Genomic DNA, 99,519 nt, shown 5'->3' with positions numbered 1-99,519 from the left:
TGGTGGCTATGACGGGATTCGAACCTGTGACCCCCGCATTATGAGTGCGATGCTCTAACCAACTGAGCTACATAGCCAACCTTGCTTCCGGTGAGTCGTTACCTCGTCACCGTGCGGGCCGAATTATGCGTATCTGGCTCTGGGGCGTCAACCCTTTTTTTGCCAGAAAAACGCAATTTGAGTGCGTTTGACCAGTTATTGGTCTCTGTTGCGCAAAAGCCCAACAATCTGGTTTTTTTTAAGACATTGCCATGATTGCCCGGGCAATGGCAGATAAAAAACAGGCCAGCAAATGCTGGCCTGTCATGGGATTAGACGTTGAACAGGAAGTTCATGATATCGCCATCTTTGACGATGTAATCTTTCCCTTCAGCGCGCATCTTGCCCGCTTCCTTGGCGCCTTGCTCACCCTTGTAGTTGATAAAGTCTTCAAAGGCGATGGTTTGGGCGCGAATAAAGCCTTTTTCAAAGTCAGTGTGGATCTTGCCAGCCGCTTGCGGGGCAGTGGCACCGACCGGAATAGTCCAGGCGCGTACCTCTTTCACACCGGCGGTGAAGTAGGTCTGCAGGTTGAGCAGCTGGTAGCCGGAGCGGATAACGCGGTTCAGGCCCGGCTCTTCGATGCCAAGGTCAGCCATGAACTCGGCGCGATCTTCATCGTCCAGTTCGGCGATGTCGGCTTCGATGGCGCAGCAGACCACGACCACGACCGCGTTCTCGGCGGCGGCGATTTCACGCACCTTGTCCAGATAGGGGTTGTTCTCGAAGCCATCTTCCGCCACGTTGGCGATATACATGGTGGGTTTCAGGGTCAGGAAGTTGAGGTGGCTCACGGCGGCCAGCTCTTCTTTATCCAGCTTCATGCCGCGGATCATCTGGCCGTTTTCCAGCGCGACCTTGATCTTCTCAAGCACTTCCACTTCCAGCTTGGCATCCTTGTCGCCGCCTTTGGCGCGCTTGGACTGACGGTGAATGGCGCGCTCGCAGGCGTCCAGATCCGACAGGGCCAGCTCGGTGTTGATCACTTCGATATCGTCAGCGGGAGAGACCTTGCCGGCAACGTGAATGATGTTTTCGTCGTCGAAGCAGCGCACTACATGGCCGATCGCTTCGGTTTCACGGATGTTGGCCAGGAACTGGTTGCCCAGACCTTCACCCTTGGAGGCACCGGCAACCAGACCGGCGATGTCGACGAATTCCATGGTGGTCGGCACAACGCGCTGCGGATTGATGATGGCAGCCAGCTGATCGAGGCGGGGATCCGGCATCGGCACCACACCTGTGTTCGGCTCGATGGTGCAGAACGGGAAGTTGGCGGCTTCGATACCGGCCTTGGTCAGCGCGTTGAACAGGGTGGATTTGCCTACATTGGGCAGGCCCACGATACCGCATTTAAAACCCATGGATTGTTACCTTACTTGATGGATGCTGTTGGGGGTCGCCCGCAGGCGGCCCATGTCATGCTTGTTCTGGTCGTCGCTCATGTACCGGCACAATGCCCGTACAGGGTCAAACCGACCTAACCCTTTTCTGCCTTGAAGCTGTGCAAGCGATTCATGGCCTTGGTCATATCTTGTTTGAACAGGATGTCGGTGGCGCGCAGGGACTCGTCCAGCGCGGCGTCGATCAGGTTCTGTTCACTGCTGGGGGCTTTGGTCAGGACGAAGCCAGCCACCTGCTCTTTGCTGCCGGGATGGCCGATCCCGAGACGCAGCCGGAAGAAGTTATTGTTGTTGCCCATCTTGGCGATGATGTCCTTGAGGCCGTTATGGCCACCGTGACCACCACCCTGCTTGAACTTGGCGATGCCCGGCGGCAGATCCAGTTCGTCATGGGCTACCAGTATCGCTTCCGGCTCAATCTGATAAAAACGCGCCAGTGCGGCCACCGCCTTGCCAGAGAGGTTCATATAGGTGTTCGGGATGAGCAGCCGCACATCCTGCCCCTCGACCAGAATGCGGGCAGTATGGCCGAAGAACTTGGGTTCTTCACGCAGGCTGACATTGTGCCAGCGGGCCAGTTGCTCCACATACCAGGCGCCCGCATTGTGGCGGGTCTTGGCATATTCCGGGCCGGGGTTGCCCAGTCCGACGATCAGTTTGATTTCGCTTGTCACGCTTGATGTCTTCACTCGCAGCTGCCGTGGGCACACTACCCAGGGCAATAGGACGCAATATTCTAGCCGCCGAGTGGCGATCACTCAACCAATGCGCATGTTATGGCGGGATTTGCAGCATTATTGCGGCCAATGGGTGGCTAACGGTGGGCAAACGGGCCTCTTGCAAGAGGCCCGTTTCAGCTTACCGATGGATTATGCCCGGTTGACTATCGTCGTTATTTGGCACGCAGCAGGGTGACGGTCTCTTCATCCAGTACGGTCAGGGTGGGACGGGCATCGCGCACATACTCCACGAAAGACGCTGCATCGGTGCCGCAATCCACGCCACTGGCCTTGCAATCGAGGGTCTGACCCGGGGCATAGACGGCGCTCAGCAGTTCGCCGTTTTGTGCCACTTTCAGCACCGGGAAGGCGGTCAACTTGCCGTTGACACTGGCGATATCGACCCGCTCGCTCTGGTGGCGCTGGGCATTGGCCAGTGCCTGCCAGCCATCGTTGCCGTTGGCGCTGTAGGCGTTCATCACCACCCGATAGCGCTGGCTATCTACCAGATCCTGCCACTCGCCGCTTGCGGTCTTGTGCTGCAATTGGGTCAGGGTGCCCGCCTTGCCTGCGTCGGTCTCATGGAAGGTGTAACGCAGGTGGCCGCCATAGGGGAACTTGCCGGCATGGGCGCTGGCGGGCAGGGTGGCGGTGATGGTCTCGTTCAGCAGGGCGCGTACCTCGGCGCCAGTCAGGGTCAGCACCGCGAGCTGGTTCTTGAACGGCAACAGGGTGAGGGAGCTGTCTCCCTCACGCCATTCGCCGGCCGGCAGTTCGGCGCGCACGCCACCCACCGCCACCAGAGCGAAGTCGACCGGGCCGCCGGTCAGGGCTTGCACTGCTGGGGTATTGGCCCAGTAGAACTCCCCTTCGGCAACCAGCGGCGCTACATCTGAGCCGTGGCTGTCGCTGCCGTTGTCGCCGGGGCGACGGGCATTTTGCAGCTGCTCGGGGATGGTGCCGATCACCGGGCCGTAGGCTTTCTCCAGCGCCGGTTTGTAGTGGCTGTCGATGATGCCGCGCAGGCGTGGATCTTCATCCACGGTAACCAGATTGGGCTGGTTGTCGATGAACTGGCTCGCCTCCTTGCTGCGGTTTTCGTCGAGGGGCTGCTTGCGCGCCGCATCGGCGAAAAAGTCGCGGCTGGCCAGCAGGCTGTTGTGGCCCTGACAGTCGGTCACATGACCCTGACCATCAAAGCTCACCTGAGCCAGACCAATGGCCTGGGCGTAGGAGCCAGCCTGCACCACGCAGGTCTTGCCGATGCCGTCCGGGTTGGTCACCAGCTTGGCGTATTCGCCGGTGTTGCCCCAGCCGATATTGCGAAAATCGCCGAGCAGGCTGTGGGAGTGACCACCGACGATGGCATCAATGCCGTTTACCTTGGCGGCCAGCGCCAGATCCCGCTCGTTGCCGATGTGGGTGAGCGCCACGATCTGGTGGATCCCCTTGGCTTGCAGCATATCCACCGTGGCCTGGGCCGATTCAACCTCTTTGGCAAAGCGCAGCTTGCCGACGTTGGGCGCAATGTTGCTCATATCTTCCAGCACCAGACCGATGACTGCGACCAGCTGTTTGCCTTGCGGCAGGTTGTTGATGTCGGTGACCGGGCTCTTCTGGTTGCCGTCAAAGGCGTAGACAGTGAAAGGCTTGAGATTGGCCACCTTGCTGAGAGCGGGATCGGCCTTGGTATCGAGGTTGGCGGCCAGCACCGGGAAGTTGACCCCCTTGATGAAGCGGGCCAGCTTCTGGTTGTCGAGATCGAATTCGTGGTTGCCAAGGGCCATGGCATCGAGGCCGAACTGGTTGAGCAGCTCGGCGTTGGCCATCCCCTCGTTGAGCTTGAAGTAGCCGCTGCCCTGCCAGGCATCGCCGCCGTGCAGCAGCAGCATGGCGTGGTTCTGGGCCAGCGCATCGGCCTGATAGGCCTTGGCCATGGTCAGCAGCCGCGGGTAGCCGCCAAAACGGGTGTAGAGGGTATCTGTCTCTCCCTCCTTGGTAAAGATATGCCCCTTCAGCTCGGCGTTGACCGGGTCAAACTGGGAGTGGGTATCGTTCATGTGAGCCAGCGTCAGCACGAAGGGCTGATTTTCTTTGGCAGGCTGACAGGCGAAGAGGGCGGAGGTCAGGGTCGCAAGCAGGAGGGGGCGCAAGCCATTCATGGGTAAATCCTTAACACCTGCCACAGGCAGGGTCGTACATATAGCCGGGGTCTAGAAAGACGAAAACCGCCTGATGGCGGTTTTCGTTATTGCTGAATCTATCAATGCTCAAACATGGCAGAGATGGACTCTTCGTTGCTGATGCGACGAATGGCTTCGGCCAGAACAGTCGAGAGGGTCAGCTGTTTGACTTTGCCAACTGCCTTCATCTCCGCGGTGAGCGGGATGGAGTCAGTGATGATCAGTTCATCGATCACGGAGTTCTTGATGTTCTCGACGGCGGAACCGGAGAAGACCGGGTGGGTAGCGTAAGCGAATACACGCTTGGCACCGCGCTCTTTCAGGGCCTCTGCGGCTTTGCACAGGGTGCCGCCGGTGTCGATCATGTCATCAACGATGATGCAGTCGCGGCCGGCAACGTCACCGATCAGGTGCATGACCTGGGAGACGTTCGGGCGGGGACGGCGCTTGTCGATGATGGCGATGTCGGTGTCATCCAGCAGCTTGGCGATGGCGCGGGCACGCACGACGCCACCGATGTCCGGGGAGACAACGACAGGAGACTCGAGGTTCTTGGACTTCATGTCTTCCAGCAGCACCGGGCTACCGAACACGTTGTCTACCGGAACGTCGAAGAAACCTTGAATTTGCTCGGCATGCAGGTCAACGGTCAGCACGCGATCCACACCGACGCTGGAGAGGAAGTCAGCGACAACCTTGGCGGTGATGGGCACACGGGCGGAGCGGACGCGGCGGTCCTGACGGGCATAACCAAAGTAGGGGATAACGGCAGTGATACGGCCAGCTGAAGCACGACGCAGAGCATCCACCATGACGATCAATTCCATCAAATTGTCGTTGGTCGGGGCACAGGTGGATTGAATGATGAAGATATCGCCACCACGTACATTCTCATTGATCTGTACGCTGATCTCGCCGTCGCTAAAGCGACCTACGGCAGCATTGCCGAGTTTGATAAACAGGCGATCTGCGATCTTCTGGGCTAGTTCCGGCGTTGCGTTACCAGCAAACAGCTTCATGTCAGGCACGGTTTGAAACCTCGGGGTTGCATCCAGTATGTGGGGGAGTCTGAAATCAGACCCTATCGTTTTGGGGCAAACGATTTATCAAGATAACGTACAAGGTGTCTGCTGCCCAATGATTGTGATGATACCGGTAACCCGAATCCGTGGCCGAGTGCAAAACCGGCCACGTTAATCATCATCAATACCGTTCGGTAAAATTGGCTGGGGTACTAGGATTCGAACCTAGGAATGGCGAGATCAAAACCCGCTGCCTTACCGCTTGGCGATACCCCAATCATTTGAACTGTTGCAATGTGGAGAAGAGAGGTGATATGTTCTCGCCCTTGGCGACAAACCCATCAAGTCCCTTCGGCACGCAGGCCAACACTTCCCGAGCAGTCACTTCGTCTTCAAATTGAGCAAAGACGCAGGCTCCTGTGCCCGTCATTCTTGACGGCGCGTATTCTAGCAACCAGCCGAGCGCATTGGCAACCTCGGGGTGGCGCTTTTTCACCAGTGATTCGCAATCGTTTTTCCACTCGCCTTCCAGCAGGTTGTCCAGCGACATTTTCGGCGTGGCTCTCGGCAGCTCCGGATCCTGGAATACGGCTGCGGTCGCTACATGGCAATCGGGTTTGAGTACCAGATACCAGGCATCGGGTAGTTCGACCGGTTGCAGCCGCTCGCCCACCCCTTCGGCAAAGGCCGCCTTGCCACGGACAAACACCGGCACATCGGCCCCCAGCTGGACGCCGAGCGCAGCCAGTTCATCTTCACTCAAACCCGCCTGCCAGAGGTGGTTAAGCGCTACCAGCGTGGTCGCTGCATCGGATGAACCGCCGCCAATACCGCCTCCCATGGGCAGCACTTTTTCCAGCCGGATATGGGCACCTTGCGGGCTCGGCAGGGTTGCTTGCAGCAGGCGCGCCGCCCGGATAATCAAATTCTGCTCATCCGGCACCCCGGGAATGGCCGGCGTCAGGGTGAGTGTGTCGCTATTCGGTATCACCTCAAACTCGAGCCAGTCGCTGTGGTTGAGGAAGATAAACAGGGTCTGCAGCTCGTGATAGCCATCGGGACGACGGCCATTGACGTGTAAAAACAGGTTGAGTTTGGCCGGTGCCGGCCAGCGAGTGGAAGCCATTAACGTGCAAGAGTCCATTGGTTAATCTGAAGCTTGAGGCGGCTGTTCTGGCCGGTCATGGTCAGCTGGTGTGGCAGGCGGTAGCCATCCTGATCCCGATAATCGCCATAGACGATCTGCCACTGGCCGTCGCGCACGCTGGCCAGACTGCTGTCGGGGTTGAGTTCAAACTCCGCCTGACCCGGCAGCCCCTTGATCCACTCCGGTAATCCCGCAACCGGAATATTCCAGCCGGTCAGTTGATAGATGAGCGCTTCGGCATCCTGGCTCTGGTGGCGATTGCCGTCGCTGTCGAGCAGGGTGATCTCCCCCTTGCTGCGGGAGAGCTCCAGAATGCTGGTGCCGATCAGGCTGGTGAGGTTGAGGCGATAATCCTCCCCATCCTGCTGCCAGTTGAGACGGGCGCTGCCCTTTTGCTGTGGCGTGATGATGGCCATCTTGCCGGATAGCTGCCAGTGGGTCAGCTGCTCGAGACGGGTCCGCTCCTGGTTCCAGTTCACCTGGTCACGCTGGGGCTGGGTGGTGGCACAACCGGCCAGCAACAGCAGGCAGGTGAGAGTAAAAATACGTAGCAGCAAGAGACGGCTCCAGAGAGAGGAATTTGCCACAGTATACGGGGCGGCCGTATTGCTTTTAAAGACTTACCCTTTCTCGTACAATTGGCAGCCTTTGCACCCAGCGTATGAAATGATTGTCGCCCACTCATGAGTTTGCTTGCCCTCGGAATCAACCACAACACCGCCAGTGTCGCCTTGCGGGAACGGGTCGCCTTTGGCCCGGACTGCATCGATCGCGCCTTGCGTGAGCTGGTGAGCCAACCCGGTGTCAGCGAGGCGGTGATCGTCTCCACCTGCAACCGGACCGAACTCTATTGCAATCTGGAGGAGGAGCGGCAGGAGCAAGTGCTGCGCTGGCTGCAGCAGTTCCACGGGTTGGACGCGGCCGAACTGGTCACTGCCATCTATCAGCATCACGATGAAGAGGCGGTGCGCCACCTGATGCGGGTGGCGTGCGGGCTCGACTCGCTGGTGCTGGGGGAGCCGCAGATCCTGGGGCAGATCAAGCAATCCTACGCTCACGCCCAGCAGGCGGAGTCGGTGAAGGGGGCGCTGGAGCGGCTGTTCCAGAAATCCTTCTCGGTGGCGAAAAGAGTGCGTACCGATACCGAGATTGGCGCCAGTGCCGTGTCGGTGGCCTTTGCCGCCGTCAGTCTGGGTCGGCGGATCTTCTCCGATCTCTCCCAGACCAAGGTATTGCTGGTCGGGGCGGGGGAGACCATTGAACTGGTGGCCCGTCACCTGCGCGAGCAGAACGTGACCAAGATGATGGTGGCGAACCGCACCCTGCTGCGCGCCCAGACCCTGGCGGCCGAATTCGGCGCTCAGGTGATGACGCTCGAAGAGATCCCCGACTATCTGCACGAGGCGGATATTGTCATCAGCTCGACCGCCAGCCCCCTGCCCATCATCGGCAAGGGGATGGTGGAGCGCGCGCTGAAGGCCCGCCGCTTCAAACCCATGTTTCTGGTGGATATTGCCGTGCCGCGCGACATCGAAGCCGAAGTCGATGAGCTCTCCGATGCCTATCTCTACACGGTGGATGATTTGCAGGGGATCATCGAGCAGAACCTCGAAACCCGTAAACGTGCCGCCGCACAGGCCGAGGTGATCGTGCAGGAAGAGCGCGACGAGTTTATGGGCTGGTATCGCGGCCAGAGCTCGGTCGACCTCATTCGCGATTACCGCCATCAGTCACAGCAAGTGGCTGATGAAGAGTTGCAACGGGCCCTGCTGGCATTGGCACAGGGCGAGAGTGCCGAACAGGCGCTCAAGGCGATGGCCCATCGCCTCACCAACAAATTGATCCACGCGCCGACCCAGGCGTTGCGCCAGGCTGCCTCCCAGGGGGATCAGAGCGAGCTCTCCCGCTTGCGGCAGGCGCTGGGGTTGTCACAAGAGCAATAATTTTCGGGCAACCTGCCGGTTGTCCCGTCCTCCATTGAGAATGCAAGAGTTATGAATCCGTCACTGATCAGAAAGCTGGAAGGCCTCATCGAGCGCCACGAAGAAGTACAGGCCATGCTCGGCGAGCCAGACGTGGTCTCGGATCAGGATCGCTACCGCGCCCTGACCCGCGAATATGCCCAGCTGGAAGATATCGTTCACGCCTTCCAGCGTTACCGTCAGGCTCAGGATGATCTGGATACCACCCAGATGATGCTGGAGGAGGATGATGCCGACCTGCGCGAGATGGCGCAGGAGGAGCTGCCGCTCGCCAAGGCCAATCTGGAGGCGCTGGAGCAGGAGCTGCAACTGATGTTGCTGCCCAAGGATCCCAAGGATGACAATAACTGCTATCTGGAGATCCGCGCCGGTGCCGGTGGCGACGAAGCGGCCATCTTTGCCGGTGACCTGTTCCGCATGTATTCACGGTTTGCCGAGCGTCAGGGCTGGCGCGTCTCCATCGTCAGCTGCAATGACGGTGAATACGGTGGCTACAAGGAGGTGATCGCCAAGATCGACGGCGAGCGCGTCTATGGCCGCCTCAAGTTTGAATCCGGTGGTCACCGGGTGCAGCGGGTGCCGGAGACCGAATCTCAGGGCCGGGTGCACACCTCCGCCTGTACCGTCGCCGTGCTGCCGGAAGTGCCGGAAGCCGAGCAGATCGAGATCAACCCTTCCGACTTGAAGATCGATACCTTCCGCGCCTCCGGTGCCGGTGGTCAGCACGTCAACAAGACCGACTCGGCCATCCGCATCACCCACCTGCCGACCGGTCTGGTGGTGGAGTGTCAGGACGAGCGCTCCCAGCACAAGAACCGCGCCAAGGCGATGTCGGTGCTCTCCGCCCGCCTGCAAGCGGCCGAGGATGAGCGCCACCGCGCCGCCGAGCAGAGCACCCGCCGCAATCTGGTGGGCTCCGGTGATCGCTCCGAGCGCATTCGTACCTACAACTACCCGCAGGGCCGCCTCTCCGAGCATCGCATCAACCTGACCCTCTATCGCCTCTCCGAAATTTTGGAAGGGGATCTGGACTGCGTCATCACCCCGCTGGTGCAGGAGTATCAGGCCGATCAGCTCGCCTCGCTGGCCGAGAACAACTGATGCAAATGGTGATTCGGCAAGCTCGCATTAAGTGTCGTGCCCATAAGGTGGAGTGGCACTGATGCAGATCCAGCAGGCCCGCGCCCATATCATGACCATGCTGGCTGGGGGAGAATCCCCCCGCGCCGACGCCGATGTACTGCTCTGTCATCTGCTCGATTGCCGTCGCAGCTATCTGATGACCTGGCCCGAGCGTGAGCTGGATGCCGCCCAGCAGGCCACCCTGCAGACGTGGCTGGCTCGTCGTCTCAACGGCGAACCTATCGCCCATCTCGTTGGCGAGCGGGAGTTCTGGTCGCTGCCGCTGAAAGTGAGCCCGGCGACCCTGATCCCGCGCCCCGATACCGAGGTGCTGGTCGAGCAGGCACTGACCAGAATCCCGCAAGGGCCGTGCGCCGTGCTGGATCTCGGCACCGGCACCGGCGCCATCGCGCTGGCGCTCAAGTCCGAGCGGCCCGAAATCGATGTGTGGGCGGTGGATCGGATGGTGGACGCTGCCGCACTGGCTCGCGAGAACAGCGCCGCGCTGGGGTTACCCATCGAGGTGCGCGACGGCAGCTGGTTCGAGCCCCTTGGCGAGCCGGATCGCGACGAAACGCCACGATTTGCGGTGATTGTCTCCAATCCCCCCTATATTGATGGCGCCGATCCCCATCTCGAGCAGGGTGATGTGCGCTTTGAACCCCGCTCGGCGCTGGTTGCCGATGACGCCGGGCTGGCTGATATCCGCCACATCGTGGCCCATGCCCCCGCTTATCTGCTGGCCGATGGCTGGTTGCTGCTGGAGCATGGCTGGGATCAGGGGGAGGCGGTGCGTCAGTTGCTGCGCGATGGCGGTTACCGCGAGGTAGCCACGGTGCGTGATTACGGGGATAACGACAGGGTGACGCTGGGCCTCTGCCCGCTGCGCTGACGGTTCCTCACTGTTAATCGGCGGGTTGCCTGTGCGCCCCCATGCAAGGATTGAATATGGTTTTTGTGCTCAAACACCTGCACCTCACCCTGATTGCCGGGGCCGTGCTGATGTTTATGCTCCGCTTCTACTGGGTACAGACCGCCACTGGCCGAGCCTATAGCGCGCCGGTGATGAAGGTCAGCGGCTGGCTCAACGGTCTGGTGGTGCTCTCCGGCGCATTGCTCTGCATGGTGCTGGATCTCAACCCGCTCAATAACGGAACGCCCTGGCTCAGCGAGAAGCTGATGGCCATTCTGGTGCTGGTATTTCTGGCGGCGATGGCGCTGCGGCTGGCCAAAAGCAATCTGGTGCGCTGGTGCTCCTTTCTGGGGGCGCTCGGCTGGATCTACTTTATTGCCAAGTTGGCAGTGCTCAAACAGACGAGTGTGTTCGGCTAAGGCATGAAGAGAATGTTACACATAGACGAATGGACCGATTTCGAAGCCCACGACATCACCGAGCTGGCGTTGTCGGTCAGTGACGAAATTTATGGCTCGGTCGAGGAGGGGATCCGCGAGTTGAACCTGCTGGACGAGTGGCTGGACGAGCAGATTGAAGAGGGCACCTGCGACGAGGTGCGCCAACAGTTGCTGCAGGGCTTCTACCACAGCCTCGGTTTTCATGGCGACTGGCAGGACTATTTTTCTGCCAACAACTGTGACCTCAATCAGGTGCTGGTGCAGCGCAAGGGGATCCCGGTCAGTCTCGGCATTCTCATTATCCAGCTGGGGCGCAAGCTCGGGCTCGATGTAGAGGGGATCTGCTTCCCCGGCCACTTCCTGGTGAGCTTTGCCGGTGGCGAGGGGGAGGTCTATGTCGACCCCTTTACCGGCGACGAGCTGAGTCTGGCCCGCATCGAGCTGCTGCTGCGCGGTGCGTTGGGGGACTTGGCAACCCTGACCCCCGACTACCTGCAGCCCTCCGGCCAGTGGGAGATCATCGAACGGCTGCTCAACGTCAGCAAGGGTGCCCTGCTGCGGGAAGATCGCATGCCCGAGGCGCTGCGTTGCAGCGAGCTGTTGTTGCGGATGAAGCCCGGCGATCCGCTGGAGACGCGGGATCGCGGCTTTATCTACGAGCAGCTCGATTGCCCGCGCCAGGCCGCCGACGATTTTGAATATTTTATTGAACAATGCCCGGACGATCCGGTGGCCGATGTGCTGAAAGTGCAGCTGGCCGCGCTGGACCTGAGCCCCAAGCCCCTCCATTAAGGGCGGCTTGAGACTAAACAGAAGAATATCAAGGCCGCTGCGCTCGGCTGCAACGGAGTAACTTGGCTTCAGGCCCTTTTATTAAGGATGTCTTGGAGTTGAAACAGAAGAATATCAAGGCCGCAGCGCTCGGCTGCAACGGAGTAACTTGGCTTCAGGCCCCTTCATTAAGGAAGTCTTAGATGGAACAGAAGAATATCAAGATCAACCAGATCGACGTTGCCAACGACAAACCGTTCGTGCTGTTTGGCGGCATGAACGTGCTGGAATCCCGCGACATGGCGATGGCGGTGTGCGAGAAGTACGTGGAAGTGACCAGCAAGCTGGGCATCCCGTTTGTCTTCAAGGCGAGCTGGGACAAGGCCAACCGCTCCTCCATCCACTCCTACCGCGGTCCGGGTCTGGAAGAGGGGATGAAGATTTTCCAGGAGCTGAAAGCGACCTTCGGCATGCCGGTCATCTCTGATCTGCACGAACCCCATCAGGCCAAGCCGGTCGCCGAGGTGGTTGACGTTATCCAGCTGCCCGCTTTCCTGGCGCGCCAAACTGATCTGGTGGAAGCCATGGCCCGCACCGGCAACGTCATCAACATCAAGAAGCCGCAGTTCCTGAGCCCAAGCCAGATGAAGAACATCACCGACAAGTTTGAGGAGTGCGGCAACGATCAGCTGATCCTGTGCGAGCGCGGTGCCAACTTCGGTTACGACAACCTGGTAGTGGACATGCTGGGTCTGGGCGTCATGAAAAAGAGCACTGGTGGCTATCCGGTTATCTTCGACGTAACCCACTCCCTGCAGTGCCGTGATCCGCTGGGTGCCGCCTCCGGTGGCCGTCGCGAGCAAGTGACCGAGCTGGCGCGCGCCGGCATGGCGGTCGGTCTGGCCGGTCTCTTTATCGAATCCCACCCGGATCCGAAAATTGCCCGCTGTGATGGCCCGAGCGCCCTGCCGCTCGACAAGCTGGAAGGCTTCCTCAAACAGATGAAGGCCATCGATGACCTGATCAAGGGTTTTGAGCCCCTGGATACCTCTGCTTGATGGGACAAGCACTTATCACAAGGCCTCGCAATGCGAGGCCTTGTTTTTTGCGCTTGCCCAGTGAAAGCACGTATAAAAAAACGGCCGACAGGCCGTTTTTTGTGCTGATACAGTAAGTATCAGCGGTTCACTGCAGGACGCTGATTACAGGCTCTGGGTGAAAGTACGGGTAACCACGTCACGCTGCTGTTCCGGGGTCAGGGCGTTGAAACGCACTGCGTAGCCAGATACGCGGATGGTCAGCTGCGGGTACTTCTCCGGATTCTCGATAGCATCTTCCAGGGTTTCGCGACGCAGCACGTTGACGTTCAGGTGCTGGCCACCTTCAACAGCAGGCTCAGCCTGAACAGGCAGTTCGCGGTATTCGAACTGACCCAGATCAGAGAGTGCGACTTCCTGATCGGCAGCAAAGGCATCGCCTTTGACACAGATGCAGCGAGCCTGTTGCTTCTCTTCGTCCAGCAGCCAGAAAGAGTTCAGCAGGGCGGTGTTGGCAGCCTGGGTGATTTGAATGCCTTTGATCATGGTATGACTCCTCAATGGGAACGCGAATCCAACTGTAAGGAAATTACCCTGATGTATTTAAGCTACCGTTAATTGTGGTGGCTTAAAGGGCCCTTGCCTTACACCTTTGCTTTGATGAGGTCATATATACCATGTTGGTAATATTACTAAAATTGATCTAGATCAATAAAAATCAATAAAGCGCCATTTGAATGGGATTAAATTCTTGAGTTGAATCAAAAATAGGTCATTTTTCTGATTTTGTAAGATATCAAAATTATGCATCTTTTATCTTTTTAATCTAGTAATTTAACTACATCTTTTTCGGCTTTTCTGTGGTGGATTGAGGAGTTGGCTACACTCAGCAGAAAGCAAGGAGAGTGTCGGGTGAATATCAGGTGGCGAATGTGGGGATGGTTGGCCCTGTTCTGTTGCTGGGCAATCACAGCTGTGGTCCGGGCCGAAACAGTACGCATAGCGGTGGGCGAATGGCCGCCTTATATCAGTGAGTCGCTGCCCAATCAGGGGTTTCTCTGTCAGGTGGTACGTGAGGCCTTTGCCGAGCAGGGGGTCGATGTCAGCTTTCATTTCTACCCCTGGTCTGAGGCATACAGCCTGACTCTTGAAGGGCGTTATATGATTACCATGCCCTGGTTTCGCTCTCGCGAGCGCGAGCAGCACTTCTATCTCTCTGCATCGCTGGGCAAATTTACGACCCGTCTGCTTGCACTTAATGGTTCGCCATTGGTCAGTTTGGGTGAGCTGAAAAACGAGCCTGTCGGGGTTACCCGTGGCTATTTTTATGGTGAAGGGTTTGCAGCAAGGCAATCCGAGCTGTCTCTTGAGTGGTCCGACTCCGATGAGGAGAGCATGGAGAAACTGCTCACCGGACGCATTCGTTATCTGGTCATGGATGAACAGGTGGCACAGGTTCTGTTTCAGCAGGTTCTCTCTCGTCATCCCCAAGCGGCAGCATTGAGTGGTGCCCCCGATCCCATCTGGTCCCAGCCGGGCTATCTGCTGATGCGCAAGGCCGATCCCGATGCCCGCCGCTTGATGTTGCTGTTTAACGCCGGTCTGCACAAACTGGAGCGCTCCGGCCGGCTCGCCAGGCTCTGGAAAGTGTGAGTCACGGTTGCGTCTTGCGGGCTGCCCCCCTATCCTGACTCCTTCGCCGTATCAAGTGAGGAGGCCGGGGTGCTGACCTGGAGTGATGTGATTGGCTCTGAAAAAGAGCAGGACTATTTCAAGTGTACGCTGGCGACCGTCAGGGCAGAGCGGGAAGCGGGCAAGGTGATCTACCCCCCCGCGGCCGATGTGTTCAATGCTTTCAAACTGACCGAACTGGATCAGGTCAAGGTGGTGATCCTGGGGCAGGATCCCTACCATGGCCCGAATCAGGCGCACGGGCTCTGCTTCTCCGTCCTGCCCGGGGTGCGTACTCCCCCCTCACTGGTCAACATCTATAAGGAGATGCAGCGGGATCTGCCTGGTTTCGTCACACCCAATCACGGTTTTCTGGAGTCCTGGGCCAGACAGGGGGTTCTGCTGCTCAATACAGTGCTGACAGTGCAGGCCGGTCAGGCACACTCTCATGCCCATCTGGGGTGGGAAACCTTCACCGATCGGGTCATCGAGCAGATCAATGCCAGTTGTAACGGGGTGGTATTTCTGTTGTGGGGCTCCCATGCCCAGAAGAAAGGGCGTTTTATCGACCGGCAGCGCCACCACGTGTTGACGGCACCCCATCCCAGCCCCCTTTCTGCCCACCGTGGTTTTATCGGCTGCGGCCACTTTTCCGAGACCAACCGCCTGCTGGAATTGCAGGGTAAAAGCCCGATCGAATGGCAATCTGTCTGCCAACCACTTGATTGAGTGCAAAGTTCGGGCGACAAATGACCGTATACTCAGGAAAGTAACATTTTATTTCAGCGCCAAGGAGTGCCCATGTTATCGAGTCTGCACAAGGATCACCTCAATATCGCCCGACTGCTGGATCTGCTGAAGCAGAAGCTGGCCGCCATTCGTGCCGAGCAACCTATCAGCTATTTTCTGGTGCGCGATGTCATCGATTATCTGCGGGAGGTTTCTGACAAGTATCACCACCCCAAGGAAGATCTTGTCTATGACTACTACCTGAAATACCGGGTGGTGGAGGGGGATGTCGCGAACCGCTTGCATGAGGAGCATCTCAAGTTGCTGGAGGCGGGGACCGAGCTCAAGGAGATGGTGGAGATGATCCTGATGGATGCGGTGATCCCGCTCGATCAGTTCACCGCCAAGCTGGAGCGCTTCGTGGAGCTGCAAGAGGCACACATGAACTACGAAGAAGGGGTGATCTTCCCCCATCTGCGTGACTCCCTGACCGAGGATGACTGGCGTCATCTGGAGCAAAACTGGCAGAACCGAGCTATCGGTGATCCTCTGTTTGGTGCCGAGATCAGCCAGCACTTCCAGGCGCTTGCCAAGCGCCTCTCCCTGCCTTTTGCTGCCAGCTGACGCACGCGGCTTTCGGTCATCAGTCATCTGACTGTGCAGGTGTTACCCGGCCAATGTGCCGGGTTACTTATTGTTACTCACGCCACATGATTTTGTTGTGCCATTTGTCGGGCACAGTGAGCTGCCAGCGGGCCAGCTCGCTCTTGCTGAAGACATATTCGCCGCGCAGGGCCGCTCGCGGGGAGATAGTACGGGGCAGGGTGCCTGCCAGTATGGTGTTGATAAGGGACGCTGCCTGCAACCCCTGATCGTGGCCGTCCAGTACCAGCCCGCCGATGGCCATCCCCTTGCCGACGGCAAACTCCCAGAAACAGAAGAGAGGAACCGGTGTGTTGGCGCTGGTCCACTCCAGCACCGTCTGTTCGCTCACATGCTTGCCATTATCGTCGACCAGCGTGTGGTAGAGGCCGAGGAAGATTGCCTGATAGCCATTCTTCTTGGCGTTGAGCACCGCCTCCTGCCAGAGGCTGTAATCCCCCATCAGCTGGCTGTTGACCCGGGTCTGGCCGACTCGCAATTCGGTCTGGGTCTTGAATTCATCCTCGATAGCGGTGAGGGCCACATTGCTGGAATCAAACAGTACCAGCGCCTTGTCAAGCCCTCCCATCATCTGGCTTATTTCGCTGATGTTGCGCTTGAGCAGGGGGCGTTCCAGCACCCCGGTGATCTTGGGGTGGCCGACAAAGCCCTTGAGGCGGGGGTTTTCGTTCATGCCGAGAAAAACAACGGGAGTACCCAGCGAGGCGATCTCGTTGGCCAGATAGTTGATGGCATTGTCATCCCCCAGCACCACCAGATCCGGTTTGCTCTTGAGATAAAAAGCGATAGCCCGTTGAGCGATGTCGTCGAACGCCTCCCGTGGATGGCGTTTGGTATCCATATAGAAGTGAGAGATCTTGTGCTCCCCCTGCAACCCTTTGCGCAAACCTTCGTTGTAGCTCTGGTCCCAAAGGTATTCGGGATGGTAGCTGCTGATCACCAGAATGTTTGCGGCCCAGAGCGGCAGGGAGAGGGTGGAGAGCGGTAGCAACAGCAGGGAGGTGCGCATGGGAAGGCCCCTGTCGAGTGATAGTGTATGCATGCTCAGTATGGGCAGTGTTTGCCGTTACTGTCATCTCGAAACCGGTATGGCAGGGCGCGATTTTTTTTCGGTTGAGCGGATCGGACGCCAGCCCGCACTCTGCTTGGGATCGGGTTTTATTGAGTCTTTTTTTGGTTGGTCGTGAACTGTCCCGCTCGCTGAAAAACCTGTTCTGGATCAAGAAATGAGGCTGCGCTTTGGTGCCTAATAGACACCACATATAGGGACGCATTCGTCTTTAATCCCTATATGTTGTGTTATTAAGCTGTGTATAAGCTGTTCCCCTCCTATCTTCAGCCCAGGCTTGTCAAGCCTCGGCTGAATTTATTTGCGTCCAGGACGAGATGCCGGGAGGGGGGCCCAACAAGGGTGAGCCAGAGGCAAATGCCTGGCCTTTTAACGGGGAAAATCCATGAAACCGGTTGTGATCAAACGTGACGGATGTCGCGCACCATTCAATGCCCAGCTGATTCGCGATGCGGTCAGCCGAGCGGCGGAAGCGGTCAATCAGGCCAATCCGTCACTTGCCTCCCGCATTGCCAATGCAGTGAGTCAGGAGCTGGAAGGGCGTGGTGAAGTTGATATCCACGAGATCCAGAACCGGGTCGAAAACCACCTGATGGCTTCCGACGACAAGGCCATCGCCCGTGCCTATATCGAATATCGCCACGACAGGGATCAGGCTCGCGAGGCGCGCGGCCGTCTGGCCCAGGAGATCCGTGGTCTGGTCGAGCAGACCAACGCCGCCTTGCTCAACGAAAACGCCAACAAAGACTCCAAGGTGATCCCGACCCAGCGCGACCTGCTGGCCGGTATTGTCGCCAAGCACTATGCCACCAGCCACATGCTGCCCCGTGATGTGGTTCAGGCCCACGAGAGCGGTGATCTGCACTTCCACGATCTCGATTACTCACCTTTCTTCCCGATGTTCAACTGCATGTTGATCGATCTGAAAGGGATGCTGACCCACGGCTTCAAGATGGGCAATGCGGAGATCGATACCCCGAAATCCATCAGCACCGCCACGGCCGTGACCGCCCAGATCATCGCCCAGGTGGCGAGCCACATCTATGGTGGCACCACCATCAACCGCATCGACGAAGTGCTGGCCCCCTATGTGACCATCAGCTGGCAGAAACACCGTGAAGTGGCCGAAGAGTGGGGCATTGCCGACGTAGAAGCCTACGCCATGGCCCGCACCGAGAAAGAGTGTTACGACGCCTTCCAGTCGCTGGAGTACGAAGTCAACACCCTGCACACCGCCAACGGCCAGACCCCGTTCGTCACCTTCGGCTTTGGTCTGGGGGACAGCTGGGAGTCGCGGATGATCCAGCGCGCCATCCTCAGGAACCGCATCGCTGGCCTTGGCAAGAACAAGAAGACCGCCGTGTTCCCGAAACTGGTGTTCGCCATCAAGGATGGCCTCAACCACAAGCAGGGCGATCCCAACTACGACATCAAGCAGCTGGCGCTGGAGTGTGCCTCCAAGCGGATGTATCCGGACATCCTCAACTACGACCAGGTGGTCAAGGTGACCGGCTCCTTCAAGACTCCCATGGGTTGCCGATCCTTCCTCGGCGCCTACGAGGAGAATGGCGAGCTGATCCACGAAGGTCGCAACAACCTGGGTGTGGTGAGCCTCAACCTGCCGCGCATTGCCCTGAAATCCCGTGACGAAGCGGACTTCTGGGATCGTCTCGATGCCTCCCTGCGGGTCGCCAAGAAGGCGCTGATGTACCGCATCACCCGTCTGGACGGGGTGAAAGCACGGGTTGCACCGATCCTCTATATGGAAGGGGCTTGCGGCGTGCGCCTCAAGGCGGACGACAACGTCAGCGAGATCTTCAAGAACGGTCGTGCCTCCATTTCCCTCGGTTATATCGGGGTTCACGAGACCATCAACGCCCTGTTTGGTGACAAGGTGCACCTGTTTGACAGCGCCGAGCTGCAACAGAAAGCCATCGCTATCATCGCCCGTCTCAGGGCGGCCATCGATGAGTGGAAAGAGGAGACTGGCTACGGCTTCAGCCTCTACTCCACCCCGAGCGAGAACCTCTGCACCCGTTTCTGCCGCATCGATGCCAAGGAGTTTGGCGTGGTATCCGGCGTGACCGACAAGGGTTACTACACCAACAGCTTCCACCTTGATGTGGAGAAGCAGGTCAACCCGTACGACAAGCTGGACTTCGAGGCGCCCTATCCGCCCATCGCCAGCGGTGGCTTCATCTGCTACGGCGAGTACCCCAACATCCAGCACAATCTGGAAGCGCTGGAGAACGTCTGGGACTACAGCTATGACAAGGTGCCCTACTACGGTACCAACACTCCCATCGACGAGTGTTACGACTGCGGCTTCACCGGTGAGTTCGAATGTACCTCCAAGGGCTTTACTTGCCCGCGCTGCGGCAACCACGACCCGGCCAAGGTGTCGGTGACCCGCCGTGTCTGCGGCTACCTCGGCAGCCCGGATGCGCGCCCCTTCAATGCGGGCAAGCAGGAAGAGGTGAAGCGCCGCGTCAAACATATGTAAGCGCACAGGCGATGAAGAGCTGGCCCCTGACTCAAGGGGCCATTTTCATTGGAGGGCGGCAACCATGCCGCCTTCCCGTGAACGAGGCAGGAAAAAAGCGATGCACTACCACCAATACTACCCGGTCGATGTGATTAATGGCCCCGGCACCCGTGCCACCCTGTTTGTCTCCGGCTGCGAGCACCAGTGCCCCGGTTGCTACAACCAGAGCACCTGGCGGCTCGATGGCGGCAAGCCGTTCGATGAGGCGATGAGCGATCGCATCATTAGCGACCTCAACGACAGCCGCATCAAACGGCGAGGTCTGTCGCTCTCCGGCGGCGATCCGCTCCACCCTGCCAACGTGCCCCACGTGCTGGCGTTGGTGAAACGGGTGCGCGCCGAGTGTCCGGGCAAGGATATCTGGTGCTGGACCGGCTATCTGCTCGGCGAGCTGTCAGAGGCCCAGCGCGAGCTGGTGGCCTTGCTGGATGTGCTGGTGGATGGCAAGTTTGAAAAGGAGTTGGCAGACCCGGGCCTGCTCTGGCGTGGCAGCAGCAATCAGCAGATCCACGACCTCAACGCCTGGCGTGATGCGGGTGAGCGAATTCCCTGTCTGGTTTGCAGTTGAAGCCCGGGATGTTTATGGTTAGCCCATTCCAATCCTGACGACATTTTTGAAAAGGAGAGCCGAGATGAACAATCTGCTCAAGATCCTGCTGGCCATTTTCCTGCCCCCGGTGTGCGCGTTTATCCAGGTGGGCTTTAGCCTGCACTTTTTAATCAACATAGTGCTGACCCTGATGGGCGGTCTGCCGGGCATGGTCCATGCGCTCTGGCTGGTGGTGAGCGACAAGCGCGGCTGATACCTTCGGCTGGTTAGTGAGCTTATTGACGATAAAAGGGCCAACCTCTCGGGGTTGGCCCTTTTGTTCATGTTCATACGAATACTTTTTCGTTAGGATGGGTGACTGACCAAGCGGGCCGCGTTGAGCGCCCTGCAGTCCGGCAACAAGCACCGGCAGAGAACAAGGAGCGTTACATGAAGTGGAAAGTCGCAGTATGGTCAGGTCTGGCAGTGACACTGTTGCTGGGGTGCTCATCCCGTCAGGAGGTAGCGCAAGAGCGCGCTCCGATCGCTATCTCTCTCGAGCAGTTGTCCAGCTACTGGGTTCAGGAGAAGCAGTGGTCATGGCTTGGCAATGACGAGCCCGCCCTGCCGGCCAAACCGGTCAAGGGGTATGTGGAAGTTCGCTATCAAATTGACGCCAGCGGCACGCCGGTCAAGCCGGAAGTGGTGGCGGCCGAGCCCCCCGGCGAACTGGAACAGAGCGCGCTGGCGACCCTCTCGCGGATCCGCTACAGCCCGGCAGAGGGCAACCCGGATGCCATACCGGTCGAGGTGACCAACCGCTTCGAGATCGAGATCAACTGATCCCTCATCACTCGGATGCCAGAGAAAGAGAGACCCCGGCCAGGCCGGGGTCACGTTTATTGCTGTTTGCAGTCGTTGTAGGCGGTCTGCCACTCGCCATCCTGATCCCGAAGCTCGACAAAGCCCTCATCCCCCTTGTTCCACCAAACGGCCTCATGTTCGTCCGTATAGCGGGCGCCGGAGGCCGAAATGGCTTGGGGCAGGGTGTAATCCTTGCCGTCCGGCAGTGACAGCTTGATAAAGTTGAGGCTCTCGTCGGAGAGGGAGAAGTAGCGCACCTGCACCTTCTTGCCCTGCTCGCACTGGTAACTGACCGGTTCGCCACCGGTGACTGAGAGGGTATTGCCCTGATTGCAGCCAGCGAGCAGGCCGAGGGCCAGCGCACCAGCGGCCATCATATGTGCCTTATTCATGATTACAGCTCCATTGGTGTCATACGGGCGTGAGCCTAACAGGTTGCCGTTATTGTGCAATCCGCACGGCCATTCGGTGCGTCGCTGGCTGTCCGGCATACCGCGCGAGTATGAGGGGGACGCAATCAGGAAGGTATCGCCAATCAGTAGAGGCCAAGTCTGGTTTCAAACTGGCGGATCAGCGTCTCATAGATGCCGTTGTTTTTGATCTTCTGCAGCCCCTGCTCGAACTGTTTGGCCAGCGCTTCCCCTTGCGGGTGGTGGCGGGAGAAGGCGAGCCAGAAGCCATCGGTGGAGAGTTTGCCAACCTTGACCACCTTGCCGGTCAGCTGCTTCTGCTGGATCTTGAGATAGCCCGGCATGCCGTTCATCAGGATGTAGTCGACCCGGCCGCGTACCAGCATCTCGAGGATCTGGGCATCGGATTTGGCCTGAAAGCGGGTGATCCTGGGGTTCTCCATAAAATCGGTGGGGTAGGTGTAACCCAGGGTGATGCCCACCCGCTTGCCTTCTAGCGAGGTGAGCTTGAGATCCCGTTGCGGGTCGCTGGCAAGGGCGAAGATGGCAAGATCCTCCTCGAACATGGGGGTATCGTGCCAGTGGTACTGGTAGCGGTTCTCTTCGGTGATGGTAGCGTTGAAGCACCCCGCAAGTTTGCCGCTTTTCGCATCGTGCATGCAGCGGGCGAAGGGGAGGGTACGAAAGACAATCTCGATCCCTTCGGCGGCGAACACCGCCTTGACCAGCTCAGGCGCCAGTCCGCGGGGCTGGTCATCCTCATTGTCCTTGTCGCGCTCGCAGTAGGGGGCCCAGTCATCTTCGGCACCAATGACAAGCGGGGTGGCCCCGATCGGGCTGGTAGCCAACAGCATCAGACAAACCAGCCATTTTTTTAACAACGGAACCATAAGTGTGCACCTCATCGACAGCAGCCTTACAAGCATAGCCACACTTCTGCGCTGACTTGTAGTGGCAGGAGGATTGGTGATGGAAGTCAACGAGCGAGAGAAAAAACGCCCCGGCAGGCGACGGGGCGAAAGAGAGCTCATCCATGGGCTGACAACAGTGCTTACAACAGGAGATCAATAACCGAAGCGGGTCGCCTCGAAGCGGTTGAGCAACCGGTGGACGAGGTAGCAGGCCAGCAGGGTGACCACGATGGCAAACAGGATGCTGCTCACCCGGTAGAGGGCGCTGAACACCAGATCGTTGCCCGGAGTGAGGTACTGGCCAAACAGGATGCCGAGGGTAGTGAGGGCGCCAAAGCCGACCCCGGAGCCGCCTGCCTCCTTGACGTGGGCATGGCTGAACAGCATGGCGCCGAGCCACAGCAGTGGAGCGACCAGCAGCAGTTGCCCTGACCAGTCATAGAGCAGCAGCTGGCCGAGCAGGCCGAAGGTGACCCCCAGCAAGGTGCCCATCGCCCGTTTGCGGGCATAACTGAGGGCGCCGTTCCAGTGCATGGGGAACAGCACCAGCAGGGTCGTGGCCTGGGCAGACATGGAGTCGCGCAGGTCAAACACCTGAAATACCAGAAACGACAGGGTGGCCACTGTGGCCCCCAGCAGGGCTTCATGGCGCATCCGGTGCGGCGACTTGGGGGCCGAGGCGGGCTTGGGTCTGGCTTCCACATCCGGGATCAGCATGGTCATCAGGTAGGCGATCAGCACCGACAGCACGCTCGCCCAGATATTGTTGAGGATCAGGTCGTTGAGGTCGGTCTGCGGATAGCTTGCAAAGTGCAGCATGATGCTGAGGCTCAGCACCCCGTTGGCCCCGAACAGAAACAGGCTGCCCCGCGACATGGCGGCGAAACGGTAGAGAAACAGCAGAAAGGCGATGGGGGTCATCAGCGCCGGATGGCTGCCAAACAGCCCCCCCAGCAGACCGACCTCCACCCCACAGACCACCGCCGCCGCGATCAGCTGGCGCGCGGCATGGCCATTCATCACCGGCACCATTCCCAGCAGTAGCACAGGCGTGACCGTATAGAAGACCCCGTAACTCCAGCCAAACAGCTTGCAGAGCAGAAAGCCCGTGGTGCAGCCAAAGGCGATGCGCAAGCACTGGCGCAGCTCGTTGCCGGTGAGGGGCCGATACCAGAGGTGAGTGGCAGCACCACCGACGGGGTGGGCTGGGGCAGTATTGGTCGACGGGTGAGTGGCGTGGTTAGTAGACATAATGGAGCAGGCTGAGCAGGTGGATCTGGCCCCGTGCCAGCATGGCGGTCAGGGCATTGTCCGGCAGTAGTTGTACCGTGGCCCGCGCCCCGGCTGGCAGATGGTCGGGAAGCTGCTCCAGCTCGAGGTGCAGCCGCATCCGCTGGGCATCCCGTACCCAGCGATCCGACTCCACCGGTGCGGCCAGTCGACCGTTGGCATCAAACTGACCGGCACTCACCCCGGCATCCAGACTGCTTACCCGGGCAGGATAGAGCTGACCCGGCTCGCCATCGAAGGCGACCAGTGCGCGGGTTTGCTCGCCGACATGGCGCAGGCTCTTCTCCCGAAAATCGGCAATGACGTCCACCTGTTCCGACACCAGCGCCAGCAGCGGGCTGCCGGCGCTGGCGATACTGCCCGGCTTGAGCTGCAGGTTGGTGATGGTGCCATCCTGATCCGCGTGGACCTGGCTGTAAGAGAGGGCCAGCTGCGCTTGCGCCAGCTTGTTGCGGGCCTGGCGCAGCAACAGATTGTCCTCACCGGTCACGCCACGACTGGCCTTGATCTGGGCCAGTTTGGCCTGACTGGCGCGCAGGTTGGCCTGGGCGCTGCGCAGGGCGCTGTCAGCCTCATCTTTTTGTTGCAGCGAAACCATGTGACGTTGGTACAGCGCATCGATCCGCTCAGCCTCGCGCCACTTCTGGCTGGCCAGGGTCTCTTTGGCGTTGATCTCGGCAACGGCGGCGGTCAGGGCGGCATCCAGTTCACTGTTCTGCTGCTCTGCCTGCGCCAGCGCAAGGCGGGCCTGCTCCACCGCCAGTTCAAAAGGGGCCGGATCCAGCCTGAACAGCAGATCCCCCTTCTTGACCTGCTGGTTGTTGTGAACGGCGACCTCGATCACCTTGCCGCTCACCTGGGGGGCCAGCTTGGTGACCACCCGGGTCGCCATCGCCTGAGGGGTGAGGGGCATCAGCAGGTCGGCTATCAGAAAATAGGCAAACAGGGTGGCAAAGCCCGCCATGGACCATTTGATCCAGCGGGTAAATTGTTGATCCGGGGTCATCTTATTCTCTCTCTGTGTCGGTCTCGGGAGGGCTTGTATCGCCTCCGGCTTGTCGGTCGTGGTGTTGTTCAATCTTGCTGAGGGCGTTGGCCGAGATCCGCTGCACCGTGGCTTCGAACAGCTGCAGGGTCTGCTCGTCGATGCCCCCCAGCAGCTCCCGGCGGATATTCATGATGCGGTCGGCGATCTGATCGAGCAGGGTCTGGCCAGCCGGGGTCACGCAGACGATGCGGGCCCGCTTGTCCTGACTGCAGCAGTGACGCTCAATCAGTCCCTGCTCTTCCAGCTGGCCCAGGGTGCGCATCAGGGAGGGGAGCTCTATCTCGAGGGCTTCGGCCAGGGTCTTCTGGCTGACATGGTTCCCCATGCGGGAGAGCTTCCACAACGCGGTCCAGCGGGGATGGGTGAGGCCAAGGGGAGCCAGCTCCAGATCGGCGGCAGTACGCCATAGCCGGTGCATCCGCGCTATCTGCTCGGCGAGCGACAGCTCGCGCAACCTTTCCAGATCCGTCATCTTCTCATCCTCAATGTACTTAGCCTGCTAAGTATCATACTTGTTTAGCAGGCTAAGTAAATAGTGTGATGCGGATCATGTTTCTGGTCGGATCTTTCGCTGGTGCGAGTTAGCAGCATTCGAGCCCCTGATATTATTCTCGGGGCTGATCCACTCGAGGCTCTCTTGCCGATTCGGATATTGCGCCGTGAATGGAGGATATCCGGTGGTTATTTTCATGAAATTTTCAGCTTCAGTGAGCAGCTCTTTTTTTATCCGCTAATATTGATGGGGTTATAAAACAAGGGGGAAACGGGTTGTGGATGGATATGACAGTGGATGTGTGTATCTGGCAATTGAAGCGCTGTTGAGTGATGGAGAATATGGTGCAGAGTCACACCATGGCGTGAATCGGGAAGGCGCAATCAGAAGTACCGATATCAGTCATGATTTTGACCCCGCCAATATTCCATTGTTGTTGGCAGAATAGACCTGACCGTGTGTGATCCTTGTGAGTTCAAGCCAGTGTTCTGGTATTCGCTGGCTTGGCTCATCACTATTTCAATCTCCCCTTTTTGCATCTTTCTCCTCACCCTTTTTCATCGTGCGTGCTTCCTGCACGCCGACTCAAGCCCTGATGTGGCACGCCGTGGCACTCGCGTTATGGCGATGACATTGCCCGCTGATTATCACTCACAGGAGCTGTGGCGATAAATGGTCGCAGAGCTTGTCATCTGGCTCTGTTATTTCCCCGAAGGGGGGAGAACATCGCATCGTTATTACTGCTGATCACCCAAATATCCGCCATTGGGCTCGCTCTTTTTATCGCCCAATTTCTTGGTCAAGCAGGGCATCGATGGTCTGGTTTTCTATTGTGCAGCGCACGTTGGCGGCACCATGACGTTTAAGTTTTTAATGTTTTTATATGGCTTTGCAGTCTGGCTAACCGACAGGGGAGAGGGGGATCAATAAAGTAGCGGCCACAATCACACGCAGAGTACATAACAATGAAAAACCTCTCACCCCTACAAACCACACAAGAAAAGGCCGCCTTAATGGGCGGCCAACAAATTGCCGGTATGCCGCTCTTTATATTTCTGGGGCTGGCGACCTGCGTTCTCTTTTCCGGCTGGAACGGCTCGCTGCCGCTGGGCATGGTCGGTGCGCTGGCACTGATGTTTGTGCTGGGCACCCTGCTGACCGAGCTGGGCGAGCGGATCATGCCGATCCGTGAATATCTGGGGGGCGGCACCATCCTCGCCATCTTTGGCGGCGCCGCTCTGTTCGAATACCAGCTGCTGCCGGTGCAGGCGGGGCAGGTCATCACCAACTTCATGAAGGAGGGAGGCTTTCTCAACTTCTTTATCGCCAGTCTGGTGACCGGTTCTGTGTTCGGTATGAGCGGCGCTTTGCTGAAAAATGCCGCCATGCGCTACCTGCCGGTCATTCTCGGCGGCGTCGCACTGGCGCTGCTGAGCGTGGGGCTGGTCGGCTCCCTGATGGGGTATGGCTTCAAGAATGCGGTGCTGCTGATCGGCCTGCCCATCATGGGCGGTGGCATGGGGGCTGGTGCGGTGCCGTTGGTGGAGATCCTCTCCGGCCCGATGCAGATGTCCAGTGCGGATCTCTTGTCGCGCATGGTGCCGGCGGTGGTGATCGCCAATACCCTGGCCATTCTGGTGGGCTCCCTGCTGGCGCGCCTTGGTCGCCGTTACCCCTCCCTGACCGGCAACGGCAAGCTGATGATCAAGGAAAGTAGCCAGAGCATTGCCGATGAGCAGGCCGAAGCGCCGACCCTGCAGAGTCTGGGTATGGGGCTTTTCATCAGCTCCAGCATGTTTGTGCTGGGCTCCCTGCTTGGCAACTTTATCCCGATGCACCCCTTCGCCCTGATGATTTTGGCGGTTGCCTTTATCAAGGTGAGCGGCCTGCTGCCGCGTCGTTATGAGCAGGCTGCGGCCGACTGGTATCAGTTTGTGGTGAGCAACCTGACCCCCTCCCTGCTGGTGGGGATCGGCGTCGCCTATACCAGTATTCCCGAGCTGATCAGTGCCTTCTCCATCAGCTACTTCGTGCTGGTCATGGTCACAGTGATTGGCGGCGCCCTCGGCGCGGCGCTGGTGGGCCGGATGATCGGTTTCTATCCCATCGAGGCGGCCATCACCGGCGGACTCTGCATGGCCAACATGGGCGGCACAGGCGACGTAGCCGTGCTCTCGGCGGCCCAGCGGATGAAGCTGATGCCCTTTGCCCAGATCTCCTCCCGTCTCGGCGGCGCCGTGATGCTGATCCTGGCCACCGCCCTTATCTCCCTGCTCGCCTGATACCGGATTGAGGAACAAACAAAATGAACGACATCATGATGGGCACCAGCCTGCCCTATGCCGAGCGCAAGCGTCAGGGGGTGCGGGGGCGTATGCCCCACAAGGAGGAGTCCCTCTCCCAGCAGCGGCGCCGGATCTACCGGTTGGTCAGCGCCATGCAGAGCCCGTTTGACCAGCATCTGCTGCTGCGCCAACTGCAGGAGGACAACCCGGTGCTCTTCTACGATCTGGTGCGCCACCACCTGCCTGAGTTGCTGCCGATCATCTACACCCCAGTGGTTGGGGAGGCGTGTCAGCGCCACAGCGATCTCTATCTGCGCAGTCACGGTCTCTATCTCTCCTGGCATGACAGGGACGATCTCGACGATATTCTCGAGTCGGTGGAGCAGGAGGTGGACGTGATCGTCATCTCCGATGGCGAGCGGGTGTTGGGGCTTGGCGATCTCGGTATCGGCGGCATGGGGATCTGTATCGGCAAGCTGGCGCTCTACTCCGCTGCTGGCGGCATCAATCCGGCGCGCACCCTGCCGCTCTGTGTCGATGTGGGCACCAACAATCCCGAGCTGCTGGAGGATGACTCCTACCTCGGCTGGCAATCCCCGCGCATCGATGGCGAGAGCTACTACCACTTCATGGACAAGGTGGTGGCCGCCATTCGCAAGCGCTGGCCGCAGGTGGTGCTGCAGTTTGAAGACTTTGCCGGCAAGCATGCCGCCAACCTGCTGACCCGTTATCGGGACGAGCTCTGCATGTTCAACGACGATATTCAGGGCACGGCGGCGGTCGCCTCCGCCTGCGTGCTGGCTGGGTTGCAACAGGCGGGGACCACCCTCAGTGATGCCCCGGTGCTGATCGTCGGGGCGGGCTCTGCCGGTTGCGGCATCGCCGCCATGCTGGCCCAGCTGGCGGGGAGTCACGATGGCATCTGGCTGTTTGATCAGGATGGGGCGGTCTGCTGCGATCGCCCTGCGTTGACCCGTGCCCAGCAGCCATTTGCCCGTGCCGTGGAGGAGGGGAGCAGTTCGCTGCTGGAGACCATCCGTCAGGTGCGCCCGGCGGTGCTGATCGGGGTGAGCGGTCAGGGCGGCCTCTTTACTGGCGAGGTGTTGCAGGCGATGGGGGAGGTGTGCGATCAGCCGGTGATCCTGCCACTCTCCAACCCGACCCGCAGTGCCGAGGCTACCCCCGAGCAGGTGTGGGCCGCCACAGATGGCCGCGCCCTGCTGGCCACCGGCAGCCCCTTTGCGCCGGTAACGGTGGCCGGGGAGCGGCGGGTAGTCTCCCAGTGCAACAACGTCTATGTCTTCCCGGGGATTGGTCTCGGGGCCTGCGCCGTCAAGGCGCGCCGCATCAGCGATGGCATGTTGCTGGCCGCGGTGCGGGCTGTCGGCGCCTATCCGCTGGTGGCGGGCCGGCTGTTGCCCCCCATCGAGCAGGTGGGAGAGGTGGCCCGCGCCGTCGCCAGAGCGGTGGCGCTCTGCGCCCGCGAGGAAGGATTGGCCGATTTTGTCGGCGATCCGGCACCTTTGATTGACCAGACCTGGTGGCATCCGCACTATTGGGCAGCGTCCTGACGTTTTAAGGTATGTGCATGAAACTTCGCCATCAGTTGGTCACCCTCTCTCTTGGGCTCTCCCTGCTGCTGATCCTCATTCTGGGCAGCCTGCTGGCCCTCTTTATCCGCCATCTGCTGGAGAGCAATCTGCAGGATAAGGGGAGCGATCTGGCGCGGGTTATGGCGGCGGACACCCGGGTGGTCGAGGCCCTGCGTCAGGGCAGTGATCCTACCCTGCGCGACTATGTGGAGGCGGTCTGCAACCGCACCGACGCCACCTATATGGTGGTGACCGATGAGCATGGTCGCCGCCTCAGCCACCCCAACCCCGAGCTGGTGGGGCAGAAGTTTCGCGGCGAGGATATCTGGCCCGCGCTGCAGGAGCGGCGCAGCTACTGCTCCAAGGATCGGGGCACCATGGGACCGGCGATCCGCTGCTTTTCCCCGGTGGTTGGCGGAGACGGGCGCGTCATGGGGGCCGTGGTGGTGGGCTACCTGATGCAGCAGGTGGAGGGCATCTATATGGAGCGGGTGGCCCTGCTCATCTGCGCCATCGTTGCTGTGCTGGGGTGCGGCCTGCTGTTGGCACTCTGGGTGCAATACCTGCTGCGCAAGACCCTGCTCGATCTGGAGCCGGAGGCAATCGTGCGCCGTTTCACCCTGCAGGATCTGGTGCTGGAGCACATCACCGAAGGGGTGATTGCCCTCGATGGCCGCGGCAACATCAACATGATCAACAGCACCGCCAGCTATCAGCTGCGGCTGCCGGTCACCGGGCGCCATGCCCTGCAGGGGCAGTCGCTGGCGGAGTTGGTGCCACCCCTTGCCCCCTGTCTGGAGCAGGAGGGGGGGGAAGTGAGCTTCACCATTCAGGGGGAGTCCTTTGTCGGTCGCTGGCAGGCGGTGCAGGGCAAGGCGCCGGGGCGGCTGCTGATCTTCAGTCGTCCGGAGGTGGCCGCTAGTCTGGGGGTGCAGGTGACCCACCTGCGCCAGTACGCCGAGATGCTGCGGATGCAGAGCCACGAGTTCGCCAACAAGCTGAGCAGCCTCTCCGGCCTGTTGCAACTGGGCCATGTGGATCAGGCGGTGGAGCTGATCCAGCAGGAGAATGAGGCGTGCCAGACCATGCTGCAGGAGCTGCTGCGGCTGATCGACAACAAGCCGGTGGCGGGGCTTATTCTCGGCAAGTTCAGCCGGGCTCGCGAGCTGGGGGTGACCCTGGAGCTCGATCCCGATTCGGCGCTGGCGGAGTATCCGGCCTCGGTCTCGGCCGATCTCATCACCCTCATTGGCAACCTGCTGGACAACGGCCTGCAGGCGGCCTGGCGCAACCGCCAGCAGCGGCCGCCCCGGGTGCTGCTCTCTCTGTGCGATGTGGGGCGGCGACTGGTGATCGAGGTGGAGGATAGCGGCGAGGGGGTCGACGAGGAGCTGGCCGATCATCTGTTCGATTACGGAGTGAGTCGCCAGAGCGGCGATCACGGGGTGGGTCTGTTCCTGGTCAAGGAGACCGTGGGTCGGCACGAGGGTGTGATAGAATGGCGGCGAACCGCCGAGCAGACCACCCTGTTTGGTATCTACTTGAATAAAAACCAATTAATGTGAGCCATGGACCCAATAATCACGCTTGTTATTGAAGATGACGATCGGATCGGTGCCATCTTGTCAGAACTGGTGGCGGCGACACCCGGTTTCTCCCTGCTGGGGCGGGCCGGCACCCTGGCCCAGGCCGATGCCATGATGGCCGGTGTGGTGCCCCAACTGCTGCTGGTGGATGTCTCCCTGCCCGATGGCTCCGGCCTTGAGTGGGTGAGCCGCCTGCGCAGTCACAACCGCGAAGCCTATGTCATCATGGTGACTGCCTCGCGGGATGTGGAGACCATCCAGCAGGCCCTCAATCTGGGGGTTCATGACTACGTCATCAAACCATTGCGGCTGTTTCGCATCCAGCAGAGTCTGGACGAGATCCTGCAACTGCACAGCCGTCTGTGCGAGCGGGGTCGGCTGGAGCAGGAAGATCTCGACAAGCTGCTGGGCAAGGGGGGGCGCTCCCAGATTAAGGAGATGCGCGTCACCCCCAAGGGGATCGACAGCATCACCCTGCGTCAGGTGCTGGACCTGCTGGCGGGTGAGCCGGAGAGCGTCTTCTCCACCGACACGGTGGCGCTGCGACTCTCCCTCAGCCGCACCACGGCGCGCCGCTATCTGGAGTATCTGGAGTCGGAAGACCGGGTTGATGTGGATCTCAACTATGGTCAGCGGGGGCGGCCGGAGCGGCGCTACCGCTGGCGCCGGGCGGGTTGAGGTGCTCACTGACGTGCATTGCAGAAACAACAAGGGAGCCCATGGCTCCCTTGTTGTTTCCGGACGATGTTGGTTCTCAGGCGGCTTCCCGTTCTGCTACCGGTGCACGCCCCTTCAGCTGGGAGGCCATCACCCCGCCCAGGATCAGCCCGCCCCCCAGCAGGTGATAGCCGTGGATCGGTTCACCCAGGCTGACGACGGCGATCAGTGCCGTACAGAGCGGCATCAGGTTCATAAAGACCGAGGTGCGCTCTGCCCCCATACAGGCGAGGCCGCGCATCCAGCAGTAAGCCGCCAGCAGGGAGGAGGCGAGCCCGGCGAAGAGCACCAGACCCCACCCTTCGGCCGGCACCGCCATCGAGTCGGCACTGAGAGCGAGCGGCACCAGCAGTAGCACGGCCAGCAGGATCTGCATGTAGAGGTTGAGCCAGGGGCCAAACGGCAGTTGCCAGCGGCGGATCAAGAGGCCGTAAAGGGCGTAGCTGGCGGAGCCGAGCAACATCATGCCATCCCCCGGGTTGATGCCGTTATGGAGCAGGGCGAGCGGTTCGCCCTTGCCAAGCAGCCAGAGCACTCCGAACAGGGAGATACTCATGCCGAGCAGTGCCTGTTTGCCGGGACGCTGGCCGAAGAAGAGCGCCCCTTGCAGCAGGGTGAGCAGTGGAATGAGGGAGCCGATCACCCCCATATTGGTGGCCGAAGTGCTGTGAGCAGCGTAGTAAGCGAGGCACTGGTAGAGCACCATACCGAGCGCCGCCAGCACCAGCAGCTTGCCGAACCAGGGGCGAACCTCGCTACGGCGGCGCCACAGCTGCGGCAGGCAGAAGGGGGTCAGTGCCAGAGCGGCGATCACCCAGCGATAGAAGGAGATAGCCGCGGGGTCGAGCACGCTGGCGGCCGCCTTGGACACCACGGTATTGGTAGCCCAGATCAGCACCGCCATCAGCGGAAAGAGAAGAGGGGAAAAGATTCGCATCAGAGGCTCCTTATTAACAGGGGGCCAAGTCTACCCTTGTCTTTATATTATCAAGTAGCGTAAAACAGACAGATGACCCAGCAGAAAAGACAACTCTTTCTGATGCACCTTTTTCCGGCCCACACGGGCTGCGTTTGCTCGCAACTGATGGCTGCTTTTGACCTGTGCCGGAGACCGAGCCAACAGGGCGTTGCATCACGCCTGCTCCTCTCTCTCGCTGACAAGGGGCGCTGATGGCCACTCACCACTTTCAGCCGGTAGATGTCGTTCTGCCCGCTCCCAATCCGCTCTATTTCAGTTACCAGCAGATGCTGGCCGACAGCGCGACCGTGCTGCACTCCCACCCCTGGGGCCAGCTCAACATGATCAGTCTGGGGATCATGGAGATAGAGCTGGGGGATCAGCGACTGGTGGCCCCTGCCGACTACCTGATCTGGGTGCCGGCGGATCTCGACCACACCTCCTACAACGAGCAAACCCTCGACTACACCTCCATCTACGTCAGCCACGAGCTGGCGGCCAAGCTGCCGCCAGAGCCCAGATTGCTGCTGCTCACCCCGCTGATTCGCGCCCTGCTGAGCGATTTTTGCGAACGGCGGGTGAGCCATATGGCGGATGAGTGGGATCAGCGTCAGGCCGAGTTACTGGTGGAGCGACTGGCGCGCACCCGCTGTCAGGAGAGCTACCTGCCGATGAGTCAGGACAAGCTGCTGGCTCCCATGCTGGCGGCGTTACACAGCGATCCTGCCGATCCCCGAACTCTGGCCCAGTGGGCCGGACAACTGCATACCACAGAGCGCACCCTGGCGCGGCGCTGCCTGCGGGAGCTGGGGATGAGTTTCGGTCAGTGGCGGGCGCGGTTGCGGCTGCTCAAGGCGCTGGCCTGGCTCAAGGGCGACATGCCCATTCAGGAGATCAGCTGGCGGCTCGGTTACGGCTCCACCTCGGCCTTTATCGCCATGTTCAACCGGGAGCTGGGCTGCTCCCCTCAGCGTTATCGCCAGCAATCGGCAGAACGGGGGCTCTAATGGGAAAAAATGGGAGCGATGCAGTGTGAATGCCATGATAAGTAGCCTGTTTCTTGTCGTTACAGGGATTATCATAGAGCCTTGTTATCATGGGCCATCTGGCAGCAACGATCGGTTGTTTGCCCGAGTGAATGGCTGTGCCTTGATATTCAGGGGTTAGGGTAAGCATGATCGCGTCCGGTTCCCGTTTGGCCGAGTCACTATTCTGGTATCTGCTGGCGCTCACCGGTTGTGCCATCCTGCTGTTCGAGTTCGGGCCAGAGCGAGTTCTCGATATCAAGGAGTGGCCGCTCTCCATCACAGTGCAGCAGCCACGGGATGCTGGGCCGGGGGCGGTGCGCTATCAACCCTCGGCGGATGATCATCCCGGAGTGGTCTGTACGTTAACCGCCAATCCGGCCAGCTACCCAAGTTGCGGCCTTATCCTCACCCTGACCCCCCGTGACAAGGGGATTAATCTGACCCGTTTTGGCACACTTCATATCCGTTTGAGCGTAACCGGGGCTGGCGAGCAGGATTGGCGCTTGTATCTGCGCAACTACAATCCGGTCTATGACCGGGTTGATGAGCCTGAGCAATCCAAGTTCAACGAGATCATTTTTCGGCCGGCGGATTACGGCCGGGATCACGAGGTGCCACTGGATGTGTTTACCCCGGCGACCTGGTGGATCACCCGTTACAATGTGCCGTTGCAGCAGCAGGGGGTCAATCTGGATCGGGTTTATGCCATCGAGGTTATGGCTGGTTCAGATATGCCGCCCGGTAAGCATGGCGTGGTGATCGAAGCGCTGCAGTTTCACGGTAGCTGGCTCGATGCCACCCTCTTCTATCGGCTGATCCTGTTTGTCTGGTTTCTTTACGGTTGTACCGTTTTTCTGATCAACCACCTTTTGATGAAGCAGCGCTTGCAGCATGCCCATCAAGCCAAACTGGAGGCCGAGGCGCTCAACCGGACCTTGAGTGAAGAGAATCGCCGCTCCCGCGAGGAGGCCTGTTATGATGCCCTGACCGGCGCCCTCAACCGGCTCGGCGGTGAGCGACTGCTGCTCGAGATAGGTGAGCAGCCCAGCACTCTTGTCTATATCGATGTGGATCACTTCAAACAGATCAACGATAGCCATGGCCATCCGGTGGGAGACGAGGTGCTCAAACTGCTGGTCAGCGAGATCCTGCGCCACTGCGATCCCCTCTGCCATCTGGTGCGCTGGGGGGGAGAGGAGTTTGTGTTGGTCTGCCTTGATTACGATGAGTTGCGGGCGTGTATCCTGGCCGAGCGGCTGCGTACCCTGCTGGAGGCATCTGCCCATTGGCCGCTGGCCTTGCGGGTGACCGCTTCGTTCGGGGTGGCCGAGCGGGGGGGAGAGCCATGGGAATGCGTACTCAAACGTGCCGACGAGGCGCTCTATCAGGCCAAGACGCAGGGACGCAACCGGGTAGTGGCGCATTGAGGGCGGTAGCATGACATGTTAAAGACGAGAGCAAGATGACCAGACAATCTATTGGTGCCCTGACCCTGCTGGTGGCCGACTATGACGAGGCTATCGCCTTTTTCACCGAGGGGCTGGGGTTTGCGCTGCTGGAAGATACCCGGCTCGACGAACCGGGCAAACCGGGCAAACGCTGGGTGCGGGTTGCTCCCGCTGGCAGCTCGGGTTCCTCGTTGCTGCTGGCGCGGGCTGCGACCCCGGAGCAGCTGGCCGCCATTGGCAAACAGGGTGGCGGACGGGTATTTCTGTTCCTCGAGACCGATGACTTCTGGCGGGATTACCGGCGGATGCAGCAGTATGGTGTCCATTTTTGTGAACAGCCTCGACAGGAGTCCTACGGCACCGTGGTAGTGTTCGAGGATATCAGTGGCAACCGCTGGGACCTGCTGCAACGCGCTGCTGCCAACTGAATCTGAAAACGTTTATCATCCCGCCTGTCATAAAGTCATAAAAGTGTCACAGAAAATTCTAATAATTGGCGCACCCATCTTCACAGAGGAGAGAGAAGGGAATGGCTAAGCGAATTCTGGTGGTCGAGGACGAAGCACCGATCCGCGAAATGCTCTGTTTCGTGCTGGAGCAGAAGGGGTATGAGACGATTGAAGCGGAAGATTTCGCCGACGGACTGGCGAAGGTGCGTGAACCCTACCCGGAACTTATCGTGCTGGACTGGATGATGCCAGGCGGCAGTGGCATCCAGTTTATCAAACAGCTCAAGCAGGATGAGGTGACCCGCCAGATCCCGGTGGTGATGCTCACCGCCCGCGGTGAGGAGGAGGACAAGGTGCGTGGTCTGGAGGCCGGTGCCGACGACTATATCACCAAGCCGTTCTCGCCCAAGGAGCTCACCGCTCGCCTCCATGCGGTGATGCGCCGAGTCTCCCCCACCTCGGTAGACGAGGTGATCGAGGTGCAGGGGCTCAAGCTGGACCCCGTCTCCCACCGGGTCAGTGCCGAGGAGAAGGCGCTCGACATGGGGCCGACCGAATTCAAGCTGCTGCATTTCTTCATGACTCACCCCGAGCGGGTCTATAGCCGTGAGCAGTTGCTCAACAATGTCTGGGGTACCAATGTGTACGTCGAGGACAGAACCGTGGATGTGCATATTCGGCGCCTGCGCAAGGCGATTGAAGAGACAGGGCACGACAGATTGATCCAGACGGTGCGTGGAGCCGGATACCGCTTCTCAACCCGTCTCTAGAGGCAGTTATGTTGCAACCTTACGCCTGGCGGCGACAGTTGTGGCGAATGGCGTTTTTCTACGCCCCCTTCGCATTGGTTGGCTGGTTGATTGATCATCTTGCCCTCTGCCTGTTGGTGGCGGCAGTGTTGCATCTGGGCTGGCATTACCGTTTTCAGAAGCGGCTGTCTGATTGGCTGTGGCACGACCGCAGCCTGGTACCACCTAACGGCAGTGGCAGCTGGGAGCACATTTTCAACGGGATCTACAAATTGCAACAGCGTCACCGGGCTCGGCGGCGCGAGCTGGCGGGGCTGATCCGCCGCTTTCGGGAGGGGGCCGAGGCGCTGCCCGATGCGGCCGTGGTGTTTCGCGAAGATGGCAGCATCCTATGGTGCAACCGGCTGGCAGAGCAACTGCTCGGTTTCCGCTGGCCGGAAGATGCAGGTCAGCACATTGGCAACTTGATCCGCCATCCTGCCTTTGCCGCCTATCTGGGGAAGGGGAGCTATGATGAACCACTGGAGATGACTTCTCCGATCAACGAAGAGAAGTTTCTCGAGTTTCGCATTATGCCCTACGCCTCCGATCAGGCGATGCTGGTGGTACGCGATGTCACCCGCCTGCGCAGTCTGGAGAAGACCCGCAAGCACTTTGTCTCAAATGTCTCCCACGAGCTGCGCACTCCGCTCACCGTGCTCAAGGGCTATCTGGAGATGACTGAAAATCCGCCCCCGCCTGCCATGTGGGCCAAGGCGCACCGGGTGATGATGGAGCAGACCATCCGGATGGACAATCTGGTCAACCAGCTGCTCACCCTGTCGCGCATCGAGGCGGCACCGACCGTTGATCTCTCCCATCTGGTGGACATGCCTGCCATGCTCGGACTGCTGGAGCAGGAGGCGCGGGCGCTCTCGGGCGAACGGGCCCACCAGATCGAATTCATGGTGCAGCCAGACCTGTTTGTGCGCGGGGATAAGGAGCAGCTGCGCAGCGCCGTCTCCAATCTGGTCTACAACGCCATCCACTACACACCGGCAGGGCGCAAGATCAGCGTGGAGTGGCGCAAGCAGGGGGCAATGGCGCTGTTTGCCGTGAGGGATGAGGGGGAGGGGATTGCCCCCGAGCATCTGGCGCGGCTGACCGAACGGTTCTATCGGGTCGACAAGGCCCGCTCCCGCCACACCGGTGGCTCCGGACTCGGCCTTGCCATCGTCAAGCATGCCCTCAGTCATCATGACTGTCAGCTCGAGATTGAAAGTCGTGTCGGCCTTGGCAGTCGCTTCAGCTTCATGATACCGGCTCGTATGGTGGTGTTAAAATAGCCTTTTATGACAATGGGTTAGTAAATTCGAGAGGGCCACAATGCGGGCCCTCTCTGCATTTGTGCAACTTTGTTGTCATGTCATTAAAGTGTCACATTTAATCCATAAATTTGTCACTGCCAGGTCAGATACTGGCGCCGTCTTAAGAACGGACCTTCTGTAACTTTGGAGAGATTGGATGAAACTCAACAAACTGGCTGGTGTAATAGGATTTACCGCAGCAACCCTGTTTTCTGCCAGCACCCTGGCCTATGGTGTCGACAAGGATCTGCCGGATTACACTCCGACCAGCGGTATCTCAGGCAACCTGTCCTCTGTCGGCTCTGATACTCTGGCCAACATGATGACCCTGTGGGCAGAAGAATTTAAGCGTGTCTACCCCAACGTCAATGTCCAGATCCAGGCGGCCGGCTCTTCTACCGCACCGACCGCCCTGACCGAAGGGGTTGCCCAGTTTGGTCCCATGAGCCGCGCCATGAAGGCCGGTGAAATCGAAGCGTTCGAGAAGCGTTATGGCTACAAGCCGACCGCTATCCGCGTTGCCGTCGATGCCCTGGCGGTATTCGTCAACAAGGACAACCCCATCAAGGGGCTGACCATGCAGCAGGTTGATGCCGTTTTCTCCAGCACACTCAAGTGCGGCGAAGCCAAGGCGGCTACCAAGTGGTCTGATCTGGGTCTGGATGGCAGCTGGTCCGGCAAGGATCTGCAACTGTTCGGTCGCAACTCGGTATCCGGCACCTACGGTTACTTCAAGGAGCATGCGCTCTGTAATGGTGACTTCAAGAGCGGTGTGAACGAGCAGCCGGGTTCCGCCTCCGTGGTGCAGTCTGTTTCCGCTTCCCTCAACAGTATCGGTTACTCCGGTATTGGTTACGTTACCTCCGGCGTTCGTGCCATTCCGCTCTCCAAGGATGGCAAGACCTTTGTCGATGCTACTGCCGATAATGCCATCACCGGCAAATATCCGCTGTCACGCTTCCTGTACGTTTACGTGAACAAGCATCCGAACAAGCCGCTCTCTCCGATGGAGCAGGAGTTCGTCAAGATGATGCTCTCCAAGGCGGGCCAGAACATCGTTGCCAAAGATGGCTACGTACCGGTACCGGCCAAGGTGGTGCAGGCGGATCTGAAAAAGCTGGGCATCATGTAACCGCTTGCTGCCAGCATCTACTGATAAAACGAGCCCCAATCGGGCTCGTTTTGTTTTTGGTGACTGTCAGTTCTGTTAATAGCGCTGGATGGATGTTTTTCCGCCAGCCGGGGGCAGGTTCCCTTGCGTAGCAGGGCTGCATTTCCGAGAATAGGGCAACGTTATGGCAAAGGATCCCTTCATGATTGCGTCCCTCTCCAAGTTTGGCCTGGTAGCCCTCTGTAGTTCCCTGCTGGTCGCCTGCGCCCAGTCGCCGACTGGCCGCAGCCAGATGCTGCTCTACTCCCCCCAGCAGATGAACCAGCTTGGTGCCGACTCCTTCGAGCATATGAAAAAGCAGGAGAAGGTGAGCAAGGATGCCAAACTCAACGCCTATGTCTCCTGTGTCGCCAAGGCGGTGACCGCCCAGGTGCCGGCCAGCTATGGCATCACCAATTGGGAAGTGGTGGTGTTTGACTCCAAGCAGGTCAACGCCTTCGCCCTGCCCGGCGGCAAGATCGGGGTCTACAGCGGCCTGCTCAAGGTGGCCAAGAATCAGGATCAGCTGGCGACCGTCATCGGTCACGAGTTGACTCACGTGCTGGCCCAGCACTCCAACGAGCGACTCTCACGCAGCCAGTTGGCGGGGATCGGTCTGGCGGCTGCGGACATTGCCATGGGCACCAGCGAGTATCGCGGCGCCACCATGGCCGCCCTTGGCCTCGGGGTTGAGGTCGGAGTGATGCTGCCCTATGGCCGTACTCAGGAGAGCGAAGCGGATCGGCTCGGGCTTGAGCTGATGGCGCGCGCCGGATTCAATCCGGCCGAGGCGATCCCCCTGTGGCAAAACATGAGTGCCGCTGCCGGTGGCAACACCCCGCCGCAACTGCTCTCCACCCACCCGAGCAACGAGAACCGGATCGCCGAGTTGCAGGCGCAACAGGCGCAAGTGCTGCCGCTCTATGAGCAGGCCCGCGCCAATGGTCTGGTGCCCCAATGCAAGGCATAAGCCTGCGCATGGCGCGCAGCGATGATGCCGCCGCCATGACGGTGATGCAGCGAGCCAGCTGGCTCGCTGCCTATGGCCAGGTGCTCGGTGCTGACCTGCTGGAGCAGCTGGACGTTACCGCTCATCTACAGATTTGGCAGAGCCGTCTGGCCGAGCCGGGCCCAAGGCCCATGCTGCTTTGTCTCGATGAGGTAGTGATTGGCCTGCTCTATTGGCAACCACAGCAGGAAGCGGGGCAGAGCAGCGCCCTGATCCGCGCATTTTACCTCCATCCCGACCACTGGCGACAAGGCTATGGCAAACGGCTGTGGCAGGCGGTGGCGATGCAGATGCGCCGCGCCGGTTGCCATAGCGTCAAATTGTGGCTGCTCGATGGCAACCACATCGGCGAGGGGTTCTACCTGCGCCGCGGCTTCGTCTTTGATGGCGCAGAGCGCACCCTGATAAGCCTCGGGCAGCCCTGCCTGCAGCGACAAATGAGCCGTTTGCTCTGATCACTCTCCCGTTTTTCGTCCCCGGTCACTTTATTTTTTTTGCGAATTAATACAATGTCCCCCTTGAAACAGAGTTGGATAAACACGGGCTGACAAGGGAGTGCTGGCATGTATTACGGCTTTGATATCGGTGGCACCAAGATCGCCTTCGCGGTCTATGACGGTGCATTGAACCTCTGCCACGAGGAGCGCATGAGTACCCCGGGCAACGATTACGAGGGGTTGCAGCAGCTGATCCGCTCCCGGGTCGAGCAGGCAGATGCCCGCTTCGGCGCTCGGGGCTCGGTCGGTATCGGTTTCCCCGGTGTCATCAACAGCCAGGATCACAGCATAGTGGCGGCCAATCTGCCCTCCATCAATGGTCGCCATCTGGGCGCCGATCTGGCCGAGCTGCTGGAGCGGCCGGTCAAGGTGGATAACGACGCCAACTGCTTCCTCTGGTCCGAAGTGCATCAGGGTGCCGCCGACGGCGCAGGCAGTGCGCTTGGTGTCACCATCGGCACCGGCATCGGCGGCGCCGTTTATCTGGCGGGCAAGCTTATTCAGGGGCGCAACTGGCTGGCTGGCGAGATTGGTCACTACCCCTTGCCCGCGACCATGCTGATGAAGTACCCCGAGTTGCCCCGTCCCCGTTGCGGCTGCGGCCGTTTGGTCTGTTTTGAAACCTATGCCTCCGGCACCGGTCTGGAGCGTCTCTATCACCATTTCCATGGCCAGCGCGCCACGGGTCACCAGATTGTGGGACGCTTCGAGGCCCATGAACCCCATGCGGTCGAGACGGTCGACTGCTGGCTGGAGATCATGGCCGCCGGGCTTGCCACCGCCATTTCGGTGATTGATCCCGAGGCGGTGGTGTTGGGGGGCGGCCTGAGCGGCCTGCCCGCCCTCTATGAACAGCTGCCGCTGCGTCTGCCCGGTCACTTGCTGCCCGGGGTCGCCCTGCCCGAGATCCGCCAGGCCCGCTTCGGTGGTGCCGGTGGTGTGCGCGGCGCAGCCTTGCTCAATCTATGAGATCAGATGTGGGGTCTGATCTCCCCGAAAAAGGAGTCCTCATGACCCGTCTTGAAATCTGTATCGACAACCTGGAATCCCTCTTCACCGCCCAGCAATCCGGGGCGGATCGCATCGAGCTCTGCTCTGCGCTGGGTCTCGGTGGTCTGACCCCCTCCTACGGTTTTATGCAGCAGGCGGCCCGCCATGCCACCGTGCCGGTTTATGCCATGATCCGCCCGCGCGCCGGGGATTTTTGCTTTAACGACGGTGAGTTCGAGATGATGCTGCAAGATATCGCGGCGGCAAGCGCTGCGGGGCTGCAAGGGGTGGTGGTCGGTCTGCTGGATGAGGAGGGGCGGGTGCCTGCCGCCAAGCTCAAACAGCTGGTGGATGCAGCAGGATCGTTGGGGGTCACCTTCCATCGCGCCATCGACCTCTCCTCCGACTGGCGTCTGGATCTGGAGACCATAGTCGCGGCCGGCTGCGAGCGTATTCTGAGCTCGGGCCACGCCGCAACCGCGCTGGCTGGGCTCGAGACCCTGCAGGAGATGCAGCAGGCGCTGGCGGGACGTGCCAGCCTGATGCCGGGCGCCGGGGTCAATGCCGACAACGTGCGTACCATCATCGAGTTCACCGGGGTGAGCGAAGTGCATATGTCCGGCATGGGCTGGCGCGGTGGCATGGTGCCGCACGGAGTGAATATGGGCACTTCGGATGATGGTCGGGTCAATATCACCGATGGCGCCAAGGTGGCTGCGGTCAGAGCCTTGCTGGATCGCGGTTAAGCAGATCGCCGCCGTTGGGCGGCGTTCATCCGCATCTTGTGTGAAGTTCCTCCCACTGACGGGGAAATCAGGGGCGCCCCCGGCAGCACCCAGGCCAAAAGTCTGATATTATCCCGCCTCTTTACTACATGGATCTGGAGCAACATCTCAATGTCCCAATACGACTCTATCGAACAGAAGGCCAGCTATGGCATCGGCCGCAACATGGGTGATCAGCTGGCGCAGCAAGCTTTCGCCGGTCTGGATATCCCGGCCCTGCAACAAGGTCTGGCAGATGCCCTGAATGGTCTGGAGTTCGCGGTCAGCCGTGACGATATCAATGATGCCTTCCAGGTCATCACTGCGCGTATGCAAGAAGAGCAGGAAGCCGCCGCCAAGGCCGCCGCTGCTGACGGCGAAGCCTTCCTGGCTGATAACGCCAAGCGCGCTGAAGTGAAGGTGACCGACTCCGGTCTGCAGTACGAAGTGCTGGTAGAAGGCAACGGTGCCGTTCCGGTAGCCGGTCAGTCCGTGCGTGTGCACTACCACGGTACCTTCACCCACGGTGGCGTATTCGACAGCTCCGTCGCTCGCGGCCAGCCGGCTGAATTCCCGGTGACCGGCGTGATCGCTGGCTGGGTTGAAGCGCTGCAGCTGATGCCGGTTGGTTCCAAATGGAAGCTCTACATCCCCCACGATCTGGCCTACGGTGCCCGTGGCGCGGGCTCCATCCCGCCTTACTCTGCACTGGTATTTGAAGTCGAGCTGCTGGACATCCTGTGATCCTGCTGGCTTGATGCAAACGGCGACCCTCGGGTCGCCGTTTGTTTTTGGGCTATGTGATAGACAGCATTTGTCGCGACCAGCGGGCTGGAGAGCAGAAAAGGGCGGCACTTTTGCGCTTTTTACTGGTTTTTTCAGAAACGGGAACAGGCATACTGCGACTCATTAGAGAGGATAAGGAGAACCCGATGAGCAAGAAGATGAAGAAAGTAGCGGGGCTTGCTCTGTTGCTGCTGAGCATTCCGGCCAGTGCTGATGCCATGCGCTGCAAGAACGCCCTGATCACCGAGGGAGACACCACCGCCGAGATGCTGCTCAAGTGCGGTGAGCCGATGTTGCGTGAAGAGCTCAACCGCAACGAGGAGAACCAGTTTGGCAACATGGTGCAGGTCAAATATGGTGAACGCTGGACCTACAACTTCGGCAAGAACGAGTTCATGCGCTTTGTGACGGTGCGCAACGGCATCATTACCGATATCGAAAACGGCCCGCGCGGCCAGTAGCCGGCGGGCAAAGCATGGATGCACAACAGACAGTAGGGCAAGACCCTTTGACTCACATGTCCGGCAAGGGGTCGCGGTGACCAAGTTGTCTGACCGCCAGATTGATCTGGCGAGCCAGTCTTAGCCGCTGGCGGCAGGTCAGGCCATGGAGGCTGATCCTACCCGCGTTGAATTCAAATGTCCCCAGCGACTCGATGGCAAAATAGCCTCGATGAAAGCTCTTGATGTAGCGAGCGATCTGCCGTGGGGATAACTGCTTGAATACCTTCATCACACGGTTCCCTGATTGCCTGGACAGGGCACACTATGGTGTCGGTCGATGACACTGATATGACGGTTTATAAAGATTTGCATGAATCCTTATTTTGCCAGTGAGCTCGGCAAATTGACGGCATCATCGAAAAAGTTGTGCCATGACAAACCACCGCACCGATATACTGCGGGCTTGAATGGAACAAATAAAAGGGCCTGTGCGTGGAATGGGTTGATGTGGTGGACGAGGATAACCGGGTGATTGGCGTGGCCGAGCGAGCCAAGGTGCGGCGGGAGAATCTCTGCCATCGCGCCAGCTATATTCTGGTGCTCGACGACGCGGATCGGATCCTGGTGCAGCGACGCACCCTCAGCAAAGATTTCTGCCCCGGCATGCTGGATGCCTGCGCCGGTGGCGTGGTCACCACCGGTGAGGAGATGGAGCGCTCCGCCCGCCGCGAGCTGGCCGAAGAGCTGGGGATTATGGATGTTCCTCTGCAGGGCTTTGGCAGCTTTTATGCGGAAGGGGAGGGCTACCGGGTCTGGGGTGGCCTCTTCAGTTGCCGTTATCAGGGGCCGCTGCAGTTGCAGGCCGAAGAGGTGAGCGCGGTGCACTGGATGAGCCTGGCCGAGATCGCGGAGCGTGCCAGCGAATTTACCCCCGACTCCCTGCTCGCCATCGCCACTTGGCAGGCGAGACGCTGACAAGCGCCGCACATTTTCTTCGCCAGAGACAAGACGGGCAGCCTGATGGCTGCCCGTCTGCCTTTGTGCATTTACTTGGTCTGCTACGCCAGCTTGAGGCGTCGGTTGGTGCGCCCGCAAGCGCTCGGCTTGGCGAGCCAGTGCCCTTGCCAGTCGGTGGCTAGCCGCAGCAGCGGATACTCCAGATCGAGTCGGGTCACCACCAGCTGGCCTGTTTCATCGCCACTCACGGGATTGCCGCTGGCGGGATCGATGATCTCGATGATGCAGCTCTCATTGACGATAAAGCCCTGACCGGGCTGGCTCTCGTAGGCCACCACCCCCACATCCTGCCACACCAGACAGTTGAGGGCCGCAATGCCGTGAATGGCGCGCAGCGGTGCAGTTTCGGGATGGGTTGCTTCGCACAATAGGGCGCGGCGCAGCGAGTCGCTCGGGATCTCCGCCGCTTCGGCCGCTTCCAGCAGGTCGAGCAGGGTCACCAGCGGGCCGACATAGCCGGTGGGTTGATAGCGCAGCAGTGCCTCCAGCTGGCGCTGTGTATCGTGGGGGCCGCAGGGTACCACGGGAGCCCCCAGCTGGCGGGCGCCGTTATCGAAGATAAAGGCGGTGGGGCCAGCATGATAGTCGTGGCCATTGAGTATTACCTCACCCGGCTTGAAGCCGGCGGCAAACAGCGCTCGAGCGGCCCCCCACCAGTCTGCTCCCGCATACTCGGGGATGGCCAGCTGGCCCGGACAGGAGAAGACCCGCAACGCCTGACTGGCGGGGCGGCCGGTGAGTCCGGCGAACGGAGGGTGAGCCTGCTGGGCGGCAAACAGCTCTTTGCTGTCGAGCAGTGGCAGGGTGGCCAGCTCTGCCAGATCCTCGAGGCGGCACTGGCGATAGACGCTGGAGTAACCGGCGCAATATTGACTGACATGGGTAAGCTGATGATTGAGCTGCTCCAGCTGCTGTTGTTCGCGCAAGGCAGGGGGGCGAATTTCCAGTCCATCGTAATAGTGCTGCATGAGGCTTCCTTGGTCGGCTGATCCTGCTCAAGGTTAGTTCAAATGATCCCGGCAAAGGGAGGTCTGTGTCACAGCTCGGCAGTGGGGTAGACTGGGGCCTCCTCCCTCCACTTAAGGACGAGCACAATGATTGCGATGGGTCAGACTCTGCCTTCGGGCGAATTTACCTTTATCACCGCCGAGGGCAAGCAGCTGCGGGATAGCCAGACGCTGTTCGCCGGTAAAAAAGTAGTGCTGTTTGCCGTGCCCGGTGCTTTTACTCCCACCTGCTCCAATGCCCACCTGCCCGGTTATGTGGTGCTGGCCGATCAGTTTATGGCCAAAGGGGTGGATGCCATCTGCTGTCTGTCGGTCAACGATGCTTTCGTGATGCGGGCCTGGCAGACGGCCCAGAATGCCGAGGCGATCACCATGCTGGCGGATGGCGACGGCAGCTGGACCCGGGCGCTGGGTCTGGCCAAGGATACCGGCGCCTTTGGAGGTATCCGCTCCCAGCGCTTTGCGTTGATCGCCAACGATGGCGTGGTCGAGCAGCTGTTTGTGGAGGCGCCTGGCAAGTTTGAGGTCTCCGATGCCGCGAGTCTGCTGGCTGTGCTGTGAAATGTTAATCGCAGTTTGATTTTTCCTTGAAATGGGAGGCTGGCTCGTTACACTGGCGCCACTTTTGAATTGGGTCAGGAGCTTGTCCTGACTCTGTTGCTTACTGGCGATGGGATGGAGATGTTATGACCCTGGCTGTTGTTGCCCTGATTGCCGGACTGGCGCTGCTGGTCTGGAGTGCTGACAAGTTTGTGGATGGTGCTGCGGCGACCGCCCGTTATGCGGGGATGCCACCGCTGCTGATCGGCATGGTGATCATCGGTTTTGGTACATCGGCCCCTGAGATGGTGGTCTCGGCGCTGGCGGCCTCCCAGGGCAATCCCGGGTTGGCGCTTGGTAATGCCTATGGCTCCAACATCACCAATATCGCGCTGATCCTGGGGCTGACGGCACTGATCAGCCCTATCGCGGTGGCCTCTCAGGTAGTGCGCAAGGAGATCCCCATCCTGCTCGGTATTACCCTGCTCTCAGGTGCCCTGCTGATTGATGGTCATCTGGGCCGGATGGATGCGGTCATTCTGGGGGCCGTCTTCGTTGCCCTGATGGGCTGGTCGATCTGGGCTGGCATGAATGGCAAGGGAGATGCGCTGGATACCGAGACCGCCGAGGATATCGAGAGCGAGGGGATGTCCATCAAGAGCGCCGTTTTCTGGCTGGTGGCCGGGCTGGTGCTGCTGATCGGTGCTTCCCGCCTGTTGGTCTGGGGGGCGGTGACCATCGCTCAGGCGCTTGGTATCAGCGATCTGGTGATTGGTCTCACCATAGTCGCGATAGGAACCTCCCTGCCGGAGCTGGCCTCGTCTCTCATCGCCATTCGCAAGAACGAGCATGATCTGGCCCTTGGCAACGTGCTGGGCTCCAACCTGTTCAACACCCTGGCGGTGGTGGGGATCGCGGCGGGTATTCATCCGTTGGATGTGGCGCCGGAAGTGCTCTCCCGCGACTGGAGCATCATGATGGGACTGACCCTGCTGCTGCTGGTGATGTGTCTGGGCCGCAAGGGGCAGGGCCGTATCAACCGGTTGGAGGGGGGGGGGTTGCTCACCTGCTTCGTTGCCTACACCGGCTGGCTGCTGACCAGTCAGTTCGTCTAGCCAGATCTGGCAAGATAAAACGAAAGAGGGGAGGCCTGGCTTCCCCTCTTTGCATTCAGGTGTCGGTCTTAAGCGACGGCCACCAGTTTCTGCCCCTTCTGACTGCTGTCCAGAATGAGGATGCTGGCCTTGGGGAAGAAGTTGAAGGTGGAGGCGGAGGCCCAGGTGTAGGCGCCCATCACCTTGCCAACCACCAGTTCGCCGATAGCCAGATCGGGCAGCATGATGCCATCGCGGATCACGTCCACGCTGTCGCAGGTGGGGCCTGAGAGTACCGAGTTATGCAGCTCGCCACTGGCATAAGGCGTGCTCACCGGATAGGTGACGTGGTCATAGAGCTGGCCGTTGTAGCTGCCGTAGAGGCCATCATCCAGGTAGTACCAGATCTTGTCGCCACGGTGGGCCTTGCCCATCACGCTGGATACCGAAGTCATGGCCGGCGCACTGATAAAACGGCCCGGTTCGGCAATCTTCTGCACGGTAGCGGGCAGCTTGGCCAGCGCTTCGCGGATCGGGGCGCAGAAGCCGTCGATATCGAACTCGCCCCCCTCATAATCGACCGGGAAACCGCCGCCGATATCCAGCACCCAGGGCTTGAGCCCGAGCGCCCAGGCTTGCTCCATGATCTCGCGGCAGGCGTCGATGGCCTGCACATGGCGACGGGCATGAGGCACTTGCGAGCCGACGTGGAACGACAGCCCCATCACCTTGATCCCCTTGGCGTGGGCCAGTTGCAGCAGCGGCAGCGCCTGCTCCGGAGTGCAGCCGAACTTCTTGGAGAGATCGACCTTGGTCTCGGGGTTCGGGAAGCTGACCCGCAGCAGCAGTTTCACTTCGTCCTTGTAGGGAATGAACTTCTCCAGCTCCAGCGGGTTGTCGTAGACAAACACAGTGCAGCCGAACTCCAGCGCATAACGGATATCGCTGTCGCGCTTGATGGGATGGGTATGAATGCAACGTCCCGGGCGAACCCCCTGACTGCGCACCAGATCCACTTCGCCATTGGTGGCCAGATCGAAACAGGCCCCCTCTTCCTTCAAGACAGAGACCACCGCCTCATGGGGCAGGGGTTTGAGTGCATAGTGCAATCGTACATCGGGCAGGGCGGCGGCCAGGGCCCGATACTGTTTGCGGACGGCTGCCTTGTCGAGCAGCAGCAGGGGGGAGCCGAATTGTTCAACCAGCTGACGGTAATCTTGTGCGACCACATCTTTTGCAACCAGGGTCTCGTTCATTCTCTTTTGGTCATCCTTAGGGGGCGTGATATGCCCAAGCCATATGCGATTGAACCGGCGACGGCCGGGTCAGGCGAGCGGTCCGGTGGGACCAACCGAACACAGTGCATAAATTGATAACAAAGTGCTTGGTTATGCAGCGGATTATCGGCTTATTGATTCTGTGTGCAAGCATTTTGATTGGATATGTCGGCAAGATTTTCTTGGCGAAACGAGAGGGATCACTGTTCTCTATCCGCCATTTTTCCCGTTTGGGCCACATTTGATCCGTGAAAGCCTAACTTGTTGATAGTTAACTAACATTTAACATTCTTGCTGCGATTCTGGTGGTCACTAAAAAAATATAAATGGGGGCGGCCAAGTGCGAGACAGCTCACATTTTTTGGATTAACATGCCGACTTCCTAATCCAAACTAGTTCGGATGAAGGTAGCAGGAGAGCGATGGGCAACCATCCACCGAAGAAGTGAATCTTTCAGGTACCGGGCAACCGGTGTGGACTGCTACTGGACGATACTCTGGAGAGACCCGTTAAATCGGGCGCCGAAGGAGCAAGGCACCATGACTACCCGCAAGGGCAGGCTGGCGCCGGAAACTCTCAGGCAAAAGGACAGAGGGGATGGGATGGTTGTACCTGGGCTTGGCCCGCATCCGATCGCCTCTGGCCGATCGCGACACCTATGGGAAGATCATCCTTCTCCTCCTTAATTTATGTTTCTTAAGGAGGATGCATGTCATCAATTCAATCGGCGTTAACCGCCATCGATAGTTTTATCTGGGGGCCGCCCCTGCTGATCCTGCTGGTCGGGACCGGTATCTATCTCACCCTGCGTCTGGGTCTGCTTCAGGTCGTGCGCTTGCCGCTCGCTCTGCGGCTGGTCTTTGGCCGCGATCAGGGGCAGGGCAAGCAGGGGGATGTCTCCAGCTTCGGCGCCCTCTGTACCGCCCTCTCTGCCACCATTGGCACCGGTAACATCGTCGGGGTGGCTACCGCCATCAAGCTCGGCGGCCCCGGTGCCCTGTTCTGGATGTGGATGGCGGCACTGTTCGGCATGGCTACCAAGTATGCCGAGTGCCTGCTGGCGGTCAAATACCGCGAGCAGGATGCCAACGGCCAGATGGCTGGCGGCCCCATGTACTATCTGGAGAAGGGGCTCGGTTCCAAACCGCTCGCCAAGCTGTTTGCCCTGTTCGGTATCGGCGTGGCCTTCTTCGGCATCGGTACCTTCCCGCAGGTCAATGCCATCTCCGATGCCATGAGCCTCTCCTTCTCGGTGCCCCGTGAAGCGACCGCCGTGGTGCTGACCCTGATCGTGGCGCTGGTGACCCTGGGAGGGATCAAATCCATCTCCAGCGTGTCGAGCAAGGTGGTGCCCTTCATGGCCATCTTCTACATCGTCGCCTGTCTGGGTGTGCTGGTGAACAACGCCAGCGCCTTGCCCGATGCCGTCATGCTGGTTATCGAGAGTGCCTTCACCGGCCATGCGGCGACCGGCGGCTTCGTCGGTGCCAGCATCATGCTGGCCATTCAGTCCGGGGTGGCGCGCGGGGTCTTTTCCAACGAATCGGGACTGGGCTCTGCGCCCATCGCGGCGGCGGCGGCCAAGACCGATTCGTGCGTGGAGCAGGGGCTGGTCTCCATGACAGGTACCTTCATCGACACCATCATCATCTGCACCATGACCGGCCTGACCCTGGTGGTGACCGGCGTGTGGAGCGGCGATGCAAGCGGCGCGGCCATGACCAGTCTGGCCTTTGCCCAGGGGCTCGATGCTCATGTCGGCCAGTATCTGGTGAGCATTGGGCTGCTGTTCTTCGCCTTTACCACCATCCTTGGCTGGAACTACTACGGCGAGCGCTGCACCGAGTACCTGTTCGGGGTGAAGGCGATCAAGCCCTATCGTCTGGTCTATCTGGCGCTGGTGGCGAGCGGTGCTTTCCTCCATCTGGACATGATTTGGCTGCTGGCCGATATCGTTAACGGCCTGATGGCGGTGCCCAACCTCATCGGCCTGATTGGCCTGCGCCATGTGGTGATCGCCGAGACCCGCGCCTACTTTAGCCGGGATCTGGATAGCGAAGCCGAGCCGGAGCCGCAGACGGCCTGAGCGCCTCGGCCCGTTTCACGTTCCCATTGAAAAGAACAAGCCACGACTCCGGTCGTGGCTTTTTTGTGCGTTGTGTCTAAGGATGGGGACTATCCCTCTCCCTTCGGGATAAGGTCAGGATGAGGGAGATAGCCCCTCGCTCAGCAGGCTATCCAGACGTGCTCGCACTTTCTCTACCAGTGCCTGATCGCTACCGTGCCAATCGATGCAGCTTGCTAGCGTGGTGGAGGTTCCCGCCATAAAACGCAGCTCGCCGCCCGCCAGCTCGTAGAAGCGGCTCGCCATCCTGGTTCCCTCATCCACATCACCCGCCACCAGCAGCATGGCTTGCGCCAGCACGGCGCCCTGGTGATCCTGCCCCGGCGCCAGCCAGCGCTGGGCAGTGCCGGTGATCTTGCGTCCCCCGATCACCAGATTGTACTGACCATCGCAAAAGGAGCCGGGCACGAAGTCATAGCTTCCCTCAAGGCCGTACTCTGCCAGCAGGGTCAGTAGCGGCGTCCCCAGCAGCCGGTAGTAGTGGGCGAGGTCTGTGGTCGTGCGGGGCAGCAGCAGGGATAGGTTGAGGATCCCCGCCCCGTGGGGCACGGCGGTACCGCCGCTGTCGCGCACATGTACCGGCCAGCCTTCAGCTGCAAGTTGCTGGCAGGCGGCTTCGTAATGGGGGAGGCGGGTATCTTTGCGAGTGACAATCAGGCATTGGGGCGCCTGCCAGAGGTGAGCGCGGGGCTGGCCGTCATGGGCACAGTCGCGCAGCCAGCGCTGCTCTTGCGCCAGTATCTGTGCGGGTGAAGCGGTATCGGGAAGGGGGGAGAGCAGGCGATAGGGCATGGCGGCATCCTCAAAAAAGGCTGCCCAGCACACTACCCGTGGCGACAGGCAAGGTAAAGCCCCGCAAGTGCGGGGCTTGGGTTGGCTATCGGTGGACGATGTCTCAGGAGTGACGCGCTTCGCGCTTGGGTAGCAACAGGTTGAGCACGATGGCGGTAATGCCACCGGTAGCGACACCGTAGGAGAGCACGCTCTTGGCCAGCTCCGGCAGGTGTTGCAGCACTTCCGGCACCTGCGCGACTCCCAGCCCCATGGCCAGCGACACTGCCAGGATCATCAGAGCGCGGCGATCCAGCTCCTCGCGAGCAATGATGCGCACGCCAGCGGCGGCGATGGTGCCGAACATCACGATAGTGGCGCCCCCCAGCACGGGCTCGGGGATCTGTTGCACCAGACTCGCGACCGCCGGGAACAGGCCGAGCAGGGCCAGCATGGCGGCGATAAAGAGCCCGACGTGACGGCTGGCGACGCCGGTCAGCTGAATGACGCCGTTATTCTGGGCGAAGGTGGACATGGGGAAGGTGGAGAAAACTGCCGCCAGCATGGAGTTGGCACCATCAGCCAGCACACCGCCTTTGATCCGCTCCATATAGACAGGCCCTTCCAGTGGCTCGCCGGAGATATCCGAGGTGGCGGTCATGTCGCCGATCGCTTCGAGCGCCGTCACCACGAAGATGATGGCGAGCGGCACGAACAGCTGCCAGTCAAAGCCGAGACCGTAGTGGAGCGGAATGGGCACCATCACCAGCGGGCCGTCGAAGGTGGGGGCGCTCACTTTGCCCAACAGCAGGGCCACGGCATAGCCCGCCAGCATGGCGATCATGATGGCGGAGAGGCGCAACCAGGGGTTGCGACTGCGTTGCAGCAACACGATAAGGCCGAGCACCAGCAGGGAGAGGAAGAGGTTGGTGTGACTGGCGAAGCTGCCATCAGAGAGGGCTGCATAGCCGCCGCCCATGCTGATCAGGCCCACTTTGATCAGGGTCAGGCCGATCAGCAGCACCACTATGCCGGTGACCAGCGGGGTGATGATCCGTTTCACCAGATGGAGGAAGCGGCTCATCACCACGATAGTGAGTGCGGCAACCATCATGGTGCCGAACAATGTGCCTAACAGATCCTCGGTGGGCATGGCGGCCTGCTTGAGGGCGAGACCTGAGGCGATGATGGGGCCGAGGAAGTTGAAGCTGGTACCTTGTACCGAGAGCAGGCCGGAACCGATGGGGCCGAAGCGGCGGGTTTGAATGAAGGAGGCGATGCCGGACATGACCAGCGACATGGAGACGATATAACGGGTGTCGGCGGCAGGGAGGCCGAGGGCATTGGCGATAATCAGGGGCGGGGTAATGATGGCGACAAACATGGCGAGCATATGCTGCAGGGCGGCGAACAGCGTCTGGGGCAGAGGCGGGACATCCTCTATGCCATAGACCAGTTCGCTATGGGCTCGCCTGGGGGGATGGGCCTCTCGATTGGCGCGTGTGACAGCAGCCTGTTCCATAAGTACCTCGAATAGTGTGGGGAGGGGGAGAAAATTGGGCGCTATTGTAGTGATTGAAATGAGGCTGACCAGCGCTAATTATGCAAAAAAAGGTTTATTTTTTGATGGGTTGAAACGTTTGCGCGCTGCGATTATCATCTGTCGGTTTGTGTGACCGACCTCTCCTTTTTATTCTCCCCGCTAATGACATTTTTACCACTTTGTAGGTGTAGAATGAGCCCTCAGTATTCATCGTGGAGACTCTGGATGCTCAAGTTGTCAGAGTTCTGGAGTGCGAGGGTTCACTCCGAAGATTTTACTCGTACTCGCATGGGGTTTATGACGGTGCGTTTGCGCCTGCTGACCTGCTTGCTGATGCTCGGATTGCCCGCCTGGGCCGTAGTGGATTGGTTGACCTTGCCCGCCGTTCATTTCGAGCAGCTGTTTCAGGCCAGGATCTTCTGCACCCTGGCGCTCTCGCCACTTATTCCGCTCTCGTACCTCATCCACTTCAAGCGGGAGCGAATGAAGCTGGCCCTTGGCTACCTGATGGCCGTGATGATGCTCTTCTCCCTCTTTTGCCTGAACAGCTTTGGCGCCGGACAGGAGTTGCAGGCGGGCTATGCGGCCTTTCCCTATCTGCTGATCACCCTGTTTGCCATCTTCCCCATCCCCCTCTCCCTCGGCTTGCAGCTGGCAGGCGTGGTGCTGGTGACCATGCTGCTGGGCCACTGGCTGCTGGTGGGCCAGAGCATCTGGAGTCAGGCCACTCTGAATCAGGTGTGGGTGCTCGGCATGTTTACCATGGCCAGCTGCTGGGTGCAGTGTGGCCAGCTCAATATGCTGCTGCGGCTATATCGGGAATCGACCACTGATGAGCTGACCGGCATGATGAACCGCCGCCTGCTGATGAAGCAGCTGGAGCAGGCCAGAATCCGGCTGCAACTCAAGAAGAAGCCCTTTGCGGTGATGCTGCTGGATCTCGATCGCTTCAAGCGGATCAACGATATCTACGGCCATCTGGCGGGGGATGCGGTGCTCAAGGAGGTGGCGACCACCCTGGGCGAGCAGCTGGAGCCTGACATGGTGCTGGGGCGTTATGGCGGCGAAGAGTTTGCTATCCTGATGCACAACTGTGCCGATCCGGCGCTGGCGAGCAAAATGGCCGAGCGGCTGCGCATTGCCGTTGAGGCGCGGCTGGTGAAGAGTCCCACTTCGGATGAATTGCTGGAGGTGACGGTGAGTATCGGGATTGCCATGGCTCGTTCCGATGACACCATCGATATTCTGATCAACCGTGCCGACGAGTGTCTCTATCAGGCCAAGATGGCGGGACGCAACTGCGTGGTGGTCGAGGGGCAGAACCGCGCAAAAACAGATGCCGCCTGAGGGCGGCATCCTGTTGGCAATGTGCTGGCTAGATCAGGCCAGCTTGTACTTGCCGGAGAGTTGCTGGGCCAGCAGCTTGAACATGTTGAAGACCGCCATGGTCTTGCCGGTCGGGGTGCCATCTTCGGCCAGGAAATACTCCCCCTTGAACACCAGAATATCCCCCTTCTGCTCCACCGAATCGGCGCGCATACCGTGGATGAAGTCTTCATGCTCTTTAATGATCTTGTTGGCCATCTCAAGCAGGGCCGTCTCGGTGATCAGCTCTTTCTGTGGTTGCATGCTCGTCTCCTTAAACGACTACTGGACAGGGAAATCGTGGATCCCTGCCTCTGATTGAAGAGGCGCCCAGCATACTGCAAACAGGGTTTTTCTGTCATTGATATGACCCCGATTTGTGGCTGTTTATCCGATCACCAGATTCTTCAACCAGCAGCGCTGGCGAATACGGCGCTGCACCAGCAACACCTTGCTGAGCTCCTCCAGCAAGACCACCGCCACCACCCAAGAGAGGGGCCAGCCGAGCAGCGTGACCGCCACCCAGGCGAGCGGGATGCCGATGCACCACATGCCGACGATGTCGATAAAGATGCTGTAGTTAACATCGCCGCCAGAGCGCAGCACCCCGATGATCCCCACCATGTTGAACACCTTGAGCAGCATCCCGAGACACATGATGCCGAGCACCTGACCCGCCTCCGTCATCAGCCCAAGGGGCAGGTTGCCGACCCACTGCAACAGGTTGGCTTGCAGCAGCCAGACGATGATCCCCACCAGTAGCGCGCCAATCGGTGCCAGCAGCAGGAACAGCTGGGAGTGCTGCCAGGCGACCTCGTACTCCTCGGCCCCGAGCCGGTGGCCGAGCAGGGTGGAGCAGGCCACCGCCAGTCCGAAGAAGAGGGAGATAAGGATGCTCTCCAGGGTGCCGAGTGTGGTCATGATGGCCAGCGAATCGGTGCCAAGATGGGCATAGAGAAAGCCGTAAATCAGCATGCCGAAGGCCCATAGGCCGTCGTGGAACAGCAGCGGCAGGGCGATCAGGGTAAAGCGCACCACCTCCTTGCGCTTGAAGGCGGCCAGCCAGTCTGGTGCGCGCGGGATCAGGCGCGCTTCATAACGCTTTACGTAGAGCAGCAGCAGGGCTGTCTGCAGCAGCCGGGAAATGGTGGTGCCCCAGGCCGAACCGGCCACCCCCATCGCCTCGAAGCCGAAGTGACCGAAGATGAGGGCGTAGTTGAGGATGACGTTGGCGATGATGGCGATAATGCCGATCCGGGTCGGCGCGGCGGCATTGCCCACCGAGCGCAGGGCTGATTCCAGCGGCACCACGATGGCGGTACAGAGGATGGTGGCGCCGGTGATCATCAAGAATTGATCCGCCAGTGCCCGCAGCGCCGGATCCTGACTGGCAAAGCCGAGCACGCTGCCCGGTGATAACACATAGATGAAGGCAAAGGGCAGGGTGACCAGCAGGGCGCCCACTATGGCCAGCGCCAAGGAGCGGCGTACCCCGGCCATCTCCCCGCGCCCGAAGTATTGTGCTGCCAATACCGAGACCCCGCCCGCGAGGCCCGCTATCACCAGCAGATTGAAGAAGAAGACCCGGTTACCCAAGCCGACCGCCGCCACAGCTGTGGTACCAAGCTGGCTCACCATCATGATATCGATGAGGCCAAGCAGGGAGAACATCATGGATTGCAGCGAGACGGGCAGGGCCAGTCGCCACAATCGGGTCATGAACTCGCGATCGGTGGTTTGTTTTAAAATCGCTTGCCAATAATTCATAGTTGTTAACCGGGTATGAGAAAAGCAAGGGTTGTCATGGTTATGATAAGGGGGTGTAGAGCAGTTACCACTGTGAGTAGATCTCGATTTTCTTGTGTAAAACTATCCTTTTGAGGTGTTATGCCATTTGCCAGAGAGTGTCTGGAGATAGCGCCAGCCTGTGAAGAACGGATGCTGGGGCGAGAGGGGCTCCCCCTGCTCGGCGAGGCAGGGATCTTCCTGACCGGCCTCTCCCGCGTGCGGGATCACTACCTGATCCGCCGCAATCGCCCCGAGTTTCACATCCTGATGGTGAGTCACGATGAAGGGGGCGCGCTGCTCACCGAAGAGGGGGAGCAAGCCATTCCGGCCGGGTCGCTGATTTTCCTGCCCGCCGCCGTCCCCGGCGGTCTCAAGCTGATTGGCGAAAGCTGGCAGATCAGCTGGATTCTGCTCGATGACGTGCCGCGCTGGCAGCACCTGCACCGCCTTGGTCACCGTATCTGGCAAGGGGATGGCGGCGATCAGCTCTATCATCTGCTCAGCCTGATGCAGGGGGAGGGGGTTCGCTCTTCGCTGCAACCCCAACTGCTCAGCCTGTTGCTGGCGCTGCTGGAGCGTACCCTGCAAGGGGAGGTGCGCGGCACCCCTGAACTCAGATTGCAGGCGCTGTTTCGCCGGGTGGAGGCGCGCCTGGACGAGCCCTGGAGTGTCGCCCTGCTGGCCGAACAGATGGCTTGCTCCGTGCCTCATCTGCATCGCCTCTGTCAGCAAGCGTTCGGTATGGGGCCGATGGCGAGGGTGACCGAGCTCAGAATGAACAAGGCGCGCCAGCTGCTGCTCTATACCAACTGGCCACTTGGCGAGCTGGCGGCCCGGGTCGGTTACAGCGATGGGGCCAACTTTGCCAACCGCTTTCGTCGTCTGACTGGTCAGACCCCCGGCGCCTTTCGTCGACTGGGTCGCAAACCTTTTGCAACGGATGTGCAAACTCTTTGAAATTAATGAGACAAGCCCCTAGGATCGGCGGGTCCCTGCGTCTAGCTAACCGTTTAGGTACCAAGATCCATGTTTGAAGATAATAACCAGAAACGTCCTCTCTACATTCCCTACGCCGGTCCCGCCCTGCTGGAGACCCCTTTGCTCAACAAGGGCAGCGCCTTCACCAGCGAAGAGCGCAGCAACTTCAACCTCGAAGGTCTGTTGCCCCAGAATATCGAGACCATCGAAGAGCAGGCCGAGCGCGCCTATCGCCAGTTCATGGCGTTTGGCAACGACATGGACAAGCACATCTATCTGCGCAACATCCAGGATACCAACGAGACGCTTTTCTACCGTCTGCTGCACAACCACCTGACCGAGATGTTGCCCATCATCTACACCCCGACGGTTGGCAAGGCGTGCGAGGAGTTTTCCAACATCTATCGCCGCGCCCGTGGCCTGTTTATCTCCTATCCGGACAAGGACAGGATCGATGACATGCTGCAAAACGCCACCAAGCAGAACGTCAAGGTGATCGTGGTGACCGATGGCGAGCGGATCCTGGGTCTGGGTGATCAGGGGATCGGCGGCATGGGCATTCCCATCGGCAAGCTGTCGCTTTACACCGCCTGTGGCGGCATCTCGCCTGCCTACTGCCTGCCGGTGGTGCTGGATGTGGGCACCAACAACCAGCAACTGCTCAATGACCCCTTCTATATGGGGTGGCGCAATCCGCGTATCTCGGGGGATGAGTACGCCGAGTTTGTCGATGCCTTCATTCAGGCGGTCAAGCGCCGCTGGCCCGATATTCTGCTGCAGTTCGAGGATTTCGCCCAGAACAACGCCATGCCGCTGCTCAACCGCTACAAGAACGAGCTCTGCTGCTTCAACGACGATATTCAGGGTACCGCGGCTGTGACGCTGGGCAGCCTGATCGCCGCCTGCAAGGCCTCCGGTGCCAAGCTCTCCGAGAAGCGGGTTGCCTTCCTCGGTGCGGGCAGCGCTGGTTGCGGCATCGCCGAGCAGATCGTGGCGCAGATGAAGGCCGAAGGGCTGACCGATGCGCAGGCCCGCAGCCGGGTCTTTATGGTGGACCGCTTTGGTCTTATCACCGACAAGATCCCCAACCAGCTCGACTTCCAGCGCCGTCTCTCCCAGCCGGTGGAGCGGATCAAAGACTGGCCAGTGGGGGACAACATCTCCCTGCTGGAGGTGATGGAGCACGGCCGCCCGGACATCCTGATCGGGGTATCCGGTCAGCCGGGGCTGTTCACCGAAGAGGTGGTCAAGACCATGCACAAGCACTGTGCCCGTCCCATCATCTTCCCGCTCTCCAACCCCACCTCCCGGGTCGAGGCGACGCCAGCAGATCTCATCCGCTGGACCGACGGTCAGGCGCTGGTGGCAACCGGCAGTCCGTTTGCTCCGGTGGAGCACAAGGGCAAGCGCTACGTCATCGCCCAGTGCAACAACTCCTTCATCTTCCCGGGGATCGGCCTTGGCGTCATCGCCTCCGGCGCCACCCGGGTGACCGACGCCATGCTGATGTCGGCCAGTCGTGCGCTGGCGGAGTGTTCGCCGCTGGTGAAAGGGGAGGAGGGCTCCCTGCTGCCGGATCTGGCGGATATCCATCAGGTCTCCCGCTACATCGCCAAGATGGTAGCCAAGACCGCCATGCTGCAGGGCAAGGCGGTGCAGACCCCGGACGAGGTGATCGATCAGGCCATCGAAGCCAACTTCTGGCATCCGGAGTATCGCCGCTACCGCCGCACCTCCTTCTGATTGGGGAGAAGGGAATTCCACGGCAAAGCAAAAGGGATGCGAAAGCGTCCCTTTTTACTGCACGTCTGACATGGTTATCGCCTCAAAATCAACTACTCGCTGGCGCCCTGTACGCCGGTGACGCGCACCTCGACCCGGCGATCCGGCCCAAGGCAGTCTATGAGGGCGGTTCTGGCTTTGATGTCGTCACACTGGTTGCCGGTGACCGGATTGCTCTCGCCATTGCCCTGAATGCTTACCTTGTCGGCAGGCAGCCCTTTGTTGATCAGAAAGTCGGCAACGGTTTGGGCCCGAGCTTCTGACAACCTCTGATTGCTGGCATCCGAGCCGATACGGTCGGTATATCCCATCACGACGGCACTGCCATCCTTGGGCTGCACGTCGACGATCTGCTGGTAGAGAGCGTCCAGCGCGCTCATCCCCTCCGGTTTGAGGTCCGCTTTGCCAAAGGCGAACAACACATCGGAACTGAGGTTGAAGGTCTGATCTACCATCTCCGGTTCGGCCGGTGGCGGGGGGATCACGACCGGTGCGGGCGTGGGAGCCGGCTCTGTCGGCTGGCTGCGATTGGGATGGATCACTACTTCCAGGGTTGCTGTGCTGATGTCGCTGACCCAGCGCTGGGTGCCGCTGTTTGCCTTGTCATTGTCAGGATCATCGCCGACCCTGACCAGATAACGATACCTGGCCTGGAGATCGACCCAGTCATGGAGCCGGGCCGTCACTCCCAGGCCTGCCAGCGGTGCCAGGTTGTCGTCCCCGCCATTGATCGATTCAACGTGATAGATATAGCCACCACCCTCGGCAAACACCGAGAACATCTCGCTGAGCGGCAAACGACCAATCACAGACAGGGTAGCTCCCTTGCTGTTGAAGTCATGGCCGCTGATATCCCAGTCACCGGTGGAGAGGTAACCAATTTCGGCGCCCAGGTTCTCCGTGAAGTTGTAGCCGCCAAACAGGGAGAGCGCAGTCGCATCCTTGCTGACATCCTGGCTGAAATCATTCAGATCGTGGGCTATCGCCCAGCCACCGCCTATCCCGGCATACCAGTCATGGACCGGTACCGCTTGTGCGCCTGTGCTCGCCAATGCCAGTGCAATCCACACAGGTTTTAATCTTATGTTCATCGCGTATCCTCGTCGATGTGTGGTTTAGTGGGGCTGCTTGTTGGTCAAACCCCACACTTATGTATAGGTGACGGGTTGTTTTTAACCACTCAAGAGGTGTGGATTGCGGCAATAAGTGAACCTATGTCACTGAAACCATGCGGGAAGAGGAAAGATAGCCTGAGGTGGGCGGCATGGAAGACAATAAAAAGGAGGCCATATGGCCTCCTGCTTATCCAGGTGATCAGGATTATTGTGTGACTTGTTGCACACCGGTGACGCGCACTTCAACGCGGCGATCCGGCGCCAGGCAGGAGATCAGCTGAGCCTTGCCCTTGACGCTGTTGCACTGGGTGCCTGTGACCGGATTGGCTTCACCGCGGCCTTCGATGGCAACTTTGCCAGCCGGCAGGCCCTTGCCAACCAGGAAGTCGGCTACGGTACGGGCGCGTGCTTCGGAGAGTTTCTGGTTGTAGGCGTCAGTGCCGATACGGTCGGTGTAACCGACGACCACGGCACTGCCATCTTTTGGCTGTACGTCGACGATCTGCTGATACAGGGTGTTGAGCGCTGCGACACCTTCTGGCTTGAGGGTGGATTTGCCAAAGGCAAACAGCACGTCAGAGCTCAGGGCGAAGTTCTTGTCAACCACCACAGGCTCTGGGGTTGGCTCGGGTGCTGGTGCCGGAGCGGGGGCCACGTAAGTGGTGCGGTTCGGGTGCATCACCAGCTCCAGGGTTGCGACGCTCATGTCGCTCTCCCAGGTCTTCTGCTCGTCACCCAGACTCCACATGTAGCGGTAGCGGGCTTGCACATCGATAAGGTCGGAGAGCTTGGCAGTCAGGCCCAGACCCGCCAGCGGCGCAGTGCCGTTGTCGCTGTTGCCATTGCCGTTGACGTGGTTGAAGTAGGCACCACCTTCGGCAAACACCGAGAAGATGTCACCCAGTGGCAGGCGGGCGATACCGGAGAGGGTTGCACCCTGGGTTTTGAAATCGGCACCGTCAACGCCCGCTTTACCTGCGTAGAGGTATCCCAGTTCTGCCGAGTAGTAGTCGTTGAAGTTGTAGCCGCCGAACAGATTGAGCGCGGTGGCATCCTTGTCAGTGTCTGTCCCGAAGTCATCCAGGTTGTGAGCATAAGCCCAACCGGCACCGACACCGGTATACCAGTTATCGGCGGCCTGAGCCGTGGTTCCTGCGGCGGCGAGCGCCAGTGCAATCAGGGTAGGAGCCATTTTGAGTTTCATCGGTTTATCCTCGTTGTGTTAGCCCATGTCGGGCAATGCACTTGTTTTTATTGCTGCGAAAAAACCGCCAGCAAAGTGGATAGCGAAGGCTTATGGACACTCATGAGGCAGTGGCGTCATGGACAACAGACCGGACAAGAAGCGCTTTTTAGTGCTTATCCAATACCTTACAGGCGCAACTACTTTATGCTTTCGGGGCGGGGCAGGCAAGGGTAGGGAGGCGGGAGTGAGGGATGATGCAAGCGAGAATGAGGCAAACAAAAAGGGATGCCGCAGCATCCCTTTCTTTTGCATTATTTGAACGAGGTCAGATTATTGCTGAACTTCTTGTACGCCAGATACGCGAACTTCTACGCGACGATCCGGAGCCAGGCAGGAGATCAGCTGAGCTTTAGCGGTTACGCCGTTGCACTTGGTGCCGGTAACCGGGTTGGCTTCGCCACGACCTTCGATGGCTACCTTGCTGGCAGCCATACCTTTGCTCACCAGGAAGTTGGCAACGGTACGGGCACGGGCTTCAGACAGCTTCTGGTTGTACGCGTCGGAACCGATACGGTCGGTGTAACCAACAACAACAGCGTTGCCATCTTTCGGCTGGAACTCAACGATCTGCTGGTACAGCGCATTCAGGGCTGCAACGCCTTCCGGCTTCAGAGTCTCTTTGCCAAAGGCAAACAGCACGTCTGAGTTCAGTGCGAAGTTCTTCTCTACCACTTGCGGAGCAGGAGCCGGCGCTTCTTCAACTACCGGAGCAGCTACCGGAGCTACGTAGGAAGTGCGGAACGGGTGGTATACCGCTTCCAGAGTAGCGATGCTCTGGTTGGCCTTGTAACGCTCACCGTTGGCGTGCAGGTCAGCCACGTCCCACATGTAGCGGTAACGAGCTTGCAGATCCAGCGCGTCATTTACCTTGTAGGTCACACCGGCGCCAGCCAGCGGGGAAACTTTAGTGTCGCTGGTACCCAGACCATCGGTGTGACCCCAGTAGGCGCCGCCTTCAGCGAACAGGGAGAAGTCGTTGCCAACCGGCATACGGGCGATACCGGACAGGGTGGCGCCCTGGCTCTCGTAACGGTTGCCGTCGGTGTTGCCACGACCGGTGTACTGGTAGCCCAGTTCGGTACCGAAGTTCTCGGTGAAGTTGTAACCCATGAAGGCGTTGGCGGCAGCCGCGTCTTCCTGGCCTACATTGGTGCTTTCCAGCTTGTTCAGGCCGTTGAAGTGAGTAGCACCGACACCGGCACCGAAGTAGATGTCGTCAGCGGCGTGAGCAGCGGTAGCACCCAGAGCAGCCATGGCGATGGCGATCATGGAAGGAGCCATTTTCATCATAAAAAAATCCTCGTTGAGATCGCACGTTATTCACGTGCTTCACACTTTGTAATTTATGTAAGCTGCAGGCTCCGCCGTACGGCTGGCGTCGAGTCTGGCAGATGACCCGGTATAACCGGGTTGCACACTCTCCTGGTGTGTCGAGTGCGCTGGCATGGCACGCAATGCGTGAGAAACCACTGCCAGGCAACTGATGTCATTCCGATGACGAGGCGCACTCTATGCCGATTTTAAAACATGATCAAGCTCACAAATGAGCCTTGTGGCAAATTGTGTCGTGCCCTTAACTGGCTGTTTATCCAGATTAATTAGTGATCCAGATAGGCCCTGTGCAGTTTCTTTTCCAGCTTCATATAGGCCTGAACCCAGTCGCTATGCGGGTTGGCAGGATTCGCTCTGGCGGCAAAGACCGCAAGGTAATCTGCCTGGGTTGCGCTCTGCAGCAAGGGGGTAAATGTCATCAAGAAATGTCGGGCCAGATAGGGGTCAAGGGGCCAGATGTTGAGGATGGCGCGAGCCACAGGCTGAACCGCAGCTGAACAGATGAAGTGGCGGTGTCCCGCCTCCAGCCAGTCGGCCATCTCGCACATGCCCGATTCAGCTACCAGACCACCATCACCCGGGGCGCTTGCCAGCGCAATAGACTGGCCATTTACCGTGGTGAGCTCTTCATTGTTATGCAGGGCACCATCGTGGCTGCGCAAGGGTAGGTTATGCGATTCCTGTTCAAGAAACAGGCTGCAGCTCTCCGGCAGGGCGGCCAACAGCTCGCTGGCCTGGCTGGACATCAAGGCCGGAAGCCAGAATGCTTCGGCACGATATTGTGCACCTTGACTGAGCTGTTGTTGCAATTGGGCCGGGTCAGAAACCGGGTGCAGGCGAGAGATAATGCCGGGAAACGCCATACTTATTCCTCTTAATGGGTAGCTGGCGGATTATACGAGTTATTCTGGTGGCAACAATAAAGGTTTCTTTTCGAGACTGTTTACCTGAGACAGCTGAGCGATTACCATCCCCCGTTGAAGATAAGGGTTGTCGCCGAAAGGCGCTCATAAAGATAGAGGCTCGACCATAACGAGTCCGTACAAAACTGATACACTTGACTACGAGTCGTCGCGAAAAATAAAGACGGATTTAATCCGTCAAACGGAGTATGGAACATTATGAATTCAAATATCGTCACTGTTGGCAAGAAGATCCGTCAGATCCGTGAAGCGGTCGGTTTGAGCCGTCCGAAGTTTGCTGATTTGCTCGGTGTTCCTCCCACCACGCTGAAAAACTACGAGCTGGGTTACCGTGAAGTTGGGGGCGCCTTCCTGGTTGCCCTGGCGCACCACCCGGATCTGCACAAGTTCACCCTCTGGCTGCTGGCAGACAAGAAAGTCGCCGAAATCGGCCAGATTGGCCCGGATGACCTCGCCAAGGCGTGATCATCGATGTGAATAGAAATGCCGCCTTCGGGCGGTATTTTTTTGGGTCGCCGATCGATATTTTGATCTAACACGCTTTGAATTATCCATGCAGGCCAACGAGAATAAGCGGCCCCGAAAAGTGGGCCCCTGGTGGTATCTGGCCACCTGAACACTATTACATTCAGGATGATATGAGCAATCGTATGGAGTATGGGTATGAGCAGTAATGAGTTGGATAAACGCTATGGCCTGATGACTGCCATTGCGATGGTGGTCGGCGTGGTGATCGGCTCCGGTGTCTTCTTCAAGGCCGATGATGTACTGCGTCTGACTGGCGGTAATCTGGCCATTGCGCTGCTGGCATGGGCGCTGGGGGCATTTTCGATGATCTTCGGCGCGCTGGTGTTTGCCGAGTTTGCCCAGCGGATCGAAAAGTCCAACGGTATCGTCGATTATGCCGAAGCGGCATACGGCAAAATGTTTGGTTATCTGGTGGGGTGGTTCAAAGGCGTACTCTATTACGCCCCTCTTTCCGCCATCCTTGCCTGGGTCGCCGCTCTGTACACCATGATCTTGCTTGGTAGTGATAATCCGACCAACTCTGGTGCGACCTGGATACTGGCGGCTGTCTATATGACGGTCACCTATCTGATCAACTTCTACACCCCGGTCCTGGCGGGCAAGCTGCAAGTGGGCTCTACCCTGATCAAGTTGATCCCGCTGATCCTGGTTGCCATTGTGGGCACCATTTCAGGCTTGCTCAATGGTGTCACCGTGACCAACTTTGTGCAGGCAATGGATGGGATAGGAAGCACCGGAGGCACGCTGGCCACGGCCGTGGTTGCCACCGCCTTCGCTTATGAGGGGTGGATCGCCGCCGTGACCATCAACAGCGAAATTCGCGATTCCAAGAAGAATCTGCCCAGAGCACTGGTGATTGGCACCCTGATAGTCTTTGTGGTCTATGTCACCTATTTTCTGGGGATCGCCAGCGTCTTGCCGACGGACGAGATAGTGGCGCAAGGGGATAACGCGGTTAATCTCGCGACAACCAGCCTGTTTGGCGGGACTGCCTCGACCATTTTGACCGTGTTCGTGATTATCTCCTGCCTCGGCACCCTCAATGGTTTGGTATTGGCGACCATGCGTATTCCCTACTCGCTGGCGATCCGCAATCAGGGGCCAGCCCCCAAGTGGATGAGCCGTATCGAACCGCATCACCACATGCCAATCAACTCGGCCCTCGCGGCAGCGCTGTTGTCGGTGATCTACTCAGTGCTGTGGTACTGCAGCATCAACGAGACATTCGGTCGTTACATCGCCCTGGACGAGATGCCGATCGTGCTGATTTATGGCCTCTATCTGTTCCTCTATGTCTGGTACATGCGCACCTTTACCGAGTTGGGCTGGATAAAGCGGTTTGTGATCCCGACCTGCGCCACCCTGGGCGCGCTCATCATTCTGTATGGCGGTATCACCAATCCCAGTCTGGGACTCTATCTGCTGGTCTCTGTGGGGGTGATTCTGCTCGGGTTGCTCTTCTACCGTAAGGAGTAACCGGGTAAGTAAGTTGAAAAAAAAAGCGCCGAATGGCGCTTTTTCCATGTGTAAACCGCTGCATGTCGACAACTAACTGCCCAGCAACCCGAGGCGGCCCAGTTCATCCTTGAGCTGATCGAGATTGCGCTCGACACAGGCTTCCCCCTCGTTGATAGCATCGCTGGCGCGATGAAAATCCATGATGGAGAAGCTGCCAAGGCGCGGGCAGAGCTGGATCTCCGGCGGGTCACCGGCCATCCGGGCGCGGGTGATCCGCTCCTGCATGATGTTGATGGAGCCACTCATCACGCTCCACAGACCGGGGGTGGCTGGCGCGGATTCACCGCGATTGAGCCACTGGCTGAGCAGACCGCCGCTGCCGGGTTGATCCGGCTCGTCGGTCCAGGGTTGGTGCATATCGGTGTTGAGGTTGACCGCAATCACCACCTCGGCCCCCATGGCGCGGGCCAGCGAGATGGGCACCGGATTGACCACGGCGCCATCGACCAGCCAGCGGTCGTTGATCCGGGTCGGGGTTAGGATCCCCGGCATACCACAGGAGGCGCGCACCGACTGGCGCAGCGGGCCCTGTTGCAGCCAGATCTCGCGGCCGGTATCGAGCTCGGTGGCGATGCAGGCGAAGGGGATGGGCAGGCTCTCGAGATCGGGATCCCCCAGATGGCTGGCGGCAAGACCAAACACCTTTTCGCCGCGAAACAGACCGCCGGAGAGGGCCGGGTCGAGCAGGCTGACCACCTGCAGGCGGGTAAAGCCGCGCACCCAGGTTTCCAGCCGATCCAGTTCTCCGGCGGCATAGGCGGCACCGACAAAGCTGCCGATGGAGCAGCCAGCGATCAAATCCGGTTTGATGCCGAGACGTTCAAGGGCGCGGATGACGCCGATATGGGCCCATCCTCTGGCGGCGCCGCTCCCGAGAGCGAGCCCAACGCGGGGTTTACGTGGCACGACAGTCCTCCAAAAAAGGGGTTGAGGGCTCAGCTTACTCCGAGAGTCAGGAGGCGTCATCCTGCCATCTTTCGCTGCGGTTGCGACCGTTGGCCTTGGCCTGATAGAGCGCCACATCGGCGCGGCGTACCGCTTCGTGCAGGGGAAGGTTCTCCTGGTGGGGGAGATAGCCGAGGCTGATGGTGACCTCTAGCTCGGGTTCGATGGCGGCCCAGTCGTGATCTGCCACCGCCTTTCTCAGTCGCTCCGCCAGCTCGCCGAGCTGTGTTGCATCACTGCGGCCAATCAGCAGCAGAAACTCCTCGCCCCCCCAGCGGATCAGGCGGTCTGTGGGCCCAAGCTGCTGCTGGCAGATCTGCACCAGCCGGATTAGCACGATATCGCCGACGGCATGGCCAAAGTTGTCATTGACTCGTTTGAAGTGGTCTGCATCGAACATCAGGATCCCCGCTTGCAGCCGGGCCAGGTCGCCCGCCTGCTCCAGTAGCACCACATAGTGGCGGTTGAAAGCGCCGGTAAGGGCATCGTGGCAGGAGAGGTAGTTGAGCCGCTCGTTGAGGCGATGGGATCTCAGGTTGGAGAGGACGGCCAGCAGCATAAAGAGGATGGCGAGCAGGGTCGGCGCGGACTGGCAGAGCATGGCCCACACCAGCGGTAGCAGGGTCACGCTGTGCACCAGCCGCAACGGGGTATCAGGTATCGCCATGGTCAGCTGCAATGTGCCTTGCCGCCATTGATATTCGCCGGTCGGTTCGGTGTTTTGCGGCGCCACGGGCTGGTGTGCGCTGCTGGCCAGCACCTGGTGGTACTGATTGAGCAGCAGATATTCCCCCAGCGCCGGGGTCATCTGATCGAGCTGCTGCTGCAGGCGGGCGAGCAGCACATCCATGTTGATCATTCCCACCAGAGTTCCCTCTTTGTAGAGGGGCTGGGACATGGTGACCATGGGGCCGCGCCCGATAAAGTCCTCATAGGGGCGCGAGAGAACGGTCTTCTTGTCCGGATTGGTGCTGTGCAGCGCATCTTGCCAGAAGCTCTTCTGGTAGATGGTGGGATAAAAGCGAAACCGGCTGGAGGGTTGCCAAGGGTAGAGATAGATAAAGTTGTCCACACCGGTGAAGTAGACCCAGGCGATCTCGTTGCCAAGGCGCTGGCTGGCGGTGGCAAGCAAGGGGGAGAGGCTCAGGGCCAGATGAATGCGTGCCTCACGCTCGCTGCCGGGGGGCGGCAGCGGGCCATCACCGGTGAGGTTGCCTGCCAGTCCGGCAGGCAAATCACCGGGGAGCTTGTCGAGAGCCAGCCCCTCTGGCAGCGCCTCGATATGGCGATAGAGCTGGCGGGTGAGCACCGACTGGGGGTCGCTGCGCAGTCGCTCCTCAGCCTGCCCGCGCATCGCCTCCAGAAATACTTCGGTCCGTTTGAACCGATCCCGCAGGTAGATGGCACTGTTGAGGGTATCGCTTTGATAGAGGCGTTCAATCTGTTTCAGGCTTTGCCACAAAGTCAAACCAATCAGCAGGATGACCACGGCGAACAGGAGCCAGGTCAGGCGTGTGAGAAAACGGTGGACAGACATGTTGGGCATAGGCAGTCAGTCGGGTTGCGAAGGAAATTGTCGTTAGTGTATGCGATGTGGTGTGAAAACAAACTGAACTACCTGAAACCGGGTGAGTTCACCATGCACCTGTTACGTTTTGTCACATTTATACATAGTCACGGCATAGTCTGGGGCTAAAATGGCCCCCACTCAGATTTCCCCTTCTTAACACTTCATGGATTGTTTGATGAAAATGCGTATCTGGATTGGCCTCGGCCTGCTCTCTCTGGTAGCGGCCATCTGGTGGGCGGTTGGCCACTTGCAACCAGCAGCCAAAGCCCCTTCCCGCGAGATAAATATTCGTACCCAGACCGTCAAGCAGAGTCTGGCCGAGCCGACTCTCAAGCTGGTAGGTAAACTGGCGGCCAACCACTCGGTGGTGATCACTCCCGAGGTGACCGGGCGCCTGGTCAAGATTGCGGTGCAGTCGGGTCAGCAGGTCAACAAGGGCGATACGCTGGTCGCGCTGGATGCGGGCAAGCAACAGGCGGAGCTGGCCGAGCAGAGTGCCAGTCTGCGCGACGAGAATCGCAAGCTGACCGAGATGCGCAAGCTGGTCGCCCGTGGAGCCGTCACCCAGTCGGTGTTGGAGGGGCAGGAGGCCACCGTTGATCAGGTGCAGGCGCGGGTCGATGCCGCCCGTTACGAACTCTCCCAGCGCACTCTCACAGCTCCCTTTGCCGGTACCGTGAGCCTGATTGATTTGAGCGAAGGGGCCCTGGTCAATAGCGGCGATACCCTGTTGCACCTCGACGATATCGACACCCTGCGCCTCGATCTGGCAGTGCCGGAGCGCTACCTTTCCCTGCTGCGCCCCGGCATGGCGGTGACAGCGACCAGCGCAGCCTGGCCGGATCAGCGCTTTAACGGCACCCTCACCACCCTCGATAGCCGTATCTCCAACGAGACCCAGAACATCAAGGCGAGGGTCGAGTTACCCAATAATAACGGCCAGTTGCGCCCGGGCATGCTGCTCAACGTGGAGCTCTTGCTCCCCTTCCGCCAGCTCACTCTGATCCCTGCCCAGTCGGTGGAGTACGCCGGCGAGCAGCGTTTCGTCTATCGCCTTGAGGCCGATGGCCGGGTCAAGCGGGTGCCAGTGGTGCTCGGCGAGACCGAGGGTGAGACTGTCTGGGTTACCGAGGGGCTGAAAGTCGGCGATCGCATCGTGGTCGAGGGGCTGGTCAACTTGCGTGATGGTGCCAAGGTGCACGATCTGGCGGAGGTAAATGGCTGATGTGGCTCTCCGATATCTCAGTACGCCGACCGCTGGTGGCGGTGGTGCTCAGCGCCCTGCTCAGCGTGTTCGGTCTGGTCGCTTTTAGCAAATTGACGGTGCGGGAGATGCCGGACGTGCAGATCCCGTCGGTCTCCATCACCACCACCTACGAGGGAGCGGCTCCCGCAGTGATGGAGAGTCAGGTCACCAAGCCCATCGAGGATCAGCTCTCCGGCATCAGCGGTATCAAGAATATCAACTCGGTGACTCGCAAGGGGCGCTCGATGATCACGGTGGAGTTCAAGCTTGGCTGGAACATGGTGGAGGGGGTCTCCGATGTGCGCGACGCCCTGACTCGCGCCAAGAGCAAGCTGCCGGAGGATGCCGACGAACCGCTGGTGACCAAGGATAGCGGCAGCGGTGACGTGGCGGTCTGGCTCAACTTCAGCAGCAGCCAGATGGATCGCACCGCCATGACCGACTACGCCAACCGGGTGCTGGTCGACCCCTTGAGCCTGGTGGACGGGGTGAGTGAAGTGGCGCTCTCCGGCGATCTGACGCAGGTGATGTATGTGCGGTTGAGGCCGGCCGATATGGCGGCCCGCGGCGTGACGGTGGCGGATGTGCAGGATGCCCTCAAGCGCGAGAACATCGAGCTGCCGGGTGGCGAGATCCGCAACAACTCCATGACCATGTCGGTGCAGATTGCCCGGCTCTACCACACCGCCGAAGATTTCCAGCAGTTGCAGGTCCGTACCGCGACCAACGGTCAGAGTGTCTATCTGGCCGATATTGCCGATGTGGAGGTGGGAGCCAAGAACGAAGACAGTGCCTACCAGCGCAATGGTAAGGAGAGTCTGGGTATCGGCATCGTCGCCCAGTCCACAGCCAACCCGCTGGCGGTGGCACAGGGGGTGGAGAAGAAGCTGGTGGAGATGCAGCGCTTCCTGCCGGAGGGGGCCACCCTTGAGGTTGACTACGACTCCACCATCTTTATCAAGCAGGCCATCGACGAGGTATATGAAACACTGGCCATCTGTGCCGTGCTGGTGGTGGCAGTGCTCTATCTGTTCCTCGGGCAGGGGCGCACCACACTCATTCCGGCCATCACGGTCCCGGTGTCGCTCATCTCCGCCTTTATCGGCGCCTGGTATCTCGGTTTTTCCATCAACCTCATCACCCTGCTGGCGCTTATTCTCGCCATCGGTCTGGTGGTGGATGATGCCATCGTGGTGGTGGAGAACATTCACCACCATCTGCAGCGGGGTGAGCCCCCCTTGCTGGCGGCCTGGCACGGCACCCGCGAGGTGGGCTTTGCGGTCATCGCTACCACCGCCGTGCTGGTAATGGTCTTTATTCCCATCGCGTTTATGGATGGTATGGTGGGCAGGCTCTTTACCGAGTTTGCGATGTTGCTTTCGTTGGCGGTGCTTTGCTCCTCGCTGGTGGCGCTGACCCTCACGCCAGCCATGGGATCCTGGCTGATGCGCCCGCTCGACAAGCCGAACCGGCTGACGGCGGCCCTCGATCGCGCTTTGGGCCGGATGGAGGGGCACTATCGTCACCTGCTGCAGGGGCTGCTTCGTCGCTCCCGCTGGATGCCGCTGGCGCTGCTGCTCTGTCTGGCCGGTATCGGTGCCCTCTTTACCCAGCTGCCTAGCAGTCTCACCCCGACCGAGGATCGCGGTGTGGTCTTCGTCTTCGTCAAGGGGGCGGAGGGGACCAGCATCGAGCGGATGAAGCGCAACATGCAGCAGGTAGAATCGACCATCATGCCGATGTTGGGCCAGGGGGTGGTCAAGGCGATGAGCTTCAGTACACCCGCCTTTGGCCGTGGCGGCGATCAGACTGGTATGGTGATTATCCAGCTCACCGACTGGGCCGAGCGCGACATCACCGCCACCCAGTTCTCCCGCTCGCTCGGGGCCAAGCTGTCGGTTATTCCCGACGTGATGATCCGCACCTTCCAGCCAGGCTTTCGTGGCGGCTCTACCGCTGCGGTGCAGTTCGTGCTGCAGGGCAACGACTATGCCGAGCTCTACCAGCAGGGGCTGGCGCTGCAAAAAGCGGCGCAGGCGAGCGGCCTGATGATAAGCCCGGATCTCGACTACGCCGAGAAAACGCCGGAGCTGCAGGTGACCGTCTCACGTGACAGCGCCAGCCAGCTCGGCATACCGGTCTCCACCGTTGCCAGCACTCTGCAGGCGATGCTGGGCGGGGTGAGCAAGACCACCTATGTGGACAGGGGCGAGGAGTATGACGTCTACCTGCGCGCCAACCAGAAGGAGTTCAACGGCATCTCGGATCTCGGCCGCATCTACCTGAAGGCGGCCAATGGCGAGATGGTGAGCCTTTCGACGCTGGCGACGGTCAAGCAGGTGGCGACCGCCAACCGCCTCAACCACTATCAACGCCAGAAGGCGGTGACCCTGACCGCCGATGTGGCACCGGATCACACTCTGGGCGAGGCGCTCGACTTCCTCGATGGCTGGGCCAACGAGCATCTGCCGAGCGGTATGACGGTGGATTACGCCGGTGACTCCAAGGATTACCGCGACAATCAGGGGGAGATGGCGATGGTCTTCGGCCTCGCCCTGCTGGTGGTCTATCTGGTGCTGGTGGCCCAGTTCGAGAGCACCCTCACCCCGACCGTGGTGATGATGACGGTGCCGCTCGGCATCTTCGGCGGTCTACTTGGCCTCTGGTTGACGGGGCAGGAGATGAGCATCTACAGCCAGATCGGGATGATCATGCTGATCGGCATGGTGACCAAGAACGGTATTCTCATCGTCGAGTTCATCAACCAGTTGCGTCAGCGCGGTGAAGGATTCGAAGAGGCGATCATCGCGGGTTCGGTGCGCCGTCTGCGGCCGATCCTGATGACCTCGCTCACCGCCATCATCGGCGCTGTGCCGCTGATGCTCTCCATGGGGGCTGGCTACGAGAGCCGGATGGCGGTGGGGACCGTGGTCTTCTTCGGTCTCTCCCTGGCGACCCTGGTTACCCTGCTGGTGGTGCCCGCCACCTACCACCTGATCGCCCGTCACGCCAGCATGACCGGGCAGCGGGATCAGCAGGTAGATGAGGCGCTGGCCGCCAGGGGGGACACTTCTGAGCCATAACGGCAGTGTCCGATGCCAGCTTTGACTGGGGCCGCGGAGCGTATCAGTCCGCACCCGCAAGCGTGCAGAGCCCGATAGCCGGCTCTGCACGCGCCATCCCCTCGGACTGATAGCCCGTCGAGTGGTTAATCTTCACAACAAACCACTGGTCAAGTGGCTCGACAAACATCACGGTTCTACGGTGTGGCCGGTTACGGAGCCGTGCCGTGCGTGAAGCGGCCTATTCCCCGATCCCCCTCATCATCTCTTTTTCCCCTCCATTTCTGCGGCTTGAGATCGTTTTTACCTAATTGGCACTTTTATTGCTTTTGGTCCGTCAGCGTCAATGATTTGTCTGGGGACAGAAAATGGAAATTAGTGCAAGCAGCCTGATGCAAGAGATGCAGGCTCTCAAGGTAGAGGCCGGTGCAACCCCGCTGTCACAGCCTGGCCGTCAGGTGACCTCCGATTTTGGCCTGCTGTTGCAGCAGGCGCTCGGTAACGTCAACGAGTTGCAGGGCGCAGCCAATGATCTGCGCACCCGTTTCGATATGGGCGACAAGTCGGTGGATCTGGCCGAGGTGATGATCGCGGGCCAAAAATCCTCCATCGCCTTTGAGGCGACGGTGCAAGTGCGCAACAAGATGGTTGATGCCTACAAAACCATCATGAATATGCCGGTCTGAGCGATGACCGTGCATCATGACATGTCAGCAATAAGGACATAAATCGTGGCTACTGACCAAAATGGCGATCTGCTGATAAACGATGAGGGCACCGCCGCCCTCGATGCCAACGAGCAGAAGAGCTCGGCACTGGGATTCTTGTCCAATACCGATGTACTGCGCCAGATCACTCTGATCCTGGGGCTTGCCATCTGCCTGGCCATCGCCGTCTTCATCCTGCTGTGGGGCAAGGAGCCGGATATGCGCCCTCTTGGCACCTATACCACTCAGGAGCTGGTCAAGACCCTCGACTTTCTCGATCAGCAGAAGATCCCCTATGAGGTCGATGGCAAGAGCGTGCTGGTCAGTGCCGAGAACTTTGCCAGTATCCGGTTGGCACTGACCCGGGCCGGCCTCACCAATGCGGCCGATGTAGCCAATGGTGGAGAGGATATTCTGCTCAAGGACTCCAGTTTCGGTGTCAGCCAGCGGATGGAGGCCGAGCGCCTCAAGTTGAGTCGCGAGCGCCAGTTGGCGAGCGCCATTGAACAGTTCCAGAATGTGGCCAAGGCCCAGGTGCTGCTGGCCATCCCCAAAGATAACGTCTTTGCCCGCAACGAGCGCAAGCCCAGTGCTACCGTGGTACTCAACCTGAAAGGGGCGGCACTGGGGCAGGGGGAGGTGGACTCCATCGTCGATATGGTGGCCTCTGCGGTACATGGCCTGGAGCCGACTCGTGTCACCGTCACCGACCAGAATGGCCGCCTGCTTAATTCCGGCTCCCAGGATCCCGTCTCTGCCCAGACGCGCAAGGAATTTGCGATGCAGCAGAAGCAGGAGCTGGAGTACAAGCAAAAAATTGACGCCATTCTGATCCCGGTGCTTGGCGCCGACAATTATACGGCGGAAGTGGATCTCTCCCTCGACTTCTCCCAGCAGGAGCAGACCCGCAAAACCTACAACCCGGATCTGCCTGCAGTGCGCTCCGAGATGACGTTGGAAGAGAACAGCTCCGGCGGCAGCAATGGCGGAGTGCCGGGGGCTCTCAGCAACCAGCCCCCTGCCGCATCCAATATTCCTGAACAGGCCACTGGCGGTGATGGGGCCAGCGCTGCTGCCTCGGGGCGTTCTCGCAAAGAGGCGACCCGCAACTTCGAACTGGATACCACCGTCAGCCATACCCGGCGTCAGATGGGGGGCATTCGCCGCATGACCGTCTCGGTCGCGGTGGATTACAAGGCGGTGCCCGGTGCCGACGGGGCTGTGACCCGCGAAGCGCGCACCCAGGCGGAACTCGATACCCTGCGCCGTTTGCTGAGCGGTGGCCTTGGCTTTGATGTGACCCGTGGTGATACCCTCGAGGTGGTCGCCATTCCGTTCAATCGTCCCGAGCTTGATACCGTGGCCGAGGTGCCGCTCTACGATCAGCCCTGGTTCTGGCGTGCGGTACGGATTGCCGCCTCGGTACTGGTGATTATTGTCTTGATCGTCACCGTGGTTCGCCCCATGCTCAAGCGGTTGCTCTATCCGGATGCCAAGCCGGAAGGGGAAGTTGACTTTGACAACCACACCGTATTGGGTGGTGACGACGAGCTCAGCTTGCTGGCAGCCCAGGTTGAGGGAGAGCAGGTATTCGGGGTGCGCGATGGTCAGCTGAAACTGCCGGATCTGCACCGTGACGAAGATTTGCTCAAGGCGGTGCGTGCGCTGGTGGCGAACGAACCGGATCTGGCCGCTCAGGTCATTAAAGAGTGGGTAACCAAAGATGCCTGAAGAAACTAAAAGCCAGGTGACCGGCAACGACATTACCGACAGCCAGCGCCAGTTGCTGGATCAGATGTCCGGTATGGAGATGGCGGCTGTATTGATGTTGAGCCTCAACGAAGAGGATGCCGCCCAGATCTTCCGCCATCTCGAACCCAAGCAGGTGCAGCGGCTCGGTATGTCGATGGCCTCCATGTCCGATTTCAGTCACGATCGGGTGGCGGCGGTGCACCGTCAATTCATCGACGATATCCAGAAGTACACCAACATAGGTATCGGTAGTGAAGACTTTGTGCGCAAGGCGTTGGTGGCGGCCCTTGGCGAGGACAAGGCGAGCAATCTGGTGGACCAGATCATTCTCGGTTCCGGCGCCCGTGGCCTCGATTCGCTCAAGTGGATGGATGCCCGTCAGGTGGCCAGCATCATCCAGAACGAACACCCGCAGATCCAGACCATAGTGCTCTCCTATCTGGAGCCGGAGCAGTCCGCCGAGATCCTGAGCCAGTTCCCGGAGCAGGTGCGCCTCGATCTGGTGATGCGTATCGCCAACCTCGAAGAGGTACAACCGGCGGCACTGCAAGAGTTGAACGACATCATGGAGAAACAGTTCGCCGGTGCGGCCGGTGCCCAGGCAGCCAAGATGGGCGGCCTGAAGGCAGCCGCCAACATCATGAACTATCTGGATACCAATATCGAAGGCCAGTTGATGGACTCCATCCGCGAGTCGGACGAAGAGATGAGCCAGCAGATCCAGGATTTGATGTTCGTGTTCGAAAACCTCATCGATGTGGACGATCGCGGTATCCAGACTCTGCTGCGGGAAGTGCCTGGGGATCTGTTGCAGCGCGCCCTCAAGGGGTCCGACGATCAGATGCGCGAGAAGATCTTCAAGAACATGTCGAAACGGGCGGCAGAAATGCTGGCAGACGATCTGGAGGCCATGGGGCCGATCCGGGTCTCCGAGGTGGAGGCTGCCCAGAAGGAGATCCTCTCCATCGCCCGCCGTCTGGCGGATGCCGGCGAGATCATGCTGGGTTCCGGCGGTGGCGAGGAGTTCCTCTAAACCATGGCCAACTCATGTAACCTGTCTGCCGCCCAGTATGTTGTCTTGGCAAGGAGCGGCGCGAATAGATGAACAACAAGCTGCGTGGTTATGTGCGGCCTGAAGGGGAAGAGACCCGGGTAGAGGCCTGGGGCTGGCCCGAAATGGACGTGGTGGCTGAGGCCGAGACCAATGCGCTCGGTCTTGCACCTGACTGGTATCAGCAGGAAGAGGAGGTGGTGGAGCCGGAACCCGAGCAGGAGCCGACCCCCAGCATCACCGCCGAAGAGCTCGAAGCGATCCGTCAGGCCGCCTGGGAAGAGGGACTGACCGAAGGGCGCGAGGCCGGTTTTGCCAAGGGGCTCGAAGAGGGCAAACTGGAAGGATTGCAACAGGGTCATGCTGCAGGTCTCGAACAGGGGCGCGAGGAGGGGCTGGCCATGGGGCGCGATCTGGTGGAGCAGGAGATCGCCCACTGGCAGGGTCTCGCCGCACGCCTTGCCAATCCCCTGAGCGCGCTGGATCTGGCGGTAGAGCAGCAACTGGTCTCGCTGGTGATGCAACTGGCCCGCGCGCTCATTCGCCATGAAGCAGAGACCTCGCCCCGCATCCTGCTGGAGGCGCTCAAGGAGGGGCTGGCCTTGCTGCCTGCCGCCGAACAGGGGGTGACTCTGATGTTGCATCCCGACGATATCGCGCGAATCGAACAGGCATTTGGCGCCGACGAGTGCGCCAAGCGCCACTGGCGATTGCAAAGCGATCCCACCCTCTCCCCCGGCGATCTGCAACTGGCTACCGAGCTATCCAGCATCGATCTGACCCTCTCCGGGCGCATCGATCAGTTGCTGCGCAACTTCTTGCGGGACAATGCGTCGCAGAAACCGGCTTCGCAGGACTCACGCCCATAACCGATGCCGGACGTTGCCGTCCGGCTGCACTTTTTAGCTCTCAGGAGGCCAGATGAGCGGCTCGCTACTGAACCGGTTGCAAGGGTACAAGGTTCGCGACAGCGCCCCCAAACCGCCGGTTGCCGGCAAATTGACCCGGGTGGTGGGGCTGACCCTCGAAACCATCGGCTGCCGTGCCGCCATCGGAGCCTTGTGTCGCATCGATACCCTGGATGGGACGCTGGAGGCCGAAGTGGTGGGGTTCTCGGGCGATCGCCTCTATCTTATGCCGAGTGAACAGCTCAAGGGGGTTATCCCTGGTGCCCGTGTGGTGCCCATCACCGAAGAGCACGGTATTCCTGTTGGCATGAACCTGCTTGGTCGGGTCATCGACGGCATCGGCCAGCCGCTTGATGGCCTCGGCCCCATTATCTCGTCCCGGACGGTGCAGTTTGCCCAGCACCGCATCAACCCGCTCTCTCGCCGCCCGATCCATCAGCCGATGGACGTGGGGGTACGCGCCATCAATGCCGTGCTGACGGTGGGGCAGGGCCAGCGGATGGGGCTGTTTGCCGGTTCCGGTGTCGGTAAATCGGTGCTGCTGGGCATGATGACTCGCGGCTCGGTGGCGGATGTGGTGGTGGTCGGCCTCATCGGTGAACGGGGCCGGGAAGTGAAAGAGTTTATCGAAGACATTCTGGGAGAGGAGGGGAGAGCCCGCTCCGTGGTGGTGGCGGCTCCCGCCGATGCCTCGCCGCTGATGCGGCTAAAGGGGTGTGAGACGGCGCTGGCCATCGCCGAGTATTTCCGCGATCAGGGGCTTAATGTGCTGCTCTTGATGGACTCCCTCACCCGTTATGCCCAGGCTCAGCGGGAAATCGCACTGGCGGTGGGCGAGCCGCCAGCGACCAAGGGCTATCCACCGTCGGTATTTGCCAAATTACCGGCGCTGGTGGAGCGGGCGGGTAACGGCAGTGACGGCCAGGGCTCCATCACGGCATTCTTCACAGTCCTGACTGAGGGGGATGACCTGCAAGATCCCATTGCCGATGCGGCGCGAGCGATCCTCGATGGCCACATAGTGTTGTCGCGCGAGCTGGCCGATGCGGGCCACTATCCGGCCATCGACATCGAGAAGTCCATCAGCCGGGTCATGCCCATGGTGACCTCGCAGGAACATATGGATCTGGCGCGCACCCTCAAGCAGTTCTACTCCCTCTATCAGCAGAACCGGGATCTCATCACCATCGGCGCCTACAGTCAGGGTTCCGATCCGCGCATCGACCGTGCCATCATTCAAAAACCCTATCTGGATCAGTTCTTGCAGCAGGGGATGCGCGAGGTCATTCACTACGATGATGGCCTGCAAGCCTTGCAGATGGTGGCGATGCCATTGATGCGCTGATGATGGTCGGTAACAGAGAGGTCGACGATGAGTAAAGGGTTGCTATTGTTGGCCGATCGGCTGGTGGAAGCGGAGCAGCAGTGTGCGCTGGCACTGGTGAAGGCGCAGCAGGATCTCAAGCTGTTCATGGATCAGCAAAATGCCCTCAACCAGTACCGCCAGATCTATCACCAGCAGTGGACCGATCGCGGCCTGCAGGGGATTTCGCCCCAGCAAAATACCCAGTATCACGCCTTTATCAACAAGCTCGAACAGGCAGCGACCCAGCAGTACGAAGGGGTGTTGCAGGTGCGTCAGGCGCTGGAACAGCGCCGTGAAGAGTGGCTGGCGGCCCAGCAGCGGCGCAAGGCGGTAGAGCTGTTGCTGGAGAAGCAGGCGAGCCGCGAGCAGCAGAAAGCCCAGCGTCAGGAGCAGAAGATGCTGGATGAGTACGCCATGTTGCGACGTTTTCATCAATCTGGCCTGTAACTTGCTTTGATATGGACATTGTCGGCGGCCATCTCTTTGGGGGCCACCAGAATTCAGGGATCCCATCATGATGCAGACACTGTTGACACAAACGCCTTCGGCTCCGGCCAACGGGTTGGACAAAGCGCCTCTGAGCGGTTCCGTCGAGAGCAAAAGTATCGATGGGGGAACCGGTAGCGACAGCAAGGGTGATTTCGCCACCCTGATTGCCAAGGCCCGGAACAGCGAACAGGGCGCCGCCGAGGCCACTCAGGGCGGTAACCATGTCCGATCAGCCAAATCTTTGGCGACCGAAAGCGCCTCTCCCAAAGAGGAGACCGGCAAGGAGCAGGATCCTGACGCCGACAACAAGGTGGAGGAGGTCCCTGCCACCGACTTTCTACTGCGCCTGCAAGACTCCCTCAAGCTCGATACCTCGCTAGTGACACCCCAGCTGGCGGTGGCGGCCCAACAGAGCGCCACTGCGGTAGACGGCAATCCGTTGCCGCAAGAGGGTGATCTGGAGGGGATTGCGCTTGATGACGGCGAGCAGACCCCTGCCGCTGCCAGAATTGCCAGCCAGCTTGCCGGTCAGAACGGGGCGCAGTCGCTTCTGGCTACGACTGGTAAATCTTCCCTTGAAACTCCGGTTTCACTCTCTGCAGGAGGAGTGATTGAGCAGGGCGACGCCTCGACCGCCGTACTGTCCTCCGCTCCCAACACTTCTGAGGGGAAGGATGCCGCCGCCACCCAAGATGGTCAGCCCGGGGAGAAAGTCTCTGCCAAGGGTGAAACTCTCGGGGCAGATGGCAAGCTCACCAAGCTCCTTACGGGGGCTGAGCGGATGGCCCAACTGGCCAGGGTGTTGCCGGTTGAGGCGTCCGCCAATGCGGCAAATAGTGGTGAGTCACCCGCAGTGAAAGAGGGAGATGACAGCAAATCCGACCCCGCTGCCAGCAGCGTCGTGACCGGCAAGGGACAAGCTGCTCAAGCCGCGATTCAGGGGGCGGTGCTCAAGGCATTCGGTGAGGGGGGCAAACAACCAGATGCGGGTAGCTCAACCACTTCTACTGCCGTAGAGAGCATCGCTAATGGGGCTGGCAAGGGAGCTGATAAGAGTAGCGCCGAGGGGGGACAGCAGGCAGCGACAACCACATCCTCCAATCCAGGTGCGGCGCAAGTGACGACAGTGCAAAGTGCCACAGCCCAGAGCAGCGTGACGCCAAATGTGACGACTCAGACCGATAGCGCTGCCGCACCCGTGATGGTGGCGCCGCAGCAGGTGTTGGCGCAGGCCGAATCTCAGGGGCCGCAAGCACCGCTGTCGAGCATTTCAGCCGGGATCAGGCAGATGGAAGTGACGGGCACCGACGAGGTGCGCAAAGCGGTTTCGCTTGAGGTAAAACCGAAGGCCGGTGAGTCTGAGAAGAGTCTTGTCGCTACGACATCGAGCAGCGAGAGCAGCCAGAGCCAGACTGTACAGCATGGCCAGAACAGCCAGCCTCAGCCCCAGGTGGCCGACAGCCGGGCGCCCGCCGCTGAGGGCACGTTGCGCCGTGAACCGCAGAATTTACCCCATTTGAAACTGTCTAGTCAGGAAGCACCCGCCGAATTGCACCAGAAGGTAAACCTGATGCTGGCCGACAAGCTGCAGCAGGCCGAGCTTCAGCTAGACCCCATCGGCCTTGGCAAGATGAAGATCAAGATCCAGATCGACGCATCCAGCCAGGCGAGCGTCCATTTTGTAGTCCAGCACGGACAGACCCGTGAGATGCTGGAGCAGGCGATGCCCCGTCTGCGTGAAATGCTGGCGGGGCAGGGGATCCAGCTTGGCCAGACCCAGGTGCAGCAGCAGTCACAACAGTCACCGCAGCAACAACAGCAGGGTCAGTCGGCGTTTGCCGGGCAGGGACAATCAGGAGAGGGACACTCCGGTCATAGCCATCTTGACGGGGAGGTCACTACGACCAACCCCAATTTGTCGGTGGAATCGACAAACGGTTCAGGAATAGATTTCTATGCTTGATGCAATCCCGAGTAAGTTTATGATATCGAACAAGTTTGAGACTAGGGTGGACAAGGGATGGCTGACGATAACGAATTGACGCTAAAAGACCCGGCTGCGGGCAAGAAAAAGAAGCTGATTATTATCATTGCCCTGGCGGTCATTTTGCTGGGCGGTGGTGGAGCTGGCGCCTGGCTTATGCTGTCCGGCTCGGATACCCCCCCTGCCGAAGCGGCGGAGGGCGCCGAGGCCAAACCCAAGGTGGAAGCACCCCAGCCATCCCTTTATGTCGGGATGCCGCGTCCCTTTGTCTTCAACGTCGCGGGAGCCCAGCGGGATCGACTGGTGCAGATCAAGATCCAGCTGATGGTGCGCGGCACCGCCGACGAGACGCTGGCCAAACAGAATATACCCCTGATTGAAGGCACCTTGCTGCGGGTGTTCAGTGCAGCCAGTGCCGAACAGCTGATGACCTTTGAAGGCAAGGAGAAGCTGCGCAAGGATTCACTGGAAGAGTGCCGTCGGGTGCTTAAGGACCTGGTCTCTTCCCCCGTTATCGAACAAGTGCTGTTTACCGGCTTTGTAATGCAGTAGGTGAAGCGTGAGCGATCTGTTAAGTCAGGACGAAATTGATGCCCTCTTGCACGGTGTCGATGATGTCGAAGAGGAAGAGATAGGCGGCGCCGGAGACCCCGGCGTTGCCCAGTTTGACTTCTCCTCCCAGGACCGCATCGTCCGTGGCCGGATGCCGACCCTGGAGCTGGTGAACGAACGTTTTGCTCGCCACATGCGGATCAGCCTGTTCAACATGATGCGTCGTACCGCCGAGGTCTCCATCAACGGGGTGCAGATGCTGAAGTTTGGTGAGTATGTTCACACCCTGTTCGTGCCGACCAGCCTCAATATGGTGCGTTTCCGGCCATTGAAAGGAACCGCACTCATCACCATGGAGGCACGACTGGTTTTCATCCTGGTGGAGAACTTCTTCGGTGGTGACGGGCGCTACCACGCCAAGATTGAGGGGCGCGAGTTCACGCCGACCGAGCGACGGATCATCCAGATGCTGCTCAAACTGGTGTTTGAGGATTACAAGGATGCCTGGGCGCCGGTGATGGACGTAGGGTTCGAGTATCTCGACTCTGAAGTGAACCCGGCGATGGCCAACATCGTCAGCCCGACCGAAGTGATTGTGGTGAGCTCGTTTCACATCGAACTCGATGGTGGCGGCGGCGATTTCCACGTGGCCATGCCCTACTCCATGCTGGAGCCGATCCGTGAACTGCTCGATGCCGGTGTACAGAGTGACAAGGGTGACACAGACGTGCGCTGGAGCAAAGCACTTCGTGACGAGATCATGGATGTAAAGGTCGAGTTGAGGGCCAAACTGCTGGAGACCGAACTCACTCTGCGTGAACTGATGGAGCTGCAGCCGGGAGATATTATTCCGGTCGACATGCCCGAACATTTGCTGGTCTACGTGGAAGATTTGCCCACCTTCCATGCCAAGATGGGGCGGACCAAGGAGAATGTGGCACTCAAGATCACCGACAAGCTCAAGCGCCCGGAAGGGGTCAAGACCGAGATGCATCTGGTGACCCGGGGTGGTGTACGTATCGATGGTGAGGCCGAGCTTGAAGAGCTTGAGCGCAGCATCGAAGAACAACAGCGTTAATCGACGGTTTGCAGTTATTGATCGTCACGAAGTGGCATAAGGAAACAAGATGAGCGGAACAGAGGAAGAGGATCTGATGGCTGATGCCTGGGCGGCAGCACTGGAGGAGCAGGTGACGGCGGAAGCCAAACCGGCCCCGCTGGAAGAGCTCAAGGACGATGCCCCTATCAGTGCCGAGGAGCGGCGCAAGCTTGACACCATTCTGGATATTCCGGTCACCATCTCGATGGAGGTCGGTCGCAGCCAGATTAGCATTCGTAACCTGCTGCAGCTCAACCAGGGCTCGGTCGTGGAGCTGGATAGGGTGGCGGGCGAGCCCCTCGACGTGCTGGTTAACGGTACCCTGATCGCTCACGGCGAGGTGGTGGTGGTGAACGACAAGTTCGGTATTCGCCTGACCGACGTCATCAGCCAGATTGAACGGATTAAGAAACTCAAATGATGCGTCTGCTGCTGTTGTGGCTGCCATTGCCGGTGTTTGCCGAGGTGGGGGGGGCCGCCAACCCTCCCAGCCTGAGTTCCTGGCTGCTCTCCAGCCTGATGGTGCTCGGGCTTATTCTGGTGCTGGGTTTCTTGCTCAAGAAGAGCAAAATTGCCACCGCCATGGGGGGCGGGCAGATGAGAGTGATTGCTACGCTGCCTGTGGGCTACAAGGAGAAGTTGCTGGTGGTCAAGGTGGGTGAGCAGCAGCTGCTGGTCGGCGTAACGCCGCAGCAGGTCAACTTTCTCTATCGGCTGGAGGAGCCGCTGGACGAACAGCAGCCGCAGGCATTTTCCCAGCAGCTGGGTAAGTTGATGGGCAAACATGAAAAAAACTAACGGCTTGTTGTGGCAAAGCGGATTGCTGGCCAGCCTGTTGATTTCGCTGCTTTGCGCCTGGCCTGCGTTGGCGCAGGACGGCATGTCGGCAGTGACCGTCAAGACCATGGGGGATGGCTCTCAGGAGTACAGCCTGACCCTGCAGGTGCTGGCGTTGATGACGGCACTTTCATTCCTGCCGGCAATGGTCATCATGATGACCTCGTTTACCCGTATCATCATAGTGTTGGGTATCTTGCGTCAGGCGATCGGTCTGCAACAGAGCCCCTCCAATCAGGTGTTGATCGGCATAGCCTTGTTCATGTCGTTCTTCATCATGTCGCCTGTGCTGGATCGCATAAATGACGAGGCACTGCAGCCCTATCTGGCCGAAACCATTGAGGCCAAGGAGGCGCTGGAACGGGCTGAATTGCCCATCCACCAGTTCATGCTGGCCCAGACCCGGATCAAGGATCTCAATACTTTTATGGAGATCGCCAACGTGCAGGTGGAGAAGCCTGCCGATGTGCCGCTGCGGGTGCTGATCCCGGCCTTTGTCACCAGCGAACTGAAAACAGCCTTCCAGATTGGCTTTATGCTGTTCTTGCCGTTTCTGGTCATCGATCTGGTGGTCGCCAGTATCTTGATGGCGATGGGGATGATGATGCTCTCGCCGATGATCGTCTCGTTGCCTTTCAAACTGATGCTGTTTGTGATGGTGGATGGCTGGAACCTGATCCTGGGTTCGCTGGCCAACAGTTTCGGACTGGGTGCCGGTTAACCGGTCCCATGCAAGGAGCCCGAACATGAGTCCAGAAACCTTTGTCGATGTATTTCGTGAGGCGCTCTGGCTGGTCAATATCATGGTCAGCGCCGTGATCCTGCCCAGCCTTGCTATCGGGTTGGTGGTAGCCATCTTTCAGGCCGCCACCTCCATCAACGAACAGACCTTGAGCTTTCTGCCCCGTCTCATCGTGACCCTTTTGGCCCTAGGGATTGGTGCTCACTGGGGAATGCAGAGTCTGATGGACTTCTTCATCCTGATGGTCAATCAAATTCCCGAGGTGGTGGGGTGACCTATACCACCGCTCTGATCATGGAGTGGTTGTCGTCCATTCTCTGGCCACTGGCTAGAATAAGCAGCCTTTTCATGGTGATGGCGGTATTTGGCAGCCGGCTGGTCGCCGCTCGGATCAGGTTGGGGCTGGCGGTAGCCGTGACGTTTCTGGTTGCTCCTCTGCTCCCTCCCATGCCCCCAGTGGAGCTCTTCTCTGCCGGCAGTTTTCTGGTCTTGGGCCAGCAGCTGCTGATCGGTATTGCGCTGGGGTTGATGACCCAGTTTCTGATGGAAAGCTTCGTGATGGCGGGGCAGGTGATAGCCATGCAAACCAGTCTGGGTTTTGCCACCCTGGTGGATCCGATGAATGGCCAGTCGGCCCCTGTGGTCGGTCAGTTTTATCTGATGCTGGCGACTCTGGTATTTCTGGCGCTTGATGGTCATCTGGTGATGCTACGCCTGGTTATCCTCAGTTTTGAGACGCTACCCATCTCCGATAGCGGTCTGTCACTCTCTTCTATGCAAACCCTGAGCGCGTTCCTGGGGGTCATGTATCAGGCCTCGCTGGTGATGGCCCTCTCTGCCATCGTGGCGCTGTTGCTTATCAACTTCGCTTTTGGCGTGATGACCCGGGCAGCCCCCCAGCTCAATATTTTCAGTATCGGTTTTGCCGTCAGCATGATGTCGGGTTTGCTTATCCTCTGGCTTACGATCGGCGGGTTCCTCGGCCATTTCGACACCTTGTGGGAGCGGGTGCAGGAGGTCAGTTGCGAGCTGATTGACACCCAATGTTTCGGAGGTGTCAATGGCTGATACCGACCAGGAACGTACCGAACAACCCACGGGCAAACGACTGCAACAGGCCCGTGAAAAAGGGCAGATTGCACGTTCAAAGGAGCTGGGAACAGCCAGTGTGCTGTTGTCAGCCGTATTTGGCCTGCTGTTTATCAAGGGTTACCTGGCGAACGCCATGCTCAAGGTGGTGACCATGGGCTTCACGCTGAACAGAGAGCAGGCTTTCGATCCCAATGCCATGGTTGCCATGGTGCCGGCGCTGCTGGGGGAACTGGTGTTTCCGCTCGGATTGCTATTCGCTCTGGTCGCTATTGCAGCTTTTATCGGCAATATCCTGATGGGGGGGATGAACTTCTCCACTGAAGCAATGATGCCGAAATTCAGCAAGATGAGCCCCATCAGCGGGTTCAAGCGGATGTTTGGGGTGCAGTCACTGATTGAGCTTGTCAAGTCCATCGCCAAGGTGGTGTTCATCACCCTGTTTGCCTGGTGGATGCTCTCCAGCCAGTTTGATCATCTGCTCAACCTCTCCATGGAGGGATTCCCCGGCGGGATTATAGATGCCCTCGACCTTTTTTTGTGGATGCTGATCATTCTTTGCTGTGCCCTGTTGCCTATTGTGGCCATCGATGTGCCGTTCCAAAAATGGAACCATATGCGTCAGCTCAAGATGACCAAGCAGGAGGTGAAGGACGAGTTCAAGGATAGCGAGGGTAAACCCGAGGTAAAGGGCAAGATCCGCCAGTTGCAGATGCAGATGGCGATGCGCCGGATGATGGGGGATGTACCCAAGGCTGATGTGGTGATCACCAACCCGACTCACTACTCGGTAGCGCTCAAGTATGATGCGGGCAAACCCGGTGCCGCGCCCAAGGTCTTGGCCAAGGGAACTGATGAAATTGCAATGAAGATCAGGGAGATAGCTAGAGAATACGAGATACCCATCATGCCGTCACCGGCCTTGACCCGGGCTATCTACCACTCTACCGAGTTGGGCCACGAGATCCCGGAAGGGTTGTTTGCGGCGGTTGCCCAGGTTCTGGCCTATGTCTTCCAGCTCAAGAAATTCCGCCGTGGCCAGGGGCGCCGTCCTCAGCCGCTGGCTAAAGATCTGCCCATTCCGACCGAATATCGCAAATGACAAAGTTCTGACGTTGTCAAAATAAATTCATTGTATTTCAATGTGTTGCATTATTGGCTTAATGTTTGCTTTAATCTGGCACCAGCAGGTTGACATTGAGAAGAGCGATGGAATTCAAGGCAGTATTGGGCCAGTTAAAACAGTCTCGGGGAGTATTGAGCAAAGGCCTTGGTACCCCTCTGCTGGTATTGGCCGCGCTCGGCATGGTGGTGTTGCCCATCCCGCCACTGATGCTGGATGTGCTCTTCTCCTTCAACATTGCGCTCTCTATCGTGGTGCTGCTGGTATCCGTCTATACCCGGCGCCCCCTCGAATTTGCTGCTTTCCCGACCGTATTGCTGCTGGCCACCTTGCTGCGGCTGGCATTGAACGTGGCCTCGACCCGGGTGGTGTTGCTGGAAGGTCACAATGGCAGTGCAGCGGCAGGCCATGTGATCGAGGCATTCGGTAATGTGGTGATCGGCGGTAACTATGCAGTCGGCATCATCGTCTTTACAATCCTGATGATCATCAACTTTGTGGTTATCACCAAGGGGGCCGGGCGGATCGCGGAAGTAAGTGCCCGTTTTACTCTGGATGCGATGCCGGGCAAACAGATGGCCATCGATGCCGATTTGAATGCCGGCCTCATCAACCAGGAAGAGGCGAAGAAGCGTCGCCAGGATGTGACCCAGGAAGCGGACTTCTATGGCTCTATGGATGGTGCTTCCAAGTTCGTCAAAGGGGATGCCATTGCGGGCATCATGATCCTCTTCATCAACATCATCGGCGGCTTTATCATCGGGATGATGCAGCATCATCTTACCTTCAGGGAGTCTGCCGAGATCTATACCCTGCTGGCGATAGGTGACGGTCTGGTGGCGCAGATCCCCTCCCTGTTGCTCTCTATCGCCGCCGCCATCATAGTGACCCGTCAGAATACCGATCAGGATATGGGCACGGCGGTATTGGGCCAACTGTTCGACAATCCCAAGGCCTTGATCATCTCTGCCGGTATCCTGCTGATGATGGGACTGGTGCCGGGGATGCCGCACTTCGCCTTCCTGAGTCTGGGGGCGATCGCTGCCGCTGGAGCCTGGTGGCTGCTGCGCCGCGAGAAGCTGGCGGTAGCCAAAGCAGCCAGCGGCGAGTTGATGCCGACCAGTACTGACCAGCCATCGCATGAACAGAAAGAGTTGAGCTGGGACGATGTGATGCCGGTAGACATCATCGGGCTGGAAGTGGGTTACCAGCTAATCCCGCTGGTGGATCGCAATCAGGGGGGCGAACTGCTCAACCGGATCAAAGGGGTGCGCAAGAAACTCTCGCAAGAACTGGGCTTTCTGGTGCCTGCCGTCCACATCCGCGACAACCTGGATCTGGCACCAAATCAATATCGCATCACCTTGATGGGAGTCAGTACCGGCGAGGCCAGCGTCTACCATGATAAAGAGATGGCCATCAACCCGGGGCAGGTATTCGGCCAAATTCAGGGGATTGCTACCCGGGATCCCGCGTTTGGACTTGAAGCAGTGTGGGTAGCCAAGGAGCAGGTGTCACAGGCGCAGACCCTGGGGTATACAGTGGTGGATACTGCGACCGTAGTTGCCACCCATTTGAGTCAGATCTTGACCAACCATGCCTCACTGTTGCTCGGCCATGACGAGGTACAACAACTGCTCGACATGATTGGCAAACACCAGAGCAAGCTGGTCGAAGGGCTGGTGCCGGAAGTGATCAGCATGGGTAACCTTGTGAAGGTATTGCAGAATTTGCTCAATGAAGGGGTGCCAATCCGCGATATGCGCACTATCCTGCAGACCCTGGTTGAATACGCGCCGCGCAGTCCGGATCCGGAAGTGCTCACCGCGGCTTGCCGGATTGCCCTGCGTCGTCTGATTGTGCAGGAGATTGCCGGCCCAGACCCAGAGCTACCGGTGATAACATTGGCACCTGAATTGGAACGTATATTGCATCAATCCCTGCAGGCAGGTGGAGGTGATGGTGCCGGTATTGAGCCGGGTCTGGCGGAGCGAATGCAGCGCTCGCTGGTGGAAGCCACTCAACGACAAGAATTGGAAGGCCAACCGGCCGTGCTTCTGACATCGGGGATCTTGCGCAATACCCTGGCAAAATTTGTCAAGAATGCCATTCCTGGGTTGCGTGTTCTGTCTTATCAGGAAGTGCCCGACGACAAGCAGATCCGCATCGTCAGTGCGGTAGGGCAGAACTAGTTAGCGGAGACGATGGGTGAAGATTAAGCGGTTTTTTGCCAAGGACATGCGAACGGCTCTGGCCGAGGTCAAGGAGACGCTCGGGCCTGACGCTGTCATCATGTCCAACAAGAAGGTCACCGGAGGGGTAGAGATAGTCGCCGCAGTCGATTATCAATCCCAGGTTCCGGGGCCCAAAGATGCGCCGGTTCGCCGTCAGCTGAACGATGAGAGTGTCAATATTTCGTCTGCTGCTCGGCAGATGACCCGCCCCGAGCCCACAAAGGTTCAGGAACAGAACGAACATTATGCCGATACCCTGGCAGCCTTGCTGGCGCGCCAGCAGAAGCTCAAGCCGGGCAATGGGGCGCCAATGGGCAATACCCAATCGGCCGGTCTGGCCGCTGCCAATGCAGCGCCCAGAACATTGGCCGAGCAGGGGCAATGGGGCGCCGCCCCGGAACCTGTCAAGCCCAAAGCCCGGGTTGCCTCCGCCCAGCGTTCTTCTCAACCTGCTCAGCGGGATCAGGAGATGGAGGGGATGCGCAAGGAGATGGCCAGTATCCGCAAATTGCTGGAGCACCAGATCTCCGGTCTGATGTGGCAGGAAGTTGAGCGACGTGAGCCGATGCGGGCTCTGCTGATCAAGGAGCTCAAAAAGATGGGCTTTGACGATGCGTTTGCCGATCAACTGGCGGGGCTGATCCCTGAAGACATGCCCATCCATCAGGCGATGGCCCAGTTGGCGGAAGTGTTGACGGCTCAGCTCAAGATCAGCGAGGACGAGATTTTACGTCAGGGGGGCGCCGTTGCCCTGCTGGGGCCGACCGGGGTGGGCAAGACCACCACCATCGCCAAATTAGCCGCCCGTTTTGCCATGAAGTATGGTGCCGAGCAGGTGGCCCTTATCACCACTGACAACTACCGGATCGGTGCTCATGAGCAATTACAGACTTATGGCCGGATCATGGGCTGTCCGGTGCGGCAGGTGCGTGATGCCGAAGAGCTGGCCAATGCCCTCTATCAGTTCCGCCACCGTCGGCTGGTATTGATCGATACGGCAGGCGTGGGGCAGCGGGATATCCGGCTGACCGAGCAGCTCGATACCCTGGTCAAGAATGCCAAGGTGAGGATCCGCAGCTATCTGGTGATGTCGGCAACCTCCCAGCGTCGGGTAATGCAGGAAGCGGTTGACCATTTCCGGCGCATTCCCTTGAGCGGCTGCATACTTACAAAGTTGGATGAGAGTCTGAATCTGGGCGAAGTAATTAACGTGTGTATCCAGAATGCCTTGCCTATCAGTTACATCACGGATGGGCAGCGGGTTCCGGAAGATATTCAGGTTGCCAATGCGGCGCAGCTTGTCGGCGCGGCCATGGGCTCGCTGGAGCGAGAAACAGAAGAGCCCTATTTCTGGGGCACAGGCTTTGGCGAGACCGAAGATTCGGAGTTTTATGAGTAACATGTATATGGATCAGGCGAGTGGTCTGCGCAAAATGCGTCAAAACAATCGAGTAAAAGTGATCGCCGTTTCCGGTGGTAAAGGTGGCGTGGGCAAGACCAACGTGACCCTGAATGTGGCGGGAGCCATGGCGGCCCAAGGCAAACGGGTAATGGTGCTGGATGCTGACCTTGGTCTGGCCAACGTCGACGTCATGCTGGGGCTGCGGGTTCATCGCAATCTCTCTCACGTGCTGGCAGGTGAGTGCACTATCGACGACATTATCGTTGAGGGACCGTATGGCATGATGATTGTGCCTGCAACCTCGGGGACCCAGTCCATGGTCGAGCTTTCACCGGTACAACATGCCGGACTGATCCGCGCCTTCAGCGAGATGAAGACCCAGGTCGATATTCTGATGGTGGATACGGCGGCGGGGATCTCGGACATGGTGTTGAGTTTCACCCGTGCTGCGCAGGACATCATGGTGGTTGTGTGTGACGAGCCGACTTCCATTACCGATGCCTATGCCCTCATCAAGATCCTCTCCAAAGAGCACGGTGTATTTCGCTTCAAGGTAGTGGCAAATATGGTGCGCAGCCTGCGTGAAGGGCAGGAGCTTTTTGCCAAGCTGACCCGGGTAACCGATCGTTTCCTCGATACGTCACTGGAACTGGTTGCCTGCGTGCCTTATGACACCAATCTGCGTGCAGCCGTGCGCAAGCAGAAACTGATTGTCGAGGCGTTTCCCAAGTCGCCGGCGGCTTTGGCTTTCCGCGCATTGGCCAACAAAGCAGCTAGCTGGCCGGTACCAAACCAGCCTGGCGGTCATCTGGAGTTTTTCCTGGAGAATCTGTTGCAGACTCAGGCCACCACACAGGAAGGTTCCCGTGAATAAAGCCCAAGCGTACTTGCGTCATCAGGATTCCTATCTGCTGGTAGAGCGCCATGCTCCACTGGTCAAGCGGATTGCCCAGCATTTGCTGGCTCGCCTGCCAAGCAGTGTCTTGCTGGATGACCTGATACAGGCAGGTATGATTGGGCTGCTCGAAGCGTCACGGAACTTTGATGGTAGCAAGGGAGCCAGTTTCGAGACCTATGCCGGGATCCGTATCCGTGGTGCCATGCTGGATGAGATCCGGCGTGGTGATTGGGTGCCCCGTTCCGTGCATCGAAACAGCAGAGCGATTGCCGAAGCGATCGAAAATGTGGAGCAAGCCAATGGACGGGATGCTCGCGACGCGGAAGTCGCAGCGCAAATGGGGGTCTCTCTCGCTGATTATCATGTCATGCTGCAGGATGTCTCCTGTGGCAAGATCATCGGTATCGAGGATCTGGGGGTCAGTGAGGATGTGATCGGTAACCCTGATGAAGCTCCGTCAGGCTCGGGGTTTGATGAACTGGCCACAGAACGATTTCAAATTCAACTGTCGGAGCAAATTGGTCGCTTACCGGAGAGAGAAGCCCTGGTTCTCTCTCTTTACTACGATGAAGAGCTGAATTTACGTGAAATTGGCGAGGTTTTGAATGTGAGTGAGTCGCGCGTGAGTCAGATACATAGTCAGGCAATGCACAGACTACGCGCTCGTTTGAGAGATTGGCATCTATAAGTGTTTGTACTGGCTACACTGAGATGAAACTCTAAGGCATAATCCGCATGACACAACCCGTTTTTAGCATCATGTAAGTGAGCCACTGAGGTGGCTATTGAGGAGGGAATTTTGGACAAGAACATGAAAATCCTCATTGTTGACGATTTTTCAACGATGCGCCGGATTATCAAGAACTTGCTTCGCGACCTTGGGTTCAACAATACCCATGAAGCGGATGACGGCAACACAGCATTGCCGATGCTGAAAAATGGTGATTTCCAGTTTGTGGTTACCGACTGGAACATGCCAGGCATGCAAGGTATCGACCTGCTGAAAGCCATTCGTGTCGATGAAAAGCTCAAGCATCTGCCGGTACTGATGGTGACGGCAGAAGCCAAACGCGAGCAGATCATCGAAGCCGCGCAAGCCGGCGTTAACGGTTATATCGTCAAGCCTTTCACTGCAGCAACGCTCAAAGAAAAACTCGACAAAATTTTTGAACGCCTTGGCTAAGGAGCAGCAGGGATGATGGCCAAAACGAAAGCAATGATTTCGCTCGACCAGGCAAGGATGCTTGTTGCTCATCTGGAGCAAGGTGAATTCGAGCTGGCCGATGAACTGCTTGCCAATGTATGTGCCCCCAACGCAGCCGATCTGTTTGAAAAAGTTGGTCAGCTGACCCGACAACTGCATAACTCACTTCAAGAATTTCGTCTCGACCCCCGAATTCCCGATTTGGCCACCCATGACATTCCCGATGCGAGGGAGCGCCTCAATTACGTCATAGATATGACCGACAAGGCTGCTAATCGCACCATGGATGCGGTAGAGGCCAGTCTGCCAATAGCGGATCGCCTGAATGATAATATCCAGCTGGTGATGCCCAACTGGAATGCACTGATGTCCAGAGATATGAGCGTGGGGCAGTTTAAGTCCTTATGCCATCAACTTGATGATTTCATTAAGGCTTCTGAGTCAGATGCCGATAAGTTACGACAACTGCTGACAGAAATTCTGATGGCACAAGACTTTCAGGATTTGACAGGCCAGATGATCCGCAAGGTCATAAAACTGGTTCAGGAAGTTGAAACAAAATTAATAGAAATGCTGACTATGTTTGGTGAGGCTGCAGCTGAGCATTCAACTCGTACTCTCCCTGTGAACGGGATTGAAGCCGAAGGCCCAATCATGAATCCAGAGGCGCGTGCCGATGTAGTCAATGGTCAGGATGATGTGGACGATCTGCTGTCTAGCTTGGGATTCTAATGGAGTGACGCATGGCCTTCGAAGTTGATGAAGACATACTGCAAGACTTTCTGGTCGAAGCATCCGAAATATTGGAACAGTTGTCTGAGCAACTGGTCGACTTGGAAAAGCGGCCTGATGACAAGAATCTGTTAAATGCCATCTTTCGCGGTTTCCATACCGTAAAAGGTGGTGCCGGTTTCCTGTCTTTGGGGGAGTTGGTTGACGTATGCCACGGCGCTGAAAACGTATTTGATATCTTGCGTAATGGCAAGCGAACCGTGACTGCCGAACTGATGGACGTGATCCTGCAAGCGCTGGACGCCATAAACGTCATGTTCGCCCAAGTACAAAACCGTGAAGCGCCAAGTCCTGCGTCTGATGATCTGCTCCATGACCTCCACGAGTTGTGCAAGCCTGAAGGAGAAGAGCAACTCCGAACCGCGACAAGTGGCGCTATTGCCATGGAGCAGGAGGCTGTCACTCCTGTTGTTGAGGTTGTCTCCTACCCCGAGGTTGTTGAACCGATAAACCAGGCCAGCGATCCTGCTCCTGTTAACGGGGGCGGATCCATAGACGAGATTTCAGCTGATGAATTCGAGCGTCTGCTGGATGAGCTGCATGGCGTGGGGGGCACACCAACCAAGAGTGCGGCAGGAGCGACTGTTGCTGGCGAATCTGGCGATATAACCGATGATGAGTTTGAGGCCTTGCTGGATCAACTCCATGGTCAGGGACAGCACATGGGGGCGCCAGAGGTGAATCCTCTGAAGTCGGTGCAAAAAGAGGTGGACGAGCTTATCGATGATGATGAGTTTGAACGCCTGCTTGATGAATTGCATGGTCGTGGCCAAGGTCCTCAGAGTAGTATGGCACCTGCCGCACCTGCCGCACCTGCCGCACCTGCCGCACCTGCCGCACCTGCCGCGGTGACTGCGCCCAAACCGACAACACCTGTAGCCAAACCTGTACAGGCTGACCCCGCAAAACCTGCCGAAGCAGCCAAGGCATCAGCGCCTGCCGCCAAGGCTACGCCAGCTCCTGCCGAAAACAGTGCAGTGCAAAGCGATACGACGGTGCGGGTGGATACCAAGACCCTTGATGTCATTATGAACATGGTAGGTGAGTTGGTACTGGTTCGTAACCGGCTGGTGAGTCTGGGTATTGCCAGTAATGATGAAGAGATGTCAAAGGCGGTTGCCAATCTGGATGTGGTAACGGCTGACCTGCAAGGTGCGGTGATGAAAACCCGCATGCAGCCAATCAAGAAGGTATTTGGTCGTTTCCCGCGCGTGGTGCGTGATCTGGCCAGAACCCTCAAAAAAGAGATTGAGCTGGTGATGGTTGGGGAAGAGACCGACCTCGACAAAAACCTGGTGGAGGCGCTCGCCGATCCTCTTGTTCACCTTGTTCGCAACTCCTGCGATCACGGGGTCGAAATGCCGGATGTGCGAGAGAAAGCGGGCAAGCCGCGGCAAGGGACGATCACCCTTAGCGCCTCCCAGCAAGGCGATCATATCCTGCTTTGCATTGAGGATGATGGCGCCGGGATGGACCCGGAAAAACTCAAGTCTATTGCCATCAGCCGCGGTGTGCTGGATGCAGATACTGCCGCGCGCATGAGTGATAACGATGCCTATAACCTGATCTTTGCCCCCGGATTTTCGACCAAGTCCGAGATCTCCGATATCTCTGGCCGTGGTGTCGGAATGGACGTGGTTAAAACCAGTATTGTCAGCCTCAATGGGTCAGTGCACATCGATTCTACCTGGGGGAAAGGCACCCGTCTCGAAATCAAGGTTCCGTTGACGCTAGCCATTCTGCCGACCCTGATGGTTGAAGTGGGTGAGCAGACCTTCGCTCTTCCCCTTGGTTGTGTGAACGAGATTTTCCATCTGGATCTGAAAAAGGCCAATATGGTCGATGGTCAGCTCACCATCATTGTGCGTGATAAGGCGATTCCCCTCTTTTATCTACACAAGTGGTTGATCCGTGGTACCAACAAGCGCTCACGTCAGGATACCGGGCATGTGGTGATCGTGCAGATTGGCACTCAGCAAATCGGGTTTGTGGTCGACAGCTTGATTGGTCAAGAAGAGGTGGTGATCAAGCCGCTCGATAATCTGCTGCAAGGCACCCCGGGGATGGCTGGTGCAACCATTACCAGCGATGGCGGTATTGCCCTTATTCTGGATGTACCGAGTCTGCTCAAAGCATATGCGCGTAGACATTAATCGCTCAGGCCCAAGGAGTTAGAAAAATAACAATGGCAGTCAAGGTATTAGTTGTCGACGATTCGAGCTTCTTTCGCCGCCGGGTGAGCGAGATAATCAATCAGGATCCCATGCTGACGGTGATAGATACTGCTCAGAATGGGCGTGAAGCCGTAGACAAGGCCATGTCGCTGCGCCCTGATGTGATCACCATGGACATCGAGATGCCCGTGATGGATGGCATCAGTGCAGTGCGGGAGATCATGGCCAAGTGTCCAACTCCCATTCTGATGTTCTCCTCCCTGACTCATGAAGGCGCCAAGGCAACGCTGGATGCACTGGACGCCGGTGCTCTTGACTTCTTGCCCAAAAAATTTGAAGACATTGCCAGAGACAAGGACGAAGCGGTCAGACTGTTGCAACAACGGGTGAAGGAGATCTCCCGCAAGCGCTTCCTGATGACATCCGCTGCTCGCCCCAAAGCACCTGAACCGGTTGCTCGTGCTCCGCTGGGTAGCACTGCGCCCAGATCTTCAGAGCGTCAGCCTGACCTGCAACGCACTGTGCCAAGTGCCTCATTCAAGCGAAGTGGCAAGAGTTATCAATTGGTGGCGATCGGGACTTCTACCGGCGGCCCGGTAGCCTTGCAAAATGTGCTGACCAAGTTGCCAGGGGATTTTCCTCACCCAATATTGCTTATCCAGCATATGCCTGCCACCTTCACCGCAGCTTTTGCTGCCCGTCTAAACGGGTTATGCCAGATAGGTGTCAAGGAGGCCGAGGATGGAGACGTCCTCAAACCGGGCCATGCCTACCTGGCCCCCGGTGGCAAGCAGATGCTGTTGGAGGGTCGTGGTGCAGGCGCCCGTATTCGCATCGTTGATGGCAACGACAAGGTAAATTACAAGCCTTGCGTGGACATTACCTTTGCCTCTGCTGCCAAGACCTATGCCGACAAGGTATTGGCGATTGTGCTAACCGGTATGGGGGCTGATGGCCGTGATGGTGCCAGACTGCTGAAAGAGCAGGGCTCTACAATCTGGGCTCAGGATGAGGCTTCCTGCGTGGTATATGGCATGCCTCAAGCGGTTGCAAAGGCAGGTATTGCCAGTGAATCACTTCCTCTGGACAAGGTGGCCCAGCGTATTCTGGTTGAGTTGGGGCGCTAATCATGGGCTTGCTCGGTCTGCTCCTCGCACTGGGGGCTATTGCTATTGCCCAGCTGTGGCATGGTGGCTCCCTGTTGACGTTGTTGGACGGGCCTGCTTTTCTCATTGTTCTTGGCGGTACAGTTGGTGCCGTTACATTGCAGACCCCTGCCAAGTTTGTTTTGCTGGCATTGCGCCAGTGTCTATGGATTTTCAATCCGCCACGGCAGGATCTCTCTGCCCAGGCTGAACGGCTACAATCCTGGGCTGCCTTTGCACGCCAGCAGGGGCTGCTGGCCCTCGAAAATCAGGCTGAGCAGGAGGAGGACCATTTTACCCGCCAAGGGTTGAACATGATTGTCGATGGTGTCTCCACGGAGGATATTCGCATGTTGCTCGAAGCCGATATCGATATCGAGCAGGAGCGTAATGAACATGCGGCCCGGGTGTTCGAAGCCATGGGGGGATATAGTCCGACTATCGGGATTATCGGCGCTGTCTTGGGCCTTATCCAGGCCATGTTTCATCTTGAAGAGCCATCTGCTCTGGGGGCTGGCATCGCAGTGGCATTTGTGGCAACCATCTATGGTGTCGGGTTTGCCAACCTGATCTATCTACCGATAGCCAACCGGTTGCGAGCGTTTCACTATCACTATGCACTGTTTCAGGAGATGACCCTGGAAGGGCTGTTAGCCATTGCCCATGGTGAGAATGGTTTACAGGTTGAACGTCGGCTCAGGGCCTATTTGAAAGGAGAGTAGCCATGCGCAAGCGCTATCGTTTGCACTTGCAGGGGCGTGAACACCTTGACCGTTGGCTGGTCTCCTATGCCGATTACATGACGCTGATATTTGCTCTGTTTGTGGTGCTCTACTCTGTTGCGCTGGTGAACAAGGACAAATATCGTGCGGTGATAGATGGCATGAGTCAGGCGTTCAGTGTCATGCAGTCTCGCAGTGATGGTCTGCTGGAGGGGCAGGGCAATTCACTGTTGGAGAATGCTGTTTCTGCCTCCCCCTCGTTGCTGGAAAGCGCAACGTCCCCCTCTCCTTCACTTGCCCCCATTTCTGGTGTCCCTGTGCTGCAAGATGGCACGACACTTGCCAAACTTGATATGCAGTTGCAAGAGAGCATGGGGTCACTGGTGGATGCCGGGATAGTCAAAATGACGCAAGACGAGAACTGGCTGACTGTGGAACTCAGTTCAGGTCTGCTGTTTGGCAGTGGCAGCGCCTTTATGGGACCGAATGCTGCACCGGTAATCAATACTCTTTCAAGTATTCTCAAACCGGTCGATAACTATATAAGGGTCCGAGGATATACAGATAACCAACAGATAAATAATGAAATTTATCGTTCTAATTGGGCGCTTTCTGCTGCGAGGGCCGAAGCGGTGCTCAATGGCTTGATTGCTGATGGCATCGCACCCCAGCGTCTGGCCTTTGAGGCATATGGCGAGTTTTCCCCTTTTGCCGATAACAGCACTGAGCAAGGCCGGCTGCAAAATCGCAAGGTTGTGGTCGCAATTTCCAAATTCGCCTGGGTGCCGCCAGCTCCTGTGGCGGTAAAGCCCCCGGTGGTTGCCGAACCGGTTCCTGTGGTGCAGCAGGCGGTGGATGCTGGAGAGATAAAGGTTATCTCTTTGCCCGGTGGCGGCATACGTATAACAACAAGGCAGGATTGATACAGTGATTGTTTGGACGGTTGCCAACCAGAAAGGTGGTGTGGGTAAAACCACCACAGTGGTCTCGCTTGCCGGGATCCTGGCCCAGCGTGGTCAGCGAGTGCTGTTGATTGACACCGATCCTCACGCCTCGCTGACTGCATATCTTGATTTTGATTCAGATCGTCTGGATGGAACCCTCTATGAGTTGTTTCAAGCTGTCAAACCGACAGCCGAGCTTGTCAATAAACTGACGCTCAAGACCAAGTTCGAGAATATCAATTTACTACCCGCATCTATTACCCTGGCGACTCTTGATCGGGTAATGGGAAATCGTGAGGGAATGGGGCTGGTGCTGAAGCGGGCGCTGCTGCGCATTCAGGATCAATATGATTATGTGCTGATCGACTGCCCGCCTGTGCTTGGGGTGATGATGGTCAATGCGCTGGCTGCCTGCGATCGTATTCTTGTGCCGGTTCAGACCGAGTTTCTCGCTCTCAAAGGATTGGAGCGGATGATGAAGACATTCGAGATCATGCAGCGTTCCAAGCGTGACAAATTCCGTTATACCGTGATCCCGACTATGTTCGACAAGCGCACCCGTGCCTCTCTGATGACCTTGAAGTCGATCAAGGATCAATATGGAGATTCAGTGTGGAATGCTGTGATCCCTATTGATACCAAGTTTCGGGATGCCAGCTTGCTGCATATCCCCCCGTCTATCTATTCTCCCGGGAGTCGTGGAACCTATGCCTATGAGACGCTGCTCAACCATCTTGATGCCCTTGAGCGGCAACGGGTTCATGAGGTGACGGCATGAGAGATACCATTCAAGTACGGGCGATGGATGACTATTTCCACTCCCTGCTGCTCGATGAGCCGCTGGTGCTGGATGAGGTGGAAGAGGTTCAATCCGCCCCTGTTTTACAGTTGCAACGTCAGCCCCACAGCGTCCCCGAGGTGGTTGCTGCACCTTATTTGGAAAGTGATCCACGCCTTGCCCAGCTTGGCGAACTGTTGGCTCAGGTGGGACAAGTTCAGTTTGAAAATGATGCCTTCACCCAGGAGGTGACACTGACGGCCCCATTGGAGATTGTGGCCGAGGAGTCATTGTTGCCGGTAGAGCCTGAATGGCCTGAGGAGGTGCTGCTGCCCGAAGTTGCAGAGCCCCACACCACCATCTTGACTGAAACTGCGCTGGAGGTTGCTCCGGTAGAAGCCACTGAACCTGTCACTTGGGAGAATATCGATACCGGTAAAGAGTTTCAGGCCCTCTTTTTTGAAGTCGCGGGCGTGACGTTTGCGGTGCCGTTGACCGAGCTTGGTGGTATTCACCAGTTGGGCGAGATCACCTCCCTGTTTGGCCAGCCGGGCTGGTACAAGGGGATCATGACCTCTCGCGAGCAGAAGATGAATGTGGTCGATACCGCCCAGTGGGTCATGCCGGGTCAGCATCTCGAGATGGATGATTACAAGTATCTGATTATGCTTGGTGAATCGCCGTGGGGATTAGCCTGCCACCATCTCAAAGGGACTGAATTGTTACACCGTGACCAGGTTAAATGGCGCCATCAGGAGGGCAAGCGCCCTTGGTTGGCGGGCATGGTCAAAGAAAAAATGTGTGCCCTGTTACACGTTCGTGAACTGCTCTTGTTGCTGGAGCGTGGGGTTAACATAGAAGGTCGCTGATAACTTCTGCAATCGAGCTGTTTTATTGCTAGTTTTAGCAGTAGACGTTTTCATAAAAGGAATAAAAACATGACAGAAAAGCGCAATATCGCACAGAATCTGGCCGAAGATGAAGTGCTGCAATGGGTAACCTTCCAGCTGGAAAACGAAACCTACGGCATCAATGTGATGCAGGTTCAGGAGGTGTTGCGCTACACCGAAATTGCACCGGTGCCGGGTGCGCCTGAGTACGTACTGGGGATCATCAACCTGCGTGGCAATGTGGTGACTGTCATCGATACCCGTTCCCGTTTCGGTCTGCCTTCCGGCGATGTGAGCGAAAATTCCCGGATTGTGATCATCGAAGCCGAGAAGCAGGTGATTGGCATCATGGTCGACAGCGTGGCAGAAGTGGTATATCTGAAATCTTCCGAAATCGATGCTGCTCCAGCTGTAGGTACCGAAGAGAGCGCCAAGTTCATTCAGGGGGTCAGCAACCGTGATGGGCAACTGCTGATCCTAGTTGACTTGAACAAGCTGCTCTCCGATGAAGAGTGGGAAGATATCGGTTCCCTCTGATAAGTAAGGTGATGTTTTGATAATCGAGATGGTTGCCTTGGGGTTGTCCCTGATTGCCTTGGCGTTTGCCTCTTATATCTGGTTCAAGAGCAAGCGTAGCAAGCAGGAGTCCGAGGCTAGTGTGGCAACGCTGCAAGGTCAGTTGGAAAGCTTGCGCAAGCAGATGATGGAGCTTCATACCGGCGCCATCGGCATGGGACAGCGGTTACAGTCGGTAGAAGGGGCGATGCAGCAGGTCAATGAACGCCAGCAAGAATTGACCATGCAGGATCCCGAGCGACGGCTTTACAGTCGAGCGGCCAAGATGGTCGAACTGGGCGCCGACCTTGATGAGGTCATGAGTGAGTGCGAGTTGCCAAAGGCAGAAGCCGAGCTCTTGATATCGTTGCGAAAAGGCCGCTCTTGATGATTCAGGAAGGCAACTTGCCTTCCTGAATTTTTTCTGTTGCATGTATGGCGCTCTTTCATGGAGCGCCATGTACAGTGATCGAGAAGAATAGTTATTTGCTAATACTGGTTTGTTATGAGGTT

95 protein-coding genes, 2 tRNA genes, 1 pseudogene and 1 riboswitch are annotated in these 99,519 nt (G+C 58.8%); of the genes and pseudogenes, 69 read left to right on the top strand and 29 right to left on the bottom strand.

Annotated elements, in window-relative coordinates:
• From G5229_RS15855 to lolB, 8 genes and pseudogenes are all read right to left on the bottom strand, one after another.
• Positions 1-77: transfer RNA gene (locus tag G5229_RS15855), tRNA-Met, on the bottom strand.
• 234 nt (positions 78-311) lie between these two features.
• Positions 312-1,403: a redox-regulated ATPase YchF gene (gene ychF / locus G5229_RS15850; protein WP_005353921.1), complete on the bottom strand. Its 1,092-nt coding sequence runs from the start codon at positions 1,401-1,403 to the stop codon at positions 312-314.
• 116 nt (positions 1,404-1,519) lie between these two features.
• Complete coding sequence (pth, locus tag G5229_RS15845) at positions 1,520-2,116, bottom strand: aminoacyl-tRNA hydrolase (protein WP_058059203.1); 597 nt, start codon at positions 2,114-2,116, stop codon at positions 1,520-1,522.
• Between the two features lie 218 nt (positions 2,117-2,334).
• Complete coding sequence (locus G5229_RS15840; RefSeq protein WP_421209589.1) at positions 2,335-4,323, bottom strand: bifunctional metallophosphatase/5'-nucleotidase; 1,989 nt, start codon at positions 4,321-4,323, stop codon at positions 2,335-2,337.
• A 101-nt stretch (positions 4,324-4,424) separates the two neighbouring features.
• Positions 4,425-5,372: a ribose-phosphate pyrophosphokinase gene (locus G5229_RS15835; RefSeq protein ID WP_005343846.1), complete on the bottom strand. Its 948-nt coding sequence runs from the start codon at positions 5,370-5,372 to the stop codon at positions 4,425-4,427.
• A gap of 195 nt (positions 5,373-5,567) precedes the next feature.
• A tRNA-Gln gene (locus G5229_RS15830) sits at positions 5,568-5,642 on the bottom strand.
• Positions 5,622-6,492: pseudogene (gene ispE / locus G5229_RS15825) on the bottom strand (4-(cytidine 5'-diphospho)-2-C-methyl-D-erythritol kinase). Before ispE ends, G5229_RS15830 begins: the two are co-directional and overlap by 21 nt.
• Positions 6,492-7,070, bottom strand: a complete 579-nt coding sequence (gene lolB, locus G5229_RS15820) for a lipoprotein insertase outer membrane protein LolB (RefSeq protein ID WP_005353907.1) — start codon at positions 7,068-7,070, stop codon at positions 6,492-6,494. The pseudogene ispE and the gene lolB overlap by 1 nt, the downstream one beginning before the upstream one ends.
• A 126-nt stretch (positions 7,071-7,196) precedes the next feature.
• Here lolB and hemA point away from each other — a divergent pair, with 126 nt between their 5' ends.
• From hemA to kdsA, 6 genes are all read left to right on the top strand, one after another.
• Entirely contained in the window at positions 7,197-8,456 is a 1,260-nt protein-coding gene (gene hemA / locus G5229_RS15815; RefSeq protein WP_421209588.1) for a glutamyl-tRNA reductase, read from the top strand.
• Positions 8,457-8,507: 51 nt separating this feature from the next.
• Entirely contained in the window at positions 8,508-9,596 is a 1,089-nt protein-coding gene (gene prfA, locus G5229_RS15810) for a peptide chain release factor 1 (RefSeq protein ID WP_005334945.1), read from the top strand.
• Between the two features lie 61 nt (positions 9,597-9,657).
• Positions 9,658-10,509: a peptide chain release factor N(5)-glutamine methyltransferase gene (gene prmC, locus G5229_RS15805; RefSeq protein WP_421209585.1), complete on the top strand. Its 852-nt coding sequence runs from the start codon at positions 9,658-9,660 to the stop codon at positions 10,507-10,509.
• A gap of 56 nt (positions 10,510-10,565) precedes the next feature.
• Positions 10,566-10,949, top strand: coding sequence for a SirB2 family protein (locus G5229_RS15800; RefSeq protein WP_139408052.1), 384 nt, complete (start codon positions 10,566-10,568; stop codon positions 10,947-10,949).
• A gap of 12 nt (positions 10,950-10,961) precedes the next feature.
• Positions 10,962-11,762 (top strand): SirB1 family protein, encoded by an 801-nt coding sequence (locus tag G5229_RS15795; RefSeq protein ID WP_005362204.1) that lies wholly within the window; start codon positions 10,962-10,964, stop codon positions 11,760-11,762.
• A 182-nt stretch (positions 11,763-11,944) separates the two neighbouring features.
• Complete coding sequence (gene kdsA, locus G5229_RS15790; protein WP_216951850.1) at positions 11,945-12,799, top strand: 3-deoxy-8-phosphooctulonate synthase; 855 nt, start codon at positions 11,945-11,947, stop codon at positions 12,797-12,799.
• Positions 12,800-12,943: 144 nt separating this feature from the next.
• On the opposite strand, the gene grcA is transcribed toward kdsA, so the two are convergent.
• Entirely contained in the window at positions 12,944-13,324 is a 381-nt protein-coding gene (grcA, locus tag G5229_RS15785) for an autonomous glycyl radical cofactor GrcA (protein ID WP_005343856.1), read from the bottom strand.
• Between the two features lie 384 nt (positions 13,325-13,708).
• On the opposite strand from grcA, the gene G5229_RS15780 reads away from it, so the two are divergent.
• From G5229_RS15780 to G5229_RS15770, 3 genes are all read left to right on the top strand, one after another.
• Positions 13,709-14,431, top strand: coding sequence for a substrate-binding periplasmic protein (locus G5229_RS15780; protein ID WP_421206196.1), 723 nt, complete (start codon positions 13,709-13,711; stop codon positions 14,429-14,431).
• Positions 14,432-14,500: 69 nt separating this feature from the next.
• Complete coding sequence (gene ung, locus G5229_RS15775; RefSeq protein ID WP_421209582.1) at positions 14,501-15,178, top strand: uracil-DNA glycosylase; 678 nt, start codon at positions 14,501-14,503, stop codon at positions 15,176-15,178.
• Positions 15,179-15,250: 72 nt separating this feature from the next.
• Complete coding sequence (locus tag G5229_RS15770; RefSeq protein ID WP_216951846.1) at positions 15,251-15,802, top strand: hemerythrin domain-containing protein; 552 nt, start codon at positions 15,251-15,253, stop codon at positions 15,800-15,802.
• Between the two features lie 73 nt (positions 15,803-15,875).
• Here the strand turns inward: G5229_RS15770 and G5229_RS15765 are convergent, their stop codons facing one another.
• Positions 15,876-16,850: an ABC transporter substrate-binding protein gene (locus G5229_RS15765; RefSeq protein WP_421209580.1), complete on the bottom strand. Its 975-nt coding sequence runs from the start codon at positions 16,848-16,850 to the stop codon at positions 15,876-15,878.
• A gap of 445 nt (positions 16,851-17,295) precedes the next feature.
• Here G5229_RS15765 and nrdD point away from each other — a divergent pair, with 445 nt between their 5' ends.
• From nrdD to G5229_RS15745, 4 genes are all read left to right on the top strand, one after another.
• On the top strand, positions 17,296-19,413 hold the full coding sequence (gene nrdD, locus G5229_RS15760) for an anaerobic ribonucleoside-triphosphate reductase (protein ID WP_421209578.1): 2,118 nt from the start codon (positions 17,296-17,298) through the stop codon (positions 19,411-19,413).
• A 100-nt stretch (positions 19,414-19,513) separates the two neighbouring features.
• Positions 19,514-20,023, top strand: coding sequence for an anaerobic ribonucleoside-triphosphate reductase-activating protein (gene nrdG, locus G5229_RS15755; RefSeq protein ID WP_103251521.1), 510 nt, complete (start codon positions 19,514-19,516; stop codon positions 20,021-20,023).
• A gap of 64 nt (positions 20,024-20,087) precedes the next feature.
• On the top strand, positions 20,088-20,258 hold the full coding sequence (locus G5229_RS15750) for a YqaE/Pmp3 family membrane protein (protein WP_005338440.1): 171 nt from the start codon (positions 20,088-20,090) through the stop codon (positions 20,256-20,258).
• Positions 20,259-20,434: 176 nt separating this feature from the next.
• Positions 20,435-20,827: a TonB family protein gene (locus G5229_RS15745; RefSeq protein ID WP_421209576.1), complete on the top strand. Its 393-nt coding sequence runs from the start codon at positions 20,435-20,437 to the stop codon at positions 20,825-20,827.
• A 56-nt stretch (positions 20,828-20,883) separates the two neighbouring features.
• Here the strand turns inward: G5229_RS15745 and G5229_RS15740 are convergent, their stop codons facing one another.
• The 5 genes from G5229_RS15740 to G5229_RS15720 all read right to left on the bottom strand — a co-directional run bounded on the left by G5229_RS15740 (position 20,884) and on the right by G5229_RS15720 (position 24,979).
• Entirely contained in the window at positions 20,884-21,240 is a 357-nt protein-coding gene (locus G5229_RS15740; protein WP_042055249.1) for an MliC family protein, read from the bottom strand.
• A gap of 143 nt (positions 21,241-21,383) precedes the next feature.
• The gene (locus tag G5229_RS15735; protein ID WP_202000460.1) at positions 21,384-22,148 is read right to left on the bottom strand and encodes a substrate-binding periplasmic protein; all 765 of its coding nucleotides are present in this window, start codon (positions 22,146-22,148) and stop codon (positions 21,384-21,386) included.
• Between the two features lie 174 nt (positions 22,149-22,322).
• Positions 22,323-23,420, bottom strand: a complete 1,098-nt coding sequence (locus tag G5229_RS15730) for a DUF2955 domain-containing protein (protein ID WP_202000464.1) — start codon at positions 23,418-23,420, stop codon at positions 22,323-22,325.
• Positions 23,410-24,465 (bottom strand): HlyD family secretion protein, encoded by a 1,056-nt coding sequence (locus tag G5229_RS15725; RefSeq protein ID WP_040066685.1) that lies wholly within the window; start codon positions 24,463-24,465, stop codon positions 23,410-23,412. Before G5229_RS15725 ends, G5229_RS15730 begins: the two co-directional genes overlap by 11 nt.
• Position 24,466: 1 nt before the next feature.
• Positions 24,467-24,979 carry a MarR family transcriptional regulator gene (locus G5229_RS15720; protein WP_005349886.1) on the bottom strand — a complete coding sequence of 171 codons (513 nt, stop codon included), beginning with the start codon at positions 24,977-24,979 and terminating at the stop codon, positions 24,467-24,469.
• 986 nt (positions 24,980-25,965) lie between these two features.
• Here G5229_RS15720 and G5229_RS15715 point away from each other — a divergent pair.
• From G5229_RS15715 to G5229_RS15700, 4 genes are read left to right on the top strand one after another with little or no spacing between them, the layout of a single operon-like run.
• Positions 25,966-27,282 carry a 2-hydroxycarboxylate transporter family protein gene (locus tag G5229_RS15715; protein WP_421209573.1) on the top strand — a complete coding sequence of 439 codons (1,317 nt, stop codon included), beginning with the start codon at positions 25,966-25,968 and terminating at the stop codon, positions 27,280-27,282.
• Positions 27,283-27,305: 23 nt separating this feature from the next.
• Positions 27,306-28,856: an NAD-dependent malic enzyme gene (locus G5229_RS15710; RefSeq protein ID WP_421209571.1), complete on the top strand. Its 1,551-nt coding sequence runs from the start codon at positions 27,306-27,308 to the stop codon at positions 28,854-28,856.
• A 17-nt stretch (positions 28,857-28,873) separates the two neighbouring features.
• Positions 28,874-30,442, top strand: a complete 1,569-nt coding sequence (locus G5229_RS15705) for an ATP-binding protein (protein WP_069526286.1) — start codon at positions 28,874-28,876, stop codon at positions 30,440-30,442.
• Positions 30,443-30,445: 3 nt separating this feature from the next.
• Entirely contained in the window at positions 30,446-31,141 is a 696-nt protein-coding gene (locus G5229_RS15700; RefSeq protein ID WP_075115718.1) for a response regulator, read from the top strand.
• Positions 31,142-31,217: 76 nt separating this feature from the next.
• On the opposite strand, the gene G5229_RS15695 is transcribed toward G5229_RS15700, so the two are convergent.
• Positions 31,218-32,117, bottom strand: coding sequence for a DMT family transporter (locus tag G5229_RS15695; protein WP_139405952.1), 900 nt, complete (start codon positions 32,115-32,117; stop codon positions 31,218-31,220).
• A 233-nt stretch (positions 32,118-32,350) separates the two neighbouring features.
• On the opposite strand from G5229_RS15695, the gene G5229_RS15690 reads away from it, so the two are divergent.
• From G5229_RS15690 to G5229_RS15635, 12 genes are all read left to right on the top strand, one after another.
• Positions 32,351-33,145, top strand: a complete 795-nt coding sequence (locus G5229_RS15690) for an AraC family transcriptional regulator (protein ID WP_421206202.1) — start codon at positions 32,351-32,353, stop codon at positions 33,143-33,145.
• A 167-nt stretch (positions 33,146-33,312) separates the two neighbouring features.
• Positions 33,313-34,593, top strand: a complete 1,281-nt coding sequence (locus tag G5229_RS15685; protein ID WP_421209568.1) for a diguanylate cyclase — start codon at positions 33,313-33,315, stop codon at positions 34,591-34,593.
• Between the two features lie 35 nt (positions 34,594-34,628).
• Positions 34,629-35,042: a VOC family protein gene (locus tag G5229_RS15680; protein WP_167572379.1), complete on the top strand. Its 414-nt coding sequence runs from the start codon at positions 34,629-34,631 to the stop codon at positions 35,040-35,042.
• A gap of 101 nt (positions 35,043-35,143) precedes the next feature.
• Positions 35,144-35,833 carry a phosphate regulon transcriptional regulator PhoB gene (gene phoB, locus G5229_RS15675; protein ID WP_026457670.1) on the top strand — a complete coding sequence of 230 codons (690 nt, stop codon included), beginning with the start codon at positions 35,144-35,146 and terminating at the stop codon, positions 35,831-35,833.
• Between the two features lie 8 nt (positions 35,834-35,841).
• Positions 35,842-37,137 carry a phosphate regulon sensor histidine kinase PhoR gene (gene phoR / locus G5229_RS15670; protein ID WP_421209566.1) on the top strand — a complete coding sequence of 432 codons (1,296 nt, stop codon included), beginning with the start codon at positions 35,842-35,844 and terminating at the stop codon, positions 37,135-37,137.
• Between the two features lie 178 nt (positions 37,138-37,315).
• A complete protein-coding gene (locus tag G5229_RS15665; RefSeq protein ID WP_216951835.1) occupies positions 37,316-38,290 on the top strand; it encodes a PstS family phosphate ABC transporter substrate-binding protein in 975 nt (324 codons plus the stop codon).
• Between the two features lie 181 nt (positions 38,291-38,471).
• On the top strand, positions 38,472-39,278 hold the full coding sequence (locus G5229_RS15660) for a M48 family metallopeptidase (protein ID WP_216951834.1): 807 nt from the start codon (positions 38,472-38,474) through the stop codon (positions 39,276-39,278).
• A complete protein-coding gene (locus G5229_RS15655) occupies positions 39,266-39,772 on the top strand; it encodes a GNAT family N-acetyltransferase (RefSeq protein ID WP_005358874.1) in 507 nt (168 codons plus the stop codon). The genes G5229_RS15660 and G5229_RS15655 overlap by 13 nt, the downstream gene beginning before the upstream one ends.
• Positions 39,773-39,880: 108 nt before the next feature.
• The gene (locus G5229_RS15650; RefSeq protein WP_421209563.1) at positions 39,881-40,783 is read left to right on the top strand and encodes an ROK family protein; all 903 of its coding nucleotides are present in this window, start codon (positions 39,881-39,883) and stop codon (positions 40,781-40,783) included.
• A gap of 41 nt (positions 40,784-40,824) precedes the next feature.
• Positions 40,825-41,550 (top strand): copper homeostasis protein CutC, encoded by a 726-nt coding sequence (locus tag G5229_RS15645; RefSeq protein WP_421209561.1) that lies wholly within the window; start codon positions 40,825-40,827, stop codon positions 41,548-41,550.
• 150 nt (positions 41,551-41,700) lie between these two features.
• Complete coding sequence (locus G5229_RS15640) at positions 41,701-42,312, top strand: FKBP-type peptidyl-prolyl cis-trans isomerase (protein ID WP_005338405.1); 612 nt, start codon at positions 41,701-41,703, stop codon at positions 42,310-42,312.
• 188 nt (positions 42,313-42,500) lie between these two features.
• Positions 42,501-42,815, top strand: coding sequence for a DUF2845 domain-containing protein (locus tag G5229_RS15635; RefSeq protein WP_005338404.1), 315 nt, complete (start codon positions 42,501-42,503; stop codon positions 42,813-42,815).
• 52 nt (positions 42,816-42,867) lie between these two features.
• Here the strand turns inward: G5229_RS15635 and G5229_RS15630 are convergent, their stop codons facing one another.
• Entirely contained in the window at positions 42,868-43,086 is a 219-nt protein-coding gene (locus G5229_RS15630; RefSeq protein ID WP_005338403.1) for a DUF1107 family protein, read from the bottom strand.
• Positions 43,087-43,289: 203 nt separating this feature from the next.
• Here G5229_RS15630 and yfcD point away from each other — a divergent pair, with 203 nt between their 5' ends.
• The gene (yfcD, locus tag G5229_RS15625; RefSeq protein WP_047435956.1) at positions 43,290-43,772 is read left to right on the top strand and encodes an NUDIX hydrolase YfcD; all 483 of its coding nucleotides are present in this window, start codon (positions 43,290-43,292) and stop codon (positions 43,770-43,772) included.
• An 83-nt stretch (positions 43,773-43,855) separates the two neighbouring features.
• Here yfcD and G5229_RS15620 read toward each other — a convergent pair whose 3' ends face one another.
• A complete protein-coding gene (locus tag G5229_RS15620) occupies positions 43,856-44,782 on the bottom strand; it encodes a phenylacetate--CoA ligase family protein (protein WP_421209559.1) in 927 nt (308 codons plus the stop codon).
• Positions 44,783-44,908: 126 nt separating this feature from the next.
• Here G5229_RS15620 and G5229_RS15615 point away from each other — a divergent pair, with 126 nt between their 5' ends.
• Positions 44,909-45,382: a peroxiredoxin gene (locus G5229_RS15615; RefSeq protein WP_421209557.1), complete on the top strand. Its 474-nt coding sequence runs from the start codon at positions 44,909-44,911 to the stop codon at positions 45,380-45,382.
• 125 nt (positions 45,383-45,507) lie between these two features.
• Positions 45,508-46,476, top strand: a complete 969-nt coding sequence (locus G5229_RS15610) for a calcium/sodium antiporter (protein WP_421209555.1) — start codon at positions 45,508-45,510, stop codon at positions 46,474-46,476.
• A gap of 68 nt (positions 46,477-46,544) precedes the next feature.
• Here G5229_RS15610 and G5229_RS15605 read toward each other — a convergent pair whose 3' ends face one another.
• A complete protein-coding gene (locus G5229_RS15605) occupies positions 46,545-47,711 on the bottom strand; it encodes a type III PLP-dependent enzyme (RefSeq protein WP_058059164.1) in 1,167 nt (388 codons plus the stop codon).
• 507 nt (positions 47,712-48,218) lie between these two features.
• Positions 48,219-48,334: riboswitch (glycine riboswitch) on the top strand.
• Between the two features lie 107 nt (positions 48,335-48,441).
• Here G5229_RS15605 and G5229_RS15600 point away from each other — a divergent pair.
• On the top strand, positions 48,442-49,818 hold the full coding sequence (locus G5229_RS15600; RefSeq protein ID WP_005338391.1) for an alanine/glycine:cation symporter family protein: 1,377 nt from the start codon (positions 48,442-48,444) through the stop codon (positions 49,816-49,818).
• Between the two features lie 114 nt (positions 49,819-49,932).
• Here G5229_RS15600 and G5229_RS15595 read toward each other — a convergent pair whose 3' ends face one another.
• Together G5229_RS15595 and G5229_RS15590 are read right to left on the bottom strand one after the other, a co-directional pair.
• On the bottom strand, positions 49,933-50,649 hold the full coding sequence (locus G5229_RS15595) for a lipoyl protein ligase domain-containing protein (RefSeq protein ID WP_181269070.1): 717 nt from the start codon (positions 50,647-50,649) through the stop codon (positions 49,933-49,935).
• Between the two features lie 103 nt (positions 50,650-50,752).
• The gene (locus G5229_RS15590) at positions 50,753-52,150 is read right to left on the bottom strand and encodes a nucleobase:cation symporter-2 family protein (protein WP_040066712.1); all 1,398 of its coding nucleotides are present in this window, start codon (positions 52,148-52,150) and stop codon (positions 50,753-50,755) included.
• Between the two features lie 246 nt (positions 52,151-52,396).
• Here G5229_RS15590 and G5229_RS15585 point away from each other — a divergent pair, with 246 nt between their 5' ends.
• Positions 52,397-53,518, top strand: a complete 1,122-nt coding sequence (locus G5229_RS15585) for a GGDEF domain-containing protein (RefSeq protein WP_005349944.1) — start codon at positions 52,397-52,399, stop codon at positions 53,516-53,518.
• A 33-nt stretch (positions 53,519-53,551) separates the two neighbouring features.
• Here the strand turns inward: G5229_RS15585 and G5229_RS15580 are convergent, their stop codons facing one another.
• Both G5229_RS15580 and G5229_RS15575 read right to left on the bottom strand, forming a co-directional pair.
• Positions 53,552-53,800, bottom strand: coding sequence for a YciN family protein (locus tag G5229_RS15580; protein ID WP_005338382.1), 249 nt, complete (start codon positions 53,798-53,800; stop codon positions 53,552-53,554).
• A 123-nt stretch (positions 53,801-53,923) separates the two neighbouring features.
• Positions 53,924-55,303 carry an MATE family efflux transporter gene (locus G5229_RS15575; protein ID WP_407956428.1) on the bottom strand — a complete coding sequence of 460 codons (1,380 nt, stop codon included), beginning with the start codon at positions 55,301-55,303 and terminating at the stop codon, positions 53,924-53,926.
• A 120-nt stretch (positions 55,304-55,423) separates the two neighbouring features.
• Here G5229_RS15575 and G5229_RS15570 point away from each other — a divergent pair, with 120 nt between their 5' ends.
• Both G5229_RS15570 and G5229_RS15565 read left to right on the top strand, forming a co-directional pair.
• On the top strand, positions 55,424-56,281 hold the full coding sequence (locus tag G5229_RS15570) for a helix-turn-helix transcriptional regulator (RefSeq protein WP_421209552.1): 858 nt from the start codon (positions 55,424-55,426) through the stop codon (positions 56,279-56,281).
• Between the two features lie 69 nt (positions 56,282-56,350).
• The gene (locus tag G5229_RS15565; RefSeq protein WP_386914962.1) at positions 56,351-58,045 is read left to right on the top strand and encodes an NAD-dependent malic enzyme; all 1,695 of its coding nucleotides are present in this window, start codon (positions 56,351-56,353) and stop codon (positions 58,043-58,045) included.
• A 92-nt stretch (positions 58,046-58,137) separates the two neighbouring features.
• On the opposite strand, the gene G5229_RS15560 is transcribed toward G5229_RS15565, so the two are convergent.
• From G5229_RS15560 to G5229_RS15545, 4 genes are all read right to left on the bottom strand, one after another.
• Positions 58,138-59,175 carry an OmpA family protein gene (locus G5229_RS15560; protein ID WP_421209549.1) on the bottom strand — a complete coding sequence of 346 codons (1,038 nt, stop codon included), beginning with the start codon at positions 59,173-59,175 and terminating at the stop codon, positions 58,138-58,140.
• A 229-nt stretch (positions 59,176-59,404) separates the two neighbouring features.
• A complete protein-coding gene (ompA, locus tag G5229_RS15555; protein WP_266134074.1) occupies positions 59,405-60,403 on the bottom strand; it encodes a porin OmpA in 999 nt (332 codons plus the stop codon).
• 312 nt (positions 60,404-60,715) lie between these two features.
• Positions 60,716-61,735, bottom strand: coding sequence for a porin OmpA (gene ompA, locus G5229_RS15550; protein WP_266134073.1), 1,020 nt, complete (start codon positions 61,733-61,735; stop codon positions 60,716-60,718).
• A 308-nt stretch (positions 61,736-62,043) separates the two neighbouring features.
• Positions 62,044-62,640, bottom strand: a complete 597-nt coding sequence (locus tag G5229_RS15545; protein WP_279460454.1) for a hypothetical protein — start codon at positions 62,638-62,640, stop codon at positions 62,044-62,046.
• 258 nt (positions 62,641-62,898) lie between these two features.
• Here G5229_RS15545 and G5229_RS15540 point away from each other — a divergent pair, with 258 nt between their 5' ends.
• Positions 62,899-63,165: a helix-turn-helix domain-containing protein gene (locus tag G5229_RS15540; RefSeq protein WP_005338367.1), complete on the top strand. Its 267-nt coding sequence runs from the start codon at positions 62,899-62,901 to the stop codon at positions 63,163-63,165.
• A 198-nt stretch (positions 63,166-63,363) separates the two neighbouring features.
• Entirely contained in the window at positions 63,364-64,704 is a 1,341-nt protein-coding gene (locus G5229_RS15535; RefSeq protein WP_005338365.1) for an APC family permease, read from the top strand.
• A 72-nt stretch (positions 64,705-64,776) separates the two neighbouring features.
• Here G5229_RS15535 and G5229_RS15530 read toward each other — a convergent pair whose 3' ends face one another.
• Both G5229_RS15530 and G5229_RS15525 read right to left on the bottom strand, forming a co-directional pair.
• Positions 64,777-65,652: a patatin-like phospholipase family protein gene (locus G5229_RS15530; RefSeq protein ID WP_100654262.1), complete on the bottom strand. Its 876-nt coding sequence runs from the start codon at positions 65,650-65,652 to the stop codon at positions 64,777-64,779.
• A gap of 46 nt (positions 65,653-65,698) precedes the next feature.
• Complete coding sequence (locus G5229_RS15525) at positions 65,699-67,237, bottom strand: sensor domain-containing diguanylate cyclase (RefSeq protein ID WP_421209547.1); 1,539 nt, start codon at positions 67,235-67,237, stop codon at positions 65,699-65,701.
• Between the two features lie 199 nt (positions 67,238-67,436).
• Between G5229_RS15525 and G5229_RS15520 the strand changes: the two genes are divergently transcribed.
• From G5229_RS15520 to G5229_RS15370, 31 genes are all read left to right on the top strand, one after another.
• Positions 67,437-68,486: an efflux RND transporter periplasmic adaptor subunit gene (locus G5229_RS15520; RefSeq protein ID WP_421209545.1), complete on the top strand. Its 1,050-nt coding sequence runs from the start codon at positions 67,437-67,439 to the stop codon at positions 68,484-68,486.
• Positions 68,486-71,590, top strand: coding sequence for an efflux RND transporter permease subunit (locus G5229_RS15515; protein ID WP_421209543.1), 3,105 nt, complete (start codon positions 68,486-68,488; stop codon positions 71,588-71,590). The genes G5229_RS15520 and G5229_RS15515 overlap by 1 nt, the downstream gene beginning before the upstream one ends.
• A gap of 347 nt (positions 71,591-71,937) precedes the next feature.
• Positions 71,938-72,255 (top strand): flagellar hook-basal body complex protein FliE, encoded by a 318-nt coding sequence (fliE, locus tag G5229_RS15510; RefSeq protein WP_042011636.1) that lies wholly within the window; start codon positions 71,938-71,940, stop codon positions 72,253-72,255.
• Positions 72,256-72,300: 45 nt separating this feature from the next.
• Positions 72,301-74,007: a flagellar basal-body MS-ring/collar protein FliF gene (fliF, locus tag G5229_RS15505; protein ID WP_266134068.1), complete on the top strand. Its 1,707-nt coding sequence runs from the start codon at positions 72,301-72,303 to the stop codon at positions 74,005-74,007.
• Positions 74,000-75,061 carry a flagellar motor switch protein FliG gene (fliG, locus tag G5229_RS15500; RefSeq protein WP_216951816.1) on the top strand — a complete coding sequence of 354 codons (1,062 nt, stop codon included), beginning with the start codon at positions 74,000-74,002 and terminating at the stop codon, positions 75,059-75,061. Before fliF ends, fliG begins: the two co-directional genes overlap by 8 nt.
• 68 nt (positions 75,062-75,129) lie before the next feature.
• On the top strand, positions 75,130-75,948 hold the full coding sequence (fliH, locus tag G5229_RS15495) for a flagellar assembly protein FliH (protein ID WP_421206214.1): 819 nt from the start codon (positions 75,130-75,132) through the stop codon (positions 75,946-75,948).
• 52 nt (positions 75,949-76,000) lie between these two features.
• Positions 76,001-77,332, top strand: coding sequence for a flagellar protein export ATPase FliI (gene fliI, locus G5229_RS15490; RefSeq protein WP_421209541.1), 1,332 nt, complete (start codon positions 76,001-76,003; stop codon positions 77,330-77,332).
• Between the two features lie 27 nt (positions 77,333-77,359).
• Positions 77,360-77,800, top strand: coding sequence for a flagellar export protein FliJ (gene fliJ, locus G5229_RS15485; protein ID WP_421209539.1), 441 nt, complete (start codon positions 77,360-77,362; stop codon positions 77,798-77,800).
• A 67-nt stretch (positions 77,801-77,867) separates the two neighbouring features.
• Positions 77,868-79,805 (top strand): flagellar hook-length control protein FliK, encoded by a 1,938-nt coding sequence (locus G5229_RS15480; protein WP_421209537.1) that lies wholly within the window; start codon positions 77,868-77,870, stop codon positions 79,803-79,805.
• 57 nt (positions 79,806-79,862) lie between these two features.
• A complete protein-coding gene (gene fliL, locus G5229_RS15475; RefSeq protein WP_227341088.1) occupies positions 79,863-80,378 on the top strand; it encodes a flagellar basal body-associated protein FliL in 516 nt (171 codons plus the stop codon).
• A gap of 7 nt (positions 80,379-80,385) precedes the next feature.
• Complete coding sequence (gene fliM / locus G5229_RS15470; RefSeq protein WP_005343961.1) at positions 80,386-81,456, top strand: flagellar motor switch protein FliM; 1,071 nt, start codon at positions 80,386-80,388, stop codon at positions 81,454-81,456.
• Between the two features lie 49 nt (positions 81,457-81,505).
• Positions 81,506-81,898, top strand: a complete 393-nt coding sequence (fliN, locus tag G5229_RS15465; protein WP_005343964.1) for a flagellar motor switch protein FliN — start codon at positions 81,506-81,508, stop codon at positions 81,896-81,898.
• Positions 81,895-82,275 carry a flagellar biosynthetic protein FliO gene (gene fliO, locus G5229_RS15460; protein WP_421209535.1) on the top strand — a complete coding sequence of 127 codons (381 nt, stop codon included), beginning with the start codon at positions 81,895-81,897 and terminating at the stop codon, positions 82,273-82,275. The genes fliN and fliO overlap by 4 nt, the downstream gene beginning before the upstream one ends.
• On the top strand, positions 82,262-83,035 hold the full coding sequence (fliP, locus tag G5229_RS15455; RefSeq protein ID WP_421209533.1) for a flagellar type III secretion system pore protein FliP: 774 nt from the start codon (positions 82,262-82,264) through the stop codon (positions 83,033-83,035). The genes fliO and fliP overlap by 14 nt, the downstream gene beginning before the upstream one ends.
• A gap of 25 nt (positions 83,036-83,060) precedes the next feature.
• The gene (gene fliQ / locus G5229_RS15450) at positions 83,061-83,330 is read left to right on the top strand and encodes a flagellar biosynthesis protein FliQ (protein WP_005334727.1); all 270 of its coding nucleotides are present in this window, start codon (positions 83,061-83,063) and stop codon (positions 83,328-83,330) included.
• Complete coding sequence (gene fliR / locus G5229_RS15445) at positions 83,327-84,124, top strand: flagellar biosynthetic protein FliR (protein ID WP_216951808.1); 798 nt, start codon at positions 83,327-83,329, stop codon at positions 84,122-84,124. Before fliQ ends, fliR begins: the two co-directional genes overlap by 4 nt.
• Complete coding sequence (gene flhB / locus G5229_RS15440) at positions 84,117-85,247, top strand: flagellar biosynthesis protein FlhB (protein ID WP_216951807.1); 1,131 nt, start codon at positions 84,117-84,119, stop codon at positions 85,245-85,247. The genes fliR and flhB overlap by 8 nt, the downstream gene beginning before the upstream one ends.
• A gap of 107 nt (positions 85,248-85,354) precedes the next feature.
• Positions 85,355-87,460, top strand: a complete 2,106-nt coding sequence (gene flhA, locus G5229_RS15435; RefSeq protein WP_216951806.1) for a flagellar biosynthesis protein FlhA — start codon at positions 85,355-85,357, stop codon at positions 87,458-87,460.
• A gap of 16 nt (positions 87,461-87,476) precedes the next feature.
• Positions 87,477-88,901 (top strand): flagellar biosynthesis protein FlhF, encoded by a 1,425-nt coding sequence (gene flhF / locus G5229_RS15430; RefSeq protein ID WP_421209531.1) that lies wholly within the window; start codon positions 87,477-87,479, stop codon positions 88,899-88,901.
• A 34-nt stretch (positions 88,902-88,935) separates the two neighbouring features.
• On the top strand, positions 88,936-89,778 hold the full coding sequence (locus tag G5229_RS15425; RefSeq protein WP_408082997.1) for a MinD/ParA family protein: 843 nt from the start codon (positions 88,936-88,938) through the stop codon (positions 89,776-89,778).
• A complete protein-coding gene (locus tag G5229_RS15420; RefSeq protein WP_216951804.1) occupies positions 89,771-90,490 on the top strand; it encodes an RNA polymerase sigma factor FliA in 720 nt (239 codons plus the stop codon). The genes G5229_RS15425 and G5229_RS15420 overlap by 8 nt, the downstream gene beginning before the upstream one ends.
• A 111-nt stretch (positions 90,491-90,601) precedes the next feature.
• The gene (gene cheY / locus G5229_RS15415; protein ID WP_041234108.1) at positions 90,602-90,985 is read left to right on the top strand and encodes a chemotaxis response regulator CheY; all 384 of its coding nucleotides are present in this window, start codon (positions 90,602-90,604) and stop codon (positions 90,983-90,985) included.
• 12 nt (positions 90,986-90,997) lie between these two features.
• Positions 90,998-91,738, top strand: a complete 741-nt coding sequence (locus G5229_RS15410) for a protein phosphatase CheZ (protein WP_216951803.1) — start codon at positions 90,998-91,000, stop codon at positions 91,736-91,738.
• Positions 91,739-91,749: 11 nt separating this feature from the next.
• Positions 91,750-93,951: a chemotaxis protein CheA gene (locus G5229_RS15405; protein ID WP_421209529.1), complete on the top strand. Its 2,202-nt coding sequence runs from the start codon at positions 91,750-91,752 to the stop codon at positions 93,949-93,951.
• A gap of 32 nt (positions 93,952-93,983) precedes the next feature.
• On the top strand, positions 93,984-95,099 hold the full coding sequence (locus G5229_RS15400; RefSeq protein ID WP_227341083.1) for a protein-glutamate methylesterase/protein-glutamine glutaminase: 1,116 nt from the start codon (positions 93,984-93,986) through the stop codon (positions 95,097-95,099).
• Between the two features lie 2 nt (positions 95,100-95,101).
• Positions 95,102-95,839, top strand: a complete 738-nt coding sequence (locus G5229_RS15395) for a flagellar motor protein (protein WP_227341082.1) — start codon at positions 95,102-95,104, stop codon at positions 95,837-95,839.
• Between the two features lie 2 nt (positions 95,840-95,841).
• Positions 95,842-96,762 carry a flagellar motor protein MotB gene (locus G5229_RS15390; RefSeq protein WP_216951800.1) on the top strand — a complete coding sequence of 307 codons (921 nt, stop codon included), beginning with the start codon at positions 95,842-95,844 and terminating at the stop codon, positions 96,760-96,762.
• Between the two features lie 4 nt (positions 96,763-96,766).
• Positions 96,767-97,561, top strand: coding sequence for a ParA family protein (locus G5229_RS15385; protein ID WP_005334696.1), 795 nt, complete (start codon positions 96,767-96,769; stop codon positions 97,559-97,561).
• On the top strand, positions 97,558-98,430 hold the full coding sequence (locus G5229_RS15380) for a chemotaxis protein CheW (RefSeq protein WP_421209526.1): 873 nt from the start codon (positions 97,558-97,560) through the stop codon (positions 98,428-98,430). Before G5229_RS15385 ends, G5229_RS15380 begins: the two co-directional genes overlap by 4 nt.
• Before the next feature lie 69 nt (positions 98,431-98,499).
• Positions 98,500-98,988: a chemotaxis protein CheW gene (locus tag G5229_RS15375; RefSeq protein WP_005343991.1), complete on the top strand. Its 489-nt coding sequence runs from the start codon at positions 98,500-98,502 to the stop codon at positions 98,986-98,988.
• Between the two features lie 28 nt (positions 98,989-99,016).
• Positions 99,017-99,394 carry a DUF2802 domain-containing protein gene (locus tag G5229_RS15370; protein WP_168769852.1) on the top strand — a complete coding sequence of 126 codons (378 nt, stop codon included), beginning with the start codon at positions 99,017-99,019 and terminating at the stop codon, positions 99,392-99,394.
• Positions 99,395-99,519 lie beyond the last annotated feature (125 nt).

This window comes from Aeromonas sp. 602396, assembly GCF_049173735.1.
GTDB classification, from domain to species: domain Bacteria; phylum Pseudomonadota; class Gammaproteobacteria; order Enterobacterales; family Aeromonadaceae; genus Aeromonas; species Aeromonas veronii_A.
Note: the sequence above shows the minus strand (reverse complement) of the source record. Positions and strands in the feature narration are given on the sequence as shown.

What these genes read in the sequence shown, in the direction of transcription:
- phoB (WP_026457670.1), top strand. Translation starts at nt 35,144, where the DNA reads ATGGCTAAGCGAATTCTGGTGGTCGAGGACGAAGCACCGATCCGCGAA.
- G5229_RS15480 (WP_421209537.1), top strand. Translation starts at nt 77,868, where the DNA reads ATGATGCAGACACTGTTGACACAAACGCCTTCGGCTCCGGCCAACGGG.
- G5229_RS15390 (WP_216951800.1), top strand. Translation starts at nt 95,842, where the DNA reads ATGCGCAAGCGCTATCGTTTGCACTTGCAGGGGCGTGAACACCTTGAC.
- G5229_RS15515 (WP_421209543.1), top strand. Translation starts at nt 68,486, where the DNA reads ATGTGGCTCTCCGATATCTCAGTACGCCGACCGCTGGTGGCGGTGGTG.
- fliP (WP_421209533.1), top strand. Translation starts at nt 82,262, where the DNA reads ATGAAAAAAACTAACGGCTTGTTGTGGCAAAGCGGATTGCTGGCCAGC.
- fliE (WP_042011636.1), top strand. Translation starts at nt 71,938, where the DNA reads ATGGAAATTAGTGCAAGCAGCCTGATGCAAGAGATGCAGGCTCTCAAG.
- G5229_RS15580 (WP_005338382.1), bottom strand. Translation starts at nt 53,800, where the DNA reads ATGCAACCACAGAAAGAGCTGATCACCGAGACGGCCCTGCTTGAGATG.
- nrdD (WP_421209578.1), top strand. Translation starts at nt 17,296, where the DNA reads ATGAAACCGGTTGTGATCAAACGTGACGGATGTCGCGCACCATTCAAT.
- ompA (WP_266134074.1), bottom strand. Translation starts at nt 60,403, where the DNA reads ATGAAACTCAAAATGGCTCCTACCCTGATTGCACTGGCGCTCGCCGCC.
- fliN (WP_005343964.1), top strand. Translation starts at nt 81,506, where the DNA reads ATGAGCGGAACAGAGGAAGAGGATCTGATGGCTGATGCCTGGGCGGCA.
- G5229_RS15545 (WP_279460454.1), bottom strand. Translation starts at nt 62,640, where the DNA reads ATGGCGTTTCCCGGCATTATCTCTCGCCTGCACCCGGTTTCTGACCCG.
- kdsA (WP_216951850.1), top strand. Translation starts at nt 11,945, where the DNA reads ATGGAACAGAAGAATATCAAGATCAACCAGATCGACGTTGCCAACGAC.
- fliH (WP_421206214.1), top strand. Translation starts at nt 75,130, where the DNA reads ATGAACAACAAGCTGCGTGGTTATGTGCGGCCTGAAGGGGAAGAGACC.
- G5229_RS15730 (WP_202000464.1), bottom strand. Translation starts at nt 23,420, where the DNA reads ATGTCTACTAACCACGCCACTCACCCGTCGACCAATACTGCCCCAGCC.
- G5229_RS15520 (WP_421209545.1), top strand. Translation starts at nt 67,437, where the DNA reads ATGAAAATGCGTATCTGGATTGGCCTCGGCCTGCTCTCTCTGGTAGCG.
- G5229_RS15705 (WP_069526286.1), top strand. Translation starts at nt 28,874, where the DNA reads ATGAAACTTCGCCATCAGTTGGTCACCCTCTCTCTTGGGCTCTCCCTG.
- G5229_RS15570 (WP_421209552.1), top strand. Translation starts at nt 55,424, where the DNA reads ATGCCATTTGCCAGAGAGTGTCTGGAGATAGCGCCAGCCTGTGAAGAA.
- G5229_RS15620 (WP_421209559.1), bottom strand. Translation starts at nt 44,782, where the DNA reads ATGCAGCACTATTACGATGGACTGGAAATTCGCCCCCCTGCCTTGCGC.
- G5229_RS15600 (WP_005338391.1), top strand. Translation starts at nt 48,442, where the DNA reads ATGTCATCAATTCAATCGGCGTTAACCGCCATCGATAGTTTTATCTGG.
- G5229_RS15560 (WP_421209549.1), bottom strand. Translation starts at nt 59,175, where the DNA reads ATGAACATAAGATTAAAACCTGTGTGGATTGCACTGGCATTGGCGAGC.
- fliL (WP_227341088.1), top strand. Translation starts at nt 79,863, where the DNA reads ATGGCTGACGATAACGAATTGACGCTAAAAGACCCGGCTGCGGGCAAG.
- G5229_RS15690 (WP_421206202.1), top strand. Translation starts at nt 32,351, where the DNA reads ATGGCCACTCACCACTTTCAGCCGGTAGATGTCGTTCTGCCCGCTCCC.
- phoR (WP_421209566.1), top strand. Translation starts at nt 35,842, where the DNA reads ATGTTGCAACCTTACGCCTGGCGGCGACAGTTGTGGCGAATGGCGTTT.
- G5229_RS15795 (WP_005362204.1), top strand. Translation starts at nt 10,962, where the DNA reads ATGTTACACATAGACGAATGGACCGATTTCGAAGCCCACGACATCACC.
- G5229_RS15425 (WP_408082997.1), top strand. Translation starts at nt 88,936, where the DNA reads ATGCGTCAAAACAATCGAGTAAAAGTGATCGCCGTTTCCGGTGGTAAA.
- G5229_RS15605 (WP_058059164.1), bottom strand. Translation starts at nt 47,711, where the DNA reads ATGAACGAGACCCTGGTTGCAAAAGATGTGGTCGCACAAGATTACCGT.
- G5229_RS15840 (WP_421209589.1), bottom strand. Translation starts at nt 4,323, where the DNA reads ATGAATGGCTTGCGCCCCCTCCTGCTTGCGACCCTGACCTCCGCCCTC.
- G5229_RS15640 (WP_005338405.1), top strand. Translation starts at nt 41,701, where the DNA reads ATGTCCCAATACGACTCTATCGAACAGAAGGCCAGCTATGGCATCGGC.
- G5229_RS15575 (WP_407956428.1), bottom strand. Translation starts at nt 55,303, where the DNA reads ATGAATTATTGGCAAGCGATTTTAAAACAAACCACCGATCGCGAGTTC.
- G5229_RS15655 (WP_005358874.1), top strand. Translation starts at nt 39,266, where the DNA reads ATGCAAGGCATAAGCCTGCGCATGGCGCGCAGCGATGATGCCGCCGCC.
- G5229_RS15685 (WP_421209568.1), top strand. Translation starts at nt 33,313, where the DNA reads ATGATCGCGTCCGGTTCCCGTTTGGCCGAGTCACTATTCTGGTATCTG.
- G5229_RS15635 (WP_005338404.1), top strand. Translation starts at nt 42,501, where the DNA reads ATGAGCAAGAAGATGAAGAAAGTAGCGGGGCTTGCTCTGTTGCTGCTG.
- G5229_RS15800 (WP_139408052.1), top strand. Translation starts at nt 10,566, where the DNA reads ATGGTTTTTGTGCTCAAACACCTGCACCTCACCCTGATTGCCGGGGCC.
- ompA (WP_266134073.1), bottom strand. Translation starts at nt 61,735, where the DNA reads ATGATGAAAATGGCTCCTTCCATGATCGCCATCGCCATGGCTGCTCTG.
- G5229_RS15720 (WP_005349886.1), bottom strand. Translation starts at nt 24,979, where the DNA reads ATGACGGATCTGGAAAGGTTGCGCGAGCTGTCGCTCGCCGAGCAGATA.
- G5229_RS15725 (WP_040066685.1), bottom strand. Translation starts at nt 24,465, where the DNA reads ATGACCCCGGATCAACAATTTACCCGCTGGATCAAATGGTCCATGGCG.
- G5229_RS15595 (WP_181269070.1), bottom strand. Translation starts at nt 50,649, where the DNA reads ATGCCCTATCGCCTGCTCTCCCCCCTTCCCGATACCGCTTCACCCGCA.
- G5229_RS15380 (WP_421209526.1), top strand. Translation starts at nt 97,558, where the DNA reads ATGAGAGATACCATTCAAGTACGGGCGATGGATGACTATTTCCACTCC.
- G5229_RS15535 (WP_005338365.1), top strand. Translation starts at nt 63,364, where the DNA reads ATGAGCAGTAATGAGTTGGATAAACGCTATGGCCTGATGACTGCCATT.
- fliG (WP_216951816.1), top strand. Translation starts at nt 74,000, where the DNA reads ATGCCTGAAGAAACTAAAAGCCAGGTGACCGGCAACGACATTACCGAC.
- hemA (WP_421209588.1), top strand. Translation starts at nt 7,197, where the DNA reads ATGAGTTTGCTTGCCCTCGGAATCAACCACAACACCGCCAGTGTCGCC.
- flhB (WP_216951807.1), top strand. Translation starts at nt 84,117, where the DNA reads ATGGCTGATACCGACCAGGAACGTACCGAACAACCCACGGGCAAACGA.
- G5229_RS15405 (WP_421209529.1), top strand. Translation starts at nt 91,750, where the DNA reads ATGGCCTTCGAAGTTGATGAAGACATACTGCAAGACTTTCTGGTCGAA.
- G5229_RS15695 (WP_139405952.1), bottom strand. Translation starts at nt 32,117, where the DNA reads ATGCGAATCTTTTCCCCTCTTCTCTTTCCGCTGATGGCGGTGCTGATC.
- G5229_RS15765 (WP_421209580.1), bottom strand. Translation starts at nt 16,850, where the DNA reads ATGCGCACCTCCCTGCTGTTGCTACCGCTCTCCACCCTCTCCCTGCCG.
- flhA (WP_216951806.1), top strand. Translation starts at nt 85,355, where the DNA reads ATGGAATTCAAGGCAGTATTGGGCCAGTTAAAACAGTCTCGGGGAGTA.
- G5229_RS15400 (WP_227341083.1), top strand. Translation starts at nt 93,984, where the DNA reads ATGGCAGTCAAGGTATTAGTTGTCGACGATTCGAGCTTCTTTCGCCGC.
- G5229_RS15630 (WP_005338403.1), bottom strand. Translation starts at nt 43,086, where the DNA reads ATGAAGGTATTCAAGCAGTTATCCCCACGGCAGATCGCTCGCTACATC.
- G5229_RS15395 (WP_227341082.1), top strand. Translation starts at nt 95,102, where the DNA reads ATGGGCTTGCTCGGTCTGCTCCTCGCACTGGGGGCTATTGCTATTGCC.
- prfA (WP_005334945.1), top strand. Translation starts at nt 8,508, where the DNA reads ATGAATCCGTCACTGATCAGAAAGCTGGAAGGCCTCATCGAGCGCCAC.
- G5229_RS15650 (WP_421209563.1), top strand. Translation starts at nt 39,881, where the DNA reads ATGTATTACGGCTTTGATATCGGTGGCACCAAGATCGCCTTCGCGGTC.
- G5229_RS15750 (WP_005338440.1), top strand. Translation starts at nt 20,088, where the DNA reads ATGAACAATCTGCTCAAGATCCTGCTGGCCATTTTCCTGCCCCCGGTG.
- G5229_RS15740 (WP_042055249.1), bottom strand. Translation starts at nt 21,240, where the DNA reads ATGAATAAGGCACATATGATGGCCGCTGGTGCGCTGGCCCTCGGCCTG.
- G5229_RS15780 (WP_421206196.1), top strand. Translation starts at nt 13,709, where the DNA reads ATGTGGGGATGGTTGGCCCTGTTCTGTTGCTGGGCAATCACAGCTGTG.
- fliO (WP_421209535.1), top strand. Translation starts at nt 81,895, where the DNA reads ATGATGCGTCTGCTGCTGTTGTGGCTGCCATTGCCGGTGTTTGCCGAG.
- prmC (WP_421209585.1), top strand. Translation starts at nt 9,658, where the DNA reads ATGCAGATCCAGCAGGCCCGCGCCCATATCATGACCATGCTGGCTGGG.
- G5229_RS15770 (WP_216951846.1), top strand. Translation starts at nt 15,251, where the DNA reads ATGTTATCGAGTCTGCACAAGGATCACCTCAATATCGCCCGACTGCTG.
- G5229_RS15710 (WP_421209571.1), top strand. Translation starts at nt 27,306, where the DNA reads ATGAACGACATCATGATGGGCACCAGCCTGCCCTATGCCGAGCGCAAG.
- G5229_RS15715 (WP_421209573.1), top strand. Translation starts at nt 25,966, where the DNA reads ATGAAAAACCTCTCACCCCTACAAACCACACAAGAAAAGGCCGCCTTA.
- G5229_RS15745 (WP_421209576.1), top strand. Translation starts at nt 20,435, where the DNA reads ATGAAGTGGAAAGTCGCAGTATGGTCAGGTCTGGCAGTGACACTGTTG.
- ychF (WP_005353921.1), bottom strand. Translation starts at nt 1,403, where the DNA reads ATGGGTTTTAAATGCGGTATCGTGGGCCTGCCCAATGTAGGCAAATCC.
- G5229_RS15700 (WP_075115718.1), top strand. Translation starts at nt 30,446, where the DNA reads ATGGACCCAATAATCACGCTTGTTATTGAAGATGACGATCGGATCGGT.
- G5229_RS15735 (WP_202000460.1), bottom strand. Translation starts at nt 22,148, where the DNA reads ATGGTTCCGTTGTTAAAAAAATGGCTGGTTTGTCTGATGCTGTTGGCT.
- G5229_RS15585 (WP_005349944.1), top strand. Translation starts at nt 52,397, where the DNA reads ATGCTCAAGTTGTCAGAGTTCTGGAGTGCGAGGGTTCACTCCGAAGAT.
- G5229_RS15525 (WP_421209547.1), bottom strand. Translation starts at nt 67,237, where the DNA reads ATGCCCAACATGTCTGTCCACCGTTTTCTCACACGCCTGACCTGGCTC.
- fliQ (WP_005334727.1), top strand. Translation starts at nt 83,061, where the DNA reads ATGAGTCCAGAAACCTTTGTCGATGTATTTCGTGAGGCGCTCTGGCTG.
- nrdG (WP_103251521.1), top strand. Translation starts at nt 19,514, where the DNA reads ATGCACTACCACCAATACTACCCGGTCGATGTGATTAATGGCCCCGGC.
- G5229_RS15370 (WP_168769852.1), top strand. Translation starts at nt 99,017, where the DNA reads ATGGTTGCCTTGGGGTTGTCCCTGATTGCCTTGGCGTTTGCCTCTTAT.
- G5229_RS15565 (WP_386914962.1), top strand. Translation starts at nt 56,351, where the DNA reads ATGTTTGAAGATAATAACCAGAAACGTCCTCTCTACATTCCCTACGCC.
- G5229_RS15645 (WP_421209561.1), top strand. Translation starts at nt 40,825, where the DNA reads ATGACCCGTCTTGAAATCTGTATCGACAACCTGGAATCCCTCTTCACC.
- G5229_RS15610 (WP_421209555.1), top strand. Translation starts at nt 45,508, where the DNA reads ATGACCCTGGCTGTTGTTGCCCTGATTGCCGGACTGGCGCTGCTGGTC.
- G5229_RS15590 (WP_040066712.1), bottom strand. Translation starts at nt 52,150, where the DNA reads ATGGAACAGGCTGCTGTCACACGCGCCAATCGAGAGGCCCATCCCCCC.
- G5229_RS15665 (WP_216951835.1), top strand. Translation starts at nt 37,316, where the DNA reads ATGAAACTCAACAAACTGGCTGGTGTAATAGGATTTACCGCAGCAACC.
- fliJ (WP_421209539.1), top strand. Translation starts at nt 77,360, where the DNA reads ATGAGTAAAGGGTTGCTATTGTTGGCCGATCGGCTGGTGGAAGCGGAG.
- G5229_RS15410 (WP_216951803.1), top strand. Translation starts at nt 90,998, where the DNA reads ATGATGGCCAAAACGAAAGCAATGATTTCGCTCGACCAGGCAAGGATG.
- G5229_RS15375 (WP_005343991.1), top strand. Translation starts at nt 98,500, where the DNA reads ATGACAGAAAAGCGCAATATCGCACAGAATCTGGCCGAAGATGAAGTG.
- G5229_RS15540 (WP_005338367.1), top strand. Translation starts at nt 62,899, where the DNA reads ATGAATTCAAATATCGTCACTGTTGGCAAGAAGATCCGTCAGATCCGT.
- fliI (WP_421209541.1), top strand. Translation starts at nt 76,001, where the DNA reads ATGAGCGGCTCGCTACTGAACCGGTTGCAAGGGTACAAGGTTCGCGAC.
- G5229_RS15660 (WP_216951834.1), top strand. Translation starts at nt 38,472, where the DNA reads ATGATTGCGTCCCTCTCCAAGTTTGGCCTGGTAGCCCTCTGTAGTTCC.
- G5229_RS15615 (WP_421209557.1), top strand. Translation starts at nt 44,909, where the DNA reads ATGATTGCGATGGGTCAGACTCTGCCTTCGGGCGAATTTACCTTTATC.
- G5229_RS15680 (WP_167572379.1), top strand. Translation starts at nt 34,629, where the DNA reads ATGACCAGACAATCTATTGGTGCCCTGACCCTGCTGGTGGCCGACTAT.
- grcA (WP_005343856.1), bottom strand. Translation starts at nt 13,324, where the DNA reads ATGATCAAAGGCATTCAAATCACCCAGGCTGCCAACACCGCCCTGCTG.